Annotated in this window: 100 protein-coding genes, 1 tRNA gene, 1 pseudogene and 2 riboswitches (1 of these 104 running past the window's edge); of the genes and pseudogenes, 58 read left to right on the top strand and 44 right to left on the bottom strand. The window is 38.7% G+C overall.

All coding sequences use genetic code 11. The features are described from left to right. The first annotated feature begins 41 nt into the window (after positions 1 to 41). The 8 genes from GJU39_RS08395 to GJU39_RS08360 all read left to right on the top strand — a co-directional run bounded on the left by GJU39_RS08395 (position 42) and on the right by GJU39_RS08360 (position 5,605). Positions 42 to 851, top strand: a complete 810-nt coding sequence (locus tag GJU39_RS08395; RefSeq protein WP_209437607.1) for an ATP-binding protein — start codon at positions 42 to 44, stop codon at positions 849 to 851. A 9-nt stretch (positions 852 to 860) separates the two neighbouring features. Continuing rightward, positions 861 to 1,388, top strand: coding sequence for a cytochrome b/b6 domain-containing protein (locus tag GJU39_RS08390; RefSeq protein ID WP_245227731.1), 528 nt, complete (start codon positions 861 to 863; stop codon positions 1,386 to 1,388). A 178-nt stretch (positions 1,389 to 1,566) separates the two neighbouring features. Further along, a complete protein-coding gene (locus tag GJU39_RS08385; protein ID WP_154280339.1) occupies positions 1,567 to 2,259 on the top strand; it encodes a VIT1/CCC1 transporter family protein in 693 nt (230 codons plus the stop codon). Positions 2,260 to 2,451: 192 nt separating this feature from the next. After that, positions 2,452 to 2,697, top strand: coding sequence for a hypothetical protein (locus GJU39_RS08380; RefSeq protein WP_154280338.1), 246 nt, complete (start codon positions 2,452 to 2,454; stop codon positions 2,695 to 2,697). Positions 2,698 to 2,778: 81 nt separating this feature from the next. Then, on the top strand, positions 2,779 to 3,207 hold the full coding sequence (locus tag GJU39_RS08375) for a thioredoxin family protein (RefSeq protein WP_154280337.1): 429 nt from the start codon (positions 2,779 to 2,781) through the stop codon (positions 3,205 to 3,207). Positions 3,208 to 3,214: 7 nt separating this feature from the next. Then, positions 3,215 to 4,147 carry an FAD:protein FMN transferase gene (locus tag GJU39_RS08370; protein WP_154280336.1) on the top strand — a complete coding sequence of 311 codons (933 nt, stop codon included), beginning with the start codon at positions 3,215 to 3,217 and terminating at the stop codon, positions 4,145 to 4,147. Between the two features lie 2 nt (positions 4,148 to 4,149). Beyond that, on the top strand, positions 4,150 to 4,380 hold the full coding sequence (locus GJU39_RS08365; RefSeq protein WP_154280335.1) for a DUF4266 domain-containing protein: 231 nt from the start codon (positions 4,150 to 4,152) through the stop codon (positions 4,378 to 4,380). 13 nt (positions 4,381 to 4,393) lie between these two features. Then, the gene (locus tag GJU39_RS08360) at positions 4,394 to 5,605 is read left to right on the top strand and encodes a DUF3570 domain-containing protein (protein WP_154280334.1); all 1,212 of its coding nucleotides are present in this window, start codon (positions 4,394 to 4,396) and stop codon (positions 5,603 to 5,605) included. A gap of 171 nt (positions 5,606 to 5,776) precedes the next feature. Here the strand turns inward: GJU39_RS08360 and GJU39_RS24270 are convergent, their stop codons facing one another. The 7 genes from GJU39_RS24270 to GJU39_RS08330 all read right to left on the bottom strand — a co-directional run bounded on the left by GJU39_RS24270 (position 5,777) and on the right by GJU39_RS08330 (position 10,172). Continuing rightward, on the bottom strand, positions 5,777 to 6,001 hold the full coding sequence (locus tag GJU39_RS24270; RefSeq protein WP_379104788.1) for a phage integrase SAM-like domain-containing protein: 225 nt from the start codon (positions 5,999 to 6,001) through the stop codon (positions 5,777 to 5,779). Next, a complete protein-coding gene (locus GJU39_RS08355; RefSeq protein WP_167515667.1) occupies positions 5,941 to 6,495 on the bottom strand; it encodes an Arm DNA-binding domain-containing protein in 555 nt (184 codons plus the stop codon). Before GJU39_RS08355 ends, GJU39_RS24270 begins: the two co-directional genes overlap by 61 nt. 245 nt (positions 6,496 to 6,740) lie before the next feature. Next, positions 6,741 to 6,830 (bottom strand) — tRNA-Ser (locus tag GJU39_RS08350). A gap of 94 nt (positions 6,831 to 6,924) precedes the next feature. Beyond that, on the bottom strand, positions 6,925 to 7,914 hold the full coding sequence (locus GJU39_RS08345) for a YihY/virulence factor BrkB family protein (RefSeq protein ID WP_154280332.1): 990 nt from the start codon (positions 7,912 to 7,914) through the stop codon (positions 6,925 to 6,927). 3 nt (positions 7,915 to 7,917) lie between these two features. After that, positions 7,918 to 8,331, bottom strand: coding sequence for an acyl-CoA thioesterase (locus GJU39_RS08340; RefSeq protein ID WP_154280331.1), 414 nt, complete (start codon positions 8,329 to 8,331; stop codon positions 7,918 to 7,920). Beyond that, positions 8,331 to 9,386 (bottom strand): endolytic transglycosylase MltG, encoded by a 1,056-nt coding sequence (mltG, locus tag GJU39_RS08335; RefSeq protein ID WP_154280330.1) that lies wholly within the window; start codon positions 9,384 to 9,386, stop codon positions 8,331 to 8,333. Before mltG ends, GJU39_RS08340 begins: the two co-directional genes overlap by 1 nt. Before the next feature lie 15 nt (positions 9,387 to 9,401). Continuing rightward, positions 9,402 to 10,172, bottom strand: a complete 771-nt coding sequence (locus tag GJU39_RS08330; protein ID WP_154280329.1) for a PASTA domain-containing protein — start codon at positions 10,170 to 10,172, stop codon at positions 9,402 to 9,404. 213 nt (positions 10,173 to 10,385) lie between these two features. Here GJU39_RS08330 and GJU39_RS08325 point away from each other — a divergent pair, with 213 nt between their 5' ends. The 3 genes from GJU39_RS08325 to GJU39_RS08315 all read left to right on the top strand — a co-directional run bounded on the left by GJU39_RS08325 (position 10,386) and on the right by GJU39_RS08315 (position 12,489). Next, positions 10,386 to 11,372, top strand: coding sequence for a D-alanine--D-alanine ligase (locus GJU39_RS08325; RefSeq protein WP_154280328.1), 987 nt, complete (start codon positions 10,386 to 10,388; stop codon positions 11,370 to 11,372). Positions 11,373 to 11,398: 26 nt separating this feature from the next. Continuing rightward, positions 11,399 to 11,983, top strand: a complete 585-nt coding sequence (locus GJU39_RS08320) for a Crp/Fnr family transcriptional regulator (RefSeq protein ID WP_154280327.1) — start codon at positions 11,399 to 11,401, stop codon at positions 11,981 to 11,983. Positions 11,984 to 12,081: 98 nt separating this feature from the next. Further along, positions 12,082 to 12,489 (top strand): DUF983 domain-containing protein, encoded by a 408-nt coding sequence (locus tag GJU39_RS08315; protein WP_154280326.1) that lies wholly within the window; start codon positions 12,082 to 12,084, stop codon positions 12,487 to 12,489. Positions 12,490 to 12,665: 176 nt separating this feature from the next. Here the strand turns inward: GJU39_RS08315 and GJU39_RS08310 are convergent, their stop codons facing one another. From GJU39_RS08310 to GJU39_RS08285, 6 genes are all read right to left on the bottom strand, one after another. Next, complete coding sequence (locus GJU39_RS08310; RefSeq protein WP_154280325.1) at positions 12,666 to 13,409, bottom strand: copper homeostasis protein CutC; 744 nt, start codon at positions 13,407 to 13,409, stop codon at positions 12,666 to 12,668. Positions 13,410 to 13,413: 4 nt separating this feature from the next. Further along, on the bottom strand, positions 13,414 to 14,289 hold the full coding sequence (locus GJU39_RS08305) for a YegJ family protein (RefSeq protein WP_154280324.1): 876 nt from the start codon (positions 14,287 to 14,289) through the stop codon (positions 13,414 to 13,416). 37 nt (positions 14,290 to 14,326) lie between these two features. Next, complete coding sequence (locus GJU39_RS08300) at positions 14,327 to 15,361, bottom strand: N(4)-(beta-N-acetylglucosaminyl)-L-asparaginase (RefSeq protein ID WP_154280323.1); 1,035 nt, start codon at positions 15,359 to 15,361, stop codon at positions 14,327 to 14,329. A 21-nt stretch (positions 15,362 to 15,382) separates the two neighbouring features. Beyond that, the gene (locus GJU39_RS08295; protein WP_154280322.1) at positions 15,383 to 16,186 is read right to left on the bottom strand and encodes a nitrilase family protein; all 804 of its coding nucleotides are present in this window, start codon (positions 16,184 to 16,186) and stop codon (positions 15,383 to 15,385) included. Between the two features lie 20 nt (positions 16,187 to 16,206). Then, positions 16,207 to 17,352: a methionine aminotransferase gene (locus GJU39_RS08290; RefSeq protein ID WP_154280321.1), complete on the bottom strand. Its 1,146-nt coding sequence runs from the start codon at positions 17,350 to 17,352 to the stop codon at positions 16,207 to 16,209. Positions 17,353 to 17,534: 182 nt separating this feature from the next. Continuing rightward, a complete protein-coding gene (locus tag GJU39_RS08285) occupies positions 17,535 to 18,761 on the bottom strand; it encodes a multidrug effflux MFS transporter (RefSeq protein ID WP_154280320.1) in 1,227 nt (408 codons plus the stop codon). Between the two features lie 146 nt (positions 18,762 to 18,907). Between GJU39_RS08285 and GJU39_RS08280 the strand changes: the two genes are divergently transcribed. Together GJU39_RS08280 and GJU39_RS08275 are read left to right on the top strand one after the other, a co-directional pair. Next, complete coding sequence (locus GJU39_RS08280; protein ID WP_154280319.1) at positions 18,908 to 19,678, top strand: queuosine precursor transporter; 771 nt, start codon at positions 18,908 to 18,910, stop codon at positions 19,676 to 19,678. A 26-nt stretch (positions 19,679 to 19,704) separates the two neighbouring features. Beyond that, entirely contained in the window at positions 19,705 to 20,160 is a 456-nt protein-coding gene (locus GJU39_RS08275) for a hypothetical protein (protein ID WP_154280318.1), read from the top strand. A gap of 78 nt (positions 20,161 to 20,238) precedes the next feature. Here the strand turns inward: GJU39_RS08275 and GJU39_RS08270 are convergent, their stop codons facing one another. The 3 genes from GJU39_RS08270 to GJU39_RS08260 form a co-directional block, all read right to left on the bottom strand. Next, positions 20,239 to 21,483: a homoserine dehydrogenase gene (locus tag GJU39_RS08270; protein WP_154280317.1), complete on the bottom strand. Its 1,245-nt coding sequence runs from the start codon at positions 21,481 to 21,483 to the stop codon at positions 20,239 to 20,241. Between the two features lie 211 nt (positions 21,484 to 21,694). After that, entirely contained in the window at positions 21,695 to 22,783 is a 1,089-nt protein-coding gene (locus GJU39_RS08265) for a homoserine O-acetyltransferase family protein (protein WP_154280316.1), read from the bottom strand. Between the two features lie 47 nt (positions 22,784 to 22,830). Then, entirely contained in the window at positions 22,831 to 24,162 is a 1,332-nt protein-coding gene (locus GJU39_RS08260; protein ID WP_154280315.1) for an O-acetylhomoserine aminocarboxypropyltransferase/cysteine synthase family protein, read from the bottom strand. Positions 24,163 to 24,450: 288 nt separating this feature from the next. Continuing rightward, positions 24,451 to 24,561, bottom strand: a riboswitch (SAM riboswitch). A gap of 213 nt (positions 24,562 to 24,774) precedes the next feature. Between GJU39_RS08260 and GJU39_RS08255 the strand changes: the two genes are divergently transcribed. Next, the gene (locus tag GJU39_RS08255; RefSeq protein ID WP_154280314.1) at positions 24,775 to 25,782 is read left to right on the top strand and encodes a hypothetical protein; all 1,008 of its coding nucleotides are present in this window, start codon (positions 24,775 to 24,777) and stop codon (positions 25,780 to 25,782) included. Positions 25,783 to 25,917: 135 nt separating this feature from the next. Here GJU39_RS08255 and GJU39_RS08250 read toward each other — a convergent pair whose 3' ends face one another. Beyond that, entirely contained in the window at positions 25,918 to 27,033 is a 1,116-nt protein-coding gene (locus GJU39_RS08250; RefSeq protein WP_154280313.1) for a trans-sulfuration enzyme family protein, read from the bottom strand. Between the two features lie 120 nt (positions 27,034 to 27,153). Here GJU39_RS08250 and GJU39_RS08245 point away from each other — a divergent pair, with 120 nt between their 5' ends. From GJU39_RS08245 to GJU39_RS08230, 4 genes are all read left to right on the top strand, one after another. After that, positions 27,154 to 27,648 carry a lipocalin family protein gene (locus tag GJU39_RS08245; RefSeq protein ID WP_245227727.1) on the top strand — a complete coding sequence of 165 codons (495 nt, stop codon included), beginning with the start codon at positions 27,154 to 27,156 and terminating at the stop codon, positions 27,646 to 27,648. A gap of 266 nt (positions 27,649 to 27,914) precedes the next feature. Then, positions 27,915 to 29,114 (top strand): aminofutalosine synthase MqnE, encoded by a 1,200-nt coding sequence (mqnE, locus tag GJU39_RS08240; protein WP_154280312.1) that lies wholly within the window; start codon positions 27,915 to 27,917, stop codon positions 29,112 to 29,114. A 126-nt stretch (positions 29,115 to 29,240) separates the two neighbouring features. Continuing rightward, positions 29,241 to 29,870 carry a histidine phosphatase family protein gene (locus GJU39_RS08235; RefSeq protein WP_154280311.1) on the top strand — a complete coding sequence of 210 codons (630 nt, stop codon included), beginning with the start codon at positions 29,241 to 29,243 and terminating at the stop codon, positions 29,868 to 29,870. Positions 29,871 to 29,965: 95 nt separating this feature from the next. After that, a complete protein-coding gene (locus GJU39_RS08230) occupies positions 29,966 to 30,706 on the top strand; it encodes a menaquinone biosynthetic enzyme MqnA/MqnD family protein (RefSeq protein WP_154280310.1) in 741 nt (246 codons plus the stop codon). A gap of 40 nt (positions 30,707 to 30,746) precedes the next feature. On the opposite strand, the gene GJU39_RS08225 is transcribed toward GJU39_RS08230, so the two are convergent. Further along, positions 30,747 to 31,061, bottom strand: coding sequence for an HPF/RaiA family ribosome-associated protein (locus tag GJU39_RS08225; RefSeq protein ID WP_154280309.1), 315 nt, complete (start codon positions 31,059 to 31,061; stop codon positions 30,747 to 30,749). A 309-nt stretch (positions 31,062 to 31,370) separates the two neighbouring features. Here GJU39_RS08225 and mutS point away from each other — a divergent pair, with 309 nt between their 5' ends. From mutS to GJU39_RS08210, 3 genes are all read left to right on the top strand, one after another. Then, positions 31,371 to 33,953, top strand: a complete 2,583-nt coding sequence (mutS, locus tag GJU39_RS08220; RefSeq protein WP_245227726.1) for a DNA mismatch repair protein MutS — start codon at positions 31,371 to 31,373, stop codon at positions 33,951 to 33,953. A gap of 57 nt (positions 33,954 to 34,010) precedes the next feature. Beyond that, positions 34,011 to 34,514, top strand: coding sequence for a C40 family peptidase (locus GJU39_RS08215; protein WP_154280307.1), 504 nt, complete (start codon positions 34,011 to 34,013; stop codon positions 34,512 to 34,514). A 94-nt stretch (positions 34,515 to 34,608) separates the two neighbouring features. Continuing rightward, the gene (locus GJU39_RS08210) at positions 34,609 to 35,076 is read left to right on the top strand and encodes a TlpA disulfide reductase family protein (protein ID WP_154280306.1); all 468 of its coding nucleotides are present in this window, start codon (positions 34,609 to 34,611) and stop codon (positions 35,074 to 35,076) included. Positions 35,077 to 35,185: 109 nt separating this feature from the next. Here the strand turns inward: GJU39_RS08210 and GJU39_RS08205 are convergent, their stop codons facing one another. From GJU39_RS08205 to GJU39_RS08195, 3 genes and pseudogenes are all read right to left on the bottom strand, one after another. After that, positions 35,186 to 36,022: an SDR family NAD(P)-dependent oxidoreductase gene (locus GJU39_RS08205; RefSeq protein WP_154280305.1), complete on the bottom strand. Its 837-nt coding sequence runs from the start codon at positions 36,020 to 36,022 to the stop codon at positions 35,186 to 35,188. Between the two features lie 63 nt (positions 36,023 to 36,085). Further along, positions 36,086 to 36,925: pseudogene (locus GJU39_RS08200) on the bottom strand (SDR family NAD(P)-dependent oxidoreductase). A gap of 82 nt (positions 36,926 to 37,007) precedes the next feature. After that, positions 37,008 to 37,919, bottom strand: a complete 912-nt coding sequence (locus GJU39_RS08195; RefSeq protein WP_154280304.1) for a helix-turn-helix domain-containing protein — start codon at positions 37,917 to 37,919, stop codon at positions 37,008 to 37,010. A 159-nt stretch (positions 37,920 to 38,078) separates the two neighbouring features. On the opposite strand from GJU39_RS08195, the gene GJU39_RS08190 reads away from it, so the two are divergent. Further along, a complete protein-coding gene (locus tag GJU39_RS08190; protein WP_154280303.1) occupies positions 38,079 to 38,669 on the top strand; it encodes a TetR/AcrR family transcriptional regulator in 591 nt (196 codons plus the stop codon). A 256-nt stretch (positions 38,670 to 38,925) separates the two neighbouring features. After that, positions 38,926 to 40,176 carry a beta-ketoacyl-ACP synthase II gene (gene fabF / locus GJU39_RS08185; RefSeq protein WP_154280302.1) on the top strand — a complete coding sequence of 417 codons (1,251 nt, stop codon included), beginning with the start codon at positions 38,926 to 38,928 and terminating at the stop codon, positions 40,174 to 40,176. A gap of 3 nt (positions 40,177 to 40,179) precedes the next feature. Here the strand turns inward: fabF and GJU39_RS08180 are convergent, their stop codons facing one another. Beyond that, the gene (locus GJU39_RS08180; RefSeq protein WP_154280301.1) at positions 40,180 to 40,830 is read right to left on the bottom strand and encodes a YceH family protein; all 651 of its coding nucleotides are present in this window, start codon (positions 40,828 to 40,830) and stop codon (positions 40,180 to 40,182) included. Between the two features lie 264 nt (positions 40,831 to 41,094). Between GJU39_RS08180 and GJU39_RS08175 the strand changes: the two genes are divergently transcribed. The 3 genes from GJU39_RS08175 to GJU39_RS08165 are packed head-to-tail and all read left to right on the top strand — an operon-like array spanning position 41,095 to position 44,827. Then, on the top strand, positions 41,095 to 41,718 hold the full coding sequence (locus GJU39_RS08175) for a (2Fe-2S)-binding protein (protein WP_154280300.1): 624 nt from the start codon (positions 41,095 to 41,097) through the stop codon (positions 41,716 to 41,718). Further along, positions 41,715 to 42,698 (top strand): FAD binding domain-containing protein, encoded by a 984-nt coding sequence (locus GJU39_RS08170; protein WP_154280299.1) that lies wholly within the window; start codon positions 41,715 to 41,717, stop codon positions 42,696 to 42,698. Before GJU39_RS08175 ends, GJU39_RS08170 begins: the two co-directional genes overlap by 4 nt. Before the next feature lie 2 nt (positions 42,699 to 42,700). Then, positions 42,701 to 44,827 (top strand): xanthine dehydrogenase family protein molybdopterin-binding subunit, encoded by a 2,127-nt coding sequence (locus GJU39_RS08165; RefSeq protein WP_154280298.1) that lies wholly within the window; start codon positions 42,701 to 42,703, stop codon positions 44,825 to 44,827. A gap of 158 nt (positions 44,828 to 44,985) precedes the next feature. Here the strand turns inward: GJU39_RS08165 and GJU39_RS08160 are convergent, their stop codons facing one another. The 4 genes from GJU39_RS08160 to GJU39_RS08145 form a co-directional block, all read right to left on the bottom strand. Then, entirely contained in the window at positions 44,986 to 46,599 is a 1,614-nt protein-coding gene (locus tag GJU39_RS08160; RefSeq protein ID WP_154280297.1) for a S8 family peptidase, read from the bottom strand. A gap of 149 nt (positions 46,600 to 46,748) precedes the next feature. Next, complete coding sequence (locus GJU39_RS08155) at positions 46,749 to 47,345, bottom strand: DUF4142 domain-containing protein (protein WP_154280296.1); 597 nt, start codon at positions 47,343 to 47,345, stop codon at positions 46,749 to 46,751. Between the two features lie 71 nt (positions 47,346 to 47,416). Then, positions 47,417 to 47,854, bottom strand: coding sequence for a GNAT family N-acetyltransferase (locus tag GJU39_RS08150; RefSeq protein ID WP_154280295.1), 438 nt, complete (start codon positions 47,852 to 47,854; stop codon positions 47,417 to 47,419). A gap of 58 nt (positions 47,855 to 47,912) precedes the next feature. After that, positions 47,913 to 48,404, bottom strand: a complete 492-nt coding sequence (locus GJU39_RS08145; RefSeq protein ID WP_154280294.1) for a YajQ family cyclic di-GMP-binding protein — start codon at positions 48,402 to 48,404, stop codon at positions 47,913 to 47,915. 75 nt (positions 48,405 to 48,479) lie between these two features. Here GJU39_RS08145 and GJU39_RS08140 point away from each other — a divergent pair, with 75 nt between their 5' ends. The 4 genes from GJU39_RS08140 to GJU39_RS08125 all read left to right on the top strand — a co-directional run bounded on the left by GJU39_RS08140 (position 48,480) and on the right by GJU39_RS08125 (position 53,033). After that, the gene (locus GJU39_RS08140) at positions 48,480 to 49,112 is read left to right on the top strand and encodes a hypothetical protein (protein ID WP_154280293.1); all 633 of its coding nucleotides are present in this window, start codon (positions 48,480 to 48,482) and stop codon (positions 49,110 to 49,112) included. 99 nt (positions 49,113 to 49,211) lie between these two features. After that, on the top strand, positions 49,212 to 51,272 hold the full coding sequence (ppk1, locus tag GJU39_RS08135; protein WP_154280292.1) for a polyphosphate kinase 1: 2,061 nt from the start codon (positions 49,212 to 49,214) through the stop codon (positions 51,270 to 51,272). Then, complete coding sequence (locus tag GJU39_RS08130) at positions 51,272 to 52,171, top strand: Ppx/GppA phosphatase family protein (protein ID WP_154280291.1); 900 nt, start codon at positions 51,272 to 51,274, stop codon at positions 52,169 to 52,171. The genes ppk1 and GJU39_RS08130 overlap by 1 nt, the downstream gene beginning before the upstream one ends. A gap of 193 nt (positions 52,172 to 52,364) precedes the next feature. Continuing rightward, positions 52,365 to 53,033: a hypothetical protein gene (locus GJU39_RS08125; RefSeq protein ID WP_154280290.1), complete on the top strand. Its 669-nt coding sequence runs from the start codon at positions 52,365 to 52,367 to the stop codon at positions 53,031 to 53,033. Positions 53,034 to 53,145: 112 nt separating this feature from the next. On the opposite strand, the gene pgl is transcribed toward GJU39_RS08125, so the two are convergent. The 4 genes from pgl to GJU39_RS08105 form a co-directional block, all read right to left on the bottom strand. Next, a complete protein-coding gene (gene pgl, locus GJU39_RS08120; RefSeq protein WP_154280289.1) occupies positions 53,146 to 53,868 on the bottom strand; it encodes a 6-phosphogluconolactonase in 723 nt (240 codons plus the stop codon). Positions 53,869 to 53,930: 62 nt separating this feature from the next. Then, a complete protein-coding gene (zwf, locus tag GJU39_RS08115) occupies positions 53,931 to 55,445 on the bottom strand; it encodes a glucose-6-phosphate dehydrogenase (protein WP_154280288.1) in 1,515 nt (504 codons plus the stop codon). A 28-nt stretch (positions 55,446 to 55,473) separates the two neighbouring features. After that, on the bottom strand, positions 55,474 to 56,889 hold the full coding sequence (gndA, locus tag GJU39_RS08110) for an NADP-dependent phosphogluconate dehydrogenase (protein WP_154280287.1): 1,416 nt from the start codon (positions 56,887 to 56,889) through the stop codon (positions 55,474 to 55,476). Between the two features lie 102 nt (positions 56,890 to 56,991). Beyond that, entirely contained in the window at positions 56,992 to 57,750 is a 759-nt protein-coding gene (locus GJU39_RS08105) for an ROK family protein (RefSeq protein ID WP_154280286.1), read from the bottom strand. A gap of 160 nt (positions 57,751 to 57,910) precedes the next feature. On the opposite strand from GJU39_RS08105, the gene GJU39_RS08100 reads away from it, so the two are divergent. The 7 genes from GJU39_RS08100 to GJU39_RS08070 all read left to right on the top strand — a co-directional run bounded on the left by GJU39_RS08100 (position 57,911) and on the right by GJU39_RS08070 (position 69,185). Next, positions 57,911 to 59,119 (top strand): sterol desaturase family protein, encoded by a 1,209-nt coding sequence (locus GJU39_RS08100; RefSeq protein WP_154280285.1) that lies wholly within the window; start codon positions 57,911 to 57,913, stop codon positions 59,117 to 59,119. A 617-nt stretch (positions 59,120 to 59,736) separates the two neighbouring features. Next, positions 59,737 to 62,910, top strand: coding sequence for a SusC/RagA family TonB-linked outer membrane protein (locus GJU39_RS08095; RefSeq protein WP_245227725.1), 3,174 nt, complete (start codon positions 59,737 to 59,739; stop codon positions 62,908 to 62,910). A gap of 11 nt (positions 62,911 to 62,921) precedes the next feature. After that, a complete protein-coding gene (locus GJU39_RS08090; protein ID WP_154280283.1) occupies positions 62,922 to 64,490 on the top strand; it encodes a SusD/RagB family nutrient-binding outer membrane lipoprotein in 1,569 nt (522 codons plus the stop codon). Between the two features lie 16 nt (positions 64,491 to 64,506). Then, positions 64,507 to 66,015 (top strand): DUF5689 domain-containing protein, encoded by a 1,509-nt coding sequence (locus GJU39_RS08085; protein WP_154280282.1) that lies wholly within the window; start codon positions 64,507 to 64,509, stop codon positions 66,013 to 66,015. 63 nt (positions 66,016 to 66,078) lie between these two features. Beyond that, positions 66,079 to 67,488 carry a calcineurin-like phosphoesterase C-terminal domain-containing protein gene (locus GJU39_RS08080; RefSeq protein WP_154280281.1) on the top strand — a complete coding sequence of 470 codons (1,410 nt, stop codon included), beginning with the start codon at positions 66,079 to 66,081 and terminating at the stop codon, positions 67,486 to 67,488. Positions 67,489 to 67,554: 66 nt separating this feature from the next. Then, positions 67,555 to 68,460 carry a glycerophosphodiester phosphodiesterase family protein gene (locus GJU39_RS08075; RefSeq protein WP_154280280.1) on the top strand — a complete coding sequence of 302 codons (906 nt, stop codon included), beginning with the start codon at positions 67,555 to 67,557 and terminating at the stop codon, positions 68,458 to 68,460. Between the two features lie 32 nt (positions 68,461 to 68,492). Beyond that, entirely contained in the window at positions 68,493 to 69,185 is a 693-nt protein-coding gene (locus GJU39_RS08070; RefSeq protein WP_154280279.1) for a GDSL-type esterase/lipase family protein, read from the top strand. 86 nt (positions 69,186 to 69,271) lie between these two features. On the opposite strand, the gene GJU39_RS08065 is transcribed toward GJU39_RS08070, so the two are convergent. Together GJU39_RS08065 and GJU39_RS08060 are read right to left on the bottom strand one after the other, a co-directional pair. Continuing rightward, the gene (locus tag GJU39_RS08065) at positions 69,272 to 69,724 is read right to left on the bottom strand and encodes a hypothetical protein (RefSeq protein WP_154280278.1); all 453 of its coding nucleotides are present in this window, start codon (positions 69,722 to 69,724) and stop codon (positions 69,272 to 69,274) included. Positions 69,725 to 69,802: 78 nt separating this feature from the next. Next, positions 69,803 to 70,579 (bottom strand): XRE family transcriptional regulator, encoded by a 777-nt coding sequence (locus GJU39_RS08060; protein WP_154280277.1) that lies wholly within the window; start codon positions 70,577 to 70,579, stop codon positions 69,803 to 69,805. Positions 70,580 to 70,710: 131 nt separating this feature from the next. Here GJU39_RS08060 and GJU39_RS08055 point away from each other — a divergent pair, with 131 nt between their 5' ends. Next, positions 70,711 to 71,061, top strand: a complete 351-nt coding sequence (locus GJU39_RS08055; protein WP_154280276.1) for a GIY-YIG nuclease family protein — start codon at positions 70,711 to 70,713, stop codon at positions 71,059 to 71,061. A gap of 88 nt (positions 71,062 to 71,149) precedes the next feature. Here GJU39_RS08055 and bla read toward each other — a convergent pair whose 3' ends face one another. From bla to GJU39_RS08040, 3 genes are all read right to left on the bottom strand, one after another. Further along, positions 71,150 to 72,007 (bottom strand): subclass B3 metallo-beta-lactamase, encoded by an 858-nt coding sequence (gene bla / locus GJU39_RS08050; protein ID WP_154280275.1) that lies wholly within the window; start codon positions 72,005 to 72,007, stop codon positions 71,150 to 71,152. A gap of 76 nt (positions 72,008 to 72,083) precedes the next feature. Further along, complete coding sequence (locus GJU39_RS08045) at positions 72,084 to 75,257, bottom strand: peptidase MA family metallohydrolase (protein ID WP_154280274.1); 3,174 nt, start codon at positions 75,255 to 75,257, stop codon at positions 72,084 to 72,086. A 147-nt stretch (positions 75,258 to 75,404) separates the two neighbouring features. Further along, positions 75,405 to 77,852 carry a transglycosylase domain-containing protein gene (locus GJU39_RS08040; protein ID WP_154280273.1) on the bottom strand — a complete coding sequence of 816 codons (2,448 nt, stop codon included), beginning with the start codon at positions 77,850 to 77,852 and terminating at the stop codon, positions 75,405 to 75,407. Positions 77,853 to 77,995: 143 nt separating this feature from the next. Between GJU39_RS08040 and GJU39_RS08035 the strand changes: the two genes are divergently transcribed. Beyond that, on the top strand, positions 77,996 to 78,874 hold the full coding sequence (locus tag GJU39_RS08035; protein WP_154280272.1) for a polyphosphate kinase 2 family protein: 879 nt from the start codon (positions 77,996 to 77,998) through the stop codon (positions 78,872 to 78,874). A gap of 8 nt (positions 78,875 to 78,882) precedes the next feature. On the opposite strand, the gene GJU39_RS08030 is transcribed toward GJU39_RS08035, so the two are convergent. Then, positions 78,883 to 79,050: a hypothetical protein gene (locus GJU39_RS08030; protein WP_154280271.1), complete on the bottom strand. Its 168-nt coding sequence runs from the start codon at positions 79,048 to 79,050 to the stop codon at positions 78,883 to 78,885. Positions 79,051 to 79,134: 84 nt separating this feature from the next. Next, positions 79,135 to 79,329, top strand: a riboswitch (cobalamin riboswitch). 97 nt (positions 79,330 to 79,426) lie between these two features. Between GJU39_RS08030 and GJU39_RS08025 the strand changes: the two genes are divergently transcribed. The 7 genes from GJU39_RS08025 (at position 79,427) to GJU39_RS07995 (ending at position 85,491) form a co-directional block, all read left to right on the top strand. Continuing rightward, a complete protein-coding gene (locus tag GJU39_RS08025) occupies positions 79,427 to 81,307 on the top strand; it encodes a TonB-dependent receptor plug domain-containing protein (RefSeq protein ID WP_167515666.1) in 1,881 nt (626 codons plus the stop codon). Positions 81,308 to 81,345: 38 nt separating this feature from the next. Beyond that, complete coding sequence (locus GJU39_RS08020) at positions 81,346 to 81,942, top strand: DUF6580 family putative transport protein (RefSeq protein WP_154280269.1); 597 nt, start codon at positions 81,346 to 81,348, stop codon at positions 81,940 to 81,942. Positions 81,943 to 82,077: 135 nt separating this feature from the next. After that, complete coding sequence (locus GJU39_RS08015; protein ID WP_154280268.1) at positions 82,078 to 83,019, top strand: ABC transporter substrate-binding protein; 942 nt, start codon at positions 82,078 to 82,080, stop codon at positions 83,017 to 83,019. A 9-nt stretch (positions 83,020 to 83,028) separates the two neighbouring features. Beyond that, positions 83,029 to 83,712, top strand: coding sequence for an SIR2 family NAD-dependent protein deacylase (locus tag GJU39_RS08010; protein ID WP_154280267.1), 684 nt, complete (start codon positions 83,029 to 83,031; stop codon positions 83,710 to 83,712). Further along, positions 83,705 to 84,427 (top strand): Dph6-related ATP pyrophosphatase, encoded by a 723-nt coding sequence (locus GJU39_RS08005; RefSeq protein WP_154280266.1) that lies wholly within the window; start codon positions 83,705 to 83,707, stop codon positions 84,425 to 84,427. Before GJU39_RS08010 ends, GJU39_RS08005 begins: the two co-directional genes overlap by 8 nt. Positions 84,428 to 84,555: 128 nt before the next feature. After that, complete coding sequence (locus GJU39_RS08000) at positions 84,556 to 85,071, top strand: YMGG-like glycine zipper-containing protein (RefSeq protein ID WP_154280265.1); 516 nt, start codon at positions 84,556 to 84,558, stop codon at positions 85,069 to 85,071. Positions 85,072 to 85,155: 84 nt separating this feature from the next. Continuing rightward, on the top strand, positions 85,156 to 85,491 hold the full coding sequence (locus GJU39_RS07995) for a Dabb family protein (RefSeq protein ID WP_154280264.1): 336 nt from the start codon (positions 85,156 to 85,158) through the stop codon (positions 85,489 to 85,491). A 268-nt stretch (positions 85,492 to 85,759) separates the two neighbouring features. Here the strand turns inward: GJU39_RS07995 and GJU39_RS07990 are convergent, their stop codons facing one another. After that, positions 85,760 to 86,011, bottom strand: coding sequence for a hypothetical protein (locus tag GJU39_RS07990; RefSeq protein WP_154280263.1), 252 nt, complete (start codon positions 86,009 to 86,011; stop codon positions 85,760 to 85,762). A gap of 8 nt (positions 86,012 to 86,019) precedes the next feature. Further along, entirely contained in the window at positions 86,020 to 86,739 is a 720-nt protein-coding gene (locus GJU39_RS07985) for a DUF3291 domain-containing protein (protein WP_154280262.1), read from the bottom strand. A 114-nt stretch (positions 86,740 to 86,853) separates the two neighbouring features. On the opposite strand from GJU39_RS07985, the gene GJU39_RS07980 reads away from it, so the two are divergent. The 8 genes from GJU39_RS07980 to GJU39_RS07945 all read left to right on the top strand — a co-directional run bounded on the left by GJU39_RS07980 (position 86,854) and on the right by GJU39_RS07945 (position 93,226). Beyond that, a complete protein-coding gene (locus GJU39_RS07980) occupies positions 86,854 to 87,333 on the top strand; it encodes a GAF domain-containing protein (protein ID WP_154280261.1) in 480 nt (159 codons plus the stop codon). Between the two features lie 11 nt (positions 87,334 to 87,344). After that, complete coding sequence (locus GJU39_RS07975; RefSeq protein ID WP_154280260.1) at positions 87,345 to 87,956, top strand: DNA-3-methyladenine glycosylase; 612 nt, start codon at positions 87,345 to 87,347, stop codon at positions 87,954 to 87,956. A gap of 49 nt (positions 87,957 to 88,005) precedes the next feature. Beyond that, complete coding sequence (locus GJU39_RS07970) at positions 88,006 to 88,494, top strand: pyridoxamine 5'-phosphate oxidase family protein (protein ID WP_154280259.1); 489 nt, start codon at positions 88,006 to 88,008, stop codon at positions 88,492 to 88,494. 63 nt (positions 88,495 to 88,557) lie between these two features. Then, a complete protein-coding gene (gene kynU, locus GJU39_RS07965; RefSeq protein ID WP_154280258.1) occupies positions 88,558 to 89,844 on the top strand; it encodes a kynureninase in 1,287 nt (428 codons plus the stop codon). An 11-nt stretch (positions 89,845 to 89,855) separates the two neighbouring features. Further along, positions 89,856 to 90,722 carry a bestrophin family protein gene (locus tag GJU39_RS07960; protein ID WP_154280257.1) on the top strand — a complete coding sequence of 289 codons (867 nt, stop codon included), beginning with the start codon at positions 89,856 to 89,858 and terminating at the stop codon, positions 90,720 to 90,722. Further along, positions 90,715 to 91,620 carry a histone deacetylase family protein gene (locus GJU39_RS07955; RefSeq protein ID WP_154280256.1) on the top strand — a complete coding sequence of 302 codons (906 nt, stop codon included), beginning with the start codon at positions 90,715 to 90,717 and terminating at the stop codon, positions 91,618 to 91,620. The genes GJU39_RS07960 and GJU39_RS07955 overlap by 8 nt, the downstream gene beginning before the upstream one ends. A 148-nt stretch (positions 91,621 to 91,768) precedes the next feature. Beyond that, positions 91,769 to 92,452 carry a pseudouridine synthase gene (locus GJU39_RS07950; protein WP_154280255.1) on the top strand — a complete coding sequence of 228 codons (684 nt, stop codon included), beginning with the start codon at positions 91,769 to 91,771 and terminating at the stop codon, positions 92,450 to 92,452. Positions 92,453 to 92,491: 39 nt separating this feature from the next. Then, a complete protein-coding gene (locus GJU39_RS07945; protein WP_154280254.1) occupies positions 92,492 to 93,226 on the top strand; it encodes a hypothetical protein in 735 nt (244 codons plus the stop codon). A 69-nt stretch (positions 93,227 to 93,295) separates the two neighbouring features. On the opposite strand, the gene GJU39_RS07940 is transcribed toward GJU39_RS07945, so the two are convergent. The 3 genes from GJU39_RS07940 to GJU39_RS07930 all read right to left on the bottom strand — a co-directional run bounded on the left by GJU39_RS07940 (position 93,296) and on the right by GJU39_RS07930 (position 95,921). Beyond that, on the bottom strand, positions 93,296 to 94,672 hold the full coding sequence (locus GJU39_RS07940) for an MATE family efflux transporter (protein WP_154280253.1): 1,377 nt from the start codon (positions 94,670 to 94,672) through the stop codon (positions 93,296 to 93,298). 119 nt (positions 94,673 to 94,791) lie between these two features. After that, positions 94,792 to 95,427 carry an AlbA family DNA-binding domain-containing protein gene (locus GJU39_RS07935; RefSeq protein ID WP_154280252.1) on the bottom strand — a complete coding sequence of 212 codons (636 nt, stop codon included), beginning with the start codon at positions 95,425 to 95,427 and terminating at the stop codon, positions 94,792 to 94,794. A gap of 8 nt (positions 95,428 to 95,435) precedes the next feature. Then, positions 95,436 to 95,921: a DUF4442 domain-containing protein gene (locus tag GJU39_RS07930; RefSeq protein ID WP_154280251.1), complete on the bottom strand. Its 486-nt coding sequence runs from the start codon at positions 95,919 to 95,921 to the stop codon at positions 95,436 to 95,438. Positions 95,922 to 96,322: 401 nt separating this feature from the next. Between GJU39_RS07930 and GJU39_RS07925 the strand changes: the two genes are divergently transcribed. The 3 genes from GJU39_RS07925 to hemF all read left to right on the top strand — a co-directional run bounded on the left by GJU39_RS07925 (position 96,323) and on the right by hemF (position 98,938). Continuing rightward, the gene (locus GJU39_RS07925; RefSeq protein ID WP_154280250.1) at positions 96,323 to 96,535 is read left to right on the top strand and encodes a coproporphyrinogen III oxidase; all 213 of its coding nucleotides are present in this window, start codon (positions 96,323 to 96,325) and stop codon (positions 96,533 to 96,535) included. A 100-nt stretch (positions 96,536 to 96,635) separates the two neighbouring features. Next, positions 96,636 to 97,868 carry an MFS transporter gene (locus tag GJU39_RS07920; RefSeq protein ID WP_154280249.1) on the top strand — a complete coding sequence of 411 codons (1,233 nt, stop codon included), beginning with the start codon at positions 96,636 to 96,638 and terminating at the stop codon, positions 97,866 to 97,868. A 173-nt stretch (positions 97,869 to 98,041) separates the two neighbouring features. Next, positions 98,042 to 98,938 carry an oxygen-dependent coproporphyrinogen oxidase gene (gene hemF, locus GJU39_RS07915; protein WP_154280248.1) on the top strand — a complete coding sequence of 299 codons (897 nt, stop codon included), beginning with the start codon at positions 98,042 to 98,044 and terminating at the stop codon, positions 98,936 to 98,938. Here the strand turns inward: hemF and GJU39_RS07910 are convergent. Together GJU39_RS07910 and GJU39_RS07905 are read right to left on the bottom strand one after the other, a co-directional pair. Beyond that, positions 98,935 to 99,633, bottom strand: coding sequence for an endonuclease V (locus GJU39_RS07910; protein ID WP_154280247.1), 699 nt, complete (start codon positions 99,631 to 99,633; stop codon positions 98,935 to 98,937). The genes hemF and GJU39_RS07910 overlap by 4 nt on opposite strands. Before the next feature lie 123 nt (positions 99,634 to 99,756). After that, positions 99,757 to 100,194 carry a hypothetical protein gene (locus GJU39_RS07905; protein WP_154280246.1) on the bottom strand — a complete coding sequence of 146 codons (438 nt, stop codon included), beginning with the start codon at positions 100,192 to 100,194 and terminating at the stop codon, positions 99,757 to 99,759. 220 nt (positions 100,195 to 100,414) lie between these two features. Here GJU39_RS07905 and GJU39_RS07900 point away from each other — a divergent pair, with 220 nt between their 5' ends. Further along, positions 100,415 to 100,909, top strand: coding sequence for a GNAT family N-acetyltransferase (locus GJU39_RS07900; protein ID WP_154280245.1), 495 nt, complete (start codon positions 100,415 to 100,417; stop codon positions 100,907 to 100,909). A 121-nt stretch (positions 100,910 to 101,030) separates the two neighbouring features. On the opposite strand, the gene GJU39_RS07895 is transcribed toward GJU39_RS07900, so the two are convergent. Beyond that, positions 101,031 to 101,797: the 3' portion of a tetratricopeptide repeat protein gene (locus GJU39_RS07895; protein ID WP_154280244.1), read on the bottom strand. Its footprint extends 379 nt past the window's final position; 767 of the gene's 1,146 nt are visible here — the last part of the coding sequence; its start codon lies beyond the right edge, outside the window; it ends in the stop codon at positions 101,031 to 101,033.

Genomic DNA, 101,797 nt, shown 5'->3' with positions numbered 1-101,797 from the left:
GGACCTTATTAAATTAACTCGGCTAAGGGGGGCTTTTTAAAGTGGTGAAGAGGGGTCAATTTGAAGCGGTTTATCCATTTGAGCAACTGTTGAAAAATATTACCGTGTTTAATGTCAACCATGAGCGTCCCTATGAACCTGTAGAGATGCCCGTTGCAGAATTCAGGCAATTAAACAAGGTGTTGGTAGAGCTTTCGGGCAAAGTGAAGTCTGATTATAACGAGATCAAGCTTTTCACCGAAAATGCTTCCCACGAAATGATGACGCCCCTTGCCGTAATCAACTCAAAGCTCGACAATATGCTCCAGTCCAATGTTCTGGGCAAAGAGGATGGCGAAACGCTTGTTGAATTGTATAAGGCAACTTCGCGTTTAACCAAGCTTAATCAATCCCTGCTTCTTTTAGTAAAAATTGATAATAATTTATTGCAGGATGAGGAAAACGTTAACCTGAAATCGCTTATCGAAGAAAAGCAGGTTTATTTCCAGGAACTTATCACGGAGCGGGATATTACCGTAGAAACCACTTTGACCGATGTAAGCATTGCTGCAAGCAGAAGCTTACTGGAAATACTGATTAATAATCTTTTCAGCAACGTGATCAGGCATAACTATGATGGAGGTAAAATTGAGATTAGGTTGGATGCGGACCAAATCGTATTTGCAAACACAGGCCACAATAAAGCACTTGATCCCTCAAAAATATTTGACCGTTTTTATAAGGATAATGCCTCAGAAGGCACTGGTTTGGGGTTTGCCATATTGAAGCAGATCTGCAACCGGCAGCATTATCAGCTAGATTATTCCTATCATCAGGACCTGCACACCTTCACTATAAAATTTAACCCTTAATAAGATCATATGGCCATTATCGAACCTACCAATCAAGAAATCGGAGCGAAGAGAAAAGGAAAGAAATATGCTTTTTCCACGCGCTTCTGGCACTTGGTAAATTTTGTCCTAATCTCAGGATCCCTGTTCACCGTGCTGATCAACTCCACGCTCTTTGACCGCTCGCAGCGCACCTTTGTGAAAAATGAACTGATTAATGCCGGCGCAGCTGTAAGTGACAAGCAGGCCGGAGCGGTTACACATGGACTGGAGGACCAGGTTTGGGGGATACATATCTATTTTGGATATGCCTTAGCTGCACTTTTTCTGTTCAGGTTAATAGCTGAATTTTTTCTAACTCCTGCACAAAGGCTCTTTCCCAAGCTTAAAAAAGCTTACCAGGCTTATTTTATCTTAAAAAAGGAACGCGAGGCTGCCAAGCACGAACTGGTGGTAAAAGGACTTTACGTTTTTTTTTATCTCCTGCTTCTGATTATGGTTGTTACCGGCCTGCCGCTTGCTTTTGAAGATTATACCGGCATTTGCGCAAAATGTTAACCACAGCATAAAAGAATTCCACGGATTCTGTATGTACCTGATACTGGGGTTTGTTGTACTTCATCTCTCAGGAGTATTTCTTGCCGAGCGAAAGATGGAAAAGGGATTGTTTCGGATATGATCAATGGTGGAGAGAATTAAGATGATGGGCTATTCAATTTAACATAAAGCTAAACATATGAGTAATTTTCATCATGAACAGCATTTAAAAAGCTCGGCATTTATTTCTGATATCGTTATCGGAATGAGTGACGGGTTAACCGTTCCATTTGCACTTGCCGCTGGCCTAAGCGCCGCAGTAAGCAACAATCCGATTATCATTACAGCAGGTATTGCCGAGATCATTGCAGGCTGCATTGCTATGGGACTGGGCGGCTATCTGGCAGGAAAAACAGAGCAGGAGCACTATCAAAGTGAGTTGAAAAGGGAATACCTCGAAGTAGAAAATGTACCCGAAAAGGAAAAAGAAGAGGTAAAGGAAATCTTTGCAGCATATGGGCTGGACGATAAAGCACAAGATCTCCTGGTTGATCAACTGAGCAAGAATAAAGACCACTGGGTAGATTTTATGATGAAGTTTGAGCTTGGCCTGGAGAAACCGGATGTCAACAGGGCGAGAAACAGCGCACTTACCATAGGATTTTCTTACTGCATTGGTGGTATGCTGCCCTTATCAGCTTATTTTTTTACCTCAAAACCACAGGATGGGCTGCTACTTTCTGCTGTGCTGACCACCATCTGTTTGTTTGTATTTGGTTATTTCAAAAGTAAGGTAACCGGCCAGCCACCAATAAAAGGCGCTTTAAAAGTTACTGCAATAGGTTTGATTGCTGCCGGTGCGGCATTTCTGATCGCAAGACTAATTACTTAGTGTGTCATTTAGTAAAAATATGATTAACAAATTTTAATTCAAAACTTCAGGATGTCTTCAGACTTTGTCTATAGTTTTGTTACAAGAGATTGCTTTTTCATACACATTCATTGATCAATAGCTAAAGCACACGGAACCCTAAAGCCTTTTTATAGACAGAATTTTTACACAGTTTTTATTTAGTACATCCCTTTGATACCAAAGAGTTATCCGCCGATACAATGTCAGGATATTTTATTGCATTGCTCATTTAACTATAAAAAGAATATGGACAGAAAAGATTTTCTCAATAGCATCGGGATGAGTGCCGCGGCCTTTGCCCTCCTCAACTGTATCGGTTGTAAAAAGACTGATGGCAGTAGTTCTACAGACACAACAGGTCCTTCCGGCATAAACGTCCCAACCACGGGGCAACGTTTTCAGAAAATGGAGCAGTAACCAATGGGCCGGCATCACGCGCGCCCACCGTTTATAATACCCAGCTAACGGGTACTACTTTAAAAGTTTATTCTTGAGATTATGAAACTACTTTTTGTTGCCCTATTGGGGCTATTTACTATTCCCGCATCGTGGATCGGGAACTTTACAGAAGCGCAAAAACAGGCTAAAGCCTCACATAAACAGATCCTCATCAATTTTTCTGGATCTGATTGGTGCGGTCCGTGCATCCGCCTGCGCAAAGAGATTTTGGAATCCGAAAGCTTTGAACAATATGCAGCTGCTAACCTCTTACTCGTAAGGGCAGATTTTCCAAGGCAGAAGAAAAATCAGCTTCCGAAAGAGCAAATCAAACTCAACGAATCATTAGCAGAGATCTATAATAAAGATGGCAAATTCCCTTTTACTGTCTTGGTTGATGAAAATGGAAAGGTACTCAAAAGCTGGGACGGCTTTCCTAATGAAAGTCCGCAGGCTTTTGTTTCCGAAGTTGCTAAACTAAAAAAATAAGCTCAAAATGGCTAAACCTGTTTCTGTAAACCGGGTACTGAAACTCATGGGAAACCGCTTTGAGTTTACCTTGATTGCTGGGAGCGAGCAGGAGGGCAATGTGGCCATAGATGCCGCAATAGATGAAGTGCGCAGGATAGAATACCTGCTCACAACTTTTAGCGATCTCAGCCAAACCAGCCTGATCAACCGGCATGCCGGTTTAAGTCCGGTAAAAGTAGATGAGGAAGTGATCCGTCTTATCGAGCGATCCATTAGGATATCAGAAATTACTGATGGTGCTTTTGACATTACCTACGGATCGATAGATAAAAGGCTCTGGAACTTTGATATGGGTATGACCAGCCTGCCTGATGAAGCAACCGCCCTGGAATCTGTCGGACTCATCGATTACCGAAATGTGATCCTGAACAAGGAGAAATCGACTGTGTTTTTAAAAAATAAGGGTATGCGTATCGGTTTTGGCGGAATTGGGAAAGGCTACGCAGCCGATAAGGCAAAATTTGTGCTGCAGAAACTGGACATCAAAAGCGGAATTGTGAACGCAGCAGGAGATCTGATTACCTGGGGAACTCAAGCCAGCGGTCATCCATGGACTGTAGGTATTGCAGACCCCGAACAAACCGACAGGCCGTTTTCTGCGCTAAATATCGGCGATATGGCGATTGCCACTTCGGGCAGTTACGAAAAATATGTAACGATTGATGGCAAGCGCTATTCGCATACCATAGATCCCAAAACCGGACTTCCGGTAAGCGGCGTAAAGAGTGTGAGTATTATATGCCCAAGTGCCGAGCTGGCCGATGCGCTGGCTACACCAGTTGTGGTAATGGGCGTGAAAGTAGGGCTGGAGCTGATTAACCAGATTAAACAAGTGGCCTGTATTATTATTGATGATCATGATCAGGTATATACCTCAAACAATATTAATGTGATATAAATATGAAAATTTCAAGAACACTTTTTCTTTCCATGCTGGCTGCAATTTTCTTTAGCAATATGCTTACTTCCTGCAGTAGTGTAAAGCCTTATCAAAAAAGCAAACTTAACGATGCAGACATGATTCTTTCTGCCAGGAAGGCTCAAAAATTTGAGCAGAGTTTCCATCTGTATCGCGAAGGTGCATCAGGAGCCAATGGAGGCAAAAGTGGTGGTGGTTGTGGCTGTAATTAATTAGCTGTAAGAAATGAGAAAAATATATCTTCACGTGCTTTTTATGTACTTCGGTATCTTAAGTACGTATGCACAAACCAGACCTGAACCGGCAAAAACAGACAGCAGTAAGTATCAGTCCCGGAAACTTAAAATCGACGAAATTAACCTGGTTTCAGCCTATTATCATCAGAATGGTAATAACTCTGCCGTTACAGGTGGTATAGGAACCGAGAAACTGAGCGATTTTGCCAATACCATCGACCTGCAGATGTCTAAATTCGATAAAAGGGGCAGAAAAAACACTTTCCTTTTTGAACTTGGTATAGATCATTACACTTCTGCTTCGTCTGATAAGATTGATCCGAGTACTATTTCTTCTGCATCTTCGGCTGATACCCGGATTTATCCTTCTTTGAACTGGACACACTCTAATGAAGAGACCGGGAATTCCTTTGGTTTCACAGGATCTTATTCGACAGAATTCGATTACCAATCGATGGGTGCAGCTTTCAATTTAACCCACTTATCAAAAGATAAAAATACCCAGTTTGATTTTAAACTTCAGGCCTTTTTAGACCAGTGGACGGTCATCCTGCCGATTGAACTGCGAACGGGCAACGCCGGAAAGGGAGGCGAACAGTATGATACAGCGCCTAGGAATTCATTCAGTGCATCTTTCTCGCTTTCACAGGTGATTTCCCAGAAATTCCAGGCCTCATTGATTCTGGAACCGTCCTATCAGAAGGGCTTGCTGGCCACAAAATACCAGCGTGATTATTTTACCGATGGTTCTCTACGTTCAGAGACTTTGCCTGACAAGCGTTATAAGCTTCCTATCGGCCTGCGCATGAACTATTTTTTGGACGACCGTTTTGTGATCCGCACTTTTTACCGTTATTATATGGATAACTGGGGCATAAGGGCACATACTGCAGAACTTGAGATACCGGTCAAGATCAATTCATTCTTTTCGATCAGTCTTTTTTACCGGTATAACAACCAGACGGGTACCAAATACTTTGCACCTTATGGTCAGCATTTGCAATCAGAACAATATTTTACCAGCGATTATGACCTATCAACATTGACCAGTGATTTTTATGGCGCAGGGATCCGCTTCGCCCCACCTAAAGGTGTATTTGGATGGCAGAGACTGAACACGCTTGAGTTAAGGTATGGCCATTATTCACGTTCAACAGGCCTTGTCTCCAATATTGTTTCACTGAACCTTAAGTTTAAATAAGTCCGTTTAAAAAAAGATATCGCCCACATAAAATTCTGATGATGATAAACCTAAAAAGATTCGTCCTGTGCTTGCTTTACAATATCTATTCTTCTCAAATTTTTAACATCAACATAGGCCAGCCCTGTAAAGCAGCAAAATAAAAACACGTCCCTTACATGTTCGAATCTTTCAGAGGGCCAGTTGTTTATTGGCGATCAGCTGTAATTCTACTTCATTGAGATAAACACGATCTACCTTTTTAACTTTGCTTTTATAGTTTAGAAACGGATCGGTTGCCAGCCAGCCACTGGACAAGCAAATGCGAATAATTTTACCGAAGTTCTTTAGATATTTTACAGCAGAATTGTTGGCGCATTTACGAACAGAACGAAGATAAAAATCACACTCGGTAATGAAATTGTGGTTGACTTTCTGATGTCGATATCATCTATATTGTATTTCCATTTCAGGAAGTTAACCGTATGCTTTAAAGAAGTCCGGTAACGCTCTGCCGTGCCTTTGAAAAACTCTTGCCCCACTAACGCTTCCATCTTGCTGTTATGATCTTTAAATACATCAATTAGGGTGCGCTGCTTTTCTACCTTGCCCTGAAAATGATCTCTCAACCTTTCTGCGGTAATCGTATCATCTTTTTCGGTGAGCTGGCGGTGTGCTTCAAATACTTTATTCTGCAAATTGTCCAGATAAGCATTGAAGGATTTTATTTCTTCTTTTTTGCCATTACAGCGACCGGAAATTACATTCCATGCCGATGGGTCACAACTCCGTCCTGTAGTGACCTCACTGCGTTTTCCGTCAACAGTAATCCTAAGATAGATGGGTGCTGCACCCGCCTGATAATTCTTTTGTTTCTTCAAGTAGAAGAGTAAGCTGAAATTAGTTTTCATAACGTTATCCATTAATTGTTACAAATTTAGCTTTGCAGGTACTTTTTGACAAGATGTTCATCCCTTGAACTAGTTGTAATTCAAATAATTACAATCAATTCGGTGAGTCATTTCGATTTACCCATTTACTCACCTAATCACTCACTATCGGACTGTGAATTGGTGCATATTTTGGAATGCCCTAAAAACAAAAAAACCCACTAATCATAAGATTTGCAGGGTTTTTGTTGGTTTTGATACCATTTTGGCGGAGAGTGGGGGATTCGAACCCGCGGACCCTTTAACAAGTCAACAGTTTTCAAGACTGCCGCAATCGACCACTCTGCCAACTCTCCGGTGCAAAAGTACAAACTCCGGTTAATTCTGCAAACTACGCTGACGTTTTTTTTATATTAATTTGATAATTCCTTAACACAGAGGAAGAAAAAATTATTTTCTCCGGATGTTTTCTTCGATAGGATCACTTTTTTTGAAGAGATTGTAATTCGGGCGAATGATTTTCACACTTCTTTTACTTACATCAACGCTGGCATTAAGCTCAAAACCGATCAGTAAAATAAAAGAATTCAGGTAAAGCCAGATCATTACTACAATTAAAGTACCGATGGAACCGTAAACCTTATTATAAGACGCAAAGTGATTGATGTAAAATGAGAATCCCCAAATGGTTAGAAAGGCAAGAATTGTAGCCAACCATGAGCCTGCACTAAACAATTTCCATTTCTTGGCATGAGAAGGACCATACCGATATAAAATGGAAATGGTGATGAAATACAATGCAGCTAATAATGACCATCTGGTAAATTGAATAGCATAAACAGCCAAACTGGCCTTAAGGTGAAGTTCCTCTTTAATGTATTTCAATAAAACTTCGCCTAAAGCCATTGCGGTAATGCAAGCAATGATCGATAAACAGATGAATACGGTTAAGGCGAGAGCGATGAGACGTTGTTTAATCCATCCCCTGGTTTCGATAATTAAGGAAGATTTATTAAATGCTTTCATTAAATTTTTCACCCCGTTGGTGGCAAAAAATATAGCGGATAGAAAACCAAAAGACAACAAGCCCGTATTTTGATTTTTTACAATATCATTCAGTGTAGATTCAAAGGCCTCATAAGCATTATGAGGCAAAACCAGCTCAATTAAATTTAGCAACTGGTCCTGGAAACCATGAATGGGAATAAAAGGAATGAGTGTGAATAAGAAAATGATTCCAGGAAAGATGGCCAGCATGAAGCTATAAGCCAGGGAAGATGATTTGTTAACCAGCGTATCTTTACCAATTTCCCGAAAAAAGAAGGTTGCTACGGTATATAAAGGTAAAGGACTGAAACCAGGCAAGACACAATTCTTCGTCCACTCAATAAAGCTTGAGTAAAGTCTGAGATGTAGTAATTGCCTGTGTAACCATTCCATTAATTATGCTGTAAAATATTGTTTAATGCCATCCATAAAAATTGCTGGTGGCTGACATGGTTTCCTGGTCGATTTATCAACAAATACCAATGTAGTTTTGCCGATATTAATCAGTTGTTCTTCTTCGTTATAAATTTCGTATTCTACATTTAAGCGAACGGTAGGTAATTCTTTCACCAAACATTTAACGGTCAGCACCTGATTATAAAAAGCAGGTTTTAAATATTTACACTGTAACTCCAGCAAGGGTAGCATTACGCCATCAGCTTCCATCGATTCATAAGTGATCCCTGAAGATGCTTCGAAGCATTCTGTTCTCGCAATTTCATAATATAGGGCGTAATTAGCATGATGAACGATCCCCATTTGATCTGTCTCGGCATAGCGAACTTTAACTTTTGTTTCGTGTACAAACATTATCTAAATATATTTTTCTTGTTAAGCGCCTCGCGATATTTTTTTGCATTAATCTCATGCTGTGCTTTCGTCTCCGCAAAATTGTGGTATCCGGAAAAATCTTCCTTTGCACACATGTAAATGTAATTATTTTCCTGCCTGTTCAATACCGCATCAATGGCACTGATACTTGGCATCATAATGGGCCCCGGAGGTAAGCCGGCATATTTGTATGTGTTATATAACGACTGTACCTGCAATAACTTACCTGTAACCCTTTTTACTGTAAAATCATTGTTTGCAAATATCACCGTTGGATCAGCTTGTAATAAAATGCCTTTATTTAAACGGTTTAAATATAAACCGGCAATGATTGGCATTTCTTTATCGTATAATGCTTCAGCATCTACAATAGAGGCAAGGGTATAAACCTGAGCAGGAGTGAGGTTTAAGCTTGCAGCTTTTTGTTTGCGTCCGGCATTCCAGAATTTATCATACTCTTTATGCATCCGTTCAAAAAAATCAACCGGAGATACATTCCAGTACATTTCATAAGTGTTTGGAATGAACATGGCGTAGATATTATCCTGATTGAAGCCATATTTGGTAATCAAATCAGTGGAATCTAATACGCTGATAAAGCTGAGCGAATCGGCTTCTAAATTACTCGCTAAATATGCCGCAAAGTTTTCCTTTTTGCGGATGTTCTGGAACTTAAGCTTTACCGGTTCCTGATTTCCAGCTTTAATTAAATTGATTAAAGTCCGGTTGGTCATTCCTTTTTTAAGACGGTAACGGCCGGGTTTTAAATTGGCAGACAAATTCATTTTCTCTGCTGCGGTAGCGAAAGATGAGACGCTTTTTAGCATATCCCTCTTTTTCAATTCCTCCAGGAAATAATCATAGGTACTTCCGGTTTTGATGTATAAATATTTCTGATTCTCTGTAACGTTTGGAGAAAAATATACCTTATAAAAGTTAAGCGCAAAATAAGCGCCAACCAGCACAATTACAGTAACAATGGCAATTGCTATTTTCTTTCCGTTACTCAATTTCTGTTTTTCTATCTCAGTCATTTTACGATGGGCGTATTATTGTTGTTTATTAGATAAGGTAATGTTGATTTTCGTTCCGATGGCCACTTTGGTCAGCGAATCTACCGGCATTGGGTCCTGTTGTGTAATCACTGCATTGGCACTGTCGGTTATTGCACCATCATAGAGAATATTCCCCAGGCTTAAATTAGAACCTTTTAGACTAAATTTAGCTTCATCTACAGTTAGGCCAACCAATTGTGGAACATCAACCTCCTGGTTACCCTGGCCATCGCCAAGCACCAGGTTAATTCTCGATCCGACAGGAATAATATCTCCCGGCTGAATAGGTTGCCCTCCGAAAGACGCTTCCAAGACTACATCTCTGCTTACATCTGGTTTATAGGTAGTGTCGCCAAGTTTTAACCGCGAACTTTCAATAATGGCTTGTGCCTCCCGTAAAGTTTTGAAAGCAATATCAGGGAACTTCGTATTCGGAACTTTACCAGCGTTTATGGTTAGATAAATTGTCCGGTTGTCTTTTACAAAAGTATTTGGATCAGGATCCTGATCGATTACAATTCCGGCCGGCTGATCCATAATGAAGACAGAATCTACCTCATATTTTAAACCCGCATCTTCAAGTTTCTGCACAGCCTGCTCAAAAGCCAGACCTTTTACCAGTGGAACGTTTAATCCCTGGCCATGTTTGGTGTAATACCGAAGGCTGAAAAATGCAATAAGAAGAAGGCCAACAACCGTTAAAACTGCAGCTAAAATGTTGTTCCTAAAGGATTTTGTTTTTAAATAATCTATAAATTTAGACATGAATGTTAAATTCTGGGGTTATGCGTACAACTCAAATGTAATCATTAATGAGTTAATGAATTATTTCCGGCATTTCGTTAACAATAATCACACCATTAAATACTTCGTTCATTAACAATTCTATTCGTCAATAATTAAACTTTGCACAAAGATATTTATATTTTTGAGGATATATTTACAATCAATTTCAATTTATAATTAAGGATTTTCACAATGAAGAAAACGATTGCCCTGTTAACAGGCGGTACCACAGGTGAATGGGTTGTTTCAGTAAAAAGCGCAGCCACTATAGCACAAAATTTAGATGCCGATTTATACGATGTTTATAAAATTATGCTCAATGATCACAGCTGGTTTTATGAGCCTGCGGATTCTGTAAAAATTGAAATTAATAGAAATGATTTTTCTTTAACGCTGGAAGGAAAGAAGATAAAATTTGATGGTGTTTTTATTGCTATCCACGGTTCGCCGGGTGAAGATGGAAAGTTACAAGGGTATTTTGACATGTTGCAAATTCCGTACACTACCTGTGATGCCCTGACCTCTTCCATTACCATGAATAAAGGTTATACAAAAGCGATTGTAAGTGGAATTGATGAATTGTTTACCGCTAAATCAATCCAGATTTTTAAAGATGGAAACTACCATATTGATGAAATTAAAAAAGACCTGAAATTACCCTATTTCATCAAGCCAAACAGTGGGGGCAGCAGTATTGGCATGACTAAAGTGAAACATGCAGATGACCTGGAAACTGCTCTTGATAAAGCATTCAAAGAAGATAATCAAGTATTGATAGAAGAGTTTGTAAGTGGAAGAGAATTTTCTATTGGTGTATTTAAAGCACAGGGTGAGGTGACCGTTTTACCAACCACTGAAGTGATTCCCGCCAATGAATTTTTTGATTTTGAAGCAAAATATACCCCTGGTGCTACGGAAGAAATTACACCGGGAAATATGAGCAATGAAGAATATGAAAGGGTTCACCGGATTGTGAAGGATATTTATAAAAAATTAAACTGCAGGGGGATTGTTCGCATTGATTATTTTCTTGAATATGAAACCGGTAACTTTTATTTCATAGAAATTAATACGATCCCGGGGCAAACAGCTACCAGTTTTATTCCTCAACAAGTTGCGGCGATGGGTATTTCTTTGAAAGCATTTTACACGAGTTTATTGAAAGAAACCATTGGTTAACCCCAATATCCGAAATTATTAATCTGATGGAAATCCGTAGGCTTATTGAAAAAGGGTTTGCTGTAAAGAAGTTCAGAAAAGATTCAATTATATATGAACCGGGCATGCAGCCCAAGAATGTTTATTTCATAAAAACCGGCGAAGTACGCATGGTTACCATCAGTGATGAAGGAAAGGAATTTATTCAGGGGGTATTTAAAGCAGGCCAGTACTTTGGCGAACCTGCATTACTAATTAACCGGCCTTATCTTGCTTATACGATTGTAAATAAGGATTCGGAAATTATCCAGGTGGCGAAAGATGGTTTCTTTTTATTGATTGAGGAAGAACCTGATTTTAGCATGGCGCTCATTAAAACGCTGAGCAACCGGTTATTTTATAAATCGATGATGCTGGAAGAGTTAGCCAACGAAAAAGCTGAACACCGCCTGCTTACCTTGATTAATTATTTACTTGCCGATGTTGAAGTGGGAAATGCACTAAGATTTACACGGCAGGAACTTGCAGATATGACGGGCTTACGTGTAGAAACCGTGATTAGAGGGGTAAAGCTGCTTTCATCAAAAGGGCTGATCTTTATGGTTAAAGGGAAGATTGTACGAGGAATGTAATAAAGATTGGCACTGCCTGAAGTGCCTGTAAAACATGATCCAGATCATAAAGGCGCGAGGCTTTTAGTAGTAAATTTGTATGATTAAATAATACAAAAATGGCTGAATTATCAAGTTTTCAAGCGTTTATTCAATGTAAATGTCCACGTTGCCGCAAAGGAGAAATTTTTACAGGTAGTGCGTATTCCTACAAATTACAAAAAACGAATATATATTGTCCTCATTGCAACCTGAAGTTTGAGCGCGAGCCAGGCTTTTTCTATGTTGCCATGTTTGTGAGTTACGCCATGAACGTTGCAGAAATCATTTCGATCGGTGTGGCTTCATACGTTTTAGGTTTACCACTTATTTATGAAAATTTGTGGTATTATGTTGGGATTATTCTTTTTGGAGTATTACTCTGTTCGCCTATAAACTACCGGTATTCCAGAGTGGTTTTATTACATTACCTAACCCCGGGTTTGCACTATGTACCTGGCAGTGGAGATCTTGTGAAAGAAGTTTAAAAAATCAGGATAATAGAATGATGATGTGTAATTTAATGTTATAAAGGTTTCAACACATCCGTTAGCTTTGACAACTTTCTTTCTATAGCACTATTAAAGTTGTCAAAGCTGATAGATCATTATCATTCAAAGATTAACATATCAAAATAGCAGGAGCTACAGGACGTAATGGATTCTTAATTAAATGTTTCGATTGCCTGAACAAGTTCCTTTACTTTATCTTCAGATGTAAGTTCGTATCGATATTCATCTTCAATACTTCCCATTTTTGCCGCATTATTACGGTAAACCATCTTACTATCTACAAAAACCTTTGCTGATGCGTGAAATTCGGTTGCACCTGTTTCCGTATAAATGGCTTGAATATTTCCGGCGTTGATACCGGCACCTGGCATGATTGTGATTCGTCCGTTTGCTTGTTTGATCAATTTAGATAGCTGCTCTATTCCGGAGAAGGCAGAAGTTGCACCTCCTGAAGATAACACCCGGACAATTCCAAGTGCTATCAGGTCTTCTAACGCCTTTTCCATGTCATTGCTCATGTCAAAAGCCCTGTGAAAAGCTACTGGCATTGGTTTTGCCAATTCAATCAATGTTTTACATCGTTCTTTATCAATGGTGCCGTCAGCATTAAGAATTCCAATTACAATACCTTCGCAATTTAAAGATTTACAAGCTTTTATATCCTCTAACATTAAGTCAAACTCCAGATCTGAATATAAAAAATCACCACCCCGCGGACGAATAATTGGCCAAACTGCTATGGATAAGTTTCTTTTAGCTAAGATGATCTGACCGTAACTTGGGGTAGTTCCGCCTTCGGCTAAATTATCACAAAATTCTACCCGTTTAGCACCACCATTTTGTGCGGCTAACGCAGATGCGTATGAATTAGCACATACTTCTAAAATACCTGACATGTTTTTATTCTTCATTTACCGGACCTAGAACTTTCCAGCCTGAGGCTGATTTGTAGGTATTCAGTTTCTGAATGGATATCCCGCCATCCGGAAACCAGCAGACTTCTGTAATTAAATAATGGTCTTCATCGATTTGCGCTCTAACTGGAAATGCATTCTGAAGATCGGCAAATTTAGGAAAGCCATTTTCGTTTATATTATTAATGAAAGATAACTCCAGAACTTCAGCAGTACTGGAAATAATCTCCTGATCGAAATCCATTTTCATCGCAGAAAGCATCACTTTTGCTTCTTCATGGAAGTCTTTACAGGCCAATGCAGCATCCAGATCTTCATTGTCAAAGGCTCTTTCCAGCGACAGTATTGCGCCTTCAGGTGTTTCAAAATTTACTTTAAAATGGTCAATACCTTCATCAATATAAATACCTATACTTTCGTCGAATTGTGCTTTCTCTGCATCAGGAATACCATCTCTGATCGCCCTGATGGTATAACCACCAATGAGTCTACCTTGTTCGATGATCATCCAGTCTGAAATATAATTTCTATCGACGCCGATTTTTTGATCCAATTTAACGGTTGTAACATCAACGGGCACATTACCAACTACACCAAATAAGTTTCCGTATTCATCAAAATTAGGTTGGGTAAGCCAGATATGCTCGCCAATATCGCCATCCATAATGCGGACTTTGACTGAAAAATACGTTTGCTCCGGTTTGGGTTGCATTAAACTTTCTTCAAAATACCAAAGCGTGAGGTTGGCTTTTTCAATCGCCCAGATCATTTTTTCATCTTCATTCGGCACGTAAATCAGTGTTGGTTCTCCGGTGCGCTCTGCAACATTCTTTTTGCCAAAAATTTTAGATAATAAACCCATTATTTAATAAATAAGATAATTAAATTGTTTCCCTGATTTAATAATAGCTCTTTCCTTTAATCAACAAATCTTGCTTTTCAGCATTGCAAACGGCATAACTGAAACCCTGTTGGATGGCATAAGCGCCATATTCGCCTTTTTTATTTATGGCCAGAAACCCTACCTGAATATTTTTAGCAGTCTCCGGTTTTTTCTTAATAATCCGCATTACTGCCTCTTTACAAGCTGCTTCAGGTGCATAACCTTGCCGCATTAGCTCCACCACTAAAAATGAGCCAACATTCCTCACTACCTCTTCACCTACACCTGTTGATGTAGCACCGCCTACTTCATTGTCGACATATAAACCCGCACCAATAATCGGACTATCGCCAATTCTGCCATGAAGCTTATAAGCCATTCCGCTGGTGGTACATGCACCGGAAATATTTCCTTTTGCATCAATTGCAAGCATCCCGATGGTATCATGGTTATACTGGTTTCCCGGTAATTTTTGAGGTGCAGCCTGGTCATAACGCTTGTTTTCAATGTTCATTACCGGTTCATACTTAGCAGTTTTTAACCAGTCTTTCCAGGCCTTTTCACTTGATGGGGTTAGCAGGTTCTCTTTTTTAAAACCCTGTTCCAAAGCAAATTGCAAGGCACCATCTCCGGCTAACATTACATGGGGCGTTTTTTCCATCACTTTACGGGCTACGGAAATGGGATGTTTAATGTGTTCCAAAGCTAAAACAGCACCGCAATTTCCTAATTCATCCATAATGCAGGCATCTAAAGTAACTTTGCCATCTCTATCCGGCAAACCACCGTAACCAACTGTTTGATTTTTTTCATCGGCCTCCGGAACCCAAACTCCTTGTTCCACAGCGTCTAAAGATCTTCCACCTTTGGAAAGCACTTTCCAGGCATCTGCATTTGCAGCAATTCCAAAATCCCAGGTTGAGATTACAATAGGTAGATTTTTAGCAGATTGAGATTTCGCTGGAAGGGCATCAGCCATGCTGCTTTTATCAATAGCCAATAAGCCTGCAGAAAGGGCAGAGGCTTTAATGAATTTTCGTCGGTTAAACATTTAAGCTAGTTATTATTTATTTTAGAGAATTGTAAATTGATCTGCATCTTTTAAGAAAGGAAACTGGCGCCTGATTTTTACCAGCTCTTCATAATTTATGGTTACGGTGTACATGTCTTCATCTTCCGGTTTGTAATACACAGTGCTGCCGTATGGATCAATAACCATTGAGTGGCCACCATGATAAACCTGGTTACCATCATGCCCTACGCGGTTTACACCAATCACATAACTTTGATTTTCGATTGCACGCGCCGGGATAAGGGCTTTCCAGTGTGCGGTGCGGCGATCTGGCCAGCTGGCAACGATGAGCAGAATATCATATTCTTCATTTACATTCCGCAGCCAAACGGGGAAACGTAAATCGTAGCAAACTGCCAGGCGGATTTTCCAACCCTTTAATTCTACAATTAATTTGCTTTCGCCGGCACTAAAATTATCATCTTCATCGCCCATACCGAATAAATGGCGTTTATCATAATATTGATGTTCCCCATCCTTATTCATCCAAACCAGTCGGTTAAAATAGTTCCCGTTTTCTTTAACGATCAAACTTCCGGTAATTACGCAGTTATATTGATTGGCCATTTTTTGCATCCACTGCATTGTAGGGCCACCCATTTCTTCTGCAAGCGCTTCAGCATTCATGCTAAAACCACTATTAAACATTTCGGGCAGGATGATTAAATCTGTTTTCTCCCTTACGCCCATAGATAAGCGAAGGGCCAGGTTTACCAGATTTTTTTCTATATTTTCCCAAAACAGGTACGCCTGAAAGATAGTTACCTTCAGGTTTTCTATTTGGGTGTAAATAGGTGCTTCCATATTATTTGGTTTGCAAAATGTTAAACATTTTTTAATTTTTCTGCTGCTAAAGCCAATGTTGCATCTTCCTTAGCAAAACAAAAACGAATTATTTTGTGATCTGTTGCTTTCTGATAAAATGCAGAAACCGGAATACTAGCTACTCCGAATTCCTTAATCAGCCTTGTACTAAAATCAGTATCTTTCTCCTCACTAATTTCGCTGTAACTTACACATTGAAAGTACGATCCATGGCAAGGCAGTAATTTGAAACGGCTTTCAGCAAGCAAACTCCTAAAGTAATCACGCTTCTGCTGAAAGAAACTTCCAATTTCCATGTAATTAGAGGGCTCCTGAATATACTGTGCAATTGCCTGTTGCATAGCACTATTTACACTGAACACATTAAATTGATGCACTTTTCTGAATTCTTTAGTCAGTAATTCTGGGGCAAGGCAATACCCGAGCTTCCAGCCTGTGGCATGTAAAAGCTTTCCAAATGAAGCTACAATAAAACTTCTTTCCCGTAGTTCAGGAAAAAGCATTACACTATTATGCTCTTGTTCGTCGTAAATCAGGTGTTCATAAACCTCATCACTTAAAATAAGAATATCAGTTCCGTTAATCAGTTTGATTAGCGACTTCATATCTTCTTTGGATAAGATGCTTCCTGTTGGGTTCTGCGGTGAGTTGAGGATAATCATCCGGGTGCTTGAGGTAAAAAGCTTCTTTACCATGTCCCAATCAATTCCATACTCGGGAGGTGCCAGCTCATAAGTTTTTACCAATCCACCTAATAACCTGATGGTTGGGGCATAACTATCGTAGGCCGGTTCGAAAATAATCACCTCATCACCAGAATTGATGATGGCGGCCAGCGCGGTAAAAATCGCCTGTGTTCCGCCAGCCGTAACTGTGATTTCGGTATCCGGATTATATTTTATATTGTAGAGATTTTTTACTTTTTCAGCAATGTTTTCTTTCAAAAGTTGATTACCTGGCATTGGTGCATATTGATTAAAACCATCTTTCATGGCTTTATTAACCAATTCGACAAGTTTTGGATCTGCAGAATAATCAGGGAAACCCTGCGATAAATTAATAGCATTGTATTCGGCAGCAAGCTTTGACATGACTGAAAAAATAGTCGTGCTTACACCGGGAAGTTTCGATTGTATATTTAACATGATATAAGCGAAAATAGCAAAAAAAGCTTAGAAGATCAGTCACTTTTTAGCTAGCCAAAACACGATGCTCATCTAACTGCCTTAATATCAATATTTTCAAATCGGCTAACTTAACATTAATCCATTTGCCAAATCTGCAATGTGACAGAAAAAACGAATTTGAAAAATCTACCGGGTGGTCATTAATGTGCAACCATAGCGGCATCACCGGAAGCCTCAACTTCAGTTTTAATCAATCTTTTGCCAACCAGCAAACAAATCATGGCTATTAAGGCAGCAGCCGTCATGACCAATGGCATAGGGATTACCGAATCCTTGCTAAATAGGCTCACCATTACAGATGCCAATGCACCCAATCCCATTTGTAATGCCCCCATTAATGCAGAAGCGCTTCCTGCATTTTTGCTGAACGGAGCCAACGCAAGCGCGGCGGCATTTGGATTGATGAATCCCAGGCAGGATAGAAATAAAGCGATAAAAACCAAGGTAAGATAGAGGTTAAGCCAGTCATTTAATGCGAATACTAAAAAGATAATACTGAAAATGCATTGTGCCAAGAGTGCCCAGGTTACAATTGTTTTGCTGCTGAACCACTTCAAAATCACGCTGTTTAATTGGCTCGATCCAATAAATGCAACAGATAATAAGGCGAAGATCCATCCGTAGCCGGTTTTGCTTACCTCATAAATTTTCATGAATACTGCTGGCGAAGAAGATACGTAAGCAAATAAACCGGAAAAGGTAACGGAGCTAATTAAAGCATAGGTAGAAAATTGCGGCTCTTTTAAAACAGTAAAAAAGCTGTTCAAAATTGGCTTTGGTTTCAAAGAATAATTTGGATCGGGCTTATAGCTTTCTGGTAATTTAAATATTGTTGCAAGCAACATCAGTACAGCCATAAAACCAAGAAATACAAATACATAGCGCCACCCCAGTTCAGCGATAAGATAACTGCCGGCAGTAGGGGCCAGCATTGGTGAAACGGCAATTACTAACATCAGGGAGGCGAAAACTTTCGGGCTTTCCGATACGGTGAACAAATCCCTAACCATTGCAATAGATGCTACCGCCGTAGCACAACTTCCAATTGCCTGTACAAAACGCAACACAATAAGCTGATTAACATCTGTAACTAAAAGGCATAAAAAGGAAGAGAAAATATAAAGTGCCAGACCAAAATAAAGCGGCTTTTTCCGGCCAAATTTATCTAGAAGTGGTCCATAAAGTAACTGACCAGCGGAGATTCCAATAAAAAATGCTGACAGTGAAAGTGCTACTGATGAGTCATCTGTTTTCAGGTCTTTTGCTATATCCACAAAACCAGGCAAATACATGTCTATAGAGAAGGGCCCGAGCGCTGCTAACGAACCTAAAATAAGGATGAGATAAAATTTTTTCTGCTTAGCCATGATGATTAGTTTCCGAGGCGCAAAGATTGGGAGATTTATTTTCTTAACCTACTTTTTTCGCCCTAATAATGTAAAAACATAGTACCAATAAAAATTAACAGCAGAAATTATCATTCTGATTTGAATTATCTTTAGATTTATACACTATGACTTTTAAAACCAAAGAAAGCCGCTTGTTTCTCGTGTTGGGATGTTTTTTTGTCGCAAATGCGATATTATCAGAGTTTATTGGCGTTAAATTATTTAGTGTTGAAGAAACACTGGGGATTAAAAAGTTTGATATTAACCTGCTTGGTGTTAAAAACCTTTCATTTGTCATGTCTGCAGGCGTTTTAACCTGGCCGATTATTTTCATTATGACAGATATCATCAACGAATATTTTGGTGTGAAGCAAGTTCGTTTTTTGTCGATCTTAACTTCCATCTTAATCGCTTTTGCTTTTCTGGTGGTTTGGGGTTCTATGCATTTAAGTGCTGCAGATTTTTGGGTTCATCAAAATATAAATGGCGAAGATCTGAATATGAATAATGCCTTTTCGGGGATCTTTGGTCAAGGGATGTGGATTATTGTGGGTTCTATTATCGCTTTTATCGTAGGTCAATTGGCAGATGTGCTAATTTTTCACCGCATTAAAAGGGTAACCGGAGAAAAGGCGCTGTGGTTACGTGCAACTGGTTCAACCCTGATTTCACAACTCATTGATAGTTTCGTGGTGATCTTCATCGCGTTTTACCTTAACCCTCAATACCATTACAGCTGGCAAATGGTTGCAGCCATCGGATTGGTGAATTATACTTACAAATTTGTGGTGGCGATTTTAATGACACCGATATTATATGTAGTTCATGCCATTATCGATGGTTACCTCGGGAAAGAACTTGCACATAAGCTCACACAAATGGCGGGGAGGGGATAGTGTTGTTCACTTGCTAATTCTTAAAAATGAAAATAAAATATCTGTTACCAGTTGTAGTGCTTTCTTTGGCATCCTGTTCCCTTAAGGATGAAAAAACAAATCATTCAAAAGCTGGACTTGAAGGCACATGGCGTTTGTTATCTGCTGCGACAATTGAAAATGGCAAAACCAGGGTCATTGATTTTTCAGGCGACCTTAAGATGCTGAAGATTATTAACGGCACACATTTCGCCTTCTTAAAACATAGCTTAAACCCAAAAGACAGTACCAATTTTGATGCAGGCGGAGGACGCTACACGTTCGCCGGAGATGATTATACAGAATATTTAGATTTTTATAAAGACAAGAACTGGGAAGGAAAAACCTTTAAATTTAAGGTGACTTTTAGTGGAGATACTTTAATTCAAAAAGGGGTAGAGAAAGTAGAAAAAGCAAATGTAGACCGCATCATTATTGAAAAGTATATAAAGGAGAAGCCTTAACAGGTAACGCAAAAGGTCGGAATCGCTCCGACCTTTATACTTAACAACAAAACAAATAAAAAAATTAACCTTAAAAATTTAGATAGCAGCAAGCTCTTCGGCGAAAACGTTTTCTACCACCTGCTCTTGTTTATAAATCTGTCTACCGGTGTAAGCGATAAAAACATTAGCCTCTAAAAGTAAATCACGGTTTTTAATCAGGTGTGCTAGCTTTACGGTACCGATCACATATTTGAAATTACTTGCTGCATAGCGTTCACTAATTTCATCGAAAGCCAGCAGGGTAATTAAATCTTCATCCGCATAGCGTAAGTAAACTTCCAGTAAAATATCTTCGGTATGCTTTACGCCATTCCCGGAGTGATATTTCTTATATTCATAGCGATAATCGTAACGGAGCGCGGCAATATCCGATAACACAGCAGCACCCGTTGGATGTCCGCCGGCACCTTTTCCAAAGAAAAATTGCTTATCAGCAAATGCCGCCTGAACGGTTACTGCATTGTATTCATTCTCCACATTGTATAAAAAGTCGTCTTTTGCCACCAACTTAGGCAATACATAAGTAACAATGTCTTTGGTATTTACCTTTCGTGCCATAGGTACCAGTTTGATTTTAAAATTCTTTTCGCGGGCATATTTAACATCATTAGCAGAAAGATTCTGAATGCCTATATTTAAAATGGCATCAGGGTTTACAAACAGGCCGTAGGCATGGGCGGTGGCAATGGATAATTTATATTTAGGATCGTAGCCGCCCACATCTAAGATTGGATCCGTTTCGGCAAAACCTAAATCCTGCGCCTCTTTTAAAGCAGCATTGTAACTTTGGTTCTCGTTAAAAATTTTGGATAAAATGTAATTCGAAGAGCCATTAAAGATTCCGCTTAAGGCATGGAAAAGTTCATTATCATAATATTCTTCCAGATTTCTGATAATCGGAATACTGCCACAAACGGCCCCTTCATAAAGCAGGGAAGTTCCATACTCTTGTTGTAAATCTACCAGCTCTTTTAAGTGAGTAGCGATCATTTTCTTATTGGCAGAAACTACATTTTTACCATTTTTTAATGCGGTGGTAACGATTTCGTAAGCCGCATCTGCATCATTGATTAACTCAACAACGGTATTAATTTCCGGATTGTTAAGGATCTCGTTTCGATCAGTGGTAAATAAGTCTTTGTTAAGTGTGCGTTTTTTCCTGGGATCTTTTATCGCAATTTTTATAATTTCCAAATTCAGATTCTGACTTTGGATGATATCCAATAATCCTTGTCCCACAACTCCGAAACCAAATAAACCGATTTTTAAATTTTTACTCATGATTGTTTTATAGTATCGAGTAGCGGGTATCAAGTCTCAAGACTGAATGCTCAGAAAGCATTTCGCTACTCGTTTGTTAATATTTTTTATTGCACAAATTAACATGAAACCTACTTCTTATTCTTCCGCGATTTCTGTGTTTCTGTGGTTAATTATTTTTATTTTATTATGATTTTATCCTAAACCTTCTACCTTCCAGCCTTCAACCTTTCTAAGCCGTATGTTGTAACCTAATAATCTTCTTGTCTCTACTTTCTTTGATAAAAGTTCCGATGATGTTGGTTAAAGCATTCGTTTCAATCAAAAAGCCATCATGACCATATTCCGAATGAATGGCTGCAAATTGTGCGTTGTTAATGTGGTCTGCAAGGTATTTTTGCTCTGATAGGGGAAACAAAAAATCATTTTCAATTCCAATCACCAACGTATTTGCGGTGATTAATTGCAATGCTTCGGCGATGCCATTTCTATTGCGACCTACATTATGGCTATCCATTGCTTTCGTTAAATAGTAGTAACTATAGGCATTAAACCGGTTAATCAACTTTTCGCCCTGGTAATTCTGGTAGGAGGAAGCCCGGAAATTATCTGTTTTATCATTCACACTTTCCACCTGCGTATTGCCATAAGCATGATAGGTTCGATAGCTTAAAAGCGCAATACTTCGTGCGGTTTTTAAACCTTTACTTCCGCCATCCGGCCGGTTAGCAAAAAAAGTTCTGTCTGTGGTAATGGCTAAACGCTGACTTTCATTAAACGCTATTCCCCAGGGAGAATGTACAGCATTGGTAGCCACCAGAATTAAATTTTCTATACGTAATGGTTCAATAATTCCCCACTCCACCGCCTGCTGTCCACCTAAAGAGCCACCAATTAATAACTTAATGGAATCGATTTCCAGATGATTGGCCAACAACTGATGTGCTGTAACAAAATCACGAATGGTAAACTGTGGAAATGCTAAATAATATGGTTGTCCGGTTGTGGGGTTCACACTTAAAGGATTTGTAGTACCATAGTTAGAGCCTAAAACATTCGCGCAAACGATATAGTGATCTTCAGGATTGAACAGGGCATTCTGTCCAAATAAACCTTCCCACCATTCAAACACATCTGCATTTGCTGTTAAGGCATGGCAAACCCAAATAACATTACTTTTGCTGGCATTAAGCTTACCATAGGTTTGATAAGCAATTTGAAGATTTTTGATCTTCTGTCCGCTTTCTAATTTAAATGACTTTTTGTGATGATAGGTTGCAGCTATATTTTCTGAATTGATATTGTCTTTACTGTCTTGCATGTTGTAATGTACTGTAGTTTGAAAAAAAACTTAATTGTTTGCCAATGTTATAGATGGATACGATCGGTGTTAACATTAGCACTGATTGCCGCAAAAGCCTGCTCAAAATCGGCTTTGATATCATCAATGTGCTCAATACCCACAGAAACCCTTAAAGCATTTGGTTTCACACCGGCAGCCAATTGCGCAACATCACTTAATTGCTGGTGGGTAGTTGCAGCGGGCTGGATAATCAGTGTTTTGGCATCGCCCACATTAGCCAGGTGCGAAACTAATTTTAAGTTATCAATGAGCTGACTTGCGTTTTCTTTGCTTCCGTTAAGTTCAAAAGAAAGTACTCCGCCAAAACCATTGCTCAGGTATTTTTTTGCCAGATTATTGTAAGGGCTGCTGGCCAGACCAGGATAATGAACTTCTTTCACCAGTGGGTGATTTTCTAACCAGGTGGCCAGTTCTAACGCATTATCTACATGGCGTTGTACGCGAAGCGATAAGGTTTCCAAGCCTTGTAATAATAGGAATGAGTTGAAAGGAGAAAGCGCAGGTCCTAAATCCCTTAAACCTTCCACACGGGCACGGATAATGAATTGAATATTCCCGAATGGACCGCCGATACCAAAAACATCATTGAAAATTAATCCATGATATCCTTCTGATGGTTGTGTGAATTGAGGAAATTTACCATTTCCCCAGTTATAATTTCCGCCATCTATAATAACACCGCCTATGCTGGTTCCATGTCCGCCGATCCATTTTGTAGCAGATTCCACAACAATGTTCGCACCGTGCTCCAATGGCTTAAACAGATAGCCACCTGCTCCAAAAGTATTATCAACAATAAATGGGATATCAAATTTCTTTGCAATAGCGGCGATTTTTTCAAAATCCGGAACACTAAAAGAGGGGTTTCCGATGGTTTCTAAATATATCGCTTTTGTGTTTTCAGTAATCTTTTGTTCAAATTCTTCCGGAACGTCAGGGTTTGCAAAATCAACGTGAATGCCTAATCTTTTAAAGGCGACCTTAAATTGGTTATAAGTTCCGCCATAAACATGCGAAGATGAAACAATATGATCTCCTGCTTCCAGAATATTATGAAGCGCAATGAATTGGGCCGCCTGACCAGATGCAACTGCTAATGCCGCAACACCACCCTCTAACGCAGCAATTCTTTTTTCAAATACATCTGTGGTTGGATTCATCAACCGGGTGTAAATGTTTCCGAACTCTTTTAATGCAAACAGGTTTGCCCCATGTTCTGCATTTTTGAATCCGTAAGAAGTGGTTTGATAGATAGGAACTGCTCTTGAGCCAGTTGTAGGGTCTATTTCCTGACCGGCGTGTAATTGAAGCGTTTCGAATTTATAAGAAGCAGACATAATTTAAAAATTGAGTAGGTAGTTAACTGTTGAGTGAATTGTTTGTGCTTTCGATTTCCATACTAAGAAAAGATAAAATCCGGGCTAGGGGCATATCCTGAATAATCAGGACCTTCCAGTTTGAAAATAAACAAATGAGGAAGTTTTTTAATTTACTGTATGCAACAGCACATACCAGTAATCACCTGCATATCGCAATAAATAAACGAAATAGCAGAAGTTTCTATTTGTTTTAGTTTAAGACCTGGTTCGCCTTGCGATTGAAGATTTAATGTATTCATCAGTTTTAATTTATAGCACCAAATAACACCATGTTAGCTGGTCTGGAATTGGCACCTTCTCTCTCTGAGGGTTGCCAGTGGGTCATGGAGCCAGTCTCTCGCCACTTCTTTATAAATCAATCAGACTAGATTGACTTTTATTTAGCTTATCGCCAAATAATATTTCAAATGTGAGAATTTAATTTGAATACACAAAATAAAATTTTGAATTTTTAATAAATTGATGTTTTTAACCTGATAATTTTTTAGAAAATATTGCTTTTTAAAAATTAATAAGAAATTAACGGTTAATATTATATGTTTGTGGCACCCTATTAAATCTAAATTATTCATGAAAAATGCTAAAATCATTTGCCTGTCGCTATTAATATTTCTTGCAGGCATCAATAATACCTATGCGCAATTCGGCGGGTTGAAAGACAAGCTATTAAAAGTGGGTACAGCACAGGGGGCTAAGGCACTTGGTGTAGATAAATTTTTAAAACAGCCTGGCGCAATTACGACCAGTTTTGAAGATGTGAACCGTAAAGGGGAAATGATGCCCGATTTTAAGGCCACCTTAAAAGCACAACCCCTCTATTTATTGCCAAAAAATCCGGAAGGGGGCTATGTGTTATGTGAAGGGCTTTATGAAATGACTAATAAGAGTTATTGCCTCATGGCAGGTACTTTTGCACCTTCAAAGGGCGATGGCTATATGTTTGCGCCCGTATTAGGATCCAAAGAGGCGGTGGTTGTTGCCATTATCAAAAGCGCAGAAAAGCACCCGGAGGTAGAGCAACATGATATTCAGGCATTATTGTGGACGATTATTGCCCGCACCAGGTTTGCTAACTATAACGGACAGGTAAAGGTTACCGCGTTAAAATTATTGACTCCACAGCAAATCACCATGCTGGAAGGAGGTGCCTTGGGTGTGCTTCCATTTGATGTAATGGAGAAAGCAAAAGATCAATTGCCATCTGGCTTAAAGGCTGTTTTTGAAGCTGAAAATAACATCAGACAATTGGTATCCTCAGGGAACTATTCTTATGCGGATATGGAAAAATATGCCATCATTGCCGGCATGGCGCCGCCGAGAGCGGATGTGCCGAGTGGAATCTGGACGAAACACCCGGATGGATATTTTATACGTTATTTCCCTTCAGGTTACTCTGTTACAAAAGTTCAGGTGTATGTGCCGAAAGAATTAGTAGCTTCTGGAACAAAACTGGTTTATGATGCTGCAGGAGATATTGCCTGTCCGGCAAATACAGGTTCCCAACGTTTAGCACAAACCAACGAGCCGTTAAACCCAAATTATTCGGTGAAATTAGTCACCATTTGCAATCCAAAATAAGGCTTGAAATCTGATCGGTTCCGTCATTTCGACTGAAGCGCAGCGGAACGGAGAAATCTTTGTAAGCGTACATGAATCAAATTACATAGATTTCTCCGCTAAGTCGATAGAACCACGGTTTAGGGGGATTACAAATTACCCTAAAGCCTGGGCTAAATCGGCAATAATATCATCCACATGCTCTAACCCTACGGAGATTCTCAATAAATTTTTGGGCGTCTTGCTATCTGGTCCCTCTACAGAGTAACGGTGTTCGATCAGACTTTCTACACCTCCTAAACTCGTTGCCTGTGCGAAAAGCTGAACTTTGTTTACTACTTTAATGGTTTCTTCGACGCCTCCTTTAACCAAAAAGGACATCATTCCGCCAAAATCTTTCATTTGTTTTTTAGCGATTTCGTGTTGCGGATGACTTTCCAAACCTGGATAAAAAACGGCCTCCACATTTGGATGCCGGACCAGGTAATCGGCTACAGTTTTTCCACTTTCACAATGGCCTTTTACGCGGTAGGCTAAAGTTTTAATGCTTCTGCATAATAAATAGCAATCAAAAGGGGAAGGAACGGCTCCACCTGTTTGTTGAATATTTCTGATTTTCTCCCAAAATTCATCTTTTTTTGCCGTCACCACTATTCCGCCAAGCACATCACTGTGGCCGCCCAAATATTTTGTGCTGCTGTGCATTACGATATTGGCGCCTAGTAATATAGGGTTCTGTAACACTGGCGTACCAAAAGTACTGTCGCACACCAGGATAGCGCCATTCGCCTTAGCAATCTTCGCTATTTCTTCAATATCCGTAACCTTTAACAATGGATTTGAAGGTGTTTCAATCCAGATCATTTGTGTGTTCGGTTTGATGGATTTTTTAATTAGTTCCAGGTCTGTCTGATCAACGAAATCAAACTCCAGCGAATCATTAAAAATAGTCAGCAATTGTTTTTTAATGCCCCAGTACATATCATCAGGAGCAAGAATATGACTTCCCGGCTTTAGCGCCTGAAATAAAGACATTCCACAATTATTGCCGGAAGCAAAGGCCGCGGCATCTTCGCCATATTCTAATTTGGCTACAGTGTTTTCTAAAGCAGACCGGTTTGGATTGCTTACGCGACTATACATATGTCCGCCAGGATAACCACCATTTTCATCGCGAAAAAAAGTTGTAGACAAATTTATTGGAGGCGTAACATCTCCGGTAGTATTTTTTACAAGATTAGAAGCGTGAATAGCAAGGGTTTCTGGTTTCATGATTTTTTCGTTTTATAGGTTTAAACGGAAGGCAATTTAATAATTTAGTGCAAATTTAATCTTCATAATTGTTTTGGCAAGATTTATGTAATCAGTTCAGCGAAATTAAAAAAAACTAAAATGAAAAGATTATTCATAGCTATTGCAATAGCATGTTCTACTTTGGTAATGTTACAAAGTTGTTCTTCTACTAAAAATGCTTCAACAGGGATTAACGGTGGAAGAGGTACAGTTACAGGCACCTGGGTATTAAACAATATCGCTTTAGAAGGTCTTCCTGATCAGGCTGTACAAGGTTTATTCGGAGAAAAATCATATAAATGTTTTCAGGGAAGTACCTGGAAACTTACCAATAGCGGAAACGGTTCTTACACGTTACCGTCATCAAGCACCTGTGGTGAGGTAATGCAAACTATTTTCTGGTCAGCAACCCCATCAGAAGAAACTTTTCAATTCAAGAAAATCTTTGAGGGTGATAAAGCAAAGAACGTAACTGAAGGTTATCGTTTAGTGTTAACGCAATTATCTAAAGGCAATATGGTGTTGAAATCGCCAATTGAATTTGGTGGTAAAACAGCTAACATCGTATTAACATTCTCTCCGGCAGCAAACTAAAACACCTGCGAAAATAATATAAAGCACTTCTGAAAAGAGGTGCTTTTTTTTTAAATCATTGGTTCATTAGTCATGGGTTTATTTGTTTGGGAGTAAGTCAATATAACTTACTTCATTTTTAAATAAATATTAGGCGTTGTGTTTTAAGCACTATGAAAAATGAATGATGAACTAATGAGCTATTGAACCAATAATGTCCGTTTGTTACAAGAAAATGATTTTCGAATGCCTTCAATATTGTATTTTTGTTCGAAATGAAATCAGGAATGACAACAACTGCAGAAGTTGAGAAAATATTAGCTGATACTAACTTATCAACTGAATTACAAAACATAGCCCATAAAACACTACAAGGTGAGCGAATTACGTTCGATGAGGGTGTTTATCTTTACGAGCACGCGGAATTAGGCTATCTGGGTGTTTTAGCAAATTACATCAGGGAGAAAAAGCATGGCGATAAAACCTATTTTAATCGTAATTTTCATTTAGAACCTACTAATCTTTGCGTTTACGATTGTAAGTTTTGCTCCTATTCGAGGTTGATTAAGCAAAAGGAAGAGGGCTGGGCGCTCACAATGGAGCAAATGCTTGACATTGTAAAAAAATACGACAATGAACCTGTTACGGAAGTACATATTGTAGGTGGCGTTTTACCACAGTATGATGTTGCTTTTTATTCAGCATTGTTTACTGCAATTAAAGAACATCGTCCTGATTTACATGTTAAAGCATTAACACCAGTTGAATATCATTACATTTTCAAGAAGGCAAAAATAGATTATGCTACTGGCATGAAGCTGATGAAAGATGCAGGTTTACAGTCAATGCCCGGTGGTGGTGCAGAAATTTTCCATCCTGAAATTCGCGAACAGATCGCAAAAGATAAATGTACTGGTGAGCAATGGTTAGCCATTCACGAAGAGTGGCATAAGCTTGGAATGAGAAGTAACGCTACGATGCTTTATGGTCATATCGAAAGATTCGAACACCGGGTTGATCATATGGAGAAACTTCGCGAATTACAAGATCGTACCGGCGGTTTCCAAACGTTTATCCCTTTGAAATTCAGGAACCAGCGTAACCAAATGAGCAATATACCAGAGGTTTCGGTAATTGAAGACTTAAGAAACTACGCAATTGCCCGAATTTACATGGATAACTTCGATCACATTAAAGCCTATTGGGCAATGATTAGCAGAGAAACAGCTCAATTATCGCTTAATTATGGGGTTGATGATATTGATGGTACCCTGGATGATACCACAAAAATCTACTCTATGGCTGGTGCAGAGGAACAAACTCCAGCAATGAGTACAAAAGAACTGGTGAACCTAATTAAACAAGTTGGTAGAGTGGCGGTAGAACGCGATACCTTATATAACGTGGTCACAGATTTTGAACATGTTGTTTTTGAGGAAGATAAGAAACCTCAGTATTACAAGTTACCGGTAGTGAATAATAATTGAGCACAAGAAGGAGAGATTGAGTGAATGTGATAGGCAACTCGGTATTCAATCATTCGAAAATCAATAGTTAAACAATCAATAACTCAACCATTCTAAATTCAATCATTCAAAATTCAATCATTATTAATGAAGGAAATATACATCATACGCCACGGCGAAACGGAACTTAACAGACAAGGCATAGTACAGGGTAGAGGTATCAATTCTGATTTGAATGATACCGGAAGGGCACAGGCCGAAGCTTTTTATCAGCAGTATAAAAATATTTCTTTCGATAAAATATATACCTCAGACCTGAAGAGAACCTGGCAAACCGTTCAAAAATTTATAGATGCTGAATTACCTTGGGAAAAACTTTCGGGGCTAGACGAATTGGCCTGGGGCGTTTGGGAAGGTCAGCCGAATAGTGAGGAAGCACGTGAAGCTTTCCGTGAAATGCTTCAAACCTGGGAGGATGGCGATTATACCGCGCATTTTGAAGGCGGAGAAAGTGTGCAGGATGTGTATGAACGACTAAAATATCCAATGGAGGTTTTATCGGCAAGGCCAGAAGAGAAAACTGTTTTGCTTTGTATGCACGGCCGGGCCATGCGGGTTTTCCTTTGTTTATTACTGGGTAAGCCACTAAGTGAAATGACCGAATTTCCCCATCAAAATACAGTGCTTTATAAAATGGGTTACGAAGATGGAAAGTTTACAGTGCTGGAGTTTAACAGTGCCGTTCATTTAGATGGTTTAGTGATTGATAATAAATAATCGAAATCGTCATGCTGACTTGATTCAAAAATTTTTAATAGATGCTGAAAAAAATTCAGCATGACGAGCATTAAAATAAATATTAAAATAACACCTTGAATAAGATTAAAATATCGGCAGTTGCCTATACCAATACCAAAGCTTTTATTTATGGATTAGAGCATTCGGATATTATCAGTAAAATAGATCTAAGTTTAGATATTCCTTCAGATTGTGCCGCAAAAGTAATTAGTGGTGAGGTAGATATGGGTTTGATGCCAGTGGCAGCCATACCATTGGTACCTCATGCAAACATCGTTGCAGATTATTGTATTGGCAGTGATGGTGCCGTAAACTCTGTATTTATTTTTAGTGATGTTCCTGTTGAAGAGATCAAAACCTTAAAATTGGATGCACATTCCAGAACATCAAACAATCTTGCCAAAGTTTTGCTTAAATTTTACTGGAAGCGGGATGTAGAATTTACAACAGACCCCAATGCAAAAACTGATGCTATCGTTTTGATTGGCGACAGAACTTTTGGCCAAAAAGATGATTATGCTTTTGTATACGACATGGGTGAGGAGTGGAAAAATTTTACCGGATTACCTTTTATGTATGCTGCCTGGGTGGCGAATAAGGAACTTTCACAAGCATTTAAAAATGAATTTAATGCTGCTTTAAAATTTGGTTTGGAAAACAGGGCTAAAGTTTTAAAAGATTTACCAGAAACGCCAAATTTTGATCTGGATGATTATTTATATCACAAACTTCAGTTTGAAGTTACGGATGACCGGAAAAAGGCCATGAATTTATTTTTGGGTTATATTGAAGAGCTGGAAAAGGTTAAAGTATAAAACAATGGGATTCTAAAAAATCAGGATCCCATTTTTATTTCTAGTGTGCTTTCAGTTTTCCAGCAATGGTTTCCAGCTTGCTTTTCAATTTAGAAATTGCGCCACTTAATGCTAAGTCATAATTATTTCCAAGATTAGTTACGGCTACAGGTTCTTTACCCACAATCTTTGCCTCTAACAAACAACGTTTATCATCCAACCCTTCCTTACTGCCGTTTTCATCTGATAAGTGAACCTCAATACGAGTAATCAGATCTTCAAACCTGCCCAATCCATCGTTAATTGTACCTTTAATTTTGTCTTCGTATTCCTGGTGTATCGTTAAGTTTTTGTCAGTGTTTAGTTGAATCGTCATAATGATGTTATTAAGTTAAAACTATACTAATCTAACAGTTTTACCGGCAAAACGTTTTAAATCGAATGGGTTTAGTTTTAATTGATTGATATTCAGACCAACATTGTTTTTTGCTTTTATTTTTTCATGCCTCTGGAAATTATTTCTGGCTATCACTCCCGATTTGGGCCATACCAACTGCTTTCAAACCAGAAATAATCGTTCATTTTTTCAACAAAACAACCATAAAAAGTAGAATCATGTTATCTTTATAGCTTTTGCAAATTAATTTCAGTTTTGGCTAAAGACACGAATAAAGAAACCCCTTTAATGCAACAGTACAACGCAATAAAAGCGAAGTATCCGGGTGCATTATTACTTTTCAGGGTAGGCGATTTTTACGAAACCTTCGGAGAGGATGCCATCAAAACATCACAAATTTTAGGGATTGTTTTAACAAGAAGGGGTACCGGACCAAATGGCGGTGCTTTGGAACTTGCCGGTTTTCCACACCATTCTTTAGATAATTATCTCTCAAAACTGGTTAGGGCAGGGCAGCGCGTAGCCATTTGCGATCAGTTAGAGGACCCCAAAGCAACCAAAACCATTGTAAAACGGGGGGTTACAGAACTGATTACACCTGGTGTAGCCTATGGCGATAATATTGTAAATCAGAAATCCAACAATTTTTTAGCCTGTGTCTTTTTCGATAAAACACAAATGGGTGTTTCGTTTCTGGATATCTCTACCGGTGAATTTTTAATTGCTCAAGGCAATAGCGACTATATTGATAAGCTGCTTCAAGGTTTTAAACCTACGGAGGTGATTTTTCAAAAATCTAAAAGGCAAACTTTTACTGAAAACTTTGGCGATCGGTTCTACACTTTTGGTTTAGATGACTGGCCCTTCACATCAGATTATGGAAATGAAACCTTAATGAAGCATTTTGATGTGACTTCTTTAAAAGGTTTTGGAGTAGAGCGATTGCAAAGTGGAATTGTTGCGGCAGGCGTTGTTTTACACTATCTGGGTGAAACTGAACATCGAAATCTGCAACACATTACGTCCATAAGCAGAATTGAAGAAGACCGTTACATGTGGCTTGATCGTTTTACGATTCGTAATCTCGAATTGGTGAATTCGCCAAACGATAACGCGGTTACCTTATTTGATATCCTCGACCATACCTGCACACCGATGGGTGCCCGATTGTTGCAGAAATGGATCATTATGCCGTTAAAAGAACTGAAACCAATCCAGGAGCGCCTGGGAATGGTTGACTATTTCGTGGCAAACCAAGAATTGCAGGAACAATTCCTGACTCCTATTAAACAGATTGGTGATTTAGAAAGACTAATTTCGAAGGTGGGCTTGCAGCGCGTTGGTCCGCGGGAGTTGGTAGCCTTAAAACGAGCTCTTTACCATATCGAATCGGTTAAAAAATTAGCAGCTGATTCCAAAAACCCTTATCTGATTAAAATTGCCGATCAGCTAAATCCCTGCTTTGCCATTCGTGACCGGATTGAAAAGGAAATTCAACAGGAACCACCGGCAGTGCTGCTTAAGGGAAATGTAATTGCTGACGGCATTGATGAAGATCTCGATCGCTTAAGGAAGATCGCTTTCGGCGGTAAAGATTATCTGGTTCAAATTCAAAAACGAGAAGCAGAAGCTACCGGAATTCCTTCTTTGAAAATTGCCTTTAATAATGTTTTTGGCTATTATTTAGAAGTTACCCATACGCATAAAGACAAAGTACCTGAAGGGTGGATTCGCAAACAGACTTTGGTGAACGCAGAGCGATATATCACCCCTGAACTAAAAGAATACGAAGATCAGATTCTGGGTGCTGAGGAGAAAATTCAGGCCATTGAGATTCGATTGTATAATGAGTTAATCTATGATACGGCAAGTTACATCAAGCCCATTCAACTCAATTCTTTTTTAATCGCCCAGTTGGATTGTTTGCTTTGTTTTGCTCAGCTGGCTGAAAAAAATCATTATAACAAGCCTAAAGTTACCACTAAAAAAGTGCTTGATATTAAGGGTGGTCGCCACCCCGTAATTGAAAAACAATTACCTGTCGGACAAGAATACATCACCAATGATGTATATTTAGATACAGATTCTCAACAGATTATTATGATTACCGGCCCCAACATGGCGGGTAAATCGGCGATTCTCCGCCAGACTGCATTGATTGTACTCATGGCCCAGATGGGTTCATTTGTACCGGCTAAAGATGCGGAGGTAGGAATAGTAGATAAGATTTTTACACGGGTGGGTGCATCTGATAATATTTCTTCCGGTGAAAGTACGTTCATGGTAGAAATGAATGAGACAGCAAGTATCTTGAATAATATTTCGGATGACAGCTTAATTCTTTTAGATGAAATAGGACGCGGAACGAGCACATATGATGGTATTTCCATTGCCTGGGCCATTGCCGAGTTTCTGCACCAACATCCTACGGCGAGACCAAAAACACTTTTCGCAACGCATTATCATGAATTAAATGAACTGGCGAATACCATGCCCAGGATCAAGAATTTTAATGTGTCGGTTAAAGAAATGACGAATAAGGTAATTTTCCTTAGGAAGCTCATTCCTGGGGGAAGTGAGCATAGTTTTGGGATTCACGTAGCAAAAATGGCCGGGATGCCACCCAAATTAATTGGCAGGGCAAATGAGATTTTGAAAAAATTAGAAATCGATCGCACCGAGGGGCAAAGCATTAAAGACAGCATAAAAAAAGTTCAAAACCAGGCTTATCAGTTGCAGATGTTTGCTATTGATGATCCTGTTTTAGTGAAAATTCGTGACACACTCAACAATTTAGATGTCAATGCTTTAACGCCCGTTGAGGCCTTACTAAAGCTTGATGAAATACAACGTTTAATAAAGGATAATTAGTTATTGTATTGGAAGTCGAAGATTCCCTTGCTAAATTTGAGCCGAAATGCACAACATATGATTAATACGAAAAAGCTTTATTCTTACTTTATCATCTTATTTTTTGCACTGATTTTAGCATCTTGTGGAAGCAGGAAGTATACCGTTCGAAGTGATACTAAAGCTGCAAAAGCCGCAGATGCCATGGCAAATTTGAAAAGCAAGTCGCTTTATAAGTTTATAACCGACTGGACAGGCGTAAAATACCGTTTCGGCGGTTTAGACAAAAGCGGTATAGATTGTTCGGGTTTTACATTTTTATTAGAGAAAGAAATTTATGGGGTTAGCCTGCCGAGAGTTTCAAGAGATCAGGCAAATTTCGCAAGAAAAAAGAGTTATGGTGCGCTTGATGAAGGAGATTTGGTTTTCTTCTCTTTTGGAGGAGGAAATGTAGACCACGTTGGCGTTTACTTAAATAACGGTTTCTTTGTACATGCAAGCACGAACAGGGGAGTGGTTGTTGATGATCTGAATTTACCGGCTTATCAAAAAGCTTTGGTGAAAACAGGAACCGTCAATTAAATATTATTGACTACTGCTTGAGCACATTTTTTTTAGGCTCCCGACTAATCTCTTATCCTCCTGGATTGGATAATTTATAGCTACTAATATAACTATGCGACTATTCTTTATTATTTGTATAATCTTTTTTGGTTACACCGCAAATGCACAGGTAAACCTGATTACCGTTGAGGATTTGAATAAGCGCATTGCTAATGGGAAGGATACGACCTATGTGATTAATTTCTGGGCGACATGGTGTGCACCTTGCGTGGCAGAGTTGCCAAATTTTGAAAAGCTCAGGCTTGCTAAGCTAAATAAACCAGTCAAGGTGTTGCTGGTGAGCCTGGATTTTAAATCTAAGCTGCAGAAAACAGTGATTCCATTTGTTGCCGCAAATCGGATTAATGGAGATGTTTTCCTTTTAAATACACAAGATAGACAAGCCGATATCCAGCGAATTAATAAACAATGGTCTGGTGCAATCCCTGCAACATTATTTGTAAATAAACGAAGCAGAAAATTTTACGAAAAAGAATTTACTGAAAAAGAATTGAAAAGTGCCTTTTTTAACCTGAAATAGTAGGTTATTTATATTAACCATATAAGAAATCTAAGTTAAAATAAGACCTAAGGTGCTGATTATATGTTCTTAAATTCCTTATATGGTAAAGCTTCATAATGGCGTGATATTAGAAATTAGTGGCTGTAGCTAAAGCTTTCCAATCCTCCATATCCTTTTGCAAGTCAGCTATTTTTGCATCTGCAAGGGTATAAGCATCCGGACCTAGAAACAAATGCAGCGGTACATTTTCACTTTCGGCTGCAGCAATTATTACATCACAAGCTTTGGCGGGGTCGCCAGGTTGTTGATTATTAATGTCATTCTGGTGTGCAGCCTGCGAATCACGAACTTCTTTGTAAGCGTCTATCGGATTAGAAGGAACGGCTAAAGAACCTGAAGTAAGAAACTCCGTTCTGAAATAACCCGGTTCGATCACTGTAGCTTTTATACCCATAGCTTTTACTTCAGCAGCTAACGATTCTGTAAAACCAGCCACGGCAAATTTCGTAGCACAGTAGATTCCGAAGCCGGGGAAATTACCCGAGAAGCCCCCAATAGATGAAATATTGAAAATATGGCCGGACTGTTGTTTTCTCATTTGAGGCAGTACCTTCCTGATCACATTCAGGGAACCGAAAACATTTACATCAAAGTTTTCCCGGGCCTCTTTGTCGCTCAGTTCTTCCAGCGCACCAAGCATCCCGTACCCGGCGTTGTTTACAACAACATCAAGCTGCCCGAATTTACTTAAGGCTTCGCCCACAGCGGTTTCCACACTTTTTTCACTTAATAAGTCGACTGATAAGGGTAGAAAATTTTCGTTTTCTCCTACTGCTTTTGACAAGTCGTTTAGATTCCTGGAAGTTGCTGCAACGCGGTAACCAATTTCTAATAATTTTTTAACTAATGTTAGTCCGAGGCCTTTTGATGCGCCGGTTACAAACCATACTTTTTTACTTTCCATAATTACTTTAGATTTTATTTTTAACTTTATTAATGGGGGTTTGCAAAAGATTCAAATGCAGAATTATTCATCTAAATCTGTGGAAATTGTAATTGCCTTCCACACTCTAAATTCTTCGGTCAATGCTTCAAGCTTTCCGGTAGCTCTTGTCAGCGCATCATTTCCAAGGAGTAAATGAGCAGGAGGGTTTGGCATACTTGCCAAAGAAATCATAGCTGCCGCGGCTTTTTCAGGGTCGCCAATTTGTGCGCCATCCATTTTTAAATATCGCTCATGAACATTCCGGACATCTTCATAATCTTCAATCGGATTTTTAGGAAGCGTTAGCGATTCTGGGGTAAGGAAACTTGTTCTGAATGCACCCGGAGCCACAACAGTTACTTTTATCCCAAAAGCTTTGACGTCTTCGGCCAATACTTCAGAGAACGCAATCACAGCCGCTTTTGTAGCCGAGTAGATTGCCCAGCCAGTTGCGCCATTGATACCGGCAATTGAAGAAATGTTAATAATGTGTCCTCATTTTTGCGCTCTTAGATAAGGAATAGCTTTTCTGATTACATTCAGTGTGCCGAATACATTGATATTGAAACTGTCTCGGGTTTCCTCATCCGTAAGTTCCTCTATACTACCCCCAATTCCATAGCCGGCATTATTAATTATTACATCTATTCTACCAAACATGGCGATGGTAGCATTGATCGCTTGCCCTACGCTTAACTCGTCATTTAAATCTGCCGCTAAGGGGAGAAAGTTCTCCGCATTGGTATTTACAGCGGCATTTAAATTATCTTTATTTCTGGAAGTTGCTGCGACAAACTGACCTGCGCTTAGTAATTGATTAACTAAACTCAGCCCCAAGCCTTTTGATGCACCAGTTACAAACCAAACTTTTTTAATTCCCATGATTTTATCTTTTTTAATAAGACAAAATTACTGTAGGAATGAGGATTATCTATTACGGCAATCAAACTGATGATTACGAAATTCAAACAATTCTAAAGGATGTAGGTGTTAATTTTGTTAATTTCTTAAAAAAATTATTAAAATGGGTGGGTTCTTCAAAGCCAAGGCAATAACTTATTTCGGCTATATTCCAATCGGTATGTTTGAGTAATGCCTTTGCTTCACTCAATAAACGCTCGGTGATATAATGTGTTGTTGTTTTTCCGGTGGTTTCTTTAATCGCCCTATTGAGGTGGTTTACATGCACAGATAATTGTGCTGCGTAATCCTTAGCTGATCGCATAGAGAGCCGCTGGCTCGTTGTCTCTATCGGGAACTGGCGGGCAAGTAACTCTGTAAATACGGTGGTGATTCTGGAATTCGCGTTGGGGTGTTTAAATAGTGTCTCTGAAGGCTGGGTTTTTAAAGCAAAATGAGTAATCTCTGTAATGTAATTCCTGATCAGATCATACTTATAGATATAATCGGAATTTACTTCTTCCAGCATTTTAATGAAGTTAGCTGATATCTCCCTGGTCTGCTGGTCATTCAGAATATATGCAGGCTTGCCACCTTGAATAAACATCGGCAGGTCTCCAATGTCTCCACGAATTTTTTCATTAAAAAAGTCTGCTGTAAAAATACAGAAGAACCCAACAGAATCTTCTCTTGCGCCACTTGCCAGCTCCCAGGTGTAAGGAACCAGTGGATTAAAAAACATTAACGCTGTTCCATTAATCTCGATGCTTTTGTCAGCATAATGGTAAATATTATGACCGCTAATAAGTGAAATTTTGTAGAAGTCGCGTCGGCTGTAACTCATTTGCCCGGTATCTTCGCGATGGCAGTCTTCCAAGCGGAAAACATTGAAATGACCCAGGTTTTCCTGTAAATCACTGGGTACTAAACTGAATTTTTTCTGGTAGAAATCCGCAATAGTTTCTGTGGTGTTCATGAATCAAACTTACAAAATTCAAACCTAATAGTCAAGTATGGGTTCAGATACTAATATAGCAGTGCAATCTCTATCTGCACTTCTTTATACAGAAATTCTACTCCCTTATAACGAATTAAAATACCGATTGGTATATATTTGAACTATTAATTTGATGTGATGAGTAAAGCAGAAAAAACACGGGGTTTTATTATAGAAAAAACAGCGCCTATTTTTAATAGGAAAGGATATGCCGGAACTTCCTTGAATGATATTACCGATGCGACCGGATTGACTAAAGGCAGCATTTATGGGAATTTTGCCAATAAGGACGAAGTCGCCTTAGCTGCTTTTGACTACAATGTTCAAAGTGTTGAGATGAAAATCATTTCAGAAATGAATAATCAGCACACTGCAAAGGGAAAATTACTAGCTTATGTAATTGCCTATCAGGGTTTAATTGCCGGTAAAATATCTCCAGGTGGCTGTCCGGTTCTAAATACTTCCATCGATGCTGACGATACGCATCCGGCGCTCCGCGAAAAAGCATTGAATGCACTCTTATCCTGGAAGAACCGGATGACTGGTCTTGTTCAGGATGGAATTGCAAATAACGAGATCGCCTCCCGTTATCATCCGGAACAGATTGCCTTAACCATTATCGCCATGATTGAAGGCGGAATAATGATTTCCCGATTAACCAATTCTCATGAAACCCGCGAATTGCTTTTAGAATCTTCAACGGCATATATTAATAACCTAAGCACTTAGTGATTAAATATAAAAATCTGACTGATAATTAGTTATAAAACAGGATTGAGGAATATAAAAAAGAAAATCGCTTTAAACCTTATTATCATGATATTTGCGCCCGGAATAATAAACGGGCATTCTTAACATTTGAGGGACGTTGATCAGCATATCGCCCGGATCAAAATGAGTTTATCAGGATACCAAAAAGATTAATTAAACCAAGAAAATAAAAAATCGGTTGCTCAATTATAAGTAACCCAAAAAAATAATTAGCATGAAAAGAGTAGTTGTAACAGGATTAGGCGCAATAACGCCGCTCGGGAACACAGTAGAAATCTTTTGGAAAAATATTTTAGCTGGTAAAAGCGGCGTAGGTCCGATTACCAAGTTTGATACCAGTAAGTTTAAAACTCATTTTGCTGCCGAAGTAAAAGACTTTAATCCTGAATCTTTTTTAGACAAAAAAGAAGCCAGAAAATATGATACGTTTACACAATATGCCATCGCATCAACCGATCAGGCAATTGCAGATGCAGGATTAGATTTCACTACAATGAGTGATGATCAACTTGCAGAGGTTGGTGTAATCTGGGCAACTGGAAATGGCGGGATTTCTACCTTTGAGCAGCAATTAGCCGAATTTCATCAAGGCGATGGCACGCCAAGGTTCAGTCCGTTTTTCATCCCAAAAATGATTGTAGACATTGCTGCAGGTGCAATCTCTATTCGACATAAATTACGTGGCCCAAATTATTGTACCGTATCGGCATGTGCATCTTCGAACACTGCAATCATCAATGCTTTTGATACTATACGGTTGGGAAAAGCAAATGTAATGGTTGCGGGAGGATCTGAAGCGGCAATTACAGAAGCTTCAGTTGGTGGATTCAATGCAGCACAGGCTTTATCCAAAAGAAATGATAGTCCGGAGACAGCATCAAGACCCTTTGATGAAAGCAGAGATGGATTTGTAATGGGAGAGGGCGCAGGCGCTTTGATTTTGGAAGAGTTGGAGCATGCCATTAACCGCGGTGCGCATATTTATGCAGAGATTGTAGGTGGCGGAATGGCCGCAGATGCTTATCACTTAACGGGAACGCCTCCGGATGGAATTGGTGCGACCTTGGGAATGAAGAAAGCTCTGAATGATGCAGGAATTTCGGCCGACAAAATAGATTACATTAATGCCCATGCAACTTCAACCGGCCTTGGCGATTTAAGCGAACTGAATGCTGTTAAAAATGTTTTTGGAGATTCGCCGGTCATTGTTGGAGCATCTAAATCCATGACAGGTCATCTGCTAGGCGCTGCCGGTGCAGTTGAAAGTTTAATTAGCATTTTAGCCATTAGAGATAGCATTATCCCACCTACGATTAATACCCAAAAATTGGATGAAAAAATTCCGGAAGGCCTAAATATTGTGCTTGGCAAGACAGTTAAAAAAGAAATTAACTACGTACTGAACAATACTTTCGGTTTCGGCGGACATGTTGCCAGTACAATTTTCAAGAAATACGAAGCTTAAAATTTACCTATCCATTAATAAATTAACCAATTCCTTCAGGTCTTCCACTTCCTGTTCGAGTTTCGAAATACGATTTTCCAATGCTTCACCGGGTTGGGAAATCGTTGTTTCTGGTACCTGAGTCTCTGTTTCCGGCACCTCAATTTGCGCACCTAACAAATGAACAAAGCGGGCTTCTTTTTGTCCGGGCCGCTTAGGCAATTGTTTTACAAACGCCGATTCCCCGGCAGATAACTTTGTGAGTTGTTCTAATACCTCTTCTATGTGCTCAAATTCATATAGCCTGGCAGAGGTGCTATTGATTTCGCCGGGCGTTAGTGGACCGCGTAACAGCAGCAAACAAAGGATAGAAAGTGCTGATGGAACTAGCGGATAAACAATTCCAAGATTATGTTTGTATTTAATTGTTCTGCTGGAACCACCTGTAGCTGTGGAGATTAAACCTTTTATTTTTAGTGAATTAAGCGTGAGCGTTACCGTTTCTTCATCATAGTTTACAATCGGGTTTCTGGAACTTTTCTGGTTGCAGGCTGCAATTAAACTGTTCAGTGTCATCGGATAATAATCTGGCGTGGTTCTGCTTTTTTCTATTAATGATCCTAATACCCGTTGCTCTTCCGCTGATAAATCTGATAAAGGTTTTGTTTCTTCCATTTCATAAAATTAGAAAATGACTTCACATTTTAAGAAATTATTTCAGGTATTATCAATATACACCCTTGTTGCTGGTTAATGAACTCAGAATTTCCATTCAGACTTCATTAATCAGTTGATAAAATCACTTGTTCAATGCGACATTGCGCTTCGAAATGACACATAAATTTTACTTCATAGAATTATTCTAAATTCTTTAATCAACGAAATCTGAGCACAAGAATCACGATCTTTAAATCTGCACAATACTACAAAACAAAATTTATGCAATCATCTGATCAGAAACCGAATCAGGGAGGCAGCAGGAGAGACTTCCTCAAAAAGAGCTCAATCATTACTGCTATCGCCCTCACACCAACAGTTGCAGTAAAAGCAGCAGAAAATCAGGCCGATGAACGTTTCGCTGAACTTTTCGAAAAAATCCCACTCAATTTAACCGTTAACAATAAGGCATATAAAACAGCAGTTGAACCCCGGGTAACGCTGCTAGATTATTTAAGAGAAGAGCTGCACTTAACGGGTACAAAAAAAGGTTGTGACCATGGCCAATGTGGTGCCTGTACGGTGCATGTAGACGGCGAAAGGGTAAATTCATGTTTAAGTTTAGCCGTAATGAATGAAGGTAAAAAAATTACCACAATCGAAGGCTTGGCTAATGGCGAAGAACTACATCCCATGCAAGCTGCGTTCATTAAATATGATGGTTTTCAATGTGGCTATTGTACCCCCGGTCAAATTATGTCCGCGGTAGCTTGCGTAAGTGAAGGCCATACCAGTTCACGTTCAGAAATCAGCGAGTATATGAGTGGAAATATCTGTAGATGTGGTGCTTATCCAAATATCGTTGATGCGATTGTTGAAGTGTCGAAAGGAGGAATGAAAGCATGATTAATTTCCAATACCTAAGAACAACAACTTCAAAATCAGCACTCAACCTGATATCGAAAGATAAAAATTCCAAGTTCCTTGCAGGTGGTACCAACCTGATTGATTTGATGAAAAGAGGGGTAACATCGCCAGAGAAACTGATCGACATTAATCATGTACCGTTAAAGCAAATTGAGGCCGTTGGAGATCAGATCATTATTGGCGCACTGGCATCCAATACCGCAGTTGCTGAACATGCGCTGATTAAAGAAAAACTTCCATTACTCGCTATGGCATTAAACGCTGGTGCTTCTGCTCAATTGAGAAACGTAGCAACCGTTGGCGGAAACATGATGCAACGTACCCGATGTGGCTATTTCTATGATACAGAGATGCCCTGCAATAAAAGACAGCCAGGATCCGGTTGTGGCGCAATTGGCGGGTTCAATAGAATGCATGCAATTTTTGGTACTTCAGACCAGTGTATTGCTGTGCACCCCAGCGACATGTGTATTGCCCTAGTCGCTTTAGATGCCACGGTAGTACTTTCAAATGCAAAAGGAGAACGTAAAGTCTTATTTAAAGACTTTCATCGCTTACCGGGAGATACGCCTCAGTTAGACAATAATTTAAAGGCTGATGAAATGATTGTCAGACTGGAAATTCCGAATAATAATCTGAATAAAAATTCTTATTATTTAAAGGTACGAGACAGGGCATCCTATGCATTTGCATTAGTATCTGTTGGGGCTGCTTTAGAACTTTCAGATAATAAGATTAAAGATGTACGCCTGGCAATGGGCGGTGTGGCACATAAGCCCTGGCGTTTAACTGCTGCAGAAAACTTTTTGAAAGGTAAAGAAGCTTCAGCTGAAAACTTTGAGCAGGCTGCAAAACTGGCCATGACTGATGCAAAGGGTTTTGGAGAAAACAACTTTAAACTTCAAATGGCTCCAAATTCAATTATCGAGGCATTAACCGTAGCAAAATCAAAAGCTTAATCATGGAAAAAAGATTAATAAAAGACGAGAATGACCGTGTAGATGGTATTTTCAAAGTAACGGGGAAAGCTAAATATTTTGCAGAATACGAACTTCCGGGGTTAACATACGGCGTATTGGTTACCAGTACAATCACTAAAGGGAGAATCACTTCTCTGGATACCAGGGCGGCAGAAAAAGCCCCCGGAGTAATTTCCGTGGTTTCGCATTTGAACAAACCTTCAGCGCCAGCTTATGAGCAGGAAGGTGGTTCAGCAATGAAAATCTTTTATACCGATAAAATCTTTTATAACGGGCAGCCGATTGCCATAGTTGTTGCAAATACTTTTGAACGGGCAACCTATGCTGCTTCTCTGGTTAAGGCAACTTATACGAAAGATGCATTTAACACCGATTTCGAAAAAGCGGTTGGCGATGCTCAGGCAAAAAAACTGCAGGGCCAGCCCGATTACAAGCGTGGGATAGAAAATGCTTATCAAACGGCCGAGGTGAAGGTAGAAGAGAAGTACCATCTTCCGATTGAGACCCATAATCCTATGGAATTGCACGGAATTATTGCAGACTGGAGAACCAATAATCAGGTAGTTGTTTATGCTAAAACGCAGGGCGTGAAGGCTACCCAAGGTACTATAGCAAATGTTTTTAAAATTCCTATCGAGAATATTCAGGTTAATTCTGAATTTGTTGGCGGTGGTTTCGGGATGGCGCTCAGAACCTGGCCGGTAGAAATTGCGACAGTGATGGCCTCCCGGCAAATTGGTAAACCGGTTAAACTTGTACTTACCCGGATGCAGATGTTTACCATGGTTGGCAACCGTCCGGCAGCTGTTCAAACCATTGGATTAGGCGCTAAGAAAGATGGAACGCTGACTGGCATTACGCACAGGGCTTTTGGTGAAACTTCGGTTTACGAAAACTTTACTGAAGGGGTGGTGAACATGGCGAAATTTATGTATCAATGCGATAACGTAAATACACAATATACTGTTGTTCCTGTTGATTTAGGCGTACCAATCTGGATGCGTGGACCCGGGGAAGCAACCGGAGCATTCGCCCTTGAAAGTGCAATTGATGAAATGGCTCATGCACTGGATATGGACCCGCTTGAATTCAGGATCAAAAATGATCCGGAGAAAGACCAGCAACGCGATAAACCATTTTCAGATAAAAACATAAAGGAAGCTTATCGGGTTGGTGCGCAGAAAATTGGCTGGAGCGAACGCAAAAACAAACCTGGGAGTTTGGTTGACGGGCAGTGGAAAATGGGATATGGCGTAAGTATTGGCGTTTTCAATGCGAACAGGGGCAGGGCAAGCGTGAAAGGGATTTTAAAAGCTGATGGATCTTTGGTGCTTCAAAGTGCAACAAGTGATATTGGTCCGGGAACGGGTACAGGCATGACGCTTATTGCCAGCCGGGTATTGAAAATTCCGGCAGGCAAAATAAAATTTGAACTGGGTGATTCTTCATTGCCTCAGGCGCCAAGTCAGGGTGGTTCTGCAACGTTGTCTACAGTAGGGTCTGCTGTTAATGATGTATGTGTGGCTTTAAAATCTACCGTTGCAGAACTAGCTGCAAACTCCAATATGGATGCAACAGCAAACTTCGCAGATGTACTAAAGAAAAATAATCTGCCCTCTATTGAAGTAACCAAACAAAGCCAGGCAGGAAAGGAGCGGGATGAATATTCGATGTATTCTTTTTCTATCCACTTCGTGAAGGTGAAAGTACATAGCTTAACAGGTGTAGTTAAAGTTGATAAAATCGTTTCTGTCGGAGATTCGGGCACTATTGTAAGTCCGAAAACGGCAAGAAGCCAGATGGTTGGTGGTGCAGTTGGCGGCGTTGGAATGGCACTGACAGAGGAATCAATTATCGATCATCGCTTTGGAAGATACATCAATAACAACTTTGCGGATTATCACGTTCCGGTAAATGCAGATATTCCTGAAATTGAGGTTCATTTTATCAATAAGCCAGATCCTTATATCAATCCAATGGGTGCAAAAGGAATGGGAGAAATTGCGTTGATTGGTTTCTCGGCTGCTGTAGCCAATGCCGTATTTAATGCAACTGGTAAGAGAATCAGAACTTTGCCGATCACACCAGATAAGATATTAGCATCATGATTTTAACCACAGATGGACACAGATAAACACGGATTTAGGCGCATAGCTTTTCTCTGTGCCCATCCTGCATATCTGTGGTTAATAGTTTACGGCTACCTTAAATGCAAAAAAGCGAACCGATTGGTTCGCTTTCTTTTTTAGCATGCAATGTTTAGAAATTATTTTGCGTTTGAACTGCGACCATATGTGGCTGCCATTTTCAAAGCTTCGTAAGCGTTAACAATTCCGCCGCTGATACATAAATCAGAGAATGGTACAGAAACACTTTCTGCGTTTTCTTCCTCTCCTTTTTTGTAAGATACATTGTGGTTCACTTTAGTAACCGATTTAACAATGATCTCTTTTACCTGTGCAGCAGATAATTTTGGATAATAAGAACGAATTAATCCAGCTAAACCAGCAACAACAGGGGAAGCCATACTTGTTCCGTCTAAATCTTTATATTTTGATCCCGGAACGGTAGAGTGAATGCGAACACCAGGAGCGAAAACATCAACCTGTGTTTTACCAAAGTTAGAGAAACTTGCTTTTAGCGTCTCGTCATCCTTCGGCCCGGATGCTCCAACAGTGATCCATGAGGCAATTGTTTTTTCGTCTAAATCTTTATGGTTAGGAAAGTTATTCTCTGTATCAATATCCTGATTCTCATTCCCGGCAGCCTGAACAATTAGAACATCTTTCGAAGCCGCATATTTCATCGCATCATTAACAATGGCTTTGTCCCAGCTGTAGGCTTTACCAAAACTCATATTAATTACTTTTGCACCATTATCAACAGCATAACGAATACTGTTTGCCACATCCTTATCGCGCTCATCACCATTTGGTGTACAACGAACCCCCATAATGGCAACATTATCCGCAACACCCATAATCCCAAGTTTATTGGTTCTATCGGCAGCAATAATCCCGGCCACATGTGAACCATGCATCGCATCAGGTCCGGTTACATCGTTATTTCCGTAAAATTTTTCTTTTGAATCATTTGGATTATCACCAACAATCGATCTCGGATCGTAATCCAGGTTAAGGTTATATTCAGCCTGGCGGGTATAATAATCTACACCTTCCTTAATCTGATCTTCATAAAAATCTGCAAAACTGCCCTTCTGCAATTGTTCAGACATAACCGATTGTATGCGGCTTTCAGGCTCATTAGCAGGTTTAAAATTTTTGAAATCTTCTGCTGTTGGATTTTCTTTTCCAATCTTTTTAACAACAGCATCTAACGCATTTTTAAAACCTGCAATACCAGCCAAACCCTGTTTCGCTTCACCCAATTTTTTTTCCAGATCTGCCCTTCTGGTTTTGAAAGCTTCCCAATCTTGTTTATCTTTTTCTGCAACTGTAGCATCAGTGGTATTGGCAAAACGGGCCTGATCTCGACGAACTAACCGCGTAAGCTCTAAAGTTTCAAAGTTTACTGATTCTTTCGGACCACCAATAAAGTTCCAGCCATGAACATCATCAACATAACCGTTTTTATCATCGTCTTTACCGTTTCCAGCGATCTCTTTTGTATTTACCCACATGATTCTTTTTAAATCTTCATGGGTAGCTTCAACACCACCGTCATTAACAGCAACGATTACTTTAGTAGATTTTTTACCTTTCAAAAGTTCTTTATATGCTCTTTCGGTACTGATTCCAAAAGTAGAATCGGTTTTGAGATCAAAGTTTTGCCAATTCGGTTTTTGTGCGTTGGCAAATAAGGGAAGTGCAATAACAAATGCACCAGTTAAGAGTACATTGAAAATTCTATTCTTATTCATTTATGTAGTTTTGTAATTAAACGCTGAAAGTTAATTTTAATTTTTTTTATTCTGAATTATTGTTTTAAAAATGATGCTGTTTAAACTTTTAACACGAAAAAATCCCAAATGCAGCCATTTGGGATTTAAATTTTATATAAAAAACTAACTTATTTTAAATTTAATGTGATTTTTTTAGCCATTTCATCATGCTGTTCAATCACAGCAAGCGTTTTTGTAGCCCATTGTTTTAAGCCCGCATCCCGGTTCTGAGCTCCATCTTTAAATAAAGCGACCGTTTTATCATGGTCAGTAACCATCATTCCCATATAGTGCTTATCAAATGCTGCACCTTTAATTTTTTTCATTTCATCCAGATGAATCTGGTCTTCCCCAGGCAACGCATCTGGTGTAATAACCTTCTTTTGAATGGCAAATGCTTTCAGTTCCTTGTTTGCTTTGGTATGGTCTTCCAGCATTTTTGCTGCAAAATCTTTTACCTCCTGGCTGGAAGCATTTTGTTGTGCAATCTTCGCGGCTTCCACTTCCATAATTCCACCGACAGCAGCTTTTCTCAAAAATGTTGCTCCAGCATCATCAATTCCAGACTCAACTACTTCAGATCCTGAAACATGGTTTCCATTTACCATTGAAGTATCACCGGAAATGCTGTCTTTTGTTGTTGATGATTTCTTATCTGCCGTTTGGCAAGCCTGAAATGTAACTGAGGCAGCAACTATTGCTGATAGCATAAATATCTTTTTCATGTAATGTCTTGTTTTAATATATAGCTAAAACAAGAGGAAAAGAAAAAGGTTTGCTAATCCAGTACGGGATCTTACTTTTGGTAGGCGTTTTTAATTACAATCGCCATTTGATTTTCTGGATTTTCAATCGGAGCAAAGCCAAATTGTGCATATAAACCATGTGCATCTGCTGTAGCCAGTTGGTAACGGTGCAGGCCCTGAAGGTCTGGATGAAAAATCATAAATGACATTAGTTTTTTTGATAAGCCCTGGCCACGATAAGCAGATTCAATATAGACATCGCAAAGCCACCCGGTAGTTGCCCTATCTGTAACCCAGCGTGCAAAACCAATTTGTTCTGTACCTTTATAAATTCCGAAGCATAGGGAATTTTCAATAGAACGCTGAACAGTTTCTAAAGGGATATGCTGAGCCCAATAAGATTCTTTGCTGAGGTAGCGGTGAATGGAATTAACCTGGAGAAGGTCCTTTTTATCAGAAAATATAAATCCGTTTTCGCTTATTTGCATGGTAGAAGTAGATTAGCAGATGATGGGAAACCACCCGCTTAAATAATTTGAAAGCATATTAGTTCCTCATGTTGATGAACTGTAAAGGCTGATCAAAATCTTCTCCGCGACAAAGCGTAATCACTGCCTGAAGATCATCAATTTTTTTCGCTGTTACCCGAACCTGGTCATCCATGATAGAGGGCTGAACTTTTAGACCACTGGCTTTAATTTTTGCCACAACTTTTTTTGCAGCTTCTTTATCCAAACCTTCTTTAATTGTTATCTCCTTACGGATCATATTTCCTGATGCAATATTCTCCTTACCGAAATCCATACTCTTAGGATCCAGATTTTGTTTCATCATTCGTGAAATAATGGAACCTTCAATTGCTTTTAAACGCATATCGTCCTCAGTAACAATCGTTATAACATTTGTTTTCTTATCCAGTTCGACAGTACTTTTCGAGCCGTTGAAATCAAAACGGTTCAATATTTCTTTTTTAGCATTGTTAATTGCGTTATCAAGAGTCTGCGCATCAACTTTACTTACGATATCAAAAGAAGGCATGGTTTTAGCTTTAATGTAAAAAATTAGTAGATTTAAGAGAAATTAAATCGATTGTACAAAAAAACGAAAAATATTATGAAAACCACTAAAGCTAAGCCTCAAAAAAAAGCATTTAAAAAAGATGCTATAAAACAGTTAGAGCAATCTTTAACTGCTCAGTTTATGGAAGTAGTAATAAGTCTAGGGCATGATGCATCGGAGATTAGCACTGAAGTGGCTAAAGCCAGCAAACGTGTTGCAAAGAAATTAACGAAAAAATTTACCTTAATAAAAGCAGATGTTGGGCAAAAAATAGATGGAATTTTGCATTCAACAAAAGAAAAAACACAAGAAGTTAAAAAACCAGTTGAAAAAGCGGCAAACAAAGCAGAGAAAAACGCTGCTAAAGTAGTTAAGAAAGCGATTTCGAAAGCGAAACCTGTAGTTCAAAGTGTTAAAGTTGCTGCCATTGCAACAGCAGAAAAAGCCGAAAAAGCAATGGCTAAACCAATTAAGGCAGTTGAAAACGCCGTTGAGCAAACTGATAAAATTGCGACTCCAGAATTAGAAACGGTAAAAACAGATATTAAAGCTGCTTCCACTAAAGCGGCAAGTGCAGTAAAGAAAACGGTTGCCAAAACTACTACAGCTGTAAAAGAGACTGAAGCAGCGAAAGATAAAGTTGTGCCTGTTGTTAAAAAAGCGGTTAAAGTGACAACTAAAAAATAATTTGTTAACGTTAACTCGTGTGTGAATTAACATTTACTTAACAAATTAATATGCAGTTTTGAGCATCCCTGTTTTGGCAGGGATTTTTTATTTTTTTAAATGAGCAAAAAGAAGATACCATTTTTAAATCGTGAAATAAGTTGGCTTTACTTTAACGAGCGTGTATTGCAGGAAGCTGCCGATGAAACTGTCCCGCTTATCGAACGAATAAAGTTTCTCTCTATCTTTTCGTCAAACCTCGAAGAATTTTATCGGGTACGGGTAGCTACGATGACGCGCCTGACTAACCTCAATGATAAAGCAAAGGCACTTTTAGGTTTCAACCCCAGGAAAATCCTGAATGAAATTAAGAATATTGTGGTTAAGCAGGAACGTAAATTCGATCAGCTTTTTCAGGCCACCCTTATTAATGAACTCGCACAAAACAGAATCTTCATTTTAAATGATACCCAGCTGAATGTAAGCCGTGGTGAGTTTGTTAAAAATCACTTTCGTGATAAGATCTTATCAAACCTCGTACCCATCATGCTGGATATGGATAAGCCTTTTCCGGAACTTAAGGACAGGTATCTGTATTTCTTTGTTAAACTCTCTAAAAAAGATACGAAGATAAGAGAGAAATATGCTTTAATAGAAATTCCACCCAACCTGCCCAGATTCCTGGTTTTACCCGAAACCAATGATCTGAAATTTATTATCCTGGCTGAAGACATTATTCGTTATTGTCTTGACGATATCTTCTATGTTTTCACTTATGATAACCTGGAAGCATATTCTATCCAGTTAACCCGTGATGCGGAACTGGATATCGACAAAAATATTAATGATAAATTTATTGAAGATCTAAAAAGCAGCTTAGAAAAGCGTAAAAAAGGGAAGCCAATGCGCCTGCTTTATGATTCTGCCATGCCGCTAAATATGCTTACCGTTCTGGTAAATAAGCTGAAGCTCGAAGCAGAAAGTTTAATTCCGGGCAATCGCTACCATAAATTTGGTGATTTTATTTCTTTTCCTAATGTTGGCAAAAAAGAACTGGAATATGCGCCGAATGTACCCTTAAAGGTGCATGATTTACACCGGACACAAAGTATGTTTGCCAAAGTTGCGCAGCGGGATTACCTGGTAAATCTTCCCTATCAATCTTACGATTACATCATTTTGTTTCTTCGTGAGGCCGCCATTGATCCAAAGGTGACCGAAATTCAGATTACGTTGTACAGACTTGCAGAAAACTCAAAAGTAATTAATGCATTAATCAACGCCGCTAAAAACGGAAAGGTAGTCTCTGTGCTCTTAGAACTTAAAGCCAGGTTCGATGAACAAGCAAATATATTCTGGACGACCCGCCTGATGGAAGAAGGAGTGAAGGTAAATTATGGATTAACCGATTATAAGGTTCATTCCAAAATTTGTCTGGTTAAAAGAATTGAGAAGGAAAAGCCGGTTTATTATGCTAACCTGGCCACGGGAAACTTTAACGAAAAAACCGCTGGGTTGTACTGCGATCACAGTATTTTCACGGCTAAAAAAGAAATTACAAATGATTTAGTCAAGCTTTTTGATGCATTAAGCAAACGTACTGTAACCAAGGGCTATAAGCACTTAATTGTTTCGCCTCTGGAAAGCCGTTCCAAGCTGGTAAATTTCATTAACCGGGAAATCAGAAATGCCAGGGCTGGGAAAATTGCCTATATCTTATTGAAAGTAAACAGTTTGGCAGACGAAGGCTTAATTTCCAAACTTTACGATGCCAGCAACGCCGGGGTAAAAATTCAATTGATTGTACGTGGGATTTGCTGTTTAGTACCAGGTGTAAAAGGCTTTAGTGAAAATATCACTGCCATTAGCATCATCGATAAATTTTTGGAACATGCGAGGGTTTACATCTTCAGTAATAATGGCAAAAATGACATGTATTTATCGTCTGCAGATTTAATGAGCAGAAATTTTGAGCATAGGGTAGAAGTGGGCTTCCCGGTTTTAGACCCCGATGTAAAACAGGAAATTCAGGATATTATCGACCTTCAGTTACAAGACAATACAAAAGCCCGGCAGATTAATGCGTTAAGCAATAATAAATATCATAAAAACAGGTTAAGTAAAAAAATACGGGCACAGGTTGATACCTATAACTATTTAAAAACCAAGCACCAATCATAATGTTAAGATACGCAGCGATAGATATCGGTTCTAATGCAGTGAGGTTACTCATTGCAGATATCAGCAAACAAGATGGAAATTACAGTTACAAGAAAAATACCTTGATTCGTGTTCCGCTTCGTTTGGGCGATGATGCCTTTTTGGATAAACACATTTCTGAAAAGAAGGCAGGAGATTTGATTAAAACCATGATGGCTTTCAAAAATTTGATGGATGTTTATCACGTTTCGGAATACTTAGCTTGTGCAACTTCCGCCATGCGGGAAGCACAAAATGGCCAGGATATTGTGAAAATGATCAAAGAAAAAACTGACATTAGCCTGGAAATTATCGAAGGACAAAGAGAAGCAAATATTATTTATGCCAACCATATTGAAGCTGATCTTGATGATAGCAAAACCTACCTTTATATTGATGTGGGCGGAGGTAGTACCGAGCTGTCTATTTTTGTGAAAGGCTCACCGGAAGCATCTCGTTCCTTTGATATTGGCACCATAAGAATGCTTGATAATCAGGATAAAGAAGAGACTTGGGAAGAAATGAAAGAGTGGGTAAAGGAGCATACTAAAGGACATAAACACCTTGCCGGAATTGGAACAGGCGGTAACATCAACAAGCTCTTTAGAATGAGTGAGGAGAAAGACAATGCCCCACTGTCACTTCAGAAATTAAATGCGCTCTATAATAAACTGACCAGCTACTCACTGAAAGAGAGAATTAGTACGCTAAGGTTAAACCCCGATCGTGCAGATGTGATTATCCCGGCGAGTGAAATTTATTTAACCCTGATGAAATGGACAGGAATTAAGCAAATTTATGTTCCTAAGGTGGGGATGGCCGATGGCATAATTAAATTGTTGATTGAGGAAAACCTGACAGGTGTTAATACGAACGTTTAAAGTTAATTGATATGCCTTGTTGGGCATTGATCTAAAGTAAAGCTTAAAATAGCGTCTGATTTTAATAATCAGACGCTATTTCTTTTTACAACGGTTTTATTCCTGTCTTTTACTTCAATATACCCGGTATTGGGTATTTTTCATCATCACATCTAACATTACTTTTGACGGCATAACCCTGCAAATTATATTTATGAAGTCTAAATTCATCATGCTCATGATAGGTGCAATGTGCACATTGGCCGTTAAGGCTCAAACTGTAGAGGTCTCTGCTTCAGAACCAGATGCCAAAATTATTGTAGACGGCCAAAGCCTGGGTACGGGCAGTCTGAAAATAAAAGTCCCGAAAAATTCTTGTGTAAACGTAAAGATCCAGAAATCAGGGTTTTTACGCTATGAGCAAACTTACTGTAATAAAAAGGGAATGACAGAGCCTCCAAAGAAACAGTTTTTTGATATGAAAAAAGATGATGCGGAAGAGGCTTCCATCAAAACAGACCAAGCCAATATCGACTTTTCCATAGAGGTGAATAAGAAATTGGATATTACTGATGTTTGGAAGAGAGCAAATCAAATCGTAACGGATTATTTCGATGCAATAGAAGTTGCAGATAAAGAAACTTCCTATTTACGTACGGCCTGGAGTATTCAGAGTTTTGCTCAAAATACCATTCGCACCAGATTAATTATCAAGCTATCTAAAAGTGATCCGCTCACTTATAAAGTGAAGTTAGTTAGTGAATATTCTGGTATGCCATTAACCAGTGTCAAAGCCGATGAGCAATTTCACGATTGGGACAGGGTACTTCGAAAATATCAGAATGTGATTTCAGATTTCTCCACGAGGCTGGGAAATCAGTAGTCACAAATAACTTTATCAATTTTAATTGTCCCAAGTTTTAACAAAAAAACGGAATACACACGTTGTGTATTCCGTTACTATATTAAATACGAGAAAGCATTTAAGCCCTTTTTTACTCCAATAATTTGGTCGCAGCCTCGTCAGTAAACCAGGTTAACTTTCCATCAATCGGATCAATTAACTGAGATGGATACAGATCATAATTTTTTTCCTGATCATTAATGACATGCTTTAATGCTTCAGCCTTATTTTCACCAAATACAAGAAAAGCCACGTTATCTGCTTTATTGATTAAAGGTGCAGTAAAACTAATGCGATAGGTATTCAGTTTTTCTACGAATACTGAGGCGATATCAACTTCCTGATCTTTTACCAAAGTAGTATGCGGAAAAATTGATGCCGTATGTGCATCATCACCCATTCCTAAAAGGATCAGATCAAACGCAAGGTCTTCACCATTAAAATGCTTGTCAATTGCTTTCTTATATTCAATCGCTGCCTTTTCCGGAGCCAGGGTTGTATCAACATAAAAAATATGGTCTTCTTTAATTCCGAGGGGATCAAGCAAAGCTTTCTTTGCCATCAAGCCATTATAATTGTCATCAGTTGACGGAACATTTCGCTCGTCGCCAAAGAAGAAATAAACTTTTCCCCAATCAATCCGATGCTCGCCTGCTGTAGCGAGTAAATGATAAAGTGCTTTTGGAGAACTTCCGCCGGTGAGAACAAAGTTAAACCGATCATTTTCTTCGATCGACATTTCCGCAATCTTGATCACATAATCAGCTAAATCCTGATTGAGTTCTTCAAGTGTCTTGTAAATAAGTAAGTTCATGTTTATTCGTTGTTCGTTATTCGTTGTTCGTTTGTAACGACAGGCGAATAACGATTTTGAGATTATTCTTTATTCTTTAGCGGTAAATTAAACCAATGGAAACCATCCCTTGCAATTAATGCCTCAGCTTCCTCTGGTCCCCAGCTGTCAGCAGGGTAATTAGGGAAATTGATTGATTTTTTGCTTTCCCAGGTGTTTAAGATTGGCATTACCAGTTCCCAGGCTGCTTCTACCTGATCTCCCCGCATAAACAAGGTTTGATCGCCCATCATCGCATCTAAAAGTAAAGTTTCGTAAGCTTCTGGTGTATCGCCATCATAAGTTCCTTTGTAATCGAAAACCATATCAACAGGGTTCAATACCATATCTAAACCCGGTCTTTTCGCCTGAACCTGCATGCGAATGCTCATTTCTGGCTGAATACTGATTACCAAACGGTTTTGTTGCCAGTTTTCGGTTACGCCAGAAGAAAAAATCTGATGCGGAACATCTCTGAATTGAATGGTGATGAGTGATGAAGTTTGATTTAAACGCTTTCCGGTTCTTAAATAAAACGGAATGCCCTGCCATCTCCAGTTATCGATATGGAATTTTACAGCTGCAAAAGTCTCCGTATTGGAATGTGGATCGACACCTTTTTCCTGACGATATCCCGGTACCTCTTTTCCTTCTACCCAACCTTTGCTGTATTGACCACGAACGGTATGAAAACGAATATCTTCGGCAGAGAACGGACGCATGGCTTTTAAAACTTCCACCTTACGGTTTCTAATTTCATCTGCGTCAAAATTAATTGGCGCTTCCATTCCGATTAAACAAAGCAATTGCAATAAGTGATTCTGAATCATGTCTCTTAAAGCGCCCGAACCTTCGTAATATCCTCCACGATCCTGAACGCCTAATTGTTCTGTTACAGAAATTTGTACATGATCGATGTAAGTCCTGTTCCAAAGTGGCTCGAACAAGGCGTTGGCAAAACGGAAAGCCATCATATTCTGAACGGTTTCTTTACCCAGATAATGATCGATACGATAGATTTGCTTTTCTGTAAAGATGGTGCTTAACAAAGCATTTAACTCTTTGGCCGACTCTAAATCGTGGCCGAAAGGTTTTTCAATTACAATACGGCTGTTATCTTCATCTTCTGTTAACTTATATTTATGCAAGTATTCAGCAATAACCGGGAAGAAATTTGGTGCAACAGCCAGGTAGAAAATAATCTGCGTGGCTGGTCCGTATTCTTTTTGATATTTGTCTACTGCATCTTTTAAATTTTCGAAAGTTTTCGGCTGCGCGAAATCCGTAGGGCAGTAGTGGATGGTGTTTCCGAAATTATCCCACTTATCTTTTTTAACTTTTCCTGATCTCGAAAATTCATTTACTGCATCTTCAAGCGCAGTTTTATAACTATCATCTGTAAATTCAGTTCTACCCGTACCAATAATGGCAAACTTTTCAGGCATGTAACCTTCAATAAATAAATTATAGAGGGCAGGTGCTAATTTCCTTTTGTTTAAATCACCTGTACCACCAAATATTACAAATATTGTTGGACTTAATGCGGCTTTGGTTTTCATTTTATGTTTGGATTCTTGTCTTTAAAATTTATGATAGTTTATTCCAGTCTGCATGGAAAACGCCTTCCTGATCAATACGCTCAAAAGTATGTGCACCAAAGAAATCTCTTTGTGCCTGAATCAGGTTTGAAGGCATGCGGGCTGTAGTGATGGTATCAAAATAAGTCAGTGTTGAAGCAAATGCAGGGATGCCTATACCGGCATTGATGCATGCTGAAATGGTTTTACGGGTACCGGTTAAGGTGTCTTTAATGATGTTTTGAATTCCTGAATCACCAAATAAATGCTCCAAGGCGTTATCTTTTTCGTAAGCCTGATAGATATCTTCTAAGAACTTAGCCCTGATGATACATCCGCCACGCCAGATCTTAGCAATCTCCTGCAATTGTAAATCGTATTGGTATTCTTTAGAAGCCTGAACCAATAAGTGCATTCCCTGAGCATACGCACTAATCATCGAGAAATAGAATGCATCTTCCAGCTCATCAACAGTAATTTCTATTTTGTTATCCTTTTTGCCAAAAGCCTCTTCCAGTGAAACCCTTAGTTTCTTAAATTTAGACAAATCCCGATTGGAAACAGCTTCATTAATAGTTGGAATAGGCAATTGTAATTCCATAGAAACTTCTGAAGTCCACTTTCCCGTACCTTTAGAGCGGGCTTCATCTTTAATCTGATCTAAAAGATCGTTTTGAGTAACCGTATCTTTGAATAAGAAAATTTCTGCGGTAATCTCCAATAAAAAAGATTGAAGTCTGCCTTCATTCCATTTCTTAAATACCTTATAAATTTCTTCGTTTGAATAACCTAAACCGTTTTTCAGTACGCCATATACTTCAGCAATCAGTTCCATAATGGCATACTCAATACCATTGTGAACCATTTTTACGAAGTGGCCGGATGCACCAGGGCCGATATAAGTAACACAAGGATCTGAACCGACTTTAGCAGCAACGGCATCAAAAACTTCCTTCACTACGTTATAGGCTTTTTTATCGCCACCAGGCATCATGCTTGGACCGAAACGCGCACCTTCTTCACCACCTGAAATTCCCATTCCAAAGAAATGCAAACCATCTTTTTCCAGTTCTTCAACCCTGCGGTTTGTATCTGTAAAATGTGAATTTCCGCTATCAATAATAATATCGCCTTCACTTAATAACGGTTTTAACTCGGCAATAACGCTATCAACAATTGGTCCGGCAGGTACTAATAAGATTAGTGTTCTAGGCGTTTGCAAACTGCCGATAAAAGACTCGATATCGTCAAAACCTTCCAGGCTATGCTTTTGTCCTTCATCTTCCAGCTTTGAGATCATCTTTCGATCTTTATCATAACCAGTTACAGAGAAACCTTTATCTGCCATGTTTAATAATAGGTTGCGGCCCATAGTACCCAAACCTATCATCCCCAATTTGTATTTTTTTGACTCGTTATTTGACATTTTTAAATTTTTATAGTATCCAAAATTAGAACTTACAAACTAATATAGTGGATTTTGATGTTAAAAGATTGTAATAATAATTGTAACCGGTTAGTGTACAATTTACACATTAGGATTAACAGTGAAGATATTGTATTTATCAGCCAGTTTCCAAAGTTTAGCACCACCTTTTATGCCATCTCTATTGGTTACCAGCGTAATATTATCTTCCAGTTTAAAATCGATATGTTTAGAATTGCCACCGCCAATATATAAGGCATTGTAGTTGAAAACTGTTTTATAAATTTCAATAATTTTTTTCAAACGTTTGTTCCATCGATCCGAGCCAATGTCTTCGAAAGCTTTATTGCCGATGTAATCATCGTAATCTTCGGTTTTATTGATAGGAAAATGAGCCAGTTCCAAATGGGGAAGAAGTTCGCCATCAAACAGGAGCGCGGTTCCAAATCCGGTTCCTACTGTGAAAACGATTTCAAATCCTTGCCCTTTTACTACGCCTAAGCCTTGCTGATCAGCATCGTTTACCAATCTTACAGGATGATTTAATACATTTGCCACCCGCTGGGCAAGATCTACATCGGCCCATTTATTTTTAGCAAGATTTGGAGCAGTTTTAACAATCCCGTTGGTTACATAACCCGGAAAACCAATTGAAACCCGGTTAAAAGTTTTTGGAATAGGCTTGATGAGATCCTGAATACCCGTTACAATGTCTTTAGGCGTTGCACCAACAGGTGTTTTACTCTTTAAATATTCTGACAACATATTTCCATCTTCGTCCAGTAAAACTGTTTTGATACTGGTACCGCCAATATCAATGGAAAGAATGTTTGTGTGCCCGCCTTTTTTTTCTGCTGCCATATTCTTGTGATTATATAAACTGATTTCTGCAAATTAATAGAAACAAAAAACATTAAACGAATAGAATAGCAACTAATTTAAAATAGTAAACTACTTAGTCTATATAATTAGTATAATATTTATATGTTTGTGGAGTAATTATAAACAATATGTAGCTACCATGACAGTAAACTATCTCGCATTTGCCATTCCTGCTTTTTTCATTTTTGTCTTCATTGAATATAAAGTTGCTCAGCAAAGAAAAAAAAGTGGGGTTTTTAAGTATGAAAGTTCTGTGGCGAATTTTAGTGTCGGGATTGCAGAGCGGTTATTGAATTTATTCATTGCGGCAAGCTTTTATCAGGTCTATCAATGGGTTTATGACAACTATGCTTTCTTCCATATTTCGGCGAGCTGGTCTGTTTGGTTTTTGCTTTTGCTTGCCACTGATTTTGTGTGGTATTGGTATCATCGGTTAGGGCATGAGATTAATTTTCTTTGGGCTGCGCACATTGTACACCATCAAAGTGAGGAGTTTAATTTTACTGCAGCTGCGCGCATTACGACAATCCAGGCGGTTTTTAGAAATGTTTTCTGGTGTGTTTTGCCGTTAGCTGGCTTTCATCCGAATATGATTATTACGATTTTACTGGTGCATGGTGCGTATTCATTCTTTACACATACCCAGTTAATCGGCAAATTGGGCTGGTTAGAGCATGTGCTGATTACACCTTCGCTTCATGGCGTGCACCATGCATCAGATGAAAAGTATCTGGACAAGAATTATGGTGATGTTTTTGTATTCTGGGATAAGCTTTTTGGTACATTCCAGCGGGAGGAGGAATCCCCAAAATATGGTTTAACTCATCCCATTAAGAGTTACAGCTTTTTATGGCAGCACTTTCATTATTACCTGGAAATAGCAGAAGCGTACAAAAGGGCAGAAGGTGCGAAAGCGAAATGGAACGCATTGTTCGGAAGTCCGGCACTCATGGATCAAAATATCCGCCCGATTTTGGAAGAACGTTATTTTCAGAATAAACAGCAAAAAAGAGGCGAATCAAAGTTTAAAACCTATTTAAACGTTCAGTTAATTATGGTTGTGCTAACATTAACTGGCACCACAATGTTTTACCAATACCTTACCGAAATTTACAAATGGGCAGTATTGATTTTGGTTTTACTTACGCTGATTAATATCGGTGCGTTATTGGAACAACGGGTTTGGATCTATTATCTGGAGGCTTTTCGTTTGATATTTTTGTTCGCTTTTTTCTTCTATTCTTTTCAAATATTTGAATGGGTTGTTTTGCCGATTATATTGTTGATAGTATTTGAACGAATATTCTCTCTGAAAATGCGCTATAATAAGTATATATTAAGCCATTAGTATTCAAAAGTACTTTCTTTATCTTTCGATATTGAAGACCATTAAAATGTTACATTAAGGCATATTGTTTTATATTTTGATTTTCAATTGAAGTATCTTAATCAAGATCATTCAATTTAGCATGCTATCAGCGATGATTTGAATCGTTAGACCATTTACCTTTCAGCTGTTATTTGTGGTTTTTAAAATCATTTAAGTTTAAATTAGGTACAAATTTCTTAAAAATTGTATGTCTACGCTGCCGATTTCAATCCTGTGTATTGCAATTTTTATTTATTATTAATACTTTCGATTTGTTTTTACAATAGATTTATCGAAACAAATAATAACTAAAAAAAATAATTCGGAACATTAACTCGTGGCCACCTATATGTTAATGTTTCGTTAACATATTTTTAACCTGAAGAGGCTTACTTTGTCTGCAAATCTGGAAAAGTAAAACGAATTAGATAATGCTTACTAACCAGATATAGCTAATTATGATTAAAAATTTTACTCAAAAAATTTCCCGGCAGCCATATATTCCACACTTTCAGGAACGCTGTCTGAACACTTTCGAAAAGTTCCGAAAAAACTTTTGTCTTTCAAAACCGATACTGACAATATTATCAGTAGTAATGCTTTTTCAGTTCATTAATTTCAATAATGTATCTGCACAGGTTGTTGCTCAAAATATTACGGTAAAAGGAACGGTTTTAGATGATGAAGACGGACAGATTTTGGTTGGAACAACCATTACAGATGGCAATAAGAGGTTTCTCGGCGTAACCAACGAGAAAGGAAACTACGTCATTAATATTGCTAAAGGTACTACTGTAATTTATAATATGGTGGGCTATACGGCCATCACCAGGATATTTAATAACAATGAAAATAGCGCCATTATCCGTTTAGCTTCTTCTGCCAGCAATTTAAATGAAGTTGTGGTTACCGCTCTTGGTATTAAACGCGAGGAGAAAGCCCTGGGTTATTCAGTTACGAAAGTAGATAGCACAGCATTAACAAACGCCGTCGCCAGTAACTGGACAGAATCGCTCTCAGGAAAGGTAGCTGGCTTAAACCTGGTTCGGAACAGCGGTCCGGCGGCTTCTAACAAAATTATTCTGCGTGGGGAAAATAACCTTACTGGTGATAACGAAGCACTGATTGTGATTGATGGCGTTGTGGCCAGCAGTTCGGCCAGACGTACTGCAGCTTCATCAGGAGGCGTTTACGGAACATCAGGAGATGTAATGCCTGCAGATTTTGGTTCTGCACTGAACGACTTAAACCCTGATGACATCGAAAGTGTTACCGTATTGAAAGGGCCCGGAGCTTCTGCTTTATATGGGCAGCGTGGTGCAAATGGTGCCATCATTATCACCACTAAATCTGGCAAAGCGAACAAAAAACTAAATATTACTTTTACTTCCAATAGCACCTGGGAGCAGGTAAATAAAAGTCCTGAATCGCAAAATCAATTTGGACAGGGGCAGTTTGGGGTGCCGTATTTCTCATATGGTACAACAGTAGACGGGCCCAGTACAAATGCTACCAGCGCCAGTTGGGGAGCGGCCTTAAATACCGGAGCCAGCTTTTTTCAATATGATCCGGCAACTAAAAGTCCGGCTACTGTGAGAACACCATGGATTGGTTATCAAAATCCGGTTGATGCTTTCTTTCAAACCGGATTTGAATCATCAAATTCTGTCAGTTTAGATGGTTCTTACAAAGAGGTAGGCATGAGATTTTCGGCTAGCCACGGCAATAACGAATGGATTGTACCGAATACCGGATTAGAACGGACTTCGCTTTCTTACTCTGCCAATACCAATGTAAATAAAAAGTTAAGCGTTTCTTTCAAGGCGGCTTACAACAACCGGCATAGTGATAATCTACCTGCAACGGGCTATGGCAATCAATCACTCATGTATTGGTTTATGTTTGCACAACCCAATGTAAATACAGATTGGTACAAAGATTACTGGGCACCTGGAAAAGAGAATGTTCAATTTGTAAATATAACCACTACAAATCCTGAAAGTCCTTATGCTATTTCTGAGCAGTACATTAATAAACAACGCAGAAATGGTATTTTAAGCAATATTCAGGCAACTTATAAAATTACAAGTGAGCTTAGTTTATTGCTAAGGGGATCAATAGATTATAACAAAGACATTCGTGAAACCCAACGTCCATGGGATGCCGCAGGAAATAAATTTGCGCAGGGATCTTATCGCACACAGAATATCAATTCTTACGAAACGAACGTAGACTTCCTGATGCGGTATGATAAAAAGATCAGTCAGGATTTACATCTTAATGCCAATGTTGGTGGGAGCCAAATGCGCAACGCATATAAAAAATCAGAATTGCGTGCCGATGGCCTGGCCATTCCAGGATTATTCAGCCTCACCAATAATTTGAGTCCGCTGGTTTCCGTTCCTGATACAGCGAGGTATAGAATTAATAGTTTTTATGCAGCCCTGTCTTTTAGCTTCAAAAATTATTTGTTTCTAGATTTAACTGGTCGCCAGGATTGGAGCAGTACGCTTGCTACACCATTCAGAACGGATAATGTAGGCTTTTTCTATCCATCAGCCAGCACCTCATTAATTGTTTCTGATCTATTATCCCTTCCAAAAGTGATCAGCTTCTTTAAATTAAGGGCGTCGGTTTCTCAGGTTGGTAGCGGAGGTACTACACCATACCGCACAGCTTATAATTATAGTTTGGCTTCGAATGGTGTTTATCCGGATAGTGCCATGACCAATCCAAGTGTGTTGCCAAACCCAAATTTAAAACCGTTAAAAACTACTACCATTGAGTTGGGTACGGAATTACGCTTATTTAAAAATCGTTTAAATTTCGATCTTGCCGCTTATCTTGGCAATACCAAAAATCAAATTCTAAACCGTATTGTAGATAAATCAACCGGTTACAATGTGGCTGTTTTCAATGTTGGACAAGTACAAAATAAGGGAATTGAAATTGCGGTTAATGGTACCCCTATTCAAAGCAAAAAATTTAAATGGGAACTTACCGGAACCTTTACCGCAAACCGAAATAGGATTGAAGAACTGGCCGATAGTTCCGTGGTATTGAGAACAGGCGCTTTAGGCGGCGGACAAATTGTGGCAAACGTAGGTGGAAGTATGGGTGATTTATATGGAAGGGGATATATGCGATCTCCGGATGGACAAATCATTTATGATTCTTCAACAGGTAATGCTAAAATCAGCAGTGCCGATTTAATCTATTTAGGGAATACGACACCTAAATTCAGATTCAGTTTTGGTTCTACCATTACTTACGATCGTTTTAGCATTAACGGATTATTTGATGCACAGTTAGGTGCTGTGGCTCACTCGCTTACTTTCTCCCGAATGGCAGCTTTAGGAAAACTTAACCTTACGCTACCTGGAAGATATAACGGTGTGATAGGAGATGGTGTGGTTCAAAATCCCAATGGCACTTATCGCCCGAACGATGTTGTAGCAACAAATCTCGAAAGTTTCTACACTTCACTTTACGGTTCTGATCAGGCTGAGGGGAGTGTATTCAGAACCGATTACTTAAAATTCAGAGAGGCTAACATTACCTACGCATTCGGACAAGCTTTCTTAAAAAGGATTGGCTTCACCAAATTAACAATCGGGGCATACGGAAGGAACTTATTTATCTGGTCTCCATGGCCGGCATTTGATCCTGAATTTGGAACACTCTCAGGTACGGATATCGTACAAGGTTTTGAAACAGGTCAGTTGCCATCTACCAGAAGTTATGGTGTGCGTTTAGTAGTGGGATTATAAATAGGAAGATAATGAAGACAAAAAATAAAATAACCAGCTATATATTATTAACTGTACTCTGTTTATCGGCTTTCTCTTGTAAGAAAGATTTTAACGAGGTGAATACAGATCCAATCGGACGCTCCACCACCACCGCAGGCCAGTTGCTTGCACCGGCATTGGTGAATGTGCTGTCTACAAATATGGTACGGAACCGTAATTTTAACAATGAGTTGATGCAGGTTACGGTAGATATTGGCGATTCGGAAGGTAAAGTATTTCGATATGATGTTCGCCGGAACCTGGCAGATTATACCTGGAACAACTGGTACCTGGAATTAACGAATTTAAGAGATATTTACACCATCGCAGATCGGCCGGAATCTTTAAATTCATCTTACAAAGGTATCTCATTAATTACTCAGGCCTGGGTTTTCCAACTATTGACAGATGTTTATGGGGATGTTCCTTATCTTGAAGCCAACAAGGGTAAAGAAGGTGTAATAGAACCCGTTTTTGATAAGCAAAAAGATATTTATCTTGATCTTTTAAATAAACTGGAAGAAGCAAACAAGCTGTTGGCAGAAGGAACTGCTATTTCTGCAAGTGCAGATCCTGTTTATCAGGGAGATGTGAGCAAATGGCGCAGGTTTGGTAATTCATTGTATTTGAGGTTATTGCTTCGTATTTCTGGAAAAGCAGATGTGCGTACACAGGTAATTGCTAAAATCAAAGAAATAGCAGATACCAATAAATCGAATTATCCGATTATGGAAAACAACACCCATACGGCCAAAATTCTTTGGAATGGTACCAATAGCAGTACAGCAGTTTACTCTTCACCATTTATGATTAATGTGAGAGCGGTTGATTTCAGAACACCTGCCATTACCGAATTTTTCATCGGTAACTTAGGCTTCTGGAAAGACCCACGCATCACATCAGCCTATGGTATAAATGGTTATAACAGATTTGGCATTGCTGCAGGGCCTGCAGGTTTAATTGGTGTACCAAGCGGTTATGATTCAGGTACATCCATTACCAAACAATCGTATTTTTATTCTGATGCACAAAATGCTAGTATTACACTTCAAACTGACCGCTATACCGGAATTATCATGAACTGTGCAGAGGTAGATTTTATCCTTGCCGAAGCTGCCGCTAAGGGATGGATTTCGGGAACCGGTGAAGCCTACTATACCAAAGGCATAGCCGATGCACTTAACTATTGGTTGCCTACGCTTTTTACTTCAGTTTCTGATCCATTATTAATACAATATATAAATGAAGCAGATATTGAATGGAACAATGCTTTGCCGTTAGATAATACCGCAACAAATACGCCCAGCAAAATGCAATTAATTCAACTTCAAAAATACTATTCATCTTTTTTAGTAGATTTTCAGCAATGGCTGGAGTATCGCAGAACTGGTCATCCGTTTTTACCTAAAGGCACCGGACTGGCAAATGGCGGTAAAATGCCATCAAGATTAAATTATCCATTAGTTACACAATCAACCAACCCAACAAACTATAAAAATGCAGTTGCATCACAAGGTGCAGATGAAATTAATACACTTGTTTGGTGGCAAAAACCTTAATCATATCACAAATAATATGAAAAAGATAATATTTTATTTAAGCACACTAATGGTGATTTGCAGCATTTGGATGGGCTGCAAACGCGAAACCGATTATGTTGATGTTACGGTAAGTCCATACATTTCAAATTTTGATTTACGTAAACTTTTCAAAAATACAGACCTGTTGCTAAATACAGAAAATTTAGGGGGCGCTGATTTTATTAAAGGTGTGGTAATATCAGATCAGGCCAATGGCAATATTCCCGGGGGATTACTTGTGATTCAAAACAGCCGTATTACCGGCAATGGTATTGATTCCATCAGGGGAATTGCAGTAAATGTTGGAACGGAGGCTGCCAAATACATTCCCGGCGATTCTGTTCATATCCGGATTGGCGGATCTACACTTAAACGCATCAATGGAATTTTGCAGCTTGCTGGTGTTGCAGCATCCGGTATTGAGAAAAAAGCTTTAGGCAGATCAATCAAATTAAGGGCTGTTAATACCAGTGAACTGGCAGCCAGATCAGCATTTTATGAAAGTACCTTAGTCACCATTAGTAAAGGTAAGGTTACACCAGAACCTGTTGCCGAAGATACTTATGCAGGTAATAAGTTGATAAATGATGGATTTGGAACCGCAGTTGTACATACCGAAACAGCAGCCAATTTTGCCAATCAAAATCCGACACCATTTGCTGATTTTACTGGAGTTGTACTCACCACAACAAGTGGTGTTCAGCTTTGGCCAAGATCTTCTAATGATGTTTTTGCACTTCCGGAAATCAAACCATCAGCTTTAGTGATTACGGGTTATCTAACCGATCCAAGTAATGGAGATGGAAACTATGAATACATTCAGTTTAAGGCAACCAGAGATATTAATTTTGCAGCTACGCCTTACTCGGTTGTTACTTGCAATAATGCTGGTATTTTAGCTGCACCTGCCATAGGTTGGGCGACGGGCGGCGTAAGAACCTATAAAATTAATATCAATTCCGGTACGGTTAAAAAAGGTCAGTTCTGTTATGTAGGTGGTAATAAAAATATCTGGGGCGCTGGTACCACGAATATCAGTTCATCGGTTTGGATCAGTAGTACACAATATGCTACTGTAAATAGTGTCGATTTTGGTACCGCAACTGCCAATTTACTGGCAAATTCTGGAAATTTAGCAGGTATTGCCGTTTTTGAAGGACTTACCGTAACAGGAACCTCAACTCCTTTAGATGTAGTGATGTACGGTGGAAACGGAGCTGTATATACTGCCGGCCCACCAGAAGCGGGTTACAGAATTACCAATAACGATAAATACAGCACCATTCAAAATAGGAAAACAGTTCTATTTTATGGTGCAGGTACAAATACAAATAAATTTGCTTTTCCATCAACCGCAGGTATGTTTACCATGCTTGGTGGTGTTTATAATAGTGCTACAGGGATCTGGAGCACTGGCAGAACAGCTAAGTTTATTACATTAACGGCAACTTCGCCTTTATCAACTATAGAAGAAACCGTTGGTTTTACAACCCTTTCGAATTAATAAATGTAATACAATAAGCCACCATTTGATGGCGGCTTATTTCAATGACTACAAATTCTTTCTATGAATAGAAGATCTTTCATTCAAAAAACAAGCTTATTAACCACTACGCTATTTGTTAGCTTAAAATCCTTCCCGTCATCTATGTTTTCTATTGATGGGATAGTAAGCGGATCGGTTACCAGTAAAGGCAAAGCCGTGGCTGGTGCAGTAATTTCCGATGGTTATCAGGTGGTACAAACCGACAAAGCCGGTCGCTATGAAATAAAGCTGCACGAACTTGCGCGGTTCGTTTGGATCAGTACGCCTTCGGGTTATGAGTTTAAAACCGAAAGCAGCATTTCAAGACATTATTACAAACCAGATGCTGCCGGAAAATTAAACTTCGATCTTCAGCCCTTAAAGCAGAACGACAATAAGCATAACTTCATCATTTGGGCAGATCCACAGGTGAAAAATAAAAGTGATGTGCAACAGATGATGGAAACCTCAGTGCCCGATACTAAAAAAACGGTGGCTGGGATGGGTAAAACATTGGTACATGGAATTGGCGTTGGTGACCTGGTATGGGATAATTTTGATTTATTTCCAGCTTATGATGAAGCAATTGCACAGATTGGCATTCCTTTCTTTCAGGCTCTGGGAAACCACGATCAGGATTACAGACAAGGTGGCGACGATACTTCAGACAGAACCTTTCAGGCACACTACGGCCCCACTTATTATTCTTTTAACCGAGGGAAGGCGCACTATGTTGTATTGGATGACGTACGCTATTTGGGAACGGAAAGAAATTATGATGGCTATATCACACCAACCCAACTGGATTGGCTTGCAAAAGACTTGCAGTTCGTGAAAAAGGATGCGCTTTTGATTATTTGTCTTCATATTCCGGTACATAATTCAGTAAAAAACAATGACGACTTTTATGCTGTGATCAAAGATTTCAAAAATGTTCACATCATGTCGGGTCATACACACTTTAATAAAAACGTGATCAAAAATGGTGTTTTCGAACACAATCATGGAACGGTTTGCGGCGGGTGGTGGACCGGTCCGATTTGCGAAGACGGAACGCCACGTGGTTATGGCGTTTATGAAGTAGACGGAACAAACCTGAAGTGGTATTATAAATCTACCGGCAGAGACCGGAAAGACCAATTGGCGGTTTACGTAGAAACACTAACGAACCAGAAAAGGGTTATCGCCAATGTTTGGAATCATGATCCGGAATGGAAGGTTGAATATTTCTTAGATGGCAAAGCAATGGGCGCTCTGGCACAGCAAGATGGCTTCGATCCATTGGCGGTGAAACTATACAAAGGCGATAAGCTTCCAAATCCGAGACCTTTTGTTGAAGCAAGATCAACCGAACATTTATTTATGGCGCATTTCGAACCTGCAGTAAAAAAGGTGATGGTAGTAGCAACGGATCGTTTTGGTGAGCAATTTACACTAGAAGTCGATGCTTAAGTTCATATTATCAATTAATATCACCATTACAAAGAAATATTTTTAGCATTTTATCAGTTCAAAAAAATGAAAATCAGCTTATCAGCAATATTAATAACTACCGCTTCTTTAGTGGCACTTAACTCTTACGGACAGAAGAAGACCAAATTTCCGGCATTTAGTGCGGAAGCACACCGGGGCGGGAGAGGTCTCGTACCTGAAAATACGATCATGGCCATGATCAACACCTTAAATATACAAGGCATCACTACGCTGGAAATGGATACCCATATCACAAAAGATGGTCAGGTTGTGGTTACTCATGATGATTATTTAAGTCCGGCATTTATGCTTACGCCTGATGGAAAAGACATTCCTGAAGCTGATGCAAAGCGATATCCGGTATTTGGAATGAACTATGCAGAATTGAAACAATTTGATCTTGGAACGAAGTATTTTGATGCATTTCCAACGCAACAGAAAGTAAAAAGTTACATTCCGTTATTAACAAGCCTGATTGATTCTGTTCAGCATAATATTAAGAAAAATAAACGCCGGCAGGTTTTCTATAACATTGAAACGAAATGTAGTCCGCAGGGCGATGGCATTACTAACCCTGAACCGGAAGTTTTTGTTAAGCTATTAATGGAAGTAATCGAAAAAAAGAAGATTGCACCTTTCGTAGTGATTCAGTCATTCGATAAACGCACCCTTCAAATTATTAATAAAAACTATCCTGAAATTAAAACCTCATTTTTGGTGGCCAATAAGAAAACATATGAAGAGAATATCGCTGATTTGGGCTATAAACCATTTATTTTAAGCCCGGTTTGGCAAATGGTGAATGAAGAACTGGTAACTAAGGCGCATGCAGATGGTGTAAAAGTTATTCCCTGGACTGCTAATAAACTGGAAGACATTCAAAAACTAAAAGATTTAAATGTCGACGGCATAATTTCCGATTACCCTGATGTCTTAGTTCAGGCAAAATAATTATGTTTGAAGAAATATAATTAAATCAGCTCATGAATATAACTTCTTACTACAAATGCCTCATTGCATTTAGCTTATTAATTTTCATTACTGCTACTGCAGGCGCACAAACAGTAGCGTGGGATAGCACCTATCGGCCAGGCAAATACGTGGAGTTGGTAAAGAAGTTTAAAGATGATCCAAAATCGAAAAAAGATATTGTGTTTCTCGGAAACAGCATCACTGCGGGAACCGACTGGGCAAAGCTCTTGGATCTGCCTCAAGCAAAAAATCGCGGTATCTCCGGTGATATTACTTTCGGGGTTTTGGATAGGTTACAGGATGTGATTGACGGGAAACCGTCAAAAGTTTTCATTCTCATAGGGATCAATGACATATCAAGAAATATTCCAGACAGCATTATTTTAAGGAATTACAAAATGATGGTTGCGAGCATTAGAAAAGGGTCAAAGAAAACGCAAATTTACTTCAATACACTTTTACCGGTAAACAGTAGTTTTGAAAAATTCAAAAACCATTATGGCAAAGATGAACATATCCTTTATTTAAATGAGGAGATCAGAAAGTTCAGCGCTAAGAATGTCACGGTGGTTGATCTTTATCCGGTTTTCACAGATCAGGATAAGCATTTACGTGCAGAACTCACGAAAGATGGTTTACACCTTATTCCTGCCGGATATGAAGTCTGGTCAGCTTTTTTAAAGAAAAGTGGTTTCTTAAATTGATAATAGTTTTCTGCTTTTAATTTAAAGATCTCATAAAAAATGCCCCGATTTGGGGCATTTTTTATTATCGAATATTGTTGTTAAATCTAACCTTTTGTTGGCTGGTTTGGTGCTTCCGGCCCTTTACCTTTTCTATCGCCATGACGCAATCCTTTATGCATTCTGTCACCTTTTTCTTTGGCTTCAGCACGGAAAGCTTCCATTTTTGTTTTTTGCTCTGCCGTTAATATGCCGTCGATTTTTGCTTTTTGTTTGTCGATTGCTGCTTTACGCTCATCCATTTTTCCCTTCCTCGCACCTTCTTCCGCTTTTCTCCAGGTTTCCATCTTTTTAGCGTTTTCTAATTCAACTGCATAAATTTTCTTTTTTTGATCTGCAGTTAAATTTAGTTCTTTCTCTAACCTCGAAGTTGCTTTTTCTGCACGTTGTTCTGCAGTTAATTTAGGCATTTGTCTTCTCGGTCTTTTGGTACTGTCTTGTGCAAACGCAGCAGTAAAACCCATTACTGCTATCGCGATTGTTAAAATTGCTTTTTTCATGTTCTTGTTATTTATGTGTTGTGAAATAATAGATATGAAAAGTGCTCAAGAGTTTAATTAGGTATTCGTTAAAAAGTGTTAATTTTTGTTAAGCTGCGAGATTGATTTTTGAATTTGAGCCATCATCTGGGTTAAGGTTTCCATGGTTGGGTCTGGTGCGGGCTCAGGTAAAGAGGTAGATATATAAGCTTTCGCACGCCAGATTTCTAAGATATCATCCGCAGCGATGGTATATGGATCGTATACTTTATTATCTGATACTAATTTTAAGTCTTTATTTTCTTTGAAGCGATTTCCGGCGCGTTTGTAAACAACACCTTCATTTTTGCTGATCACAATATAGGTTTCCCCGGTTTTCACTTCATTCCAGTTATCTAAATACTCTCCGATGATCACACTTCCAGGTTGGACCGGCAACATACTATCACCCATAATTTCGAAAGCCCTGAAAGTTCCCTGACGAAGGGCAGCCAATGGCAATTGAAATTTCGGAAGATCACTGATGTATTGTGGATCTGAGAAACCATTTAAATAACCGGCACTTGCCTTAACGGGTACCAACTCAATATTCTCGCGATCGTTCTGATCAACCGAAATACTCAATACTCTTAAGTTAGAACCCGAGCTTTTAGGCTTAGGTTTCCAGCTGTCGCTTATCTTCTCATTGATGAATTCATCGATGGTTAAGTCAAAATATTCTGCTATTCTTTTTAGTAAATCGTATTTTGGCTCTGCTCTGTCTTCTTCGTAAGCACCGATAAGTGATCTCTTAATTTCCATAATATCAGCGAAATTTTGCTGTGTATGGCCTTTTTTCTTTCTGAGATACTTTAAATTATTTGAAATATTCGACATAAAAATAAAGTTTAAAATAAATTTGGAATTACTAAAATAGTTAGTAATTTTATGCTCATAAAGTTAGTAATATTATTTTGATTTGCAAGAAGGCATACTAAATAGTTTAGTTTAATTAAAATTTAAAGATTATGAAAAAGTTTGTTTATATCGTTACCGACAGAAATCGCACCAGCATGCATGTAGGCATGAGTTCAGATTTAATTAAAACATTAGATTTCTATAAGCAAATGCCTAATTTGTTTTTTGATAACGGGCAACAATTAACACGTTTAGTATACTTCGAAGAATTCAAAAGTGAAGTTCAGGCATTGGCCCGTTTTAAAATCATCAGCAGGTTTACCAGAATGCAAAAAGAACGTTTAGTACGTTCTTGTAATCCAGATTGGATTGATCTTACTATCGGGTTAGATTTCGAAAATATCCTGTTGCATAAAAATATAACCAACCAGATCAATCTGGCTTTTACGAGCTTGTCTTAACCCGTTTTATCCTTGCAATAAATAATTGCATGATGTCAATAAAAAAAGCAATTAATGGTGTTTTAATTGCTTCAATTAGCTAGTGAATTTAATTTTTTATTTTCTTTAGAAAGGTATTTTCCAAATCCTGAAGATCTTTAAAAAATTCATTTTTATCCATAAAAATTTGCGGATGATAAGCATCTCCGGGTTTCCGCTTATTATGGAGATCAAATTGGCTGGCATGGGATGTTACCCAAAGGTCGAAATCGAGCTTTTTCATTGCTTTAAAAGTTTCGGAATAGTCTTTTTGGATATTCGGGTAAGCCACTATCTCAGAAAAACTTCTATCTACAATGATAGAAGGCATATTGGCAATTAAAACTTTATAAGCTGTAGTTTCATCTTTCGTATTGAATATGAAACTACAAGATCCTTCGGTATGACCCGGATGATGAAGCATGGTTAAGGTTGTATTCCCTAATTTAACCTGATCATTATTTTTTAAAAGTACATCTGGTTGTACTGGCTTGAAGGTTACGCCATACTTTCCAAGTTCATAATCTGATTTTCCACCGGTTTTCAGCGCCACCGCGTCTTTTGCATCTACGTAAAGTTTTGCACCGGTTTCCCTTTTAATGTCTGCCATTGCGCCCATATGATCGAAATGTGCCTGCGTTAAAAGCAATACTTTTATGGATTTATAATCAAATCCTAGAGTTTTTATATTCTCCTTGATAATTGGAAGTGAATTAGCAAGGCCCGTATTAATTAATATATTTCCTTTATTGGTTACGATCAAATAAGAAGCAAGATCATAGGTGCCAACATAATAGAGATTACCTGCAATTCTGAAAGGCTCTGTAGGCTGCGACCATTCTTTAGGGTTGTCAGTTGGCTCTTTAACTATTTGCGCAAATGCTAATAATCTAAAAGACAACAATGTCAATAGCACTATTTTTTTCATATTTAATTCTTAATTAAAGTTGTTTCTTCATTTGGAATAAATAACCCCACAACTCATTTTCATTTAATCGATATGCTTACCAGCCCGGTGCAAAGGTTAAACCAAACACTCCGCCCTTAACATCTTTCCGCTGGAAAGGGATAGCATAATACGGTTCTAATACAAAATAACCAAAGATATTTACCCGCAACGAGATCCCTACACTCATTACCGGCACGCGTTCAGTGGTAGATTGGACGGTAAGCTGTTTACCCTGACTATCTAAAACCGGATTGCCACTGTTATCTCTTAAGATTTCTGTGGTGTAGGTCGGTTCACTTTTAAACTTCACTTCGGTATCATTAGTCCATGCTAAACCAGCATCAAAAAACAAATTCAGATCACTAAATAGAAATTTGGATGGAATGGCCGCTAATTTTTTAGGGCCGGTGAACGGTAGTCTTAATTCAAGATTGAAAACTGAGATTTTACTGCCTGTTAATTGGTTAATATCAAAAGACTCTGAAGATTGCGCCGAAGTTGTTTTATAAATGGAATTTGATTCGTAACCTCTGACTAAATAGGGGTAACCAACATACATAGGGTAAAGACGATCAGCATCATCACCAATTCTTAAAGTATTATAGGTTCTTGCTGCAATGGTAACAGGCTTCAATCTCCAATACTTTCTTAAATCTGCAGTTACGCCAGAAAAGTTATAAGTGCCAAAATATTTCTCTGCACTTACGCGATACCTGAAACCATCTAACGGACCAGTTAACCCGAAAATAGAATTATCTCCAACAAACCCGGCATTTAATTGGTAAAGCGTAAATGAATTAAACGGAACACCATAATCCTGTGTAGCTACTTCGTTGGAAATACGTTTCCGGTCAGAACCGATAAAGTTGCCTGTAGAATTATAGTAATTGCTATATCGGTCTATTCTATAACTATAGTGTGAAAACGCACCTCCTAACTCAAAACGATGAATTTTGCTAAGCGGATAGGCACCAAATAACTGAACCTGGTCTTCGAAAGTTCTAATGATATCGGTGTTTTGGGATAAAGCGTCAACAGTTGTATTGTTATCAGCTGGAAGTTTTTCAAAGCTTGTCGAATTAAAACCTGATACATAAGGAATGTGAGAAACCGCAGCACCCCAGTTAATCCTGCTTTTTTGATTGATGTACCCAACTAAACCTCCGGCATCATAAATTTCTCCGTTTACAGAGATATTGGCAATGATTTGATTGGTACCTAAGATATCGCTAAACATCCCCACGATACCACCGGAAACTCCTGTGCCGAAACGGCTCGAAGATACCCCGACACCACTGTTTGCTAAATAATCTAGTCTGAACTTTGGCTTGTAGGCTACTGTTTTTAAAGAATCGGAAACTACTTTCTCAAACCTGTCAAAATTATTCAGGTTAGAATTGACAATGTTAACACCGATATTTTCCATAGGAGGGAGGATCGCTGCATCAAAGTTTTCATCCCTGTTTCCTATTCTGGTTGGCTTGAAGCTGCTGAGTTTCGCATTATATAAGGTATAACGCTGGTAGCGATAATAACTGTAAACAATATCATCTGTGGTGGACACAGAAATTGCGGGCGAAAATTCCGTAATGCCGCTAATGCCGGTAAAATAATCAGTTAACTGGTCTACCGTATTGTCTGCGAAGTTGTATTTATAAAGATTTCTAAATCCATCTCTGTTTGACAGGAAATAAATATTCTGACTATTTCCTGAAAACTGGGCGTTTAAATTGTTCGCTCCGGGAAACACATTCAAATTGCTCACCACATTCTTTTCAATATCGTAAATAGCCAGGTTAATCGGGTTTACAACATTGATATTTTTAGCCTGCATAGCAGCACGATCTGAAGAGAAAACGATCTTTTTCCCGTCAGGAGCATAGTTCGGTGCATAATCTGAATAAACATCATTGGTAATTTGAGTAACCTTTTTCGAATCCAGGTTATAAGAAAAAATATCACTTTGTCCTTCTACCATTCCCGAGAATGCAATATCTTTTCCATTTGGCGACCAGGTTAGGTTGCCAAACTGCTGTACCTGATCCATTGCGGTTTGAGATACAGTTGTTCCATTTGATACATTAATAATCATCATCTGGTTTCGCCCGTGGCTAAAAATACTGAAGGCAAACTGCTTGCTATCCGGCGACCATGCTCCGGCAGATTCGATAAAGTTAAAGTCGTCTATGTGTCCATTGCTGATCTGGCTACTTAACTTCCGGATAATTCTGCCTGTCTTAGCATCAGCAAGAAAGAGATCAATACCAAAAAGATCTTTTTCAGACATAAAGGCAAGGTATTTTCCATCCGGACTTAAAGCAGGAGCGACGTTCATGTTTCCTGCATTTTTATTATCAATAATTTTGGTACCCGTAATCTTAATTTGAGAACTATCTGCCTTTAACATCGGCTTATAATGCGCATCTATAGCATTTTTCCATAAACCGGATAGCGTCTTATCATCGTACCCAAAAGTATATCTAATGGCATTTTCATATCCATATTTTGCCGTGTTTTTAAACAACGGAACAATGGTGGTGTCTCCGTATTGGGAGCCGATATAAGTCCAGAATGCCTGACCGTAACGATAGGGAAAGTATTTATTCGAATTGGTTAAGTCTTTTAGTGAAGGAATATCCCGGTTCAACATGGCGTCTCGCATCCACATGGATGTAAAAGCATCCTTTTTACCAATTGAAAGGTATTCAGCCATCCCTTCAACCATCCATAACGGCGTTTGGCCAACATTTTCCATACTGATGGAATCTTTTTCTAACAGCGTATGGTATTGAAAGGCGTGAACCAACTCATGGCCAAGTACGTGTCTGGTTTGGCTGTTTAGTTCCATTACCGGCATAATTACCCGGTTTTTTAAGGCCTCGGTTACGCCGCCCGTTCCAATGCCAATTTCGCCTTGAAGCGCTGTGGTTTGCTGAAAATCAGGATGATTATTATATAAAATAATTGGATTTTTCTTTAAAAAAGTATCCCTAAAAACTTCCTGGTGCATTTTATACCAGGTTTCTGCTTCCTGAGAAAACTTCTTTAATAGTGCTTCATTTTTAATGTAGTAATAGATTTCAAAATGCGGTGTTTGTAACACTTTGAAATCGAGTTTTTTATACCTTACTTTATTTTGTCCAAAATATTGCGCCTGAGCCGAAAATGAGATAATAAATAGAATCAATATCGGAAGGTACCTCCTAATTAAAGTAGAGCCTTTTTTCATGTGTTTGGTTTAAAGTAATATGTTGTAAAAACTAAAAGATTAAACGGAAATTGAAGTAAAACTAATAATTGTTTCAAGCATTTTTAAAAATTTAACATTTCAGAAACTGCCCAAAACAATTCTTAATCCATATTTCCTTAGATATGGTTAGTTATTTTCGTTATTTTTCTTTTCTTTTTCTTCCTGGCGTTGCTTCCTTCGCAGTTCTCTTTCTTCCTTGCGGGTTAGGGGAACAGTTTGCGCAGGCTGGTTAGGAACGGGCTCTTGTTTCTTTTCATCCTTTTTTACCTCTTGTTCAGCTGGCGTTACCGGATTAGCCGGATCAACCTCTTCTGGTACATCAAACTGTGTAGAATCTACAGCAGTTGTATCTACTGAAGTGGTATCTCTTACGTATTGCGGACTCGGACAGTTATAGCTTCTTGTGATTTCTACAGTAGCTTTTGGAAAAGGTCCGTAAGAATAACCTGTAGACGGATCCAGGTAAACCTTCTCCATAAATTTAGCAAAGATAGGGAGGGCCGTTCTGGAGCCTTCCCCTTGTTCACCGTTTTTAAAGTGCGCTGTTCTTTCATCACAACCTACCCAAACCCCGGTTACCAGGTCTTTAGTTAATCCCATATACCAGGCATCAACATAATCTGATGAAGTTCCGGTTTTACCACCAATCTGGTTATTCTTTTTAAATAAATTCGGCCATTCCCACAAAGCCTGAGAAGTTCCCCTTGGCTCTTCCATACCACCACGGAACATGTAAGTCATTAACCAGGCAATTTCCTCGGTTAATACACGCTTCGTTTTCGGTTTAAATTCATCAATGATATTATTATCCTGATCAGTAATTTTTTCGACTAAAATCGGATCAGTTTTAATGCCTTTATTCATGAAGGTACTGTAAGCCTTCACCATTTCATAAACTGTTACATCATTCGATCCTAAACTTACTGACGGAACAGATTCCAAATGGCTGTCTATTCCGCATTCGTGAGCATATTTAACTACATTATCCCAACCCACTTTCTCTGTAACCTGTGCGGTAATGGTATTTACCGATCTTGCCATCGCCCAGCGTAAACTCATTTCCTGGTAAGTGATGTTGTAATCTGCATTTTTAGGCTCCCAATATTTGGTTTCTCCTTTGTCCTGGTATTTGATTCTTACTGGCTTATCTGTAAATTTATCGCAAGGACTCATTCCTTGTTCCAGGGCTGTTAAGTAAGCAAAAGGTTTGAAAGTTGATCCGGCCTGGCGTTTTGATTGATTAACGTGATCATATTTGAAAAACTTATGGTCAATGCCGCCCACCCAAACTTTTATTTTTCCACTCGCCGGCTCCATGGTCATCATCCCGGTATTCATGATCTTACCATAATAACGAATAGAATCCAGGGTTGAAAATGAGGTATCACGATCACCTTTGTACGTGAAAATTTTCATCTTTTTCTTCTTATCAAAGTAGGCTGTAACCGAATCAGGCTGATTTGGGAATTTCTTCATCAGCATGCTATAGATCGGCAAATTTTTCATCGCCCGTTCCGGATAATTCACTTTATTTTTTTCTGAATCATACCAGGGGTCTTCATTTCCCCAAACGCTATAAAATCTGCGTTGCAAGGTTTTCATTTGCTCTGCTACTGCTTCCTCAGCATATTTTTGAAGCTTTGAATCAATAGTGGTGTAAATTTTTAATCCATCTTCATACAAATCGTAGCCATTATCCAGACACCATTTTTCAAGATATTTTGCCACAGCAGCTCTCAAATAAGAATCACCATCACTTCCATCTTCCATTTCACCTTCTTTTAATTTAATTGGTTCTTTGGAAAGGGCAGCTAAGCTATCGTTACTTAAGTATTTGTATTTATTCATTTGTCTTAACACCACATTTCTCCGTTCCAAAGCCCGTTCCGGATTTTTAGTTGGATTATACATGGTAGTACCTTTCAGCATTCCCACCAGCATTGCAGCATCTGCAACACTCAACGCACTTGCATCCTTATCAAAATAGATCCTGCTGGCCGTTTTAATTCCGTATGCATTATTTCCGAAAGAAACGGTATTCAGATACATGGTGATAATGTCATTCTTTGAATAATGTGATTCAAGCTTAACAGCTGTTAGCCATTCTTTTAACTTAAATATAACCGTTCTGATCAGTGGAATTTTCACCAACAGCCCTTGAGATTTATTATACCTGGTCCGGTATAGATTTTTAGCCAATTGCTGCGTAATGGTACTTGCACCACCTTTTTCACCCAGTCCGATTACGGCACGGCCTACCGCTTGCGCATCAACCCCCCAATGTTTGTAAAAACGAACATCTTCTGTAGCCACCAGTGCATGAATTACGCTAGGTGAAATTTCTTCAAAATTGACGGGAGTTCTGTTCTCTTTAAAGTATCTGCCAATTAATTTACCATCAGAAGTGTAAAGTTCAGATCCAACCCGCAACGTAGGCATTTTAATGTCGTGCGTGCTTGGAGAATAACCAAAGAGCCAGAGAAAATTAAGCTGAAGTGCGGAAAAGAAAATTATTATGAAGAATAAAAATATTGCAGAATAACGTAAGTACTTGTTTTTTATCTCTTTAAACATATTGGCTAAGGTGAGCTTTTGGTAAATGCTGAAGCGTTAAATATAAAAAACTCTATATGCAAATTAACGTTTTTACTTTACTTATTTTTTAGTTCTATATTTAAAATATTGATAAACTGAATTATCTAAAACAATGCATAAGTATGAAGAACGAATTTAAAGCGCTAATTATACAGGGCGATAGCAAATTTTCTTTAAAAAAATTTGAAACTGATTTTACCGGCAGCTATAATAAAGAGAAGGCAAAGGATGAATTAATTAAGACGAAAATTGAAATCAGTCACCTGCAGGAAAAATTATATGCTGCTGGTAAACATTCCATTTTAATCATTTTTCAGGCGATGGATGCTGCAGGAAAAGATAGTGCCATTGCGCACGTAATGAGTGGATTAAACCCACAAGGGTGCCAGGTTTTTAGTTTTAAAGTGCCAACTGTAAAAGAATATGAGCACGATTTTCTCTGGCGTCATTACCTGGCATTACCAGAAAGAGGGAGAATTGGTATCCATAACCGATCTCATTATGAAAATGTATTGGCCTGTAAAGTACACCCTGAATATATATTGAACGAGAACATTCCCGGGGTTGATGATGTAAAAAAAGTTAATAAGGATTTTTGGAAACAGCGGTATGAAAGTATTCGCAATTTCGAATCACATTTGAGTGCAAATGGAACCGTGATTCTGAAATTTTTCCTCAACGTGGGCCGGGATGAACAAAAACAACGCTTTTTGGAGCGGATTGAAGATCCGACTAAAAACTGGAAGTTCTCATCCGGCGACATTAAAGAAAGGGCCCATTGGGACAAATATATGAATGCTTATCAGGATGCAATCAACGAAACAAGCACCGAAGTTTCACCATGGCATGTAATCCCTGCCGATAAAAAATGGTTTGCCCGTTTAGCCATCAGTGAAATAATTTTAGAGCGACTTAAGAAGCTAGATCTTGATTTCCCTGTAGTAACCGATGAAGAAAAAGCAAAGCTGGAAGAAACAAAGACAATATTAATGACGGAATGATCAAAGCATTATTGGTAATCCAACCCGAACCTCGATGAGTCGGGCTTATTTTTTTTCTTTCGCTGCAACTCAAACTCATAAATCGCTTTACCCAGGTTTTTCATAAACGGGTAACAAACCGTTTCATATTCATATTTATTTATAATGAAGAGTGCCGGCAATAAGATTAATTTCATGTTTAAATTTTGATCAATAAATAGAACCATTTACGATAAAATCAAACTTTCCTCACATCCATTTTACGATTGGCTTTATTTTACTACTTTTGCAGCGCTTTTGGTTTCCGGTGCACTTAGTGCCAGAATTAAAAGGGAATGCAGTGTAATTCTGCAACTGTCCCGCAGCTGTAAGCTCCATAACGATTTTTAAATCTATGCCACTGTTAACTATAAATTAATGGGAAGGCTCAAAAATTGGGAGTAAGTCAGAAGACCTGCCATATGCATATAATTTCATAGCTTTCGGGGATTGAAGCTAGGATTGGAGTACTTAATGGTTTCGTATTTTCATTTCCTTTTCTATCTGTTGGCTGTGGGCAAAACTCACAATCAAATGAACAAAAAACAACTAATTATTGCAGCAGGCATCGGCCTGGTGCATTTCGGTATTAGCCAAGCTAATGCCCAGGACTCCCTAAGACTTAAAGATGTAGTCATTTCGGCTACCAAAAACGATCAAAAGCAATCGCAAACAGGTAAAGTGGTGAGCATCATTAGCCGCGAAACTTTAGATCGCAGCAATGGTAAGTCATTACCAGAATTAATCAGCGAGCAGGCCGGCATTATCGTTGCAGGTTCCGGAAGTAATCCCGGGTTAAACAAATCAATATTTTTTAGAGGTGCAGGTAGTGCATACGCAGTAGTTTTGATAGATGGAATCGTTCAAAATGATCCCTCAGGAAATGGCGGGGCATTCGACTTACGTTTATTTTCGATCGATCAAATTGATCACATCGAAATTTTAAGAGGTGGACAATCAACCATTTATGGTTCTGATGCTATCGCAGGGGTAATCAACATTGTGACCAAAAAAGGGGGTGCAAAAGGCAACACTATTTTCGGGGTAGCCAGTGCAGGTAGTTATGAGACTTATAAAGGCACAATTGGCTTAAATGGTGCTGTAGATGGCTTTACTTATAATGTAAATTATACTCACCAAAAAAGTGATGGAATTTCTGAGGCAGCCAATCCGGCAGGTAATAATACCGAATTTGATAAAGACGGATATAAAACAGACGGTGTGAATGCAACTTTCGGCATTCAGTTAGATAAACGTTTTTCAATCAATCCATTTGTGCGTTACTACCGTGGAAACTACAAAATTGATGAAGGCGCTTTCTCTGATGGCTTACCGGCAAATAATACCACATTAAAAAACTTCAGTGGTGGTTTGAATAGCAAATACGATTTTGGTTCTGGCAAAATAAACTTAAATTACAGTTACCAAAATACTTCGAATAATACTTCGAGTAGTTTTGATGGTTTTCCTTATAGCAGTATAGGATCAGGAAGCATCAGCTTGATCGACCTGTTTTACAATCAAAAATTAAGCGAAAAATTAAATTTACTAGCTGGAATTGAAAACCGTGAGATGCACTTAACATCTGGTGCTAATCGTCCGGAAACTAATATTTTTGCAGCTTATGGTTCATTATTCCTTCACGATTTGAGTATTTTTAACATGGAAGTTGGTGGCCGTTACAATAAACATGAACAATATGGAGAAAACTATACTTATACGATAACCCCAAGCATTAACATCATTAAAGAAGTTAAATTATTCGGAACGGTTTCTACCGCTTTTAAAATCCCGACACTTAATATGCTTTTCGGGCAATTTGGAGCTAACTTAAATTTGAAACCAGAGAAATCTCAAAATTATGAAGCCGGCGCAAACTTCAGCTTCGCAGAAAACAGGTTCTCTTTACGCGTTGCAGGTTTCAAAAGAGATTTAACTGATGCGATCATTTACGATTTCGCCACTGGCTATATCAATCAGGAAAGTCAAAAAGTTAAAGGTTTCGAAATTGAACCGGCTGTTAAAATCTGGAAACTAGATATTAATGGCTATTATTCATATGTAGAAGGAAATGAATATAATAGTGTAAACAACAGGGTAGAAGACTTTCTTTTCAGAAGACCTAAGCATTCTTTTGGTGTAACTGCTGGTATCCAGGCTACATCTAACCTATATGTAAATGCAAATTATCGCTACTTCGGAACCCGTACTGACGGTAATTTTACTACTTACGCAATAGAAAACCTGCCAGGCTATAAATTGTTAAGCGCTTATGCAGAGTATGCTTTAGCAAACAGAAGAGTTAAAATCTTCTTTGACGCGAAGAACATCTTAAACGAAAAATACAGTGAAATTATCGGTTACAACACCTTAGGTTTTAACTTTAATACCGGGGTAACTTTTAATATCCGATAAGAAAATATAACTTTGTAAGATAAATTTGTCAAAAAAGCATGTCTAATCTAAAATTCAATCCACGCAACGTTATTTTGTTATTGATGATCCTGGTCATTACGGCTTTACGTTTGCTTATTACCTTTAATTCTGATGCACTTCAATTTGCTAACTACTCATCAATAGGAGCGGTTGCCTTATTTGGTGGCGCTTATTTTAAAGATAACTTAAAGGCATTTGCTTTTCCGTTAATAAGCTTACTACTTAGCGATTTTGTCTTGTATACAACCATTTACAAGCAATATGTTGATATATTATTAGTACAAGAGTTTTATACCTATTTGGCAATTGCCTTAATGGTTTTGGTGGGCAAAGCGATGTTAAAGAAAGTAACGATTGTAAACCTATTGGGTTCAACAATCGTCATTACGCTAATCCATTGGATAGTAAGTGATTTTGGCTCTTGGTATAAGAACCCACTGTTTACACAAGATCTAGTTGGATATTGGAACTGTTTAGTAAAAGCAATTCCTTTCGAAGTAAGGTTCTTAGAAGGGACATTATTATATGGAGTGATTCTTTTTGGTGCTTTTGAAATTTTAAAATCTAAGTTTCCGGTATTAAAATTAAACAAGCTGCAAACGCAGGCCATATAAGTAATACTTAATAAGTGATAATCCTCTTTTGATTCAGTTCAAAAGAGGATTTTTTTTATCTTTAACATTTAGTTGTGCCAATTCATTGCAGAGTAAAAATAAATCAATAATCCAGATTCAATAAAATTCAAGCCCATGAAAGTAGTTTCCTTTTTACCAGCCGCCACAAAGATGATTTACGATATGGGCCTGCAAGAATATTTGCATGGCGTAACGTTCGAATGCCCGAGGGAAGCGGTAGATCAACCTAAAATAGTGCGATGCATTCTAGAGGGTAAAAACTATTCGAGTATAGAAATCGACCGGATCTTCTCGGCATCCAAAGCACAGGGGAAAAGTTTGTACTGGGTTGATGATGAACTTTTAGAAAGCATTGCACCTGATATTGTTTTTACTCAAGACATTTGTGAGGTTTGTAATATCGATACTGTTTGTACGGAAACAGCCGTAATGAAACTCAGCAAGCAACCTATATTAGTTCCTTTATCGCCAAATAATTTGCAGGATGTTTATGAATGCGCCATCACAATAGCCAGGGCATTGAGTAGGGAAGAGGTTGCGCTTCATTATTTAGCTCAACTGCAACAGAAAACAGATGCAATTCTGGATACCTTAAGAGCAAACAAGGCACCGTTGAAGCGGGTAATGCTGATGGAGTGGATTGAGCCAGTTTACAATTGCGGACATTGGATTCCGTTTCAGATTGCAGCGGCAGGCGGAGTGGATATGCTGTCTAATCCGGCAGGAGATTCTATTGTTACCCCTTGGGAGAAGATTCTGAAATATAATCCTGAAGTTTTGGTGATTGCACCTTGTGGCTTCGATGTGAACAGAACGCATGAGGAAATGAACTTAATTACATCAAAAACAGGATGGGATAGCCTGGAAGCGGTAAAGCAAAATCAGGTTTACCTGGCCGACTTTGATATGTTTACGCAGCCTAGTGTTGGAACTTTAGTTGAAGGAATTGAAGCGCTGGCTTGTATGTTTCATCCAGAATTGTTCCAGGCTGACGAGAAAATCAGTAAGAAATTTATCAATCTGCATCACGCGGCAACAGTTCATCAATCTGTTTAATTTATTGAGATGAAATTAGTTGTTTTAACAGGGGCGGGGATCAGCGCAGAAAGCGGTTTAAGAACTTTTCGTGATTCGGACGGACTTTGGGAGGGATATAATATTGAAGATGTGGCTACGCCAGAGGCCTGGGAACGAGATCCTGAATTGGTTCAGGAGTTTTATAATGAGCGGCGGCGACAAGTTGTTGCCGCACAACCCAATGCGGCCCACTTTGCTTTAGCAGAATTGGAACGCCACTATGATGTCGCGATCATCACCCAAAATATTGATGATTTGCATGAACGTGCGGGGTCAAAAAAAGTAACGCATTTACATGGGATTATTACCAAATCGCAATCAGATCTTAAATCCAATTTAACCTATCCCATTATTGGTACCGAAATTAAAATGGGCGAATTTTGTGAATTTGGTAGCCAGCTTCGTCCACATGTGGTTTGGTTTGGCGAGGCTGTGCCCATGATCGAAGTAGCTGCTGAAATCTGTAATCGGGCAGAATTATTTATATTAATTGGAACATCCCTGGCTGTCTATCCTGCGGCCGGATTAATAGACTTCGTTCCGAGAGGCATAACAAAATATATCATCGACCCCAAAACGCCTGATGTAAGGCGTTATAAAAATGTGATCTCAATAGAAAAGAATGCCGTCGACGGAATGGAAGCGCTTAAAGCCTTGTTATTACATGGATAAAAAGATTTGCATTTTCAACTGGAGTGGCGGTAAAGACAGTACCCTTGCCTTGCACTACGCACTTCAGAATCCCTCAATAGAAATCCGTTACCTGGTAACCACTGTAACCGAAAAGTATAACCGCGTCTCGATGCATGGGGTAAGAGAAGCATTGCTTATCGCCCAGGCAGAAAGCATTGGTATTCCTTTATATCAGATCCGGTTAGGCGAAATGCCGGATATGGATACCTATGATCAATCAATGGCTTTTCACCTTAATATATTTAAAAATGAAGGCATTACACATTCCATTTTTGGGGATATCTTTCTGGAAGACCTTCGTAACTATCGGGAAAACAAGTTAAAAGAGATTGGTCTAAGTGCAATTTTTCCACTTTGGAAGAAAAATACCAGATATTTAATTGATGAATTTTTAAATCTGACCTATAAAACCATCATTGTCTGCACACAAAGCGACCTGGAAAATATCTGTGGAGAAGTAATTACCAGTACATTAATTGATTCGCTTCCGTTAAATATTGATCCTTGCGGCGAAAATGGGGAGTTCCATACATTCGCTTACGAAGGACCAATCTTTCGCAATAAAATCAGTTTTACCCTTGGAGAGAAAGTATTCAGAACTTATCCGGCACCACTGCAGAAAGATGATTCTTCTGACGTATGCCAGGCAACCCCCAGCCTTTCTGGCTTCTGGTATATTGATTTAGTGGCATAAAATTATCGCTTTGAAATTTTTGGCATCATTTTTTCTTTACTATATCGTAATTAACTAAATCACACAATTAAATGAAACCTGCTGGTATGGTTAGGATACCAAAGTAGATTCATTAAAAGAAAAACGTTATGAAAAAGATATTTGTAGTAATCGCATTAAGTTCAGTGATGTTCGCTTGTAACAATAAAGCAAAAGAAGAAGCAGCATTAAAACAACAAGAAGCTGAAAAGCAATTGGCTGTTAAAGCAGTTAAAGATAGTTTACGTTTAGATAGTTTCAAAAGGGCAGAAGTAGCCAAAGTTGAAGCTGAAAAAGAAGCTAAACATCAGGAAGAATTAGTTGCTGCAAGAGCTGCAGGTGCTAAGTCATCAAGATCATCCAGATCTTACGCAAGTTCTGGTAGCAGTTCAGGCGGAAGTTCTAGCTCATACGGTGGAACACAACCAACTGCTAAGAAAAAAGGTTGGAGTGATGCAGCTAAAGGTACAGTAATTGGTGGTGCAGCCGGTGCAGTTGGTGGAGCATTAATTGATAAAAAAAAAGGTAGAGGTGCCATTATTGGTGGTTTAGTTGGAGCTGGTGGCGGTTATTTAATCGGTAGAGGCGAAGACAGAAAATCAGGTCGTGTGCAACCTAAAAACTAAAAGCATATTATCATGGAGAGCGGTTATTTTTAATAACCGCTTTTTTTTTGCCTATTTTTTTTAACTTGGAAAAAAAAGAATAGGATGTCAGAAAATCAAATCCCTAAAGATGGACAGATACAACATTTTGTAATGTTCTGGTTAAAGCCCCAATTAACAAAAGCTGAAGTGGCAAACTTCAAGAAGTTTTTTGAACACTTGAAGCCCATTAAATACATTAAAACCTTACACTACGGCTTAGCGGCGAACACACCAATCCGACCTGTTACCGATAACTCATTCACTTACTCACTTACCATCACCTTCGATAACATAGCAGATCATAACGCTTACCAGGAAGATAAAACGCACCTGGATGCTGTAGAAAAGTTCTCCGCTAATTGGTATAGGGTAGTGGTTCACGATACCATATTATCCTAAAAATACAAACCCTGCAGATTTCAAAAAACCTGCAGGGTTTTTTGTTAAAAAGCCAAAACCTCCCACTTATTTGGCAAAAACATGATTCCAAATATTATTCTGTTTGTTTAATTATTAATCTCTTATTGAGCAAGTTATCTATATTTATTTAAATAAGAATAACAGATTTTTTTTAAAAATATCTTTTCAAATCAGTTAATAACTCAAAATTAAATTCTGTTTGTATATATTATGATTTGAAAATCAATTACTTATGCTTTTAATTTGGTTAAAACTGATGCCTGCTATACGCGGATGTAAAATCACTTCTCATCACTTTAAAGCGTTCAATTACAGTCGCTATAAATTCTTCATCCAGGATTTCAAACACATCATTCACACCTCCTCCGCTAAGATCGAGCTCAGCAAGCTTATAGCTCTGCTCGAAAGTGCCTTGCTCAAATTTTACAATATACTTCTGGTTCATCGAAAAGATGGTAATCTTACATTCAGGATGTGGTAACTCTGCTATAACTCTCATGTAAATTTTTATTTTTGATTTGTTGCACGAAGCGGTTCATATTCACTTACGGCCATGCCATTAAAAACACCTTGCATCTCTAAAACCTCAAATCGCGCAAAAAGATCTTCAGAATACCATTTACGTTCTCTGGTTAACTTAATGATCTCCGCATGGTCAAAAGACTTGTAAGCGTAGTTTTTCATGCTTTCGGCACTATCCCAGATTGAAAAAGTAGCCTGATCAAGAAGTGGGTTTTCCCCAATTCCCGCAGAAAGAATAAAGCCGTCAGATTTCTTCATTTGATCTGCTGCTCTTTTGATATTGCTTCTAAATTCTTTCAGCTTATTAAAATTGATTCTTGCCCGCGTAATCACTGCTATTTGTTCAGAACTGGGTTTATAATCTTTATCTGCCTTAAACGGCTCTTTACCTGACCATAAGCCATGGCTGCTTAAAGGCTTAAGTAAAACGGTAAAAGCTTCGTAGCCAAAGAATTTAAACCATTTCATAGGAAATGATCTTTCGTAAAATTGATCGCAATCTTCTTTATTATCCCAGGTTGTGAAGATTGCCCAGTGTTTTAAATCTGGTGCAAGATCTACCTGAGCATCTTTTCCGCTTCCCATCAGTTTCCAGAACCTGCACTCCCGATTAAGCCACAAAGGAATTCTGAGTATCGCCATGCCCAAAAACGCAAATGGAATATTGATACCGCGAAACTTGGTAATGGTTAAGGCTGCAATCATTAATGAATGTTTTAAGCCTCAAAACTAATTAAATTAACAGATCAAATCATTCAGTTTTTTGTCATTATCAAACTATACCACAAATTTCAAACAAATGATTTTTAACTTTGTGCCATGGCAGAAGATTTGACTATAAACAGAGCAGTATCAAAAAAAGAACAGTATGAATCCTTAATTCCTCAAATTGAAGGGTTGTTATTCGGCGAAACTGATTTTGTAGCCAATATGGCGAATGTTGCTGCCGCCTTAAAAGAACAGTTCAAGTGGTTTTGGGTAGGCTTTTATCTCGTAAAAAGCGAAGAGTTGGTTTTGGGCCCATTTCAGGGACCAGTAGCATGTACCCGGATTAAAAAAGGAAAAGGTGTTTGCGGCGCTTCATGGCAACAAGAGCAAACGCTTATCGTTCCGGATGTAGACGCATTTCCTGGTCACATTGCCTGTGCTTCAGCATCAAAATCAGAAATTGTATTGCCACTCATTAAAAACAATGTGGTGATTGGTGTATTAGATGTTGATAGTGAATTTTTAGATCACTTTGATGATACAGATAAAACTCACTTACAGTCAGTTATTAATATTTTATTAAATAAATAGATTAATTAAGTTTGAAGTTATCTGCTGAATATTACCTTAACGAGGATGTTATATCGCTGGCAAAGGATCTGCTTGGCAAAATACTATACACTAACATAGATGGCGAGGTAACTGCCGGCATTATTGTGGAAACCGAAGCCTATTTTGGAATCAAGGATAAGGCTTCTCATGCTTACGGTGGCAGAAGAACGAATCGTACCGAAACCATGTATAGTAAAGGCGGGGTTTCTTATGTGTATCTATGCTACGGTATGCACCATCTTTTCAATGTGGTAACTTCGGTTAGGGATGATCCTCATGCCGTATTAATCCGGGGAATAGAACCACTAATTGGTATAGATGTAATAGAAGCACGGAGAAACATGTCTGTTGCAAAGGCTGCTATTTCATCTGGTCCGGGTTCTGCAGCCAAAGCGCTCGGCATTGATCGGTCTTTTAACGCCAAAGACCTGAGAGGAGATGAAATATGGCTTGAAGACCAGGGGATCAGGTATCATGATCATGAGATCGCAGCAACTCCGCGTGTAGGTATCGCTTATGCGCAGGAACATGCCATTTTACCCTGGCGCTTTTTTGTTAAAGGCAATAAGTATGTAAGCAAGCCAAATAAGGTTACAGAATAAAATAAAACATTTTGACCCCTGACCTGTTTTTCAATCAAATATCCAGAAGATGAAAAACGAAAAAAATATAGCAATTCTAAAAGAGTTAGCGGAAGGTGTGAGAACTTGTATGTTTACAACAGTATCTTCCAGCGACGAATTCGGAAGCAGACCTATGAGTACTGCTAAAATTGAAGAGGATGGAAGTATTTGGTTTTTTACCAACGAGTACTCTTTGAAATCAAAGGAGATCTCAAAAGAGAATAACGTTTTACTATCGTATAGCGATCCATCGAAAAATACTTATTTAACTGTTAAAGGGAAAGCAGAATTGGTGGATGATCAGGTAAGAAAAGAAGCCTATTTTTCTCCATTTGTAAAAGCATGGTTCCCTGATGGCGTAGAAGATCCAAGATTAATTTTGATCAAGGTAACACCGGAAGAAGCAGAATACTGGGATTCTTCATCATCTAAAATCGTTGTATTGTTCAGTATTTTAAAAGCAGTTGTAACTGGCGATACACCTGACATGGGAAAACACGATACAATAAAATTCTAAATATATCATCACCTTAAAAAGCAGGATTGGAAACAATACCTGCTTTTTTTGTAATATTGGATAATGAATTTTAAAAACAACTTGGCGTTTGCACGGGAGCAGGATGAGAATGATGCTTTAAAAGAGTTCAGGAAACAATTTTTATTTCCAAATCATAAAGGTAAAGAATTTATCTATCTGTGTGGTAATTCTTTAGGTTTGCAACCTAAAGTAGCAAGCGAGGTATTAAAGAGGCAATTAACTAACTGGGCAAATTTAGCGGTAGAAGGGTGGTTTGATGGCGAAGAACCCTGGATGTTTTATCATAAAGAGCTTAAAGCCCTAATGGCACCAATTGTTGGCGCTTTTCCGGCTGAGGTTTGCCCGATGAATACCCTTACGGTAAACTTACACTTATTAATGGTTAGCTTTTACCAGCCAAAGGGCAAGCGGGTTAAAATTATCATGGAGGGTGGTGCTTTTCCATCTGATCAATACGCGATAGAAAGTCAGGTCAGATTTCATGGATATCAACCGGATGATGTGATTATAGAAGTTTTTCCGAGGGCGGGTGAAGACACGCTAAGAACAGAAGATATCATTGCCAAAATCAGCGAACACCGTGACGAGCTGGCCTTGGTGCTTTTTGGTGGCATAAATTATTACACCGGCCAGTGGTATGATATGAAGCAGATTACGCAGGCTGGTCAAGCGGCCGGTGCCATAGTTGGCTGGGATTTAGCTCATGCCGCAGGAAATGTGCCGGTGAAGCTCCATGATTGGGGTGTTGACTTTGCATGTTGGTGCTCTTATAAATATCAAAACTCTGGCCCGGGTGGCATAGCCGGAATATTCGTTCATGAAAAACATTTTAATGATCGTACCTTAAATCGTTTTGCAGGTTGGTGGGGCTATCAGGAAGATAAACGTTTTAAAATGGAAAAAGGGTTTATTCCTGAAGCCGGAGCCGATGGCTGGCAGGTGAGTTGCACCCAGGTAATGCCAATGGCGCTCTATCACGCATCTTTAAAAATCTTTGAAAATGCAGGATTCTTATCTCCGTTAAGGGATAAAAGTATTGCATTAACCGGATACTTGTATTTTATTATTAATGAGGTTAATAAAGAATTAAATGCTGAGCAATTCAGGATCATTACCCCCGAAAACCCAAAAGACAGGGGTGCACAATTATCCATCATCGCCGCCAAAAATGGAAAAGAGATTTTCGATGGACTTGTGGCTAACCATGTTCTTGGAGACTGGCGTGAACCCAATGTAATTCGATTAAGCCCGATTCCTCTTTACAATTCTTTCGAAGATATTTATTTAACAGGACAGACTCTGCTGAAAGTTTGTAAAGCAACTTTATAGCACTATTCATTATGATTAATTACAATCCAAAAGATTGGTTTACCTATATTTTCCACTTTCATAAAGGAGATACTATTTTAAAGCTATGGCCGCTGATGATCAGCGTATCCATATTTTCAGCATTAGTAGCCTTTTTGGAACTTAATGTTTTTAAGCTTTCTAAAAGTGACTATGTGAGTAATATTGGAATGATGCATAGCCTGCTCGGTTTTGTAATTTCCATGCTCCTTGTTTTTCGCACCAATACCTCTTACGATCGCTGGTGGGATGGACGCAAGCTTTTAGGCGGTTTGACGAATGTAAGCCGAAACTTCGCCATGAAAATAAAAGCTTTGAAATTGCCGGAAGATGACCTGCGTTTCTTTGAATATGGAATTCCAAAATTTGCTTTCGCGATGAAAGAACATCTTCGGGAGAAAAAATACTTTGGAAAAAACAGCTTCCTGATTGAAGTTAAGGATGGCAAGCACATACCGAATCAGGTGGCCAGTAGCATGATTACCCGGATTTATGACTTATTAAGGCAGGGCTTAATTTCGCAGGAGCAACTCATTATATTGACAAATGATGTGAACCAGTTTACAGATATCTGTGGAGGCTGTGAGCGGATCAAAAATACACCAATCCCATATTCATATAGCGCGTTCATTAAAAAATTTATCTTCATTTATGTTCTTACTATTCCTATCGGCTGGGTCTTCAGCCTGGGTTATTACCTGGTGCTGATTGTTCCCTTTATTCTCTATGTACTAGCAAGTTTGGAGCTCATAGCTGAAGAAATAGAAGATCCTTTCGGGATGGATGCAAACGATTTACCTGTAGATACCATTTGCAATAATATTGAAAAACATGTAGAGGAAATTCTGGGTAATGATTAAAATTGCTTACCATTATTTGTATGCTCATCCATTGTCTGAGGGACATCGTTTCCCTATGTTGAAGTACGAGTTAATTCCAGCGCAACTATTGCATGAGGGAATCATTGAACAACATCACTTATTTAGTCCTGAACCGGTTGATGAAAAGACCATATTACTCACCCACCACAAAAATTATTGGGAGCAGCTTCGGGATTTAACGTTACCTCCAAAGGAGCAAAGACGAATAGGTTTTCCTTTAAATGCGCAGTTATTAGAGCGGGAGCTCAGGATTACGCAAGGCACAATAGATGGTGCTATACATGCACTGAACAGTAGAGCGGTATCTTTTAACATGGCTGGCGGAACACACCATTCTGGCAGCAACTGGGGGGAAGGTTTTTGTTTATTAAATGATCAGGCAATAGCAGCTAACTATCTTTTAAGTAATAAGTTATGTGAAAATATATTAATCGTTGATTTAGATGTACATCAGGGAAACGGAACCGCAGAAATTTTTCATAAAGAACCCCGGGTTTTCACTTTTTCTATGCATGGCGAAAAGAACTTTCCATTTAGAAAGGAACGATCAGATTTGGATGTTCCGTTAGCTGATGGTATTCAGGATGAAGAATACCTTACATTATTGAGACAGCATTTACAAATCGCATTCCATAGGGCGAAACCAGATTTTGTATTTTATCTTTCGGGTGTGGATGTACTTGCTACAGACAAACTCGGAAAAATTGCATTAACTAAAGCGGCATGCAAAGAACGCGATAGAATAGTGATTGAAGGTTGCAAAACCAGAGGTTTACCTATGCAAATCAGCATGGGTGGCGGATATTCGGTAAACATTCGCGATATCGTGGATGCACATTGCAATACGTATAAAGTTGCTTTTGATTTGTTTAGTTAAACTTATAGAAAATATACATTGAATCGAAAGGGAATTACACTTAACCACGAATTCTGGTCGGCGAGACAATAATCGATAAAAAAATTAGTCGCTGCAAAGTCTTCAGTGAGATTGAAATCAAATTTCATATTCTTATCTTCGCGACAATATGCTGGAGATCATTTACGAAGACGAAAATTTAATTGCCATTAACAAACCGCATGGACTGTTGGTTCATCAATCATCGATTGCAAGAGATGCCACCGAGTTCGCTTTACAAATGCTTCGGGATCAGGTTAGTAAACATGTGAGTCCTGTTCATCGTCTGGATCGGAAGACTGGCGGGATTTTATTATTTGCTTTTGATAAACCCTCTGAAATTGCTATGCATCAGCAATTTATGAATACAGAAACTGACAAAAAATACCTTGCTATTCTGCGAGGCTTCGCTCCGGATTCAATGGATATTGATTATCCGCTGGCAAAGGAAAACGGCACCATACAAGAGGCTTTCACTTCTTTTAAGACATTACAAAGGGCAGAAATTGATATTCCGTTCGGGAAACATCCTACATCCAGATATTCTTTAGTAGAAGCTATGCCCAAAACGGGCAGAATGCACCAGTTGAGAAGACACTTTAGCCATATTCTTCACCCCATTATCGGCGACCGCACACACGGTTGCAATAAACAAAATAAATTCTTTCTGGAACAATGGAACATGTCTACCATGTTACTTCATGCTTCAGAATTAAGTTTTACCCATCCCATTACTGCTGAAAAAATTCATTTAAAAGCAAATCTTCATGATGAGTTTAAGCGTGTAATGCAATTCATGAATATTATAATCTAACACAATTTTTGATTGAAAAATCTGTTTATAAAGACACCTATGATCAAGCACCTACGTTTCGCAATCCCAGTTTTAGCACTTTTTACAGCAAGTTGTTCTTCGGTATACATGCCCAATGTTCCCAATACTCCAATGTTGAGTAAGCAGGGTGAGTTTAGTGGCGGTGGCCATATCTCTCTAAAAGGAAACGCCAGTATTAATGGTGCATATGCTGTATCAGATCATGTTGGCGTATTGTTTAGTGGCTCGACTATGAGCAACGACCGGAAAAGAAAAGATTTTGGTCATAAGCTGGTGGAAATTGGGGGTGGATATTTTGATACTTTTGGACCTGATAACAACAGAATTATTGAAATTTATGCCGGAGTTGGAAAGGGCTGGAGCGATATTACATTTAGAGACTATAAGGATGATGTATTGCTAAGTAGCGAATTTCAGGAAGTAGATTACCGGAAATCATTTTTGCAAGTGAACTACAGTTCCAAAAAGAAAAATAATCTTCGCTTGTTTGGAACAGATTTTCCGATTAATTATGGTACAGCGTTAAGAATAAGTCATGTTAAAATGGATCGTTTCTTTTTAAATGGTGTAGTTCAGCCGAAGGAAGATAACATCTTTTTCGAGCCGGTTTTCTTCACCAGGATGGCATTAAGCAAGGTTGTTCAGCTTCAATATACCACCAGTAGCAACATCGGTTTAAAGAACCGCAAATATATGTCAGCCGGGAACTCCATATTTACAATTGGCGTAGTGGTTAATGTTGGCGGAAAATAGTCATATAAAGAAATAATCAGGCAACTTTAAAAAATAGCGATCTGCGATAAACAGATCGCTATTTTTTTGTTAATTGTGATCAACGCTAGTCGCTACATTTAATGCTCTTGTTTTATTCTGAAATCTAAGAAACAATAGGATAGAAGCTGTTAATAAACCAAGAGTTAAGCCATACCAGATCCCGTTTACTCCCAAACCAAAGTGGAAACCAAGTACGTAACCCACCGGAATTCCAACCACCCAGTAAGCTAAAAAGGTAATAAAAGTAGGGATATTTACATCACCAATCCCTCTGAGCACCCCTAAACCAACAACCTGTGTGCCATCAAAAAGCTGAAAGAAACCGGCTATGATTACCAGTTGTGATGCAATTGCTACTACTTTTAAATCGCCTGTATAAATAAATGGCAGTAAGTTATTGGCCAGCATAAACATGATTGCCGTACAAGACATGAACAATAAAATAACATGGTAACTCGCTATAGCAGATTTACGAAGGTCATTAAAATTATTTTTACCAAAGTTGTTCCCGGTTTTTATGGTTGCTGCAGATGCTACTCCGCTCGCCATCATATACGTCATCGCAGCCAGGCCAATTGCAATCTGGTGCGCAGCTTGCTCCACCTCGCCAATGGTACCTATCAAAATCGCGGCACCGCTAAAGGCACTTATTTCAAAAGAATATTGCATGGCAACCGGCGCGCCAATTTTAATCAGTTTAAAAGCCCTGATCTTATCCATAAATGTAGCCCTGAAATCAGTCAGGTATTTTTTGAAATGTTTTGATCTTAAAACATAAACAGCCATCACCACTGCCATGAGCGTTCTATCAATTAAGGTACTTAAACCGACGCCGCTTACGCCCATTGGTTTGATCCCAAACATCCCTTTTACAAAAATTATTCCCAACGTTATATTAAGCACATTGCCCCAGATCGACACAAACATCGCCTGCTTAGTGAAACCTAAACCTTCGGCAAACTGCTTAAAGGTCTGAAAAATCAAAAGGGGAATAATAGACACCGAAAGCAAGCCTAAATATGGTTTAGCATAACTTACTACAGCGGGAGTTTGGTTCAGGTGATCAATAACCAGTAACACACCAAAATGCACGATGCCATACAAGAAAATTCCAATCAGAATATTAATAATTAAGCTGTTTGATAGTAACCTTCCACATTCCGCATGGTTTTGACGACCATTTTCCTGTGCAATCAAGGGGGTTAAGCCATAGGAGATGCCCAGACCAATAACCATGATTAAGATAAAAATGCTGTTAACCAGGGAAACAGATGCGAGTTGCGTGGTATCCGTAAAATGCCCAACGATTATACTGTCGGCCATATGCACTAAAGTGTGCCCAACCTGAGACCCTACTATTGGCAAAGCCAGAAGCAGATTTTCCTTATAGTAGTTTTTATATTTAGCGTAGATTCTGGAAAACATAGTCCGCAAAGGTCGCTTTTTCAGCGCTCAATAAAGGCAGTGAAGCAAAAGTTTATTTTTGCGTAATGCTTTTGATGACATAAAACTTCCTATTTAAGGATAAAACTATTGTTGCCGCGTTAGAGATGCTTCACTGCTGTAAAATATTCTTCCTTTTCGCTGGTATGTGTTCTGATCACATTGGTGATAATCAAACTGACAAGTATTTTTTGAGCCTTGCGATAAGAGCAGCGCAGCAGTTTACTAAACTCTTTGAGGGTTATTCGTTCTTGGCTATCTAAATATTCAAGAAGCTGTTTTTCATTTTCAGAGTAGGAGATGAGTACTCCCTGATCCTGATGATCGTTCTTTAAAACTTCCACAATGATTTTGCTGGCCAGTACGCTTTTATCATCGATCCGAATGTACGCCCACCATTTTTTCTGATCATCCATCGCGTAATGGGGTTTCAAGTCACTCTCTGGAATGTTTGCAACCAGAACCAGTTTGTCATCCACATAGATTTCTTCGAAGGTTGGCTCGATTGCAGGCTTACAGAACTGATGTGCAGCGGTGAGAATCATATATTTCTCTTCCTCTTCGGATTTTACACCTTTAATAGTACCATCATCTGCAACGCCTATCAATAACTTTCCACCTTTGTTATTTGCAAAGGCAACCAGGCTTTTGGCAATTTTTTCGGTATTGGTTATCGTCTTTTTAAAATCAAGCTGAACACCTTCACCCTGCAAAATCAAACTTTTAATACTCGGCATATAATAAACTAATAAGCAACTGTGGCCGTTTCGCCCTGATGCAGGTTTCGGATATAAACTTCATTCATTACGGTAGCGCAAAGCTCTCCACTTTTGTTGGTGAGTTCCATCGGGTAAGCTTTCACAAATTTGCCTACCGTTCGCAACGCCACTTCAGCCTCGTTAATCATTTCATCAGTAAGGTTAATGGTAAAGTATAAATTCGATCTTCCAGGCTTTAGATATTGAATGGATGCACTTTTCAGCCAAACACGAACTTTAAAACCGCGGCGTTGCATCAGCTGGTCAAATAATAAAGCATAAAATGGGTCTGTTGCCGCATAAATTGTTCCTCCGAAAATCGAGCCATTATAGTTTTTATTTAGAAAACTCCTGCTGATTTTTACGGTGCAGCTTTTAAATTCGCCCTCAAACCGCTGTACCCAAATGCGTTGAAATAACAAAGGTGGATACAATCGCATTACCCATTTTAGCGCATTTTGAGAAATAATCATACATTACTAATATCAGAAAGATTTGCCGTTTTTTAAACTTTTCGACCGATGTTTTGCAACAATCTGACAAAAGGGGAGAGCACACCGATACGCAGACAGGTATCAGTTGTAGTGCTAATATGAACTGCCATTAGTTTATCTCTTTATCTCAAATACCGGTTCGTGAGGGCACAGAACCTGGGCGATCATTACTAAATCAAAAGAAATTATTGTCAGATTATTTAATGTTGAGCGTAACAATGTTGTAGTATAGTGTATAATTTACACACTTAAATTATTTTATTTTTAACCATAATAAGCTTTAAATCTGCAGGTTATATACAACTTAAATGGTTTTTGTCTAAAAAAATAAAACCAAATGATGACATTGTTGTTAACACTATAGATAACAATAAAAAACTATGAAAAAAATAATCTTAAGTCTTGCTTTTGCTGGTACGATCATGATTGCCACTTCAGCATGCAATTCGTCTAAAAATATGGCTGGTTCTTCAGACAGCACAAAGACAGATTCGACAACAACTGCTCCAATGGATACCACAAAAACTACAACACCAGCGGATACTTCTAAAACAATGCCACCAGATACAACAACAAAAACACCTCCAATGTAGGAGAGATAAAAGCCATCCAGACCGGATGGCTTTTATTTTTTAAATCTATTTTTTTTATTTGGTTGATTTTGTACTTTCAACAAATAAACCAAATAGTCAAATGGATTCCCAAACTCAGTCAAATAAACGCAACGTCATTTTCCTGGTCATCGTAGCCGCCCTGGGTTACTTCGTGGACATTTATGACCTTGTTCTCTTTTCGGTTGTCCGATTAAAAAGCTTTTCAGATATCGGTATTTCCCCAGAGCAAATGCGCACTGAAGGTGAATATGTGATCAACATGCAAATGTTTGGTCTGTTACTTGGCGGATTATTATGGGGGATCATTGGCGATAAGTTTGGTCGTATTAAAGTGCTGTTTGGTTCTATCCTAATGTATTCAGTGGCTAACATTGCCAATGGATTTGCTACAGATGTACACAGCTATGCCATGATTAGATTTGTTGCCGGAATTGGTTTGGCAGGCGAATTAGGTGCAGGGATTACCTTGGTAACTGAAACCATGGACAAAGAAAAACGCGGCTATGGAACGATGGTGGTGGCCGGAATCGGGTTGTTAGGTGCTGCAGCGGCAGCCACCATTGGTAAACACTTCACCTGGCAAACCTCATACTTTGTTGGTGGCGGAATGGGCTTGCTACTCTTGCTCCTGCGCGTTGGAACATTTGAATCCGGCATGTTCAAAAATGCGGAACAGTCTAAAAGTGTTTCAAAGGGAAATTTCTTTATGCTTTTTTCTGATCGGAAAAGATTTTTAAAATACCTGGCTTGTATCTGCCTGGGTTTACCACTTTGGTTTATTGTTGGAATTTTAGTTACACAATCTCCTGAGATCGGGAAAGCATTAGGTGCAAAAGAAGTGCTGAATGCAGGAACAGGAATTATGTACACTTATTTTGGGATAGCCATAGGCGATGTAGTTTGTGGCTTCCTGGCACAACTCCTTAAATCAAGGAAGAAAACAGTCTTAATCTTTCAGGGATTATCTGTGTTTACAGTGATTCTGTACTTGACAAATAACAATTTAACCGAAAGCAGCTTCATACTGATTTGTTTGGTAATGGGTTTCGCTGTCGGCTACTGGGCAACCTTCGTAACCATCGCTGCAGAACAATTTGGTACCAATATCCGATCTACGGTAACCACCACTGCCCCGAATTTTGTACGGGGCGCTTTAATTCCGATTACTTTAGCATTCGAATTCTTTGTTCACCAATATAATATTGTTACCGCCGGATTTATCATGATGGGTATCCTCACCCTAGTTGCGATGATTTCAGTAGCCTCTTTAAAAGAAAGCTTCAACAAAGATTTAGATTACCTGGAAGAGTGACCTTTATTAAATTCTTTTTCAGCTGACAAGCTCTTTCTATGGTGTTGTAAAGTTGTTAAAGCTAATCGTTATATATTAGCTGGTTTTTCAATGTCAATCAAATGTACTATCTAAATATAAAACGGGGTAGGTAAGAGAATACCTTTAAATTTGTGATGAAATCGTAAATAATCATGATGTTTAAAGAAGAAGTAGCAGCACGTTATCAGCAGATTCAGAATGAAATTTGCAAAGGATTAGAGATCGCCGATGGCAAAGGGAAGTTTGAAGAAGAATTGTGGGAACGGGCTGGAGGAGGAGGGGGACGCACCCGGATTATGCAAAACGGTTCAATCATTGAAAAAGGCGGTGTGAATTTTTCTGCTGTCCATGGAAAACTGCCTGAAGCAATCAAAAAAGCCTTTAAAGTAGAGGAAGATGATTTCTTTGCCACTGGTGTTTCGATTGTTATCCATCCTAATCACCCCCTGGTACCGATAATCCACATGAACATCAGGTATTTTGAGTTGAATGAAGAAACCCGTTGGTTTGGCGGAGGTATTGATTTAACACCACATTACGTTTTTGAAAATGACGCACGTTTTTTTCATCATAAACTAAAAAATGCTTGTGATGAATTTAATCCTGATTTTTATCCAAAATTTAAAACACAGGCAGACGATTATTTCTTCATCAAACACAGAGAAGAAACCCGTGGTATTGGTGGTATCTTTTATGATAGATTAAAACCTGAAAATACAGACTTAACCTGGCAGGGGATTTTAGATTTCTCTTGCAACCTGGGGGAGACTTTCTTGCCAATTTATACTGAACTGATTGAGCGCAACCGCGATAAAGAATTTACCGATGCACAAAAAGAGTGGCAGTATCTTCGCCGAAGCCGTTACGTAGAATTTAACCTGGTTTATGATTCTGGCACTAAATTCGGGCTGGAAACAAATGGAAGGATAGAATCCATTTTAATGAGTTTACCACCTCAGGCAAACTGGGGTTACAATATTCATCCGGAAGCTGGAACAGAAGAATATAAGACTACTCAATTGCTTACAAAAGGAATTAAATGGGTCTAAAATAGCGTTAAAGGTTGGTCGATATGATGATAACCGGCCTTTAATTTTCCTATTCGAAAATCATTTACAATCTCGTGTGCCCTACGGGTAGGCTCAGGAATTCTATAATTCCCGATACACTTTTTCATTACTTCAAGTGCTTGTTCCTGCGTAGTGAGGTGACCTGCAGAGACATAAACAGGTGCGCAATTATCTTTAGTTCTGAGGGCAAAGCCAAGTAAGTCGCCCTTACTTTCAATAGTTGAATAACTGTATTTTGTACGTTCAGGGATATGGTTTTCACCATATAGAATACTTTTAGCACAGCCAATTGTAGGTTGATTTGCTAAGATACCGAAGTGTGATGCAACGCCCATTCTTCGTGGATGCAAAATGCCATTGCCATCTAATACTACCAGATCCGGCTTATTTGAGATCAGTTCCCATACTTTCAATAAAGCAGGAACCTCTTTAAAGCCTAAATACCCAGGCTGATAGGGGAAGGCCGTTTCAAAAGTATCCAGTGCGTAAGCTTGAACCTTCATTTCCGGATAACTTAAAATCACAATAACGGTGTACATCGTGGTGCTGTTCTTATTGAATGAAATGTCAGCACCAGCAATGGTAGAGATATTTTTTACAGGTTTAAAGCGCAGTTGTTTGGCCAACTCAAGCTGTAAATTTTTAGCATCTTCGATTGAAATATTCTCATACATATAATTTAATAACAGGTCTGAATTGAAAATTGTTCCAAACCTTCAAAAATATTGTGTTTCAATCCGTATTATTAAATAGTCCTGAAATGCTTTAAGCACATTTTAGGACTATTTAATAAAAAATTATTCAGCCCATGCGATTGGAACATATACGGTGATATACCCGTCAGCTCCAATCATTTCCGGTGATAATGTCACGGTGATTGAACCGTAACCAGTCCAGTTGCCCTGACCTCGTTCTGCAGTAAACTCATAGGTGCCTGCAGGTAAACCAGTAATGGTGCCTGGTAGTTGATAAGGCAAAAATATTCCGGGAGACGATGGTCCATTTTCACAATAATAATCATCACCGCTTTCCTGGTTATAAGCGGTGAACCCTGGTGAGTCTGTAGATACGGAGGTAGTTACACTGCCATCAAGATTTCGGTAACCTAAACGCACATTGTACGTAGTTACAGGAGTTTGTTTTCCCTTAACCGCGTAAGGAACTTCTGGTGCAGCATAAGTTGTTAATGAAACAACGCATAATACCAGCATGCAAATTGAAATGATCTTTTTCATAATAAATGGTTTTAGTACCATAAAGATCACGAAAAAAAATGTTTATTTTATTAATTCAGGATTATTAAAGTATTAATAAAACTATACTATAGTCTTTTTGTAATAAATAAATTAAAGCTTTTGACAATACAAAATAAAAGCAGTTAATCGAATAATTACTACATTTAAGATTTTCGAAGAAGAAATTAAAGCTTAAAATAAGATCTAATTAATAAAATTGATGCAATTACCTCCATACGATAAATTTCCGGAAATTTTTGCAGAATCCATTGTATTACGAAAAATTGAATCTGAAGACTTAGAAGACATCATGGAAATATCATTCTATGATGCCCAACCGGCTTTAACTATTGATGATGCGGCGAAAATGCAGGCAAGAATCGATTTGGATTATCTAAATGGTTCATCAATTCATTGGGGCATTGCAGATAAACAAACCAATGAAATCGTGGGAACAGTTGGTTATTACCGGGGATTTGAAAAAGGTATTGGGGAACTTGGTTGTGTACTTAAAAGCAAATTCCGTGGACAAGGTTTCATGACAGCTGCAATGAAACTCGCTATTGAGTATGGAATTAACGAAATCGGATTGGCTAAAGTTATCGCGATTACAACGAAACAAAATACTAAAACAATTAATCTGCTTAAACGGCTCGGATTTGTTCAAACTGCAGAATGCTTAAATGACGAAATCGAGTTTGTTTTCAATTCATGAAAATGAGTTCAATTCGGTCAAACTAACCCATAAAATACTAAATCAATAATTGTCTTATAATTAATATTATGTTAAGTTGGTGTTTCTATATTCTATCCTCTTTCGATTTCATATAAAAATACTATAACTCCTGAAGTCTTCGATTTAGTTCCTGAACCTTGTCTGTTGCTTTTTTACGGGAATAGATATCCAGCAACAGCTGAACTGTTTTTTTATCATTAGGATTTATTTCATTTGCACGTTGTAAGGCAAGCTGTGCACGATTAATTAATGAGCTGTAGTTGGAAACCTTTTCAGCATCGTTTTTCTGCAAAGTCTCATTCGCCGTATTAATGTACGCCAGACTAAGCTGGTACAAGGCATCAAAATAATTCTGATCGGTTGCAAGCGCTTTATCATACGCTAAAATGGCTGTCGGATTGTTTCCGCCAGCTTGCTGTAGATACCCATATAGAAAATACAACAGTTTATTTCCTTTTTCAACTTTTAAATTTCCCTCAATCAAACTTGTCGCTTTCACGTAGTTCTCAGTATCTAAAAGCAAATTGATATAGTCGTTCGTCAGATTTTTATTGAATGGATTTTTTAACAAACCTTCTTCAAGCGTTTTGATCGCGGTTTCATAATCGTATTTTGCACTGTAAAGCTGTGAAAGCTTTTGAAACATCGAGGCATTATGGATGCCATTATCTTTTGCTCTCTTAAAATATGAAATGGACTCGTCGTAATTCTGAATATTCAAAGCGCAAATCCCTGTATTTAAAGCTAGTGTGGTATCTGCAGGGAAACTATCACTTACTTCCTTTAAATCTTCATAAGCTTCATTGAACTCATTATTGAAAAATGAGGCGTTGCCCCTCTCCTGTTTTTTAATTAAAATATTATGGT

The sequence above is a fragment of the Pedobacter petrophilus genome (assembly GCF_009674725.1).
Taxonomy (GTDB): Bacteria; Bacteroidota; Bacteroidia; order Sphingobacteriales; family Sphingobacteriaceae; genus Pedobacter; species Pedobacter petrophilus.
The sequence above is the reverse complement of the archived record's forward strand: the minus strand, read 5'-3'. Positions and strand labels throughout refer to the sequence as shown.

What these genes read in the sequence shown, in the direction of transcription:
- GJU39_RS08330 (WP_154280329.1), bottom strand. Translation starts at nt 10,172, where the DNA reads ATGTCTAAATTTATAGATTATTTAAAAACAAAATCCTTTAGGAACAAC.
- GJU39_RS08000 (WP_154280265.1), top strand. Translation starts at nt 84,556, where the DNA reads ATGAAAAAGATATTTGTAGTAATCGCATTAAGTTCAGTGATGTTCGCT.
- GJU39_RS07970 (WP_154280259.1), top strand. Translation starts at nt 88,006, where the DNA reads ATGAAAAACGAAAAAAATATAGCAATTCTAAAAGAGTTAGCGGAAGGT.
- GJU39_RS08355 (WP_167515667.1), bottom strand. Translation starts at nt 6,495, where the DNA reads ATGAAAACTAATTTCAGCTTACTCTTCTACTTGAAGAAACAAAAGAAT.
- GJU39_RS08065 (WP_154280278.1), bottom strand. Translation starts at nt 69,724, where the DNA reads ATGAAAAAAGCAATTTTAACAATCGCGATAGCAGTAATGGGTTTTACT.
- zwf (WP_154280288.1), bottom strand. Translation starts at nt 55,445, where the DNA reads ATGAAAACCAAAGCCGCATTAAGTCCAACAATATTTGTAATATTTGGT.
- GJU39_RS08080 (WP_154280281.1), top strand. Translation starts at nt 66,079, where the DNA reads ATGAATAGAAGATCTTTCATTCAAAAAACAAGCTTATTAACCACTACG.
- GJU39_RS08095 (WP_245227725.1), top strand. Translation starts at nt 59,737, where the DNA reads ATGCTTTTTCAGTTCATTAATTTCAATAATGTATCTGCACAGGTTGTT.
- GJU39_RS08025 (WP_167515666.1), top strand. Translation starts at nt 79,427, where the DNA reads ATGAACAAAAAACAACTAATTATTGCAGCAGGCATCGGCCTGGTGCAT.
- GJU39_RS08085 (WP_154280282.1), top strand. Translation starts at nt 64,507, where the DNA reads ATGAAAAAGATAATATTTTATTTAAGCACACTAATGGTGATTTGCAGC.
- GJU39_RS08375 (WP_154280337.1), top strand. Translation starts at nt 2,779, where the DNA reads ATGAAACTACTTTTTGTTGCCCTATTGGGGCTATTTACTATTCCCGCA.
- GJU39_RS08285 (WP_154280320.1), bottom strand. Translation starts at nt 18,761, where the DNA reads ATGGCTAAGCAGAAAAAATTTTATCTCATCCTTATTTTAGGTTCGTTA.
- GJU39_RS08170 (WP_154280299.1), top strand. Translation starts at nt 41,715, where the DNA reads ATGATTAATTTCCAATACCTAAGAACAACAACTTCAAAATCAGCACTC.
- GJU39_RS08290 (WP_154280321.1), bottom strand. Translation starts at nt 17,352, where the DNA reads ATGTTAAATATACAATCGAAACTTCCCGGTGTAAGCACGACTATTTTT.
- GJU39_RS08300 (WP_154280323.1), bottom strand. Translation starts at nt 15,361, where the DNA reads ATGTTTAACCGACGAAAATTCATTAAAGCCTCTGCCCTTTCTGCAGGC.
- GJU39_RS08325 (WP_154280328.1), top strand. Translation starts at nt 10,386, where the DNA reads ATGAAGAAAACGATTGCCCTGTTAACAGGCGGTACCACAGGTGAATGG.
- GJU39_RS08155 (WP_154280296.1), bottom strand. Translation starts at nt 47,345, where the DNA reads ATGAAAAAGATATTTATGCTATCAGCAATAGTTGCTGCCTCAGTTACA.
- GJU39_RS07920 (WP_154280249.1), top strand. Translation starts at nt 96,636, where the DNA reads ATGGATTCCCAAACTCAGTCAAATAAACGCAACGTCATTTTCCTGGTC.
- GJU39_RS08215 (WP_154280307.1), top strand. Translation starts at nt 34,011, where the DNA reads ATGATTAATACGAAAAAGCTTTATTCTTACTTTATCATCTTATTTTTT.
- GJU39_RS08305 (WP_154280324.1), bottom strand. Translation starts at nt 14,289, where the DNA reads ATGGGTTTATTATCTAAAATTTTTGGCAAAAAGAATGTTGCAGAGCGC.
- GJU39_RS07925 (WP_154280250.1), top strand. Translation starts at nt 96,323, where the DNA reads ATGAAAAAAATAATCTTAAGTCTTGCTTTTGCTGGTACGATCATGATT.
- GJU39_RS07985 (WP_154280262.1), bottom strand. Translation starts at nt 86,739, where the DNA reads ATGATTGCAGCCTTAACCATTACCAAGTTTCGCGGTATCAATATTCCA.
- GJU39_RS08060 (WP_154280277.1), bottom strand. Translation starts at nt 70,579, where the DNA reads ATGTCGAATATTTCAAATAATTTAAAGTATCTCAGAAAGAAAAAAGGC.
- GJU39_RS08365 (WP_154280335.1), top strand. Translation starts at nt 4,150, where the DNA reads ATGAAAATTTCAAGAACACTTTTTCTTTCCATGCTGGCTGCAATTTTC.
- gndA (WP_154280287.1), bottom strand. Translation starts at nt 56,889, where the DNA reads ATGTCAAATAACGAGTCAAAAAAATACAAATTGGGGATGATAGGTTTG.
- GJU39_RS07905 (WP_154280246.1), bottom strand. Translation starts at nt 100,194, where the DNA reads ATGAAAAAGATCATTTCAATTTGCATGCTGGTATTATGCGTTGTTTCA.
- GJU39_RS08210 (WP_154280306.1), top strand. Translation starts at nt 34,609, where the DNA reads ATGCGACTATTCTTTATTATTTGTATAATCTTTTTTGGTTACACCGCA.
- GJU39_RS08130 (WP_154280291.1), top strand. Translation starts at nt 51,272, where the DNA reads ATGTTAAGATACGCAGCGATAGATATCGGTTCTAATGCAGTGAGGTTA.
- GJU39_RS08165 (WP_154280298.1), top strand. Translation starts at nt 42,701, where the DNA reads ATGGAAAAAAGATTAATAAAAGACGAGAATGACCGTGTAGATGGTATT.
- GJU39_RS08140 (WP_154280293.1), top strand. Translation starts at nt 48,480, where the DNA reads ATGAAAACCACTAAAGCTAAGCCTCAAAAAAAAGCATTTAAAAAAGAT.
- GJU39_RS08315 (WP_154280326.1), top strand. Translation starts at nt 12,082, where the DNA reads ATGGCTGAATTATCAAGTTTTCAAGCGTTTATTCAATGTAAATGTCCA.
- GJU39_RS08030 (WP_154280271.1), bottom strand. Translation starts at nt 79,050, where the DNA reads ATGAAATTAATCTTATTGCCGGCACTCTTCATTATAAATAAATATGAA.
- GJU39_RS08015 (WP_154280268.1), top strand. Translation starts at nt 82,078, where the DNA reads ATGAAAGTAGTTTCCTTTTTACCAGCCGCCACAAAGATGATTTACGAT.
- GJU39_RS07930 (WP_154280251.1), bottom strand. Translation starts at nt 95,921, where the DNA reads ATGATTATTTCTCAAAATGCGCTAAAATGGGTAATGCGATTGTATCCA.
- GJU39_RS08055 (WP_154280276.1), top strand. Translation starts at nt 70,711, where the DNA reads ATGAAAAAGTTTGTTTATATCGTTACCGACAGAAATCGCACCAGCATG.
- GJU39_RS07955 (WP_154280256.1), top strand. Translation starts at nt 90,715, where the DNA reads ATGATTAAAATTGCTTACCATTATTTGTATGCTCATCCATTGTCTGAG.
- GJU39_RS07910 (WP_154280247.1), bottom strand. Translation starts at nt 99,633, where the DNA reads ATGTATGAGAATATTTCAATCGAAGATGCTAAAAATTTACAGCTTGAG.
- GJU39_RS08260 (WP_154280315.1), bottom strand. Translation starts at nt 24,162, where the DNA reads ATGTCTGCTTCTTATAAATTCGAAACGCTTCAATTACACGCCGGTCAG.
- GJU39_RS08125 (WP_154280290.1), top strand. Translation starts at nt 52,365, where the DNA reads ATGAAGTCTAAATTCATCATGCTCATGATAGGTGCAATGTGCACATTG.
- GJU39_RS08195 (WP_154280304.1), bottom strand. Translation starts at nt 37,919, where the DNA reads ATGAACACCACAGAAACTATTGCGGATTTCTACCAGAAAAAATTCAGT.
- GJU39_RS07940 (WP_154280253.1), bottom strand. Translation starts at nt 94,672, where the DNA reads ATGTTTTCCAGAATCTACGCTAAATATAAAAACTACTATAAGGAAAAT.
- GJU39_RS08100 (WP_154280285.1), top strand. Translation starts at nt 57,911, where the DNA reads ATGACAGTAAACTATCTCGCATTTGCCATTCCTGCTTTTTTCATTTTT.
- GJU39_RS08035 (WP_154280272.1), top strand. Translation starts at nt 77,996, where the DNA reads ATGAAGAACGAATTTAAAGCGCTAATTATACAGGGCGATAGCAAATTT.
- GJU39_RS08105 (WP_154280286.1), bottom strand. Translation starts at nt 57,750, where the DNA reads ATGGCAGCAGAAAAAAAAGGCGGGCACACAAACATTCTTTCCATTGAT.
- GJU39_RS08360 (WP_154280334.1), top strand. Translation starts at nt 4,394, where the DNA reads ATGAGAAAAATATATCTTCACGTGCTTTTTATGTACTTCGGTATCTTA.
- GJU39_RS08045 (WP_154280274.1), bottom strand. Translation starts at nt 75,257, where the DNA reads ATGAAAAAAGGCTCTACTTTAATTAGGAGGTACCTTCCGATATTGATT.
- GJU39_RS08250 (WP_154280313.1), bottom strand. Translation starts at nt 27,033, where the DNA reads ATGAAACCAGAAACCCTTGCTATTCACGCTTCTAATCTTGTAAAAAAT.
- GJU39_RS08310 (WP_154280325.1), bottom strand. Translation starts at nt 13,409, where the DNA reads ATGTCAGGTATTTTAGAAGTATGTGCTAATTCATACGCATCTGCGTTA.
- GJU39_RS07935 (WP_154280252.1), bottom strand. Translation starts at nt 95,427, where the DNA reads ATGCCGAGTATTAAAAGTTTGATTTTGCAGGGTGAAGGTGTTCAGCTT.
- GJU39_RS08205 (WP_154280305.1), bottom strand. Translation starts at nt 36,022, where the DNA reads ATGGAAAGTAAAAAAGTATGGTTTGTAACCGGCGCATCAAAAGGCCTC.
- bla (WP_154280275.1), bottom strand. Translation starts at nt 72,007, where the DNA reads ATGAAAAAAATAGTGCTATTGACATTGTTGTCTTTTAGATTATTAGCA.
- GJU39_RS07945 (WP_154280254.1), top strand. Translation starts at nt 92,492, where the DNA reads ATGATCAAGCACCTACGTTTCGCAATCCCAGTTTTAGCACTTTTTACA.
- GJU39_RS08005 (WP_154280266.1), top strand. Translation starts at nt 83,705, where the DNA reads ATGGATAAAAAGATTTGCATTTTCAACTGGAGTGGCGGTAAAGACAGT.
- kynU (WP_154280258.1), top strand. Translation starts at nt 88,558, where the DNA reads ATGAATTTTAAAAACAACTTGGCGTTTGCACGGGAGCAGGATGAGAAT.
- GJU39_RS08235 (WP_154280311.1), top strand. Translation starts at nt 29,241, where the DNA reads ATGAAGGAAATATACATCATACGCCACGGCGAAACGGAACTTAACAGA.
- GJU39_RS08275 (WP_154280318.1), top strand. Translation starts at nt 19,705, where the DNA reads ATGAAAATAAAATATCTGTTACCAGTTGTAGTGCTTTCTTTGGCATCC.
- GJU39_RS08175 (WP_154280300.1), top strand. Translation starts at nt 41,095, where the DNA reads ATGCAATCATCTGATCAGAAACCGAATCAGGGAGGCAGCAGGAGAGAC.
- GJU39_RS08180 (WP_154280301.1), bottom strand. Translation starts at nt 40,830, where the DNA reads ATGGAAGAAACAAAACCTTTATCAGATTTATCAGCGGAAGAGCAACGG.
- GJU39_RS08150 (WP_154280295.1), bottom strand. Translation starts at nt 47,854, where the DNA reads ATGCAAATAAGCGAAAACGGATTTATATTTTCTGATAAAAAGGACCTT.
- GJU39_RS08160 (WP_154280297.1), bottom strand. Translation starts at nt 46,599, where the DNA reads ATGAATAAGAATAGAATTTTCAATGTACTCTTAACTGGTGCATTTGTT.
- GJU39_RS08020 (WP_154280269.1), top strand. Translation starts at nt 81,346, where the DNA reads ATGTCTAATCTAAAATTCAATCCACGCAACGTTATTTTGTTATTGATG.
- GJU39_RS08040 (WP_154280273.1), bottom strand. Translation starts at nt 77,852, where the DNA reads ATGTTTAAAGAGATAAAAAACAAGTACTTACGTTATTCTGCAATATTT.
- mutS (WP_245227726.1), top strand. Translation starts at nt 31,371, where the DNA reads ATGCAACAGTACAACGCAATAAAAGCGAAGTATCCGGGTGCATTATTA.
- GJU39_RS08265 (WP_154280316.1), bottom strand. Translation starts at nt 22,783, where the DNA reads ATGCAAGACAGTAAAGACAATATCAATTCAGAAAATATAGCTGCAACC.
- GJU39_RS08145 (WP_154280294.1), bottom strand. Translation starts at nt 48,404, where the DNA reads ATGCCTTCTTTTGATATCGTAAGTAAAGTTGATGCGCAGACTCTTGAT.
- GJU39_RS07995 (WP_154280264.1), top strand. Translation starts at nt 85,156, where the DNA reads ATGTCAGAAAATCAAATCCCTAAAGATGGACAGATACAACATTTTGTA.
- GJU39_RS08385 (WP_154280339.1), top strand. Translation starts at nt 1,567, where the DNA reads ATGAGTAATTTTCATCATGAACAGCATTTAAAAAGCTCGGCATTTATT.
- GJU39_RS08010 (WP_154280267.1), top strand. Translation starts at nt 83,029, where the DNA reads ATGAAATTAGTTGTTTTAACAGGGGCGGGGATCAGCGCAGAAAGCGGT.
- GJU39_RS08090 (WP_154280283.1), top strand. Translation starts at nt 62,922, where the DNA reads ATGAAGACAAAAAATAAAATAACCAGCTATATATTATTAACTGTACTC.
- GJU39_RS07900 (WP_154280245.1), top strand. Translation starts at nt 100,415, where the DNA reads ATGCAATTACCTCCATACGATAAATTTCCGGAAATTTTTGCAGAATCC.
- GJU39_RS08295 (WP_154280322.1), bottom strand. Translation starts at nt 16,186, where the DNA reads ATGGAAGCACCTATTTACACCCAAATAGAAAACCTGAAGGTAACTATC.
- GJU39_RS07960 (WP_154280257.1), top strand. Translation starts at nt 89,856, where the DNA reads ATGATTAATTACAATCCAAAAGATTGGTTTACCTATATTTTCCACTTT.
- hemF (WP_154280248.1), top strand. Translation starts at nt 98,042, where the DNA reads ATGATGTTTAAAGAAGAAGTAGCAGCACGTTATCAGCAGATTCAGAAT.
- GJU39_RS08390 (WP_245227731.1), top strand. Translation starts at nt 861, where the DNA reads ATGGCCATTATCGAACCTACCAATCAAGAAATCGGAGCGAAGAGAAAA.
- fabF (WP_154280302.1), top strand. Translation starts at nt 38,926, where the DNA reads ATGAAAAGAGTAGTTGTAACAGGATTAGGCGCAATAACGCCGCTCGGG.
- GJU39_RS08190 (WP_154280303.1), top strand. Translation starts at nt 38,079, where the DNA reads ATGAGTAAAGCAGAAAAAACACGGGGTTTTATTATAGAAAAAACAGCG.
- GJU39_RS08280 (WP_154280319.1), top strand. Translation starts at nt 18,908, where the DNA reads ATGACTTTTAAAACCAAAGAAAGCCGCTTGTTTCTCGTGTTGGGATGT.
- mqnE (WP_154280312.1), top strand. Translation starts at nt 27,915, where the DNA reads ATGACAACAACTGCAGAAGTTGAGAAAATATTAGCTGATACTAACTTA.
- GJU39_RS08255 (WP_154280314.1), top strand. Translation starts at nt 24,775, where the DNA reads ATGAAAAATGCTAAAATCATTTGCCTGTCGCTATTAATATTTCTTGCA.
- GJU39_RS08370 (WP_154280336.1), top strand. Translation starts at nt 3,215, where the DNA reads ATGGCTAAACCTGTTTCTGTAAACCGGGTACTGAAACTCATGGGAAAC.
- GJU39_RS07950 (WP_154280255.1), top strand. Translation starts at nt 91,769, where the DNA reads ATGCTGGAGATCATTTACGAAGACGAAAATTTAATTGCCATTAACAAA.
- GJU39_RS08345 (WP_154280332.1), bottom strand. Translation starts at nt 7,914, where the DNA reads ATGGAATGGTTACACAGGCAATTACTACATCTCAGACTTTACTCAAGC.
- mltG (WP_154280330.1), bottom strand. Translation starts at nt 9,386, where the DNA reads ATGACTGAGATAGAAAAACAGAAATTGAGTAACGGAAAGAAAATAGCA.
- GJU39_RS07980 (WP_154280261.1), top strand. Translation starts at nt 86,854, where the DNA reads ATGGCAGAAGATTTGACTATAAACAGAGCAGTATCAAAAAAAGAACAG.
- GJU39_RS08070 (WP_154280279.1), top strand. Translation starts at nt 68,493, where the DNA reads ATGAATATAACTTCTTACTACAAATGCCTCATTGCATTTAGCTTATTA.
- ppk1 (WP_154280292.1), top strand. Translation starts at nt 49,212, where the DNA reads ATGAGCAAAAAGAAGATACCATTTTTAAATCGTGAAATAAGTTGGCTT.
- GJU39_RS08245 (WP_245227727.1), top strand. Translation starts at nt 27,154, where the DNA reads ATGAAAAGATTATTCATAGCTATTGCAATAGCATGTTCTACTTTGGTA.
- GJU39_RS08075 (WP_154280280.1), top strand. Translation starts at nt 67,555, where the DNA reads ATGAAAATCAGCTTATCAGCAATATTAATAACTACCGCTTCTTTAGTG.
- pgl (WP_154280289.1), bottom strand. Translation starts at nt 53,868, where the DNA reads ATGAACTTACTTATTTACAAGACACTTGAAGAACTCAATCAGGATTTA.
- GJU39_RS08340 (WP_154280331.1), bottom strand. Translation starts at nt 8,331, where the DNA reads ATGTTTGTACACGAAACAAAAGTTAAAGTTCGCTATGCCGAGACAGAT.
- GJU39_RS07990 (WP_154280263.1), bottom strand. Translation starts at nt 86,011, where the DNA reads ATGAGAGTTATAGCAGAGTTACCACATCCTGAATGTAAGATTACCATC.
- GJU39_RS08270 (WP_154280317.1), bottom strand. Translation starts at nt 21,483, where the DNA reads ATGAGTAAAAATTTAAAAATCGGTTTATTTGGTTTCGGAGTTGTGGGA.
- GJU39_RS08320 (WP_154280327.1), top strand. Translation starts at nt 11,399, where the DNA reads ATGGAAATCCGTAGGCTTATTGAAAAAGGGTTTGCTGTAAAGAAGTTC.
- GJU39_RS08225 (WP_154280309.1), bottom strand. Translation starts at nt 31,061, where the DNA reads ATGACGATTCAACTAAACACTGACAAAAACTTAACGATACACCAGGAA.